General features: G+C 32.7%; 111 protein-coding genes, 1 tRNA gene, 7 pseudogenes and 1 riboswitch (1 of these 120 cut by a window edge). Of the genes and pseudogenes, 18 read left to right on the top strand and 101 right to left on the bottom strand.

The features are described 5' to 3' along the window. Positions 1-26 precede the first annotated feature (26 nt). Positions 27-398 carry a PaaI family thioesterase gene (locus tag BHY08_RS01900; RefSeq protein ID WP_071456256.1) on the top strand — a complete coding sequence of 124 codons (372 nt, stop codon included), beginning with the start codon at positions 27-29 and terminating at the stop codon, positions 396-398. A 216-nt stretch (positions 399-614) separates the two neighbouring features. Here BHY08_RS01900 and BHY08_RS11215 read toward each other — a convergent pair. From BHY08_RS11215 to BHY08_RS01875, 6 genes and pseudogenes are all read right to left on the bottom strand, one after another. Next, a pseudogene (locus tag BHY08_RS11215) lies at positions 615-755 on the bottom strand (IS3 family transposase); the annotation flags it as partial. Between the two features lie 298 nt (positions 756-1053). After that, positions 1054-5442: an LPXTG cell wall anchor domain-containing protein gene (locus BHY08_RS01895; protein WP_071456255.1), complete on the bottom strand. Its 4389-nt coding sequence runs from the start codon at positions 5440-5442 to the stop codon at positions 1054-1056. Between the two features lie 443 nt (positions 5443-5885). Next, positions 5886-6590, bottom strand: a complete 705-nt coding sequence (locus tag BHY08_RS01890) for an AAA family ATPase (protein WP_071456254.1) — start codon at positions 6588-6590, stop codon at positions 5886-5888. A 299-nt stretch (positions 6591-6889) separates the two neighbouring features. Further along, on the bottom strand, positions 6890-8167 hold the full coding sequence (locus BHY08_RS01885) for a DUF4767 domain-containing protein (protein WP_071456253.1): 1278 nt from the start codon (positions 8165-8167) through the stop codon (positions 6890-6892). Between the two features lie 75 nt (positions 8168-8242). Continuing rightward, positions 8243-8557, bottom strand: coding sequence for a hypothetical protein (locus tag BHY08_RS01880; protein ID WP_071456252.1), 315 nt, complete (start codon positions 8555-8557; stop codon positions 8243-8245). A 3-nt stretch (positions 8558-8560) separates the two neighbouring features. Further along, a complete protein-coding gene (locus BHY08_RS01875; protein ID WP_071456251.1) occupies positions 8561-8746 on the bottom strand; it encodes a hypothetical protein in 186 nt (61 codons plus the stop codon). A 159-nt stretch (positions 8747-8905) separates the two neighbouring features. On the opposite strand from BHY08_RS01875, the gene BHY08_RS01870 reads away from it, so the two are divergent. Then, the gene (locus BHY08_RS01870) at positions 8906-9367 is read left to right on the top strand and encodes a Dps family protein (protein ID WP_071456250.1); all 462 of its coding nucleotides are present in this window, start codon (positions 8906-8908) and stop codon (positions 9365-9367) included. Between the two features lie 333 nt (positions 9368-9700). Continuing rightward, positions 9701-10132 carry a MepB family protein gene (locus BHY08_RS01860; protein ID WP_084657152.1) on the top strand — a complete coding sequence of 144 codons (432 nt, stop codon included), beginning with the start codon at positions 9701-9703 and terminating at the stop codon, positions 10130-10132. Positions 10133-10179: 47 nt separating this feature from the next. Here BHY08_RS01860 and BHY08_RS01855 read toward each other — a convergent pair whose 3' ends face one another. Together BHY08_RS01855 and BHY08_RS01850 are read right to left on the bottom strand one after the other, a co-directional pair. Beyond that, positions 10180-10713: a GNAT family N-acetyltransferase gene (locus BHY08_RS01855; RefSeq protein WP_071456248.1), complete on the bottom strand. Its 534-nt coding sequence runs from the start codon at positions 10711-10713 to the stop codon at positions 10180-10182. Positions 10714-10855: 142 nt separating this feature from the next. Then, positions 10856-11254 carry a PLP-dependent transferase gene (locus BHY08_RS01850; RefSeq protein ID WP_071456247.1) on the bottom strand — a complete coding sequence of 133 codons (399 nt, stop codon included), beginning with the start codon at positions 11252-11254 and terminating at the stop codon, positions 10856-10858. A 153-nt stretch (positions 11255-11407) separates the two neighbouring features. On the opposite strand from BHY08_RS01850, the gene BHY08_RS01845 reads away from it, so the two are divergent. Beyond that, positions 11408-12016 (top strand): stage II sporulation protein M, encoded by a 609-nt coding sequence (locus BHY08_RS01845; protein WP_338062451.1) that lies wholly within the window; start codon positions 11408-11410, stop codon positions 12014-12016. Between the two features lie 226 nt (positions 12017-12242). Here the strand turns inward: BHY08_RS01845 and BHY08_RS01840 are convergent, their stop codons facing one another. Further along, positions 12243-12581, bottom strand: a complete 339-nt coding sequence (locus tag BHY08_RS01840) for a class A sortase (protein WP_071456245.1) — start codon at positions 12579-12581, stop codon at positions 12243-12245. Positions 12582-13072: 491 nt separating this feature from the next. Here BHY08_RS01840 and BHY08_RS01835 point away from each other — a divergent pair, with 491 nt between their 5' ends. Next, complete coding sequence (locus BHY08_RS01835) at positions 13073-13891, top strand: LPXTG cell wall anchor domain-containing protein (RefSeq protein ID WP_071456244.1); 819 nt, start codon at positions 13073-13075, stop codon at positions 13889-13891. A gap of 46 nt (positions 13892-13937) precedes the next feature. Here BHY08_RS01835 and yghU read toward each other — a convergent pair whose 3' ends face one another. Then, on the bottom strand, positions 13938-14723 hold the full coding sequence (yghU, locus tag BHY08_RS01830) for a glutathione-dependent disulfide-bond oxidoreductase (RefSeq protein WP_071456243.1): 786 nt from the start codon (positions 14721-14723) through the stop codon (positions 13938-13940). A 72-nt stretch (positions 14724-14795) separates the two neighbouring features. After that, positions 14796-15200, bottom strand: a complete 405-nt coding sequence (locus BHY08_RS01825; RefSeq protein ID WP_071456242.1) for a DUF1722 domain-containing protein — start codon at positions 15198-15200, stop codon at positions 14796-14798. Positions 15201-15288: 88 nt separating this feature from the next. Between BHY08_RS01825 and BHY08_RS11320 the strand changes: the two genes are divergently transcribed. Next, on the top strand, positions 15289-15423 hold the full coding sequence (locus BHY08_RS11320; RefSeq protein WP_269844050.1) for a hypothetical protein: 135 nt from the start codon (positions 15289-15291) through the stop codon (positions 15421-15423). 41 nt (positions 15424-15464) lie between these two features. Here the strand turns inward: BHY08_RS11320 and BHY08_RS01820 are convergent, their stop codons facing one another. Together BHY08_RS01820 and BHY08_RS01815 are read right to left on the bottom strand one after the other, a co-directional pair. After that, on the bottom strand, positions 15465-18341 hold the full coding sequence (locus BHY08_RS01820) for a DEAD/DEAH box helicase (protein ID WP_071456241.1): 2877 nt from the start codon (positions 18339-18341) through the stop codon (positions 15465-15467). Further along, on the bottom strand, positions 18334-18738 hold the full coding sequence (locus BHY08_RS01815) for a (deoxy)nucleoside triphosphate pyrophosphohydrolase (RefSeq protein ID WP_071456240.1): 405 nt from the start codon (positions 18736-18738) through the stop codon (positions 18334-18336). Before BHY08_RS01815 ends, BHY08_RS01820 begins: the two co-directional genes overlap by 8 nt. Before the next feature lie 148 nt (positions 18739-18886). Between BHY08_RS01815 and BHY08_RS01810 the strand changes: the two genes are divergently transcribed. After that, positions 18887-19096, top strand: coding sequence for a hypothetical protein (locus tag BHY08_RS01810; protein ID WP_071456239.1), 210 nt, complete (start codon positions 18887-18889; stop codon positions 19094-19096). A gap of 41 nt (positions 19097-19137) precedes the next feature. On the opposite strand, the gene BHY08_RS10890 is transcribed toward BHY08_RS01810, so the two are convergent. Together BHY08_RS10890 and BHY08_RS11390 are read right to left on the bottom strand one after the other, a co-directional pair. Continuing rightward, positions 19138-19305, bottom strand: a complete 168-nt coding sequence (locus BHY08_RS10890) for a hypothetical protein (protein WP_157093618.1) — start codon at positions 19303-19305, stop codon at positions 19138-19140. A 116-nt stretch (positions 19306-19421) separates the two neighbouring features. Continuing rightward, positions 19422-19525, bottom strand: a pseudogene (locus BHY08_RS11390) (response regulator transcription factor); the annotation flags it as partial. A gap of 57 nt (positions 19526-19582) precedes the next feature. Between BHY08_RS11390 and BHY08_RS10655 the strand changes: the two are divergent. Then, a pseudogene (locus BHY08_RS10655) lies at positions 19583-19819 on the top strand (DUF4822 domain-containing protein); the annotation flags it as partial. Positions 19820-20072: 253 nt separating this feature from the next. Here the strand turns inward: BHY08_RS10655 and BHY08_RS01800 are convergent. The 35 genes and pseudogenes from BHY08_RS01800 to BHY08_RS01630 form a co-directional block, all read right to left on the bottom strand. Next, the gene (locus BHY08_RS01800) at positions 20073-21815 is read right to left on the bottom strand and encodes a phospho-sugar mutase (protein ID WP_071456237.1); all 1743 of its coding nucleotides are present in this window, start codon (positions 21813-21815) and stop codon (positions 20073-20075) included. Positions 21816-21818: 3 nt separating this feature from the next. Continuing rightward, a complete protein-coding gene (locus BHY08_RS01795; protein ID WP_071456236.1) occupies positions 21819-22880 on the bottom strand; it encodes a BtaManbiosPhlase in 1062 nt (353 codons plus the stop codon). Between the two features lie 15 nt (positions 22881-22895). After that, positions 22896-23795 carry a DUF1861 family protein gene (locus BHY08_RS01790; RefSeq protein WP_071456235.1) on the bottom strand — a complete coding sequence of 300 codons (900 nt, stop codon included), beginning with the start codon at positions 23793-23795 and terminating at the stop codon, positions 22896-22898. A 24-nt stretch (positions 23796-23819) separates the two neighbouring features. Continuing rightward, complete coding sequence (locus BHY08_RS01785) at positions 23820-24554, bottom strand: DeoR/GlpR family DNA-binding transcription regulator (protein WP_071456234.1); 735 nt, start codon at positions 24552-24554, stop codon at positions 23820-23822. Then, the gene (locus BHY08_RS01780; RefSeq protein WP_071456233.1) at positions 24554-25639 is read right to left on the bottom strand and encodes an ABC transporter ATP-binding protein; all 1086 of its coding nucleotides are present in this window, start codon (positions 25637-25639) and stop codon (positions 24554-24556) included. The genes BHY08_RS01785 and BHY08_RS01780 overlap by 1 nt, the downstream gene beginning before the upstream one ends. Further along, a complete protein-coding gene (locus BHY08_RS01775) occupies positions 25636-26334 on the bottom strand; it encodes a hypothetical protein (protein ID WP_071456232.1) in 699 nt (232 codons plus the stop codon). The genes BHY08_RS01780 and BHY08_RS01775 overlap by 4 nt, the downstream gene beginning before the upstream one ends. Then, positions 26335-27255, bottom strand: a complete 921-nt coding sequence (locus BHY08_RS01770; RefSeq protein ID WP_071456231.1) for a carbohydrate ABC transporter permease — start codon at positions 27253-27255, stop codon at positions 26335-26337. It lies immediately after the preceding gene. Positions 27256-27264: 9 nt separating this feature from the next. Further along, positions 27265-28197: a carbohydrate ABC transporter permease gene (locus tag BHY08_RS01765; protein ID WP_071456230.1), complete on the bottom strand. Its 933-nt coding sequence runs from the start codon at positions 28195-28197 to the stop codon at positions 27265-27267. Between the two features lie 26 nt (positions 28198-28223). After that, complete coding sequence (locus tag BHY08_RS01760; protein ID WP_071456229.1) at positions 28224-29498, bottom strand: ABC transporter substrate-binding protein; 1275 nt, start codon at positions 29496-29498, stop codon at positions 28224-28226. Between the two features lie 535 nt (positions 29499-30033). Further along, complete coding sequence (locus BHY08_RS01755; RefSeq protein ID WP_071456228.1) at positions 30034-30945, bottom strand: DUF7916 family protein; 912 nt, start codon at positions 30943-30945, stop codon at positions 30034-30036. Between the two features lie 13 nt (positions 30946-30958). After that, the gene (locus BHY08_RS01750) at positions 30959-31255 is read right to left on the bottom strand and encodes a PTS sugar transporter subunit IIA (RefSeq protein ID WP_071457806.1); all 297 of its coding nucleotides are present in this window, start codon (positions 31253-31255) and stop codon (positions 30959-30961) included. A gap of 60 nt (positions 31256-31315) precedes the next feature. After that, positions 31316-32671: a PTS cellobiose transporter subunit IIC gene (celB, locus tag BHY08_RS01745; protein WP_071456227.1), complete on the bottom strand. Its 1356-nt coding sequence runs from the start codon at positions 32669-32671 to the stop codon at positions 31316-31318. Positions 32672-32680: 9 nt separating this feature from the next. After that, positions 32681-33013, bottom strand: coding sequence for a PTS sugar transporter subunit IIB (locus tag BHY08_RS01740; protein WP_071456226.1), 333 nt, complete (start codon positions 33011-33013; stop codon positions 32681-32683). A 21-nt stretch (positions 33014-33034) separates the two neighbouring features. Further along, positions 33035-33988, bottom strand: coding sequence for a glycosylasparaginase (locus tag BHY08_RS01735; RefSeq protein ID WP_071456225.1), 954 nt, complete (start codon positions 33986-33988; stop codon positions 33035-33037). Between the two features lie 83 nt (positions 33989-34071). Further along, positions 34072-35373 carry a Sapep family Mn(2+)-dependent dipeptidase gene (locus tag BHY08_RS01730; protein ID WP_071456224.1) on the bottom strand — a complete coding sequence of 434 codons (1302 nt, stop codon included), beginning with the start codon at positions 35371-35373 and terminating at the stop codon, positions 34072-34074. 11 nt (positions 35374-35384) lie between these two features. Continuing rightward, positions 35385-36116, bottom strand: a complete 732-nt coding sequence (locus BHY08_RS01725; RefSeq protein WP_071456223.1) for a GntR family transcriptional regulator, LSA1692 subfamily — start codon at positions 36114-36116, stop codon at positions 35385-35387. Positions 36117-36121: 5 nt separating this feature from the next. Then, positions 36122-37699, bottom strand: coding sequence for an aspartate 4-decarboxylase (gene aspD / locus BHY08_RS01720; RefSeq protein ID WP_071456222.1), 1578 nt, complete (start codon positions 37697-37699; stop codon positions 36122-36124). 176 nt (positions 37700-37875) lie between these two features. Further along, positions 37876-40068 carry a transglycosylase domain-containing protein gene (locus BHY08_RS01715; protein WP_071456221.1) on the bottom strand — a complete coding sequence of 731 codons (2193 nt, stop codon included), beginning with the start codon at positions 40066-40068 and terminating at the stop codon, positions 37876-37878. 53 nt (positions 40069-40121) lie between these two features. After that, positions 40122-41396 (bottom strand): PASTA domain-containing protein, encoded by a 1275-nt coding sequence (locus BHY08_RS01710; RefSeq protein WP_071456220.1) that lies wholly within the window; start codon positions 41394-41396, stop codon positions 40122-40124. A gap of 601 nt (positions 41397-41997) precedes the next feature. Then, the gene (locus BHY08_RS11315) at positions 41998-42414 is read right to left on the bottom strand and encodes an alpha/beta hydrolase family protein (RefSeq protein WP_071456219.1); all 417 of its coding nucleotides are present in this window, start codon (positions 42412-42414) and stop codon (positions 41998-42000) included. Beyond that, positions 42389-43039, bottom strand: a complete 651-nt coding sequence (locus BHY08_RS11310) for a carboxylesterase family protein (RefSeq protein WP_276325584.1) — start codon at positions 43037-43039, stop codon at positions 42389-42391. The genes BHY08_RS11315 and BHY08_RS11310 overlap by 26 nt, the downstream gene beginning before the upstream one ends. A 372-nt stretch (positions 43040-43411) precedes the next feature. Continuing rightward, complete coding sequence (locus tag BHY08_RS01695) at positions 43412-44743, bottom strand: amidohydrolase (RefSeq protein WP_071456217.1); 1332 nt, start codon at positions 44741-44743, stop codon at positions 43412-43414. Further along, positions 44727-46502, bottom strand: a complete 1776-nt coding sequence (locus BHY08_RS01690; RefSeq protein WP_211267908.1) for an adenine deaminase C-terminal domain-containing protein — start codon at positions 46500-46502, stop codon at positions 44727-44729. The genes BHY08_RS01695 and BHY08_RS01690 overlap by 17 nt, the downstream gene beginning before the upstream one ends. A gap of 16 nt (positions 46503-46518) precedes the next feature. Further along, positions 46519-47583 carry an ABC transporter substrate-binding protein gene (locus BHY08_RS01685; protein ID WP_071456216.1) on the bottom strand — a complete coding sequence of 355 codons (1065 nt, stop codon included), beginning with the start codon at positions 47581-47583 and terminating at the stop codon, positions 46519-46521. A 16-nt stretch (positions 47584-47599) separates the two neighbouring features. After that, positions 47600-48630, bottom strand: a pseudogene (locus tag BHY08_RS01680) (ABC transporter ATP-binding protein). 17 nt (positions 48631-48647) lie between these two features. Next, positions 48648-49427: an ABC transporter permease gene (locus BHY08_RS01675; RefSeq protein WP_071456215.1), complete on the bottom strand. Its 780-nt coding sequence runs from the start codon at positions 49425-49427 to the stop codon at positions 48648-48650. Continuing rightward, on the bottom strand, positions 49420-50256 hold the full coding sequence (locus BHY08_RS01670) for an ABC transporter permease (RefSeq protein ID WP_071456214.1): 837 nt from the start codon (positions 50254-50256) through the stop codon (positions 49420-49422). The genes BHY08_RS01675 and BHY08_RS01670 overlap by 8 nt, the downstream gene beginning before the upstream one ends. A 528-nt stretch (positions 50257-50784) precedes the next feature. Next, positions 50785-51135, bottom strand: a complete 351-nt coding sequence (locus BHY08_RS01665) for a DUF1643 domain-containing protein (RefSeq protein ID WP_071456213.1) — start codon at positions 51133-51135, stop codon at positions 50785-50787. Between the two features lie 12 nt (positions 51136-51147). After that, on the bottom strand, positions 51148-51468 hold the full coding sequence (locus BHY08_RS01660; RefSeq protein WP_071456212.1) for a DUF960 family protein: 321 nt from the start codon (positions 51466-51468) through the stop codon (positions 51148-51150). Positions 51469-51897: 429 nt separating this feature from the next. Beyond that, complete coding sequence (locus BHY08_RS01655; protein WP_071456211.1) at positions 51898-53256, bottom strand: HAMP domain-containing sensor histidine kinase; 1359 nt, start codon at positions 53254-53256, stop codon at positions 51898-51900. Beyond that, positions 53253-53912, bottom strand: coding sequence for a response regulator transcription factor (locus BHY08_RS01650; RefSeq protein ID WP_071456210.1), 660 nt, complete (start codon positions 53910-53912; stop codon positions 53253-53255). Before BHY08_RS01650 ends, BHY08_RS01655 begins: the two co-directional genes overlap by 4 nt. 15 nt (positions 53913-53927) lie before the next feature. Further along, a complete protein-coding gene (locus BHY08_RS01645; RefSeq protein WP_071456209.1) occupies positions 53928-55139 on the bottom strand; it encodes an ABC transporter permease in 1212 nt (403 codons plus the stop codon). Further along, positions 55140-55826: an ABC transporter ATP-binding protein gene (locus BHY08_RS01640; RefSeq protein ID WP_071456208.1), complete on the bottom strand. Its 687-nt coding sequence runs from the start codon at positions 55824-55826 to the stop codon at positions 55140-55142. It lies immediately after the preceding gene. A gap of 1 nt (position 55827) precedes the next feature. Next, positions 55828-57063, bottom strand: coding sequence for an HlyD family secretion protein (locus BHY08_RS01635; RefSeq protein WP_071456207.1), 1236 nt, complete (start codon positions 57061-57063; stop codon positions 55828-55830). A gap of 19 nt (positions 57064-57082) precedes the next feature. Then, entirely contained in the window at positions 57083-57331 is a 249-nt protein-coding gene (locus tag BHY08_RS01630; RefSeq protein WP_084657150.1) for a hypothetical protein, read from the bottom strand. 279 nt (positions 57332-57610) lie between these two features. Between BHY08_RS01630 and BHY08_RS01625 the strand changes: the two are divergent. Beyond that, positions 57611-58569, top strand: a pseudogene (locus BHY08_RS01625) (IS30 family transposase). 11 nt (positions 58570-58580) lie between these two features. Beyond that, a complete protein-coding gene (locus BHY08_RS01620) occupies positions 58581-59591 on the top strand; it encodes a hypothetical protein (RefSeq protein ID WP_157093617.1) in 1011 nt (336 codons plus the stop codon). A gap of 274 nt (positions 59592-59865) precedes the next feature. On the opposite strand, the gene BHY08_RS01615 is transcribed toward BHY08_RS01620, so the two are convergent. The 19 genes and pseudogenes from BHY08_RS01615 to BHY08_RS01530 all read right to left on the bottom strand — a co-directional run bounded on the left by BHY08_RS01615 (position 59866) and on the right by BHY08_RS01530 (position 78781). Next, positions 59866-60429, bottom strand: a complete 564-nt coding sequence (locus BHY08_RS01615) for a hypothetical protein (protein ID WP_071456205.1) — start codon at positions 60427-60429, stop codon at positions 59866-59868. 25 nt (positions 60430-60454) lie between these two features. Next, entirely contained in the window at positions 60455-60781 is a 327-nt protein-coding gene (locus BHY08_RS01610; RefSeq protein WP_071456204.1) for a hypothetical protein, read from the bottom strand. Positions 60782-60831: 50 nt separating this feature from the next. Then, on the bottom strand, positions 60832-61098 hold the full coding sequence (locus BHY08_RS01605; RefSeq protein ID WP_071456203.1) for a hypothetical protein: 267 nt from the start codon (positions 61096-61098) through the stop codon (positions 60832-60834). A 31-nt stretch (positions 61099-61129) separates the two neighbouring features. Next, positions 61130-61453, bottom strand: a complete 324-nt coding sequence (locus BHY08_RS01600; RefSeq protein WP_071456202.1) for a hypothetical protein — start codon at positions 61451-61453, stop codon at positions 61130-61132. Positions 61454-61729: 276 nt separating this feature from the next. After that, positions 61730-62017 (bottom strand): hypothetical protein, encoded by a 288-nt coding sequence (locus BHY08_RS01595; RefSeq protein ID WP_071456201.1) that lies wholly within the window; start codon positions 62015-62017, stop codon positions 61730-61732. A 40-nt stretch (positions 62018-62057) separates the two neighbouring features. Continuing rightward, positions 62058-62513 carry a JAB domain-containing protein gene (locus BHY08_RS01590; RefSeq protein ID WP_071456200.1) on the bottom strand — a complete coding sequence of 152 codons (456 nt, stop codon included), beginning with the start codon at positions 62511-62513 and terminating at the stop codon, positions 62058-62060. Between the two features lie 11 nt (positions 62514-62524). Continuing rightward, positions 62525-63049 (bottom strand): DUF1643 domain-containing protein, encoded by a 525-nt coding sequence (locus tag BHY08_RS01585; RefSeq protein WP_071456199.1) that lies wholly within the window; start codon positions 63047-63049, stop codon positions 62525-62527. 12 nt (positions 63050-63061) lie between these two features. Continuing rightward, complete coding sequence (locus BHY08_RS01580) at positions 63062-63382, bottom strand: DUF960 family protein (protein ID WP_071456198.1); 321 nt, start codon at positions 63380-63382, stop codon at positions 63062-63064. A 335-nt stretch (positions 63383-63717) separates the two neighbouring features. Further along, positions 63718-64662, bottom strand: coding sequence for a transketolase family protein (locus tag BHY08_RS01575; protein WP_071456197.1), 945 nt, complete (start codon positions 64660-64662; stop codon positions 63718-63720). Beyond that, entirely contained in the window at positions 64663-65514 is an 852-nt protein-coding gene (locus tag BHY08_RS01570; RefSeq protein WP_071456196.1) for a transketolase, read from the bottom strand. A gap of 15 nt (positions 65515-65529) precedes the next feature. Further along, positions 65530-65883, bottom strand: a pseudogene (locus BHY08_RS11305) (PTS transporter subunit IIC); the annotation flags it as partial. Between the two features lie 103 nt (positions 65884-65986). After that, a pseudogene (locus BHY08_RS01560) lies at positions 65987-67006 on the bottom strand (PTS ascorbate transporter subunit IIC); the annotation flags it as partial. A 34-nt stretch (positions 67007-67040) separates the two neighbouring features. Then, complete coding sequence (locus BHY08_RS01555) at positions 67041-67322, bottom strand: PTS sugar transporter subunit IIB (protein WP_071456194.1); 282 nt, start codon at positions 67320-67322, stop codon at positions 67041-67043. Next, the gene (locus BHY08_RS01550) at positions 67322-69370 is read right to left on the bottom strand and encodes a BglG family transcription antiterminator (RefSeq protein WP_071456193.1); all 2049 of its coding nucleotides are present in this window, start codon (positions 69368-69370) and stop codon (positions 67322-67324) included. The genes BHY08_RS01555 and BHY08_RS01550 overlap by 1 nt, the downstream gene beginning before the upstream one ends. 500 nt (positions 69371-69870) lie before the next feature. Further along, entirely contained in the window at positions 69871-72165 is a 2295-nt protein-coding gene (locus tag BHY08_RS01545; protein WP_245729986.1) for a restriction endonuclease, read from the bottom strand. Between the two features lie 35 nt (positions 72166-72200). Then, positions 72201-73010 (bottom strand): DEAD/DEAH box helicase family protein, encoded by an 810-nt coding sequence (locus tag BHY08_RS11205; protein WP_245729985.1) that lies wholly within the window; start codon positions 73008-73010, stop codon positions 72201-72203. 1 nt (position 73011) lies between these two features. Then, positions 73012-74925, bottom strand: a complete 1914-nt coding sequence (locus tag BHY08_RS01540) for a site-specific DNA-methyltransferase (protein ID WP_071456192.1) — start codon at positions 74923-74925, stop codon at positions 73012-73014. Beyond that, on the bottom strand, positions 74926-75537 hold the full coding sequence (locus BHY08_RS01535; RefSeq protein WP_071456191.1) for a DUF4391 domain-containing protein: 612 nt from the start codon (positions 75535-75537) through the stop codon (positions 74926-74928). A 4-nt stretch (positions 75538-75541) separates the two neighbouring features. Beyond that, complete coding sequence (locus BHY08_RS01530; RefSeq protein ID WP_071456190.1) at positions 75542-78781, bottom strand: helicase-related protein; 3240 nt, start codon at positions 78779-78781, stop codon at positions 75542-75544. 411 nt (positions 78782-79192) lie between these two features. Here BHY08_RS01530 and BHY08_RS01525 point away from each other — a divergent pair, with 411 nt between their 5' ends. Next, the gene (locus BHY08_RS01525) at positions 79193-79873 is read left to right on the top strand and encodes an IS6 family transposase (RefSeq protein WP_071456189.1); all 681 of its coding nucleotides are present in this window, start codon (positions 79193-79195) and stop codon (positions 79871-79873) included. Positions 79874-80088: 215 nt separating this feature from the next. Here the strand turns inward: BHY08_RS01525 and BHY08_RS01520 are convergent, their stop codons facing one another. The 15 genes from BHY08_RS01520 to rlmH form a co-directional block, all read right to left on the bottom strand. Continuing rightward, positions 80089-81750, bottom strand: coding sequence for a recombinase family protein (locus BHY08_RS01520; RefSeq protein WP_071456188.1), 1662 nt, complete (start codon positions 81748-81750; stop codon positions 80089-80091). Beyond that, a complete protein-coding gene (locus tag BHY08_RS01515; protein ID WP_071456187.1) occupies positions 81719-83110 on the bottom strand; it encodes a recombinase family protein in 1392 nt (463 codons plus the stop codon). Before BHY08_RS01515 ends, BHY08_RS01520 begins: the two co-directional genes overlap by 32 nt. Next, on the bottom strand, positions 83092-83331 hold the full coding sequence (locus BHY08_RS01510; protein ID WP_071456186.1) for a hypothetical protein: 240 nt from the start codon (positions 83329-83331) through the stop codon (positions 83092-83094). The genes BHY08_RS01515 and BHY08_RS01510 overlap by 19 nt, the downstream gene beginning before the upstream one ends. Positions 83332-83565: 234 nt before the next feature. After that, complete coding sequence (locus BHY08_RS01505) at positions 83566-84174, bottom strand: ribonuclease H1 domain-containing protein (RefSeq protein ID WP_071456185.1); 609 nt, start codon at positions 84172-84174, stop codon at positions 83566-83568. 104 nt (positions 84175-84278) lie between these two features. Further along, a complete protein-coding gene (locus BHY08_RS01500) occupies positions 84279-84770 on the bottom strand; it encodes a hypothetical protein (protein ID WP_071456184.1) in 492 nt (163 codons plus the stop codon). Between the two features lie 20 nt (positions 84771-84790). Then, positions 84791-87487, bottom strand: a complete 2697-nt coding sequence (locus BHY08_RS01495) for a DUF927 domain-containing protein (RefSeq protein WP_071456183.1) — start codon at positions 87485-87487, stop codon at positions 84791-84793. 242 nt (positions 87488-87729) lie between these two features. Beyond that, the gene (locus tag BHY08_RS01490; protein ID WP_071456182.1) at positions 87730-89016 is read right to left on the bottom strand and encodes a hypothetical protein; all 1287 of its coding nucleotides are present in this window, start codon (positions 89014-89016) and stop codon (positions 87730-87732) included. Between the two features lie 137 nt (positions 89017-89153). Next, positions 89154-89678, bottom strand: a complete 525-nt coding sequence (locus tag BHY08_RS01485; protein WP_071456181.1) for a hypothetical protein — start codon at positions 89676-89678, stop codon at positions 89154-89156. A 25-nt stretch (positions 89679-89703) separates the two neighbouring features. After that, positions 89704-90030, bottom strand: coding sequence for a hypothetical protein (locus tag BHY08_RS01480; protein ID WP_071456180.1), 327 nt, complete (start codon positions 90028-90030; stop codon positions 89704-89706). Positions 90031-90080: 50 nt separating this feature from the next. After that, positions 90081-90446 carry a Mor transcription activator family protein gene (locus BHY08_RS01475; RefSeq protein ID WP_071456179.1) on the bottom strand — a complete coding sequence of 122 codons (366 nt, stop codon included), beginning with the start codon at positions 90444-90446 and terminating at the stop codon, positions 90081-90083. A gap of 276 nt (positions 90447-90722) precedes the next feature. Further along, complete coding sequence (locus BHY08_RS01470) at positions 90723-91010, bottom strand: hypothetical protein (RefSeq protein ID WP_071456178.1); 288 nt, start codon at positions 91008-91010, stop codon at positions 90723-90725. Positions 91011-91051: 41 nt separating this feature from the next. After that, a complete protein-coding gene (locus BHY08_RS01465; protein WP_071456177.1) occupies positions 91052-91507 on the bottom strand; it encodes a JAB domain-containing protein in 456 nt (151 codons plus the stop codon). Positions 91508-91518: 11 nt separating this feature from the next. Further along, positions 91519-92043: a DUF1643 domain-containing protein gene (locus tag BHY08_RS01460; RefSeq protein WP_071456176.1), complete on the bottom strand. Its 525-nt coding sequence runs from the start codon at positions 92041-92043 to the stop codon at positions 91519-91521. Positions 92044-92055: 12 nt separating this feature from the next. Then, positions 92056-92376 (bottom strand): DUF960 family protein, encoded by a 321-nt coding sequence (locus BHY08_RS01455; RefSeq protein ID WP_071456175.1) that lies wholly within the window; start codon positions 92374-92376, stop codon positions 92056-92058. Between the two features lie 160 nt (positions 92377-92536). Next, a complete protein-coding gene (gene rlmH / locus BHY08_RS01450; protein WP_071456174.1) occupies positions 92537-93016 on the bottom strand; it encodes a 23S rRNA (pseudouridine(1915)-N(3))-methyltransferase RlmH in 480 nt (159 codons plus the stop codon). A gap of 318 nt (positions 93017-93334) precedes the next feature. Between rlmH and BHY08_RS01445 the strand changes: the two genes are divergently transcribed. Then, entirely contained in the window at positions 93335-94699 is a 1365-nt protein-coding gene (locus tag BHY08_RS01445; protein WP_084657148.1) for a S1C family serine protease, read from the top strand. A 46-nt stretch (positions 94700-94745) separates the two neighbouring features. On the opposite strand, the gene BHY08_RS01440 is transcribed toward BHY08_RS01445, so the two are convergent. From BHY08_RS01440 to BHY08_RS01405, 8 genes are all read right to left on the bottom strand, one after another. Beyond that, complete coding sequence (locus BHY08_RS01440) at positions 94746-95561, bottom strand: MBL fold metallo-hydrolase (protein WP_071456173.1); 816 nt, start codon at positions 95559-95561, stop codon at positions 94746-94748. 12 nt (positions 95562-95573) lie between these two features. After that, positions 95574-96407, bottom strand: coding sequence for a two-component system regulatory protein YycI (locus BHY08_RS01435; protein WP_071456172.1), 834 nt, complete (start codon positions 96405-96407; stop codon positions 95574-95576). After that, the gene (locus BHY08_RS01430; RefSeq protein WP_071456171.1) at positions 96407-97702 is read right to left on the bottom strand and encodes a YycH family regulatory protein; all 1296 of its coding nucleotides are present in this window, start codon (positions 97700-97702) and stop codon (positions 96407-96409) included. Before BHY08_RS01430 ends, BHY08_RS01435 begins: the two co-directional genes overlap by 1 nt. Then, on the bottom strand, positions 97699-99525 hold the full coding sequence (walK, locus tag BHY08_RS01425; RefSeq protein WP_071456170.1) for a cell wall metabolism sensor histidine kinase WalK: 1827 nt from the start codon (positions 99523-99525) through the stop codon (positions 97699-97701). The genes BHY08_RS01430 and walK overlap by 4 nt, the downstream gene beginning before the upstream one ends. A 12-nt stretch (positions 99526-99537) precedes the next feature. Next, positions 99538-100242 carry a response regulator YycF gene (yycF, locus tag BHY08_RS01420; RefSeq protein ID WP_071456169.1) on the bottom strand — a complete coding sequence of 235 codons (705 nt, stop codon included), beginning with the start codon at positions 100240-100242 and terminating at the stop codon, positions 99538-99540. 437 nt (positions 100243-100679) lie between these two features. After that, a complete protein-coding gene (locus tag BHY08_RS01415; protein WP_071456168.1) occupies positions 100680-100988 on the bottom strand; it encodes a hypothetical protein in 309 nt (102 codons plus the stop codon). A 174-nt stretch (positions 100989-101162) separates the two neighbouring features. Further along, a tRNA-Lys gene (locus tag BHY08_RS01410) sits at positions 101163-101235 on the bottom strand. 56 nt (positions 101236-101291) lie between these two features. Continuing rightward, on the bottom strand, positions 101292-101879 hold the full coding sequence (locus BHY08_RS01405) for a hypothetical protein (RefSeq protein ID WP_071456167.1): 588 nt from the start codon (positions 101877-101879) through the stop codon (positions 101292-101294). Between the two features lie 400 nt (positions 101880-102279). On the opposite strand from BHY08_RS01405, the gene nrdH reads away from it, so the two are divergent. Genes nrdH through nrdF form a run of 4 tightly spaced genes read left to right on the top strand, consistent with a single transcriptional unit; the run spans position 102280 to position 106021 of the window. Beyond that, positions 102280-102513 (top strand): glutaredoxin-like protein NrdH, encoded by a 234-nt coding sequence (gene nrdH / locus BHY08_RS01400; protein WP_071456166.1) that lies wholly within the window; start codon positions 102280-102282, stop codon positions 102511-102513. A 2-nt stretch (positions 102514-102515) separates the two neighbouring features. Continuing rightward, positions 102516-102896, top strand: a complete 381-nt coding sequence (gene nrdI, locus BHY08_RS01395) for a class Ib ribonucleoside-diphosphate reductase assembly flavoprotein NrdI (protein ID WP_071456165.1) — start codon at positions 102516-102518, stop codon at positions 102894-102896. Then, positions 102874-105036, top strand: a complete 2163-nt coding sequence (gene nrdE / locus BHY08_RS01390; protein WP_071457802.1) for a class 1b ribonucleoside-diphosphate reductase subunit alpha — start codon at positions 102874-102876, stop codon at positions 105034-105036. Before nrdI ends, nrdE begins: the two co-directional genes overlap by 23 nt. Positions 105037-105049: 13 nt before the next feature. Further along, the gene (nrdF, locus tag BHY08_RS01385; RefSeq protein ID WP_071456164.1) at positions 105050-106021 is read left to right on the top strand and encodes a class 1b ribonucleoside-diphosphate reductase subunit beta; all 972 of its coding nucleotides are present in this window, start codon (positions 105050-105052) and stop codon (positions 106019-106021) included. 43 nt (positions 106022-106064) lie between these two features. Here nrdF and BHY08_RS11300 read toward each other — a convergent pair whose 3' ends face one another. The 3 genes from BHY08_RS11300 to BHY08_RS01375 form a co-directional block, all read right to left on the bottom strand. Continuing rightward, the gene (locus BHY08_RS11300; RefSeq protein WP_255415115.1) at positions 106065-106193 is read right to left on the bottom strand and encodes a hypothetical protein; all 129 of its coding nucleotides are present in this window, start codon (positions 106191-106193) and stop codon (positions 106065-106067) included. Positions 106194-106366: 173 nt separating this feature from the next. Continuing rightward, positions 106367-106927, bottom strand: a complete 561-nt coding sequence (thiT, locus tag BHY08_RS01380; RefSeq protein ID WP_071456163.1) for an energy-coupled thiamine transporter ThiT — start codon at positions 106925-106927, stop codon at positions 106367-106369. A 62-nt stretch (positions 106928-106989) separates the two neighbouring features. Continuing rightward, a riboswitch (TPP riboswitch) is annotated at positions 106990-107091 on the bottom strand. A gap of 82 nt (positions 107092-107173) precedes the next feature. Next, positions 107174-108076 (bottom strand): Rgg family transcriptional regulator, encoded by a 903-nt coding sequence (locus BHY08_RS01375; protein WP_071456162.1) that lies wholly within the window; start codon positions 108074-108076, stop codon positions 107174-107176. A 90-nt stretch (positions 108077-108166) separates the two neighbouring features. Here BHY08_RS01375 and BHY08_RS01370 point away from each other — a divergent pair, with 90 nt between their 5' ends. After that, positions 108167-109405, top strand: coding sequence for an MFS transporter (locus tag BHY08_RS01370; RefSeq protein ID WP_071456161.1), 1239 nt, complete (start codon positions 108167-108169; stop codon positions 109403-109405). 32 nt (positions 109406-109437) lie between these two features. Here the strand turns inward: BHY08_RS01370 and BHY08_RS01365 are convergent, their stop codons facing one another. From BHY08_RS01365 to BHY08_RS01355, 3 genes are read right to left on the bottom strand one after another with little or no spacing between them, the layout of a single operon-like run. Next, on the bottom strand, positions 109438-110094 hold the full coding sequence (locus BHY08_RS01365; RefSeq protein ID WP_084657145.1) for a 5'-methylthioadenosine/adenosylhomocysteine nucleosidase: 657 nt from the start codon (positions 110092-110094) through the stop codon (positions 109438-109440). Between the two features lie 31 nt (positions 110095-110125). Further along, the gene (locus BHY08_RS01360; RefSeq protein ID WP_071456160.1) at positions 110126-110542 is read right to left on the bottom strand and encodes a cytidine deaminase family protein; all 417 of its coding nucleotides are present in this window, start codon (positions 110540-110542) and stop codon (positions 110126-110128) included. 13 nt (positions 110543-110555) lie between these two features. Then, entirely contained in the window at positions 110556-111215 is a 660-nt protein-coding gene (locus BHY08_RS01355) for a CPBP family intramembrane glutamic endopeptidase (RefSeq protein ID WP_071456159.1), read from the bottom strand. Between the two features lie 283 nt (positions 111216-111498). Between BHY08_RS01355 and BHY08_RS11095 the strand changes: the two genes are divergently transcribed. After that, positions 111499-112899: a DUF3329 domain-containing protein gene (locus tag BHY08_RS11095; RefSeq protein ID WP_071456158.1), complete on the top strand. Its 1401-nt coding sequence runs from the start codon at positions 111499-111501 to the stop codon at positions 112897-112899. A 90-nt stretch (positions 112900-112989) separates the two neighbouring features. Here BHY08_RS11095 and BHY08_RS01345 read toward each other — a convergent pair whose 3' ends face one another. The 3 genes in view from BHY08_RS01345 to BHY08_RS01335 are tightly spaced (at most 21 nt apart) and all read right to left on the bottom strand, a layout consistent with a single transcriptional unit that may run on beyond the window. Beyond that, a complete protein-coding gene (locus BHY08_RS01345) occupies positions 112990-113298 on the bottom strand; it encodes a PTS sugar transporter subunit IIB (protein ID WP_071456157.1) in 309 nt (102 codons plus the stop codon). Between the two features lie 12 nt (positions 113299-113310). Then, positions 113311-114315, bottom strand: a complete 1005-nt coding sequence (gene iolG, locus BHY08_RS01340) for an inositol 2-dehydrogenase (protein ID WP_071456156.1) — start codon at positions 114313-114315, stop codon at positions 113311-113313. Positions 114316-114336: 21 nt separating this feature from the next. Then, positions 114337-115343 carry the 3' portion of a solute:sodium symporter family transporter gene (locus BHY08_RS01335; RefSeq protein ID WP_084657144.1) on the bottom strand. The gene runs 589 nt beyond the window's last position, so only the last 1007 of its 1596 coding nucleotides appear in the window; the start codon falls outside the window, past its right edge; its stop codon occupies positions 114337-114339.

Genomic DNA, 115343 nt, shown 5'->3' with positions numbered 1-115343 from the left:
CTACTAAATCAAAGGACTGATAATAAGTGAATGCTTTAGATTATTTAGACATTAAAATCGAAGACGTTTCAAAAGAAAAGGTCATCTTAACTATGGTAGTTGATGGGAAACACTTACAACCTTTTGGCTTAATGCACGGTGGGATGAATGCTGTTTTGATTGAAACAGCAACAAGTATTGGAGCAAATGAGTCAATAGATACAACCAAGCAAGTTGCTGTGGGACTTGATATTCAAGTCAATCATCTTAAGAGTGCCGTCAAAGGTGATACGCTAACGGTTGTAGCCATCCCTGATCATATCGGAAAAACAACACAAGTTTGGCAAGCTGAAATCACCAATCAAATACAACAAAAAATCAGCGTAGGTAGATGCACGCTGATCGTAAAAAAGAAGTAACGATTGATGCTACACACTGGATGAAAAAAACATGTCAAAAACTTAGACTTAAAACATTTTAAAAAGTGAATTGACATCACTTTTCTGTACAAGCATTATAAGGTCTTTATTGTGTTCAAATAGTTATTTTATCTTCTGTTAAACAATCTGCTCTATTTCCCAACCCAAACGATAATCCACAGGAGATAAATAGTCTAATGTTCCATGTTTCCTAAATCAATTCCACCAATTGACATAGTCCATTAACTCCTACTGTAGTTCAAACAAAGAATCAAAAGACTGCTGGTAAATAAACTCAATCTTAAAGGCTCGATAGATCAATTCTGCCACTGCTGCCACTGCGTTATCGTAGGAACAACACATTATCTATTTTTTGTTCATTTTTACCGGCTGCTAAATCTTTAAAGTTTAGTGTCGTATAGCTATGAGAATAAGAATTTTCTTGATAAATGGCCTTATAAAAATTAAATAACTAAAAAGATGATAAATCTGAGATTACTCTCACATTCACCATCTTTTAATTTTAACTCATCAGTCCAATTTGACAAAGAGCCAATTTAATCTATTAATACGATTTAGTGTACAGCTTGATAACTTCTATGCACGATTATTATATTATGTTTTTATTTTTCAATTAAAATATTAGACTATAATATTATAGGTCTAAATCACCATTATATCTTTTCCTATTAAAAATATATGTCCCTGATAATGTCATCAGCATAGCACCTAATAAAACTAAACTAAATGATTCAGTTTCTCCAGTTTCAGGTAATTTTAAACTATTTTTACTAACTTGTCTCTGTGTAAACTTAGAAACGTTTGGAACAGTTGGTTGAATTAGATTGGTATCAGTATCTTTTGGATTTGTTGGCCCTGTTGGTTCCGTTGGCTCTGTTGGTTCCGTTGGCTCTGTTGGTTCCGTTGGCTCTGTTGGTTCCGTTGGCTCTGTTGGTTCCGTTGGCTCTGTTGGTTCCGTTGGCTCTGTTGGTTCCGTTGGCTCTGTTGGTTCCGTTGGCTCTGTTGGTTCCGTTGGCTCTGTTGGTTCCGTTGGCTCTGTTGGTTCCGTTGGCTCTGTTGGTTCCGTTGGCTCTGTTGGTTCCGTTGGCTCTGTTGGTTCCGTTGGCTCTGTTGGTTCCGTTGGCTCTGTTGGTTCCGTTGGCTCTGTTGGTTCCGTTGGCTCTGTTGGTTCCGTTGGCTCTGTTGGTTCCGTTGGCTCTGTTGGTTCCGTTGGCTCTGTTGGTTCCGTTGGCTCTGTTGGTTCCGTTGGCTCTGTTGGTTCCGTTGGCTCTGTTGGTTCCGTTGGCTCTGTTGGTTCCGTTGGCTCTGTTGGTTCCGTTGTATTACGTATAATAGAAAAATCATCTTGCGATATTGACGTTTCACCTTCGGGACTAGTTTCTGTAAATTCTGCAGAGTATTTTCCTTCTGGTAACTCATCAATTACCTCTTTTGGAACGTTGGCTCCGTCTCCTTCTTTTATGACTTCTCCTTTATCATCTTTAATTACCCATGTTAAATCTGACTCAGGTATTTTTTGTCCGCCACTAATGCTGCCCGGATTAATCGGTCTGTCGATAGTCGTTGTGCTTTGAGGGTGTCTTATAGAAAAATCATCTTGCGATATTGATATCTCACCTTCGGGACTAGTTTCTGTAAATTCTGCAGAGTATTTTCCTTCTGGTAACTCATCAATTACCTCTTTTGGAACGTTAGCTCCGTCTCCTTCTTTTATGACTTCTCCTTTGTCATCTTTAATTACCCATGTTAAATCTGACTCAGGTATTTTTTGTCCGCCACTAATGCTGCCCGGATTAATCGGTCTGTCGATAGTCGTTGTGCTTTGAGGGTGTCTTATAGAAAAATCATCTTGCGATATTGACGTTTCACCTTCGGGACTAGTTTCTGTAAATTCTGCAGAGTATTTTCCTTCTGGTAACTCATCAATTACCTCTTTTGGAACGTTAGCTCCGTCTCCTTCTTTTATGACTTCTCCTTTGTCATCTTTAATTACCCATGTTAAATCTGACTCAGGTATTTTTTGTCCGCCACTAATGCTGCCCGGATTAATCGGTCTGTCGATAGTCGTTGTGCTTTGAGGGTGTCTTATAGAAAAATCATCTTGCGATATTGATATCTCACCTTCGGGGCTAGTTTCTGTAAATTCTGCAGAGTATTTCCCTTCTGGTAACTCATCAATTACCTCTTTTGGAACGTTAGCTCCGTCTCCTTCTTTTATGACTTCTCCTTTGTCATCTTTAATTACCCATGTTAAATCTGACTCAGGTATTTTTTGTCCGCCACTAATGCTGCCCGGATTAATCGGTCTGTCGATAGTCGTTGTGCTTTGAGGGTGTCTTATAGAAAAATCATCTTGCGATATTGACGTTTCACCTTCAGGACTAGTTTCTGTAAATTCTGCAGAGTATTTTCCTTCTGGTAACTCATCAATTACCTCTTTTGGAACGTTAGCTCCGTCTCCTTCTTTTATGACTTCTCCTTTGTCATCTTTAATTACCCATGTTAAATCTGACTCAGGTATTTTTTGTCCGCCACTAATGCTGCCCGGATTAATCGGTCTGTCGATAGTCGTTGTGCTTTGAGGGTGTCTTATAGAAAAATCATCTTGCGATATTGATATCTCCCCTTCAGGACTAGTTTCTGTAAATTCTGCAGAGTATTTTCCTTCTGGCAACTCATCAATTACCTCTTTTGGAACGTTAGCTCCGTCTCCTTCTTTTATGACTTCTCCTTTGTCATCTTTAATTACCCATGTTAAATCTGACTCAGGTATTTTTTGTCCGCCACTAATGCTGCCCGGATTAATCGGTCTGTCGATAGTCGTTGTGCTTTGAGGGTGTCTTATAGAAAAATCATCTTGCGATATTGACGTTTCACCTTCAGGACTAGTTTCTGTAAATTCTGCAGAGTATTTTCCTTCTGGTAACTCATCAATTACCTCTTTTGGAACGTTAGCTCCGTCTCCTTCTTTTATGACTTCTCCTTTGTCATCTTTAATTACCCATGTTAAATCTGACTCAGGTATTTTTTGTCCGCCACTAATGCTGCCCGGATTAATCGGTCTGTCGATAGTCGTTGTGCTTTGAGGGTGTCTTATAGAAAAATCATCTTGCGATATTGACGTTTCACCTTCGGGACTAGTTTCTGTAAATTCTGCAGAGTATTTTCCTTCTGGTAACTCATCAATTACCTCTTTTGGAACGTTAGCTCCGTCTCCTTCTTTTATGACTTCCCCTTTGTCATCTTTAATTACCCATGTTAAATCTGACTCAGGTATTTTTTGTCCGCCACTAATGCTGCCCGGATTAATCGGTCTGTCGATAGTCGTTGTGCTTTGAGGGTGTCTTATAGAAAAATCATCTTGCGATATTGATATCTCACCTTCGGGACTAGTTTCTGTAAATTCTGCAGAGTATTTTCCTTCTGGTAACTCATCAATTACCTCTTTTGGAACGTTAGCTCCGTCTCCTTCTTTTATGACTTCTCCTTTGTCATCTTTAATTACCCATGTTAAATCTGACTCAGGTATTTTTTGTCCGCCACTAATGCTGCCCGGATTAATCGGTCTATCGATAGTCGTTGTGCTTTGAGGGTGTCTTATAGAAAAATCATCTTGCGATATTGACGTTTCACCTTCAGGACTAGTTTCTGTAAATTCTGCAGAGTATTTTCCTTCTGGTAACTCATCAATTACCTCTTTTGGAACGTTAGCTCCGTCTCCTTCTTTTATGACTTCTCCTTTGTCATCTTTAATTACCCATGTTAAAGCTGACTCAGGTATTTTTTGTCCGCCACTAATGCTGCCCGGATTAATCGGTCTGTCGATAGTCGTTGTGCTTTGAGGGTGTCTTATAGAAAAATCATCTTGCGATATTGACGTTTCACCTTCGGGACTAGTCTCTGTAAATTCTGCAGAGTATTTTCCTTCTGGCAACTCATCAATTACCTCTTTTGGAACGTTAGCTCCGTCTCCTTCTTTTATGACTTCTCCTTTATCATCTTTAATTACCCATGTTAAAGCTGACTCAGGTATTTTTTGTCCGCCACTAATGCTGCCCGGATTAATCGGTCTGTCGATAGTCGTTGTGCTTTGAGGGTGTCTTATATAAAATACATCTTTTGCTGTTGTAGGTGGAACAACAGTACCATTAGTAGTAGTTGCACTAGCAGTATTTTCAATGGTATACATGCCTTCTTCTAATGTTTGTAATATGGAAGAATCAAAATTACCGCTTCCGCTAGCAATAACACGGCCTGTTTCATCTTTTAAACTCCAAATGTTAGAATCGCCTTTAAACGTTAGTTCAATGGAACTAGGATTATAAAGTTTATCTACATGCACAGTAGCATCAGTAGATTTTGTTTCCATAATAAATGAGCTTTGCCAATACTGTGGGGTTTGAACAGTGCCTGCTGAAAAATATCCGTGAGCGGTTATTGTACCATAATAGATTCCATCCTTTAGGCCAGAAACGTCAAAAGAAAATTCAGATCCTATATGATCAAAAGATCTTGATTCCTGAGTCTCTTGATTCACTAAATCTAAAGTATAAGAATTAACGAAATAACGTATGTTATCAGCTAAGTATTTTCCTTGTACCAATGAAGGGATATCAAACCAAGCACCTGGTATTACCTCAACTCCGTCAATATTAATATCAAAATTATTTGCAACATAACGTGGATCAATTTCTATAGATTTTTGATTATCATAACTTTTTATTTTCTTTTCAGGTATATCAACTTGTGAATCTGATGTTTGATTTTCTTCGGGCATACTACCTTGTGAGTCTGATGTTTGATTTTCTTCAGGCATACTACCTTGTGAGTCTGATGTTTGATTTTCTTCGGGCATACTACCTTGTGAGTCTGATGTTTGATTCTCTTCAGGCATACTAACTTGCAAATCTGTAGTTTCTATTTTATTATCTGTTAGTTCTTCAGCAGAGACGAGTACTGGAGATAATGGTAGTATATTAGAAAATAAAAAGCTATATATAGCTATTTTTTTGAAGATTTTCAAAATAGTTACTCTCCTTTTCTTATTTTATTAATTTTATCCAAATAATTATCCCAAATACTTTCTATATAAAGTAATCCAATCAACTATTATAATATAGTACATTAATTGAACAGTCAATGATATTAACATTATACTTTGAATTAGTAACACTTTTTTGATAATTTTTAAGTATTATCCGTTTACCCTTGACCATGATTCTGCCTAGATTTAAGCCCTTTGCTAGGATCTAACTTAAAAAATCAACTCGTTTTCTCACAAGTATCACAGCTAGACTAAATATCAGCTGTTCATGATTTTCCTAATTTGTACAAATCCATCATTTGTTGTTTAAACTCTTTTGAAAATATTCTTTTAGGTTTATGTTCTGATATGTTTTTTTATCCCGTATGTTTTCTTATTTTCATCACACCTCATTTTTCTGTCAAGTGCAGCTTATCCACAAATTAAGAATTAAATAATTGATGAAAAAAGTGGTTCTTTCTGTTAAATACCATTTCCCACTGTTTTATTATTTGCGATTCTTCTAGTGAAATATTTTTGGCACCTTCATCTGTCATCTCTAGAATGTTTGCTTCTTGAAACACCAATTGTATGGGAGAATGCGTACATATAATAAATTGAGAGTCAGCTTTCACTAAATCGTTTATCATCAGCATTAACTCTAATTGTGATTGTAATGACAGTCCTGTCTCAGGCTCATCAAACAAATAAATGCCCTGACCAAAAAAACGTTCTTGAACAAGTGCCTTAATTGATTGCCCTCGAGAAAAAGAGTGCAACGATCTGTCAAATAAATCACTTGATACTCCTAAATCATCTAAATCAGTGGTTAAATTATAAAAAGATTCGGCCCGATAAAAATAATAATCTTTAGCATAATAAGCATAGCGTATCAATCGACAACTTTTTGTCAAATCAGAATGTGTTTCTCGAGTACTAAAGTGATTATTTTTTGAGCCTCCTTCTAAATTTAATCCTAGTAACTCAGCGATAGCTTCAAGAAAAGTTGATTTTCCAACTCCATTTTCTCCTGTAATAAACGTGATTGGTTTAGTAAATAATAAATTATTTATATCTTTAATAAATGGTAAGTTGTAAGGAAAAGCTCCTTCTTCTATCCCCTCATAGTATAATTGTTTAATGTACATTTCTTCACCCACCTCTATGTAATGAACGATAGCCTGTTTTCCTTGTGGGAAAACAGGCTATCTAACTAATCAATATTTAATTTGTAAAGTTGTGAGATACTATTTACTACATTTAGGTTTACTTCTCATTTAAACGACACAATCCCGAACCTCTATTGCGTCCTTGTAGCCCTATAGCTACGCCAGTTTGAATAAATTTCATTAAAATATTCCAAATTTCGCTTAATAAATATTTTTCATATTATGTACATTATAACATACTACACTTATTTTACCAAAAATATAACTATTATTAAAACCTATACATCATTCTCAATAATTGGAATAAGCTTATTGGCTAAGTCATCTGAAACATCTTTAATGTTAATAACTGACGCATCTGAAATTACCTTATTGGCAAGCTCTTTTCCTTTTACAGGATCATCCCACTCTTTATCTTGATAATGACTAGGAACAGGATACGAAGTCACAGTTCCATCTCCATTATTATGGTACGTAAACATCCCAGCTGATAGAGGGTTTCCTGAAATAACAGTTACATCTTCCGGTAAATAAACACCCGTTTCCCAGATTTGTAAAGATTTATTTGGATATAAACTGTAAGTTGTGGTTGAATTTAATAATTCATTCACTCTAGATTCACTTAAACTAGCCATTTTTATCAATACTTTTGCTGCTAATAATTTATTGTTTTCATAACTTGTTGATGTTGATTTAGTTGACTGTGCTACATCTCCACCTACAATCTGACTAAACCCAGCCTTAATATCAGGGTTTTGTGTTTCACTAAAATGTAAATAATTTTCATTGTTACCTTGATTTTGTTGTGTTACATATACTTTTGGCTGACCGTTTTCTATGATAAAGAAGTATACATGTTTTTGTAAATAAGGTTGTGTATCAGCATCTGAATAAACAGCTACTAGCTGATAAGGTGCACTGCCCTCACCTGTTTCTGACCACTCTACTTGTACTGGTTGATTGTTGATTGCCATTGTCCATGTCCCGTTGAAAATATCACCAGGAACCTTTAAACCATATAAGTCAACACTATTTGATTGGTTATATTCTTTGTAGTTTTGCCCCATTTTATTACTAAATTGCGACATAAATCCTCGCAGACTATCTTTTTTGGCATCATTCCATAAAGAATTTGTAGTTTCATCTTTCTTATTAGAACTTTCTTCTGTTTTATCTGTTTCTTTTGATTCAGATGTCTTTGTTGCTTCTAATTTTTCTTTCTCTTTTTTAGCATACTCAACTAGTTTATCTGACCCTTTTTTAATTTTAATAACTGAGTCTAATTCAGATAGTGCTTTTTCCTTATCTTTTGCTTCCTTGTATTCTAAAGCTTTATTGTAGTGCTTTAGCTGTGTTTGATAATTTTTAGCTTCATCATCTTTTGGTTTACTTTCTAAAGCCATCTCAACAAACCCTTCAGCTTGTTCAAATTTTTTCTCTATAATGGCTTCTTTGGTTTTTTGCATTGATTGATCAAACGTATCACTATTCCCACATGCTGTCATCACGACCAAAGCTAAACCTAATACTATAAAACTTCTTAATCGTTTAGTCATCTCTGTCTCCTTTTTGTTTTTATTTATGACATTAATTATACACTATAAACTCTCTATATCTAATTAAAATATACCTTATTTTTTATCATTATGTTGTTCATAAATCGTTAGGATATCTTGTAACAATTCCTTTAAATATCGTTGTTGATTTTTACTCATCGTTTCTTTTGTAGCATCGTGATCATCCAACGTTCCCACATGATACTGCGTAAATCCGTCATCACTAATAAAAATAATCATAGGTACAACCACTCCATCATATGACGTGTTATCAACGGTATATTGCTTTAAATCACCTTTGTTTTTATCAGTAAAATTTTTTCCATGTGTGTCTACTTGCCAAGCTTCTTGTTTCTTATTTTTTAAAACATCATCTAAAACAGGATACAACTCCTAACACCAGGGACATGTATCAAACCCAAAGACATAGATACCCGTTTTTTTCGTGAGAAGTGATTCCATTACCGTTTCAGGTTGTTTTCGAATCAAGTGGGTTGTATTATCTGATTTTTTAGGGATAAGTAGCATCCCTATCACCACTAGGATTATTCCAACTAACCATATTGCTTTCTTTTTCATTTATCTAACCTAATCTTATATCATTCTATATTTTTAATAAGGAAAATTATACCATACAATTAATAAACCAATTATTTAACCATAATCTTTTCACTTAACCTTTAACTTTGGAAATTAATACGGATTAGGTGTATAATAAAGTTTAGGAGGGTGATATTTATGACATTAGAAGAAACAAAACGTACATTGAATCAGTTAGTGGCAGATTTAAGTCAGTTTTCAGTTGTTATCCACCAGACACATTGGTACATGAGAGGTCCTGAATTTTTATCTTTGCATCCTTTAATGGACGAGTATATGGATGAAATCAACGATCAATTAGATGTAATTTCCGAGCGTCTCATCACTTTAGGTGGTTCTCCATACTCTACATTACAAGAATTTATTGATAACACTGGTATCAAAGATGAAAAAGGAACTTATGAAAAACCCATTCCAGAAAGACTTAAAACACTAGTTGCAGGATACAACTATTTAATTGGTGTTTACGAAAAAGGTATTGAAGTAAGTGAAAAAGAAGGCGATTTAGGAACACAAGATATTTTCATTTCTTTCAAAACAGACCTTGAGAAAAAAGTTTGGATGCTACAAGCTACACTTAATAGAGCACCTGGACTTTAATAGTTGAAACTAAAACAGACCATACATGGTCTGTTTTTTTTGCTATAAATGATTAATTTCTGTATTATTTTTTAAAAGGAGACTTTAACATGAAAAAATACTATCTAGTTAGTTTAACAATCGGACTCTTATTATTGTTTACTTTACAATTATTAAGCTATATTAATTATCTATTGATTGACTAGGGCATTATGAATGGCATCATCGATAAAAATCTGTTACTTAAAACACCATTAATTATTATCCCACTTCTCTTTATTGCCTTTTCTATTATTAGATTCGTAATGGATTATCTGAATCAACAAAAATAAGCACTCATAAAGGATGATGTTTGTGCAATCTTTACCCTATATTAATCACCATTTTCACTCTCCTTCCTTAATCAATGAAGAACAAAATGCTGAATATGAAGGAGTCTGTTTCTATCATGATACGAAGTTTTACAGAAGTCGTTTAGCTAATAAAACACCGAAAAAAGCTGGTTACTTTGTCGCTTTTTGGGAAAAAGATGACCAATTGAAAAATCAGGCTTTCTCATACGAAGACGCACCAGATATAACACTAGTTTGGATTATCGACGCCGATAAAAAAGGGGTTTTTATGTTTCCAAAAGAGATATTGTTACAAAAAAACATTTTACAAACAAAATCTCAAAAAGGAAAAATGGGGATCAGAGTTTATCCTACATGGGAGTCTAACTTAAACCAAACAGCACTAAAAACACAAGAGTGGCAATCACATTACTTTAAATGTTTGAGTACATAAAAAAGCAGATAAGAGTGTAATATACTCCTATCTGCTTTTATTTCTATTTATCCAAGTAACTCTTCTCTTAAAATTCCATACTTAATTGAATCGTAGTATACTCCGTTTAAGTACCTGACTTTTCTTATTACTGCTTCTTTTTCCATATTACACTTTTCGCCAATCTTTTGCATCCCTTCATTTCCAGACCAAGTAGTAAAACCTATATGTGGTAAATAAGAGAATAAATTAAATAAATGGACTATCCATTGGTATAGAGCGACACTACCTATCCCTTTCTCCCATAAAGATGAATCATATATTAAAATCCCTATGTCCAACCATTGCTTCAACTCTCCATCTTCCCAATAAGCAGTCACTAATCCAACAATCTTATTGTTAAAAAGTATCGCTTTACTTAAAGGATCATTAATCAAACTTTTCCCAAATCCAGAAGAAAATTCTTCCCAATTCATAATAGGGTCATTAAAATATGGACCATTATACTTCATCCATTCTAAATCTGCTTTTGGCCCATAACTTATTTCCCAAATATCAAGTAAATCTTCTTCATTAATCACAGCTAATTCAATTTTTGTCATTCTAATCCCCTAAACATATAATTTAGTCGCTTACTTCACTCATAATCCTCAAATTCATTACGACCAAGATGCCTTTAAGTCTTCTTTTTTTGTTTTCCATATGAATCACTTCCTTTAATATTTTTAAATATCAAAATCTGTATTAAACTGCTTTATCTAAAGCTTGCTCTAAATCTTTAATTAAATCATCCGCGTTTTCAATTCCTATGGTTAATCTAAGCAGGCCTTCTGATAAGCCGATTTTTGCACGTAACTCTGTACTATAATAATCATGAGTCATACTGGCTGGGTGACAAATTAAACTCTCTACTCCACCTAAACTAACTGCTAAATTAATAATATCCAATGCATCAACGAATTTTTCTGGACTTGCTTCTGACACTAGTTCGATTGAAAATACCGCTCCAATACCTGAAGCTTGTTTTTTCTGAATCTCTACTTCAACGTCTGATGATGAACCAGGATAATAGACGTTTGCTATTCTAGGATGTTTTTCAAGAAACTCAATGATTTTCTTTATGTTTTCCTCTTGTTTATCCATATTCACTCCTTTTATCAATATAATTTCTGATTTACTCTCATTTAATTCTAATAATTCTAACGCACCTTTTTTATAATGTCAATTAGCATGATACTAATTTAGTAATACCAATAATTAACTTACTAGAATTCAAAGATATGATATTATAAAACCATTAAAAATATTAATTTAGTTAAGGAGGTTATTTTCATTAAACTCATTGATGTAAAAAAATCCACCACTTATTTACGTACGACACTCCTGATTATCATATTAGTAGGTTTTATCACCTTTATGATTCATCCTGATTTAAAAAGTATCATAGAATCTACCCCTACGTTAACAAGTACGCCAAATAAATTGGTTAAATTAATGCAATACATCATCAATAACGGATTAAAAGTGCCCTTCTCTATGCTTGTACTGGCTCTAATCCCTGTTCCCTATATTTATTTCTTTAATATCTTTTTGTCAGCGACATTAGGTGGCGTTGTGTTTGGTGCTGTTTTGTCATACTCAATCAGTACAGGATTAAATCTAATCGTTGCTTCAATCCCTCATTCTATTATAGAGCTCACGGCCTTTTGTATTTGGGCATCAAGCTTGTATTACCTAAACCTCTGGATAAGAAATAAATTACATAAAAGGGCAATTAATACGACTTTCTGGTTTGAACTAAAACGTTGTGTCCTGCACTATATCAGATATGTCCTACCTTTAATTATTATAGCAGCCTGTTTAGAAACCTTTTTAACTGATAAAATATTGAATTTACTTAACTAGACTAATAAAACCTATGTAATGAGGCGAATAGGTGCTCATTACATAGGTTTTTTATTAAGGCCAAAATGCTAGTATTGATGATAATAACTCCAAAATTACGTCAATAAAGCTTAGTTTTGTTTTAGATTTGTTCCTGTTCCTCCTACTTCTCATTATATCATCCCTTCACTGTTCACATTTTTAAGTTGCATTTGATCAATTATACCACGATATAAAACATACCGCATTATTCATATAAATTTTGTTTTTGATAAAAAGATGACATTATCCTTTCATCGACTTTATCTACTAACGTTTTTTTGACAAGTTCTGCATTTACCATAAATCTACCTTCACCAGTTTCATCACATGTAATTAGTGTTAATTCTGCCTTTTTTGGATGATCATCAATGACATGCACATCTGTAGTTTGGATGTATGACGTATCGTTGATTGTATATTCATACACATATTCTAAATCAGTCAGATAAATTGGCATCTCTTTTTTTGCATTGATTATCGGACCAAACAACACTTCTTTGTTCAACATACGATGACTAGTCAATGAATAATTTCCAACACCCATCTCTTGATTTTTTTTTCATCGTTCCTGCTCCCTTTAAAATAGCATAATCAGAAACACCTCTTAATATTGGTAAGTTAACATGTAAATCAGGTATCGTAATGCCACCTAAAACAGGGACTTTATCATCTTTAAAGGTTGATTTTAAAGCTGAAGTAATGTCAGCTCTACTCGCTTTCGAAAAATTAAAATCATCTTTTTTGACTCTTTTTGATTCTTTTTATATCTTGTATTGATGTCTGATGAATACTTGGTGAACCATTCATTTTTAAAAATATTTGTGTTAACTCTTGACTAAAAAACAATAATAAAAGATATTAAAAACATCAATCTCTTTTTTTGTTTAGTTTTTGTTCATTCCTTCTTGTTTCAGTTATTTTTTCATTTTTTATACTTTATTCATTTTTTGTCTTGTTATAATAATGTATTATTGCAGGTTTTATAATTGAAAAACAATGTTTATGTTGGACTATTTTCAGCAATGTTGTTGGTAGGTGGAACGGCTGTCACAACTGTTTCAGAAGATAGATGTTAAAACAGAAAAAGTTGTTCCAGAACAAACAAATGATGTGAAACTTGATTTAGGGAAAGTGACATTGATTGATTATAGTTCGAATCATTATGATGATTTATTTGGAGATTATCATTTTTCAGTTGCTAAACCGGCAGAACTACAAGGTTTTAAACTAGGTGAACTAACACTAAAAAGTTATCATTACGATGCATCAAATTCTACTTATATTGCCTGGGTTTCTTTAAACCATACAGTGAAAGATGAAAAATATGATTCAGAAGTATATTTTGAAGCACATGATGAAAGTGACTCTATTGCTTTCAAACCAACTAAAGTAAATATGAACGTGACTAGAGAAAATTCTCCTGGAGAATACGGTCCTTCACCTTTCTTAGGTGGAGTAATTAATGATAAAGTTCCATTCTTCGAAACACCAAATGGTACTTACTATGCTTTTATTCGTTTAATTTTCACTAACGTTGCTCAATCAGGAGAAAATGGTCAAGAACACATTAACAATGATACTGTTGATGAATCAAGTAATCAACAAGACACTCCTGAAAACCCAACTGAACTTCTTGGATCTGAAAACAATCCTACTGGCAATAAAGTAGAAAAACAAAACGAAAAAAAATTTGTTGAAAACATCAAAAAAGCTGGTGATACAAGCGAAAAATATGCTGACAACAAAAAATTACCTCAAACAAGTCAATCAAATACTGCATTGTCAGGATTAATGTTACTTCTTATTGGTAGTGCTACTGCTGTCTTTGCTAAATTTAAATTCTCTACAAAATAACTACTAAAAAAACTTCCAACTTAATTGCTGGAAGTTTTTCTTTTTGTTAATCTATTGCCTTGTATTCTGCTGCCATTCCTTTTTTCACACCAGGTCGTTGTGCAATTCGATGAGTCCATTCAACCAAATGTTTATAGCTTTGAATATCTAAAAATTCAGCGGATCCTTCATATAAATCACCTAATACAAGTTGACCATACCAAGACCAAATAGCTATGTCTGCAATACTATATGTGTCTCCGGCGATAAATTCACGAGTTGCTAATACTTTATCTAGTAAATCAAGTTGTCTTTTAGTTTCCATTGTATATCTGTCGATTGGGTATTTCAATTTCTCTGGTGCATAATGGAAAAAGTGACCAAATCCACCACCGACAAATGGACCGGAGCCAACTTGCCAAAATAACCAATTTAATACTTCTGTCTTATCTTGAATATCTTTTGGTAAAAACTCACCAAACTTTTCAGCTAAGTAAACTAAGATTGAACCTGATTCAAACACATCAATGTTAGGGGTTTGACTTTGATCAACCATTGCTGGAATTTTAGAATTTGGATTGATAGAAACAAAATCTGAACCAAATTGATCGCCTTCACCTATATTAATTTTATATAAATCATACTCTGCATCTTTTATTCCTAATTCTTTTAATTCTTCTAACAGAATCGTTACTTTAACACCATTTGGAGTTCCTAGTGAATAGACTTGAAATGGTGCACTCCCCACAGGAAGTTTTTGTTCAAAACGACTGCCGGCTGTTGGGCGGTTCCCACCTTTATTGTTATTTTCATCTTCCCATGTCCATACATCTGGTAATTTATAATCTGTCATATTATCACTCCTTACTTTTATACTACGTTAATGATAGCACTCAATAAAAATATCTGTCCAACATAACGGTTTCTACTTAGGTGAGCAAACTGACAATCCCCATCGCATTTTTATCAAATATGGTTGTTGATAATGATTGCTTAATTCTTTTAAAAAAGCCTCTAACTCACTACTTTTTAATGGCGACGTTTCAATTAGTTCGTTATAAATTTCTTTTTCTTTAGGTGTTGCAACTTTTTTAAAATAACCCCAAATGTGTTGGAATGCTACTCGTAGTGTTTTATCAGTAGGGGATACTTGTTCTAAATCTAATATCATTTGTTCGTAAATTCTTTGTTTTTCTTCTGTCCACTGATTTCCTTTAGCCATCCATCGAATGTCATTATATGCTTGCTGTGAACGAGACATTACCCAGTATTTATTCTTAGCCCATGATGACTGAAACTGGCTTAATAGCTGTTTGTTGGTTTTTTCCATTTAGTTCACCTCACATTTGCATTGGTTTTACACTCGTATTAAGGTATATTATATAAGCAAGGGTCAATTAATTAAAGAGGTGAATACTGTGGGAAAATATCAATTAGACAAAAAAGGTAAAGAAGCTGTCTCAAAATATCATGAAAAACAAACACCAAATAAAATCGACAAAAAAGCTCATCTTGCCAAATTACGTGAGAGTTATATGAAAAAGAAGAAATAAGAAAATCAAAAAGCTACTCGACTATTGAGTGGCTTTTTAAGTTATTCTATTTTTCCAGTTAAAAATTCATACATATCAGGTTCTACACGATGTTTAAGTATAAAGTCCATTTCAACTACATTCTTTAATTTATTATCAGATGTTGGCTTTTCCTTTTGTTCAATGGTATCAATAATTGGCTCCATTTCTCCTAAATAGTAGAAATCTGTTTCTTTATCATTTTGATTATATTTTCGCTTGATAAATAAATGAATAGTCCAATTTTTAAAGTCTTTCAATATTTGGACTTCAGGAGATTTAATAGTTCTAGGTGATTTAGTAAACCAACGAAACGTTTCTTCATCGATAAATTCATCTTCATAAGCCATTAGAGAGGCTTTAAAATCTTTCCCTTTGTCTAAAGTAACAAAAATAGCAAATTGGTTATTACTGTATGTGTAGCCCCCAATTCCTTGTTCATTTTGTTTGAACTCCATATTTAATACTCGTAAAACATCTTTTCGACGATACTTAGAATAAAGACATAAAGTAGATGGCATACCTTGTTTTTCTAATTTTTTCAAACCTGTCGTCACAACATCCATCACATACTTCATAAATAATGTATTTTTACGTGAGCTGTTGAAAAAATCAGTCATCGCGATTCCGTTGTTCTTTTGGTCAAACAACTGTGCTGGGCGATAATTTCTTTGTAACCCTGCTTCATAAAAAGATAAATCCAAAACTGATAAGGCAGATACTAGTATGTCCTGATTATAATCAATCGATTCTTCATCCCACAATTTGTAAATGTCTTCTGACGATAAATAAGTCTTGTTTTCCATAATCATTTTCTTTATCACAAGTAACTCATGTGGTCGTCCACCGAATAATAACTCAACAGATAAAAACTTAAGCGCTAATCGCTCTTGCTCAGTAAGTAATGGGCAATCTTCTTTCATTTTCAGTAAAAATTGATCATATGTTTTTTCTCTTTGAATAATTACTAATGGATCTAACTCACCCATCTCTTCAAAATCATATAACATTGGTATTCTATTCAACCTATTTTTTAAACGTTGATAACTTTTCCTTAGCTCGGCAAAAGAGTTTAATTTAGCCGCATCAATTGATTTAAATATTCTCTCTTTTGCAACTCGCTCAAAGTTAATCGCTGAAAGACCTGTCATATAATTAACATCTATCGTATCTCGTCTTAAATTATTCTTGTTACGTGACGAATCTCCTGATAACGCCATAGGAATCATGTAGTTATTTTGATAATTTCCAATAAAATCAATCACCGTTACAAATTCTTTTGACTCATCTTTTCTTAAGCCACGTCCTAATTGTTGAATAAAAATAATATTAGATTCTGTATTTCTAAGCATAATCACTTGATTTATTTTTGGAATATCTATTCCCTCATTAAAAATATCGACTGTAAAAATATAATGAATCTTGCCCGATTCAAGTTCTTCAATCACCTGTTCTCTTTCTTCAATTGAGTTTTCACCAGATAAGTAGCTACTCGCTATTCCTCTTTGATTGAATAGACGTGACAACTCTTTTGCCTCATCTTTTCGACTACAAAAAACTAACCCTTTAGGATTATTACCAGAACAGCCGTAATAATTAATCTTATCTATTAAAAAATCGACTCTCTCAAAATAAGTTAAATAGGTTAAATCACTTGTCTCACTGATAACTTGACCGTCTCTTTCATAATCTGTGACACCAAAATAGTGAAATGGACACAATAAGTTTTCTTCAAGTGCATCTTTCAAACGAATTTCATAAGCAATATTATAATCAAATAGTTCAAAAATATTAAATCCATCAGTTCTCTCAGGTGTCGCTGTCATACCTAACAGAAAATTTGGTTTAAAATAGTTTAGTGTTTTAATATAAGATGAGGCTCCTGCCTTATGAACTTCATCTATTAATATATAGTCAAACGCATCCGGACCTAATAATTCTTGATAGCCATCCTTTGATATGGTTTGAATTGTCGAAAATAAATATTTCGCATCTAAATCCTTTTTCTGTCCTGATAAAACACCGTAGTCTGTATCTTTTCCACCTACTACTTTTTTAAATGATTCTATTGCTTTATGTAATATTTGCTCTCTGTGAACGATGAATAGAAATCGTTTTGGTTGATAAGAAGCAACATCAAAAGCTGCTAGGTAAGTTTTTCCTGTTCCTGTTGCAGATACAACCAACCCTTTTCTTTCTCCAGACTGCCTTAGCTCTTTCAAACTATTTAGGGCTTCTTTTTGCATTCTGTTCGGGACGATATATTCACTTACTTCTTCAGTGATGATATCTTCACTTCGAGTCATTCTTTTAGGTAATGGTTGATATGTTTTCGAAAACTCAGCAATCCATTCTCGACTTAATATTGTGGCACTTTCCCATTCTTTTTCTAAATGGTCATGTATCGTTGAAATCATCTCACCATTATCATAAGAGGTAAGCTTTACGTTCCACTCATAATTCAGTTTTAAAGCTGACATCGTCAAATTAGAACTACCTATTATAAACGTTTGATGCATCTGGTGTGTAAATAAATAGCCTTTAGAATGGAAACCAGATTTATTTGATATTCTAACCTCAACATTCGGGATATTTAGTAATGAGTGAAAGACATCTGGATGGTTAAAACCTAAGTATGTTGAGGTCAGTATCCTTCCTTTAATACCTTTATCAGCTAAATCTGATAATTGGGTTTTAATAGTATTTAATCCATCTTGCGTGATAAACGCAACAGATAAAATAAATGACTGACAAGATAATAGTTCCTGTTGTAACACTGAAAGTAAGAATTCTTTTTTGTCTGTATCATTAATAATAAATTTAGGATTTAAATATTGGCTTTCAACATTTTTATCAATAAATGCTTTTTTTAACGCTTTATTTAGTAATAAATCACTCATCCACACCAACCTCCATTAGTTTTTCGACAATTGGTATATCAGCTGGTGCCCAATCTAGCTGATTTAACTTATCGAAAGATACCCACTTAGATTGCAAATGCTCTGTCAATTGTGGCTCTCCAGATTCCAAATGACAAATAAACGTACTTAAATTCACTCTACCAAAATCATAATCAAACGAAACACTCGCGAATTCCTTTTCTTCTAGTTGAACTGAAATTAATAGTTCTTCTTTTATCTCTCGTACCAATGCTTGTTCTTTAGTCTCTCTGGATTCAATTTTCCCACCTGGAAATTCCCACTTTCCAGGTAGACTTTTTTCTAACCCTCTTTGACAGCAAAATACTTTTCCCTCTTTTATAATAATTGCTCCAACAACATTTATATTCTTTTTCATTAAATCATTCCCCATTTACATCATTTATATACTCACAGGATCGCACAAAACAAATAAAGACGCAATCCTTTACTAATTATTAGACTTACTAGTTACCATCAATTCATAATACGTGGTATCATTATTTAAAAGGAATGGAGAGGTTTTTATGTCAGATAAAAAACTTTTAAAGTCAGAAAAAATCCGATTGAAGAACGATCAATTACGTGCACAAGGAGTTAACTTAGAGAAAAAATGGGGTAAAAAACTAGTAAATAATGGGTTGAATTCAAGTGCAATGGCAGGCTCTCCAGGAACAAATCCCGCAAATTTAGAAATAAAAGGATCAAAATCTTTAGAAAATGAGCATGAAAAATAAATAAAAAAATAGACTACTTAAAGCAAATTGCTTTAAGTAGTCTATTTTTTATGACTATACTCATCTAACTCTTTGAGCTTTTGAACAAACTCTTGATACAAAGAAGTCGTCCATTCTGTTTCAAAATCATCAATGTAGCCTTGCTCTTTTTCGTGTAACATTTTGTCGACTTCACTAGTGTAATAGGTGATTAACCCTTTAATATCCATGATATGCCATCCCCTATAGTCATTGCTCTCTTTTTAGATTATCTTATTTTGAACTAAAAAACAGACCAATTTTTGGATAATCAAGATGACTTTTTTGACCTTTAAATATTTTTCTATTAGAAATTAAATCGGTACCCACTACCCCAAATAGTTTCGATTGGAAATGATGTAACACCATTTTTTTCATTTTTTCTCTGATACGTTCATTTTCAACTGGAACTTGTTGTTGTGTCAATTTCGTAAGTCGTGACAAACGAGCTTTAACACGTGCGACTAGTCTGATTGGCAAAGAACAGTTGTAAAAGGTGCTAAAGGAAATGATTTAACAAAATAAAATGCAGAATTCATTGGACTAGCTAAATATGATGGCAAAACAGGTTATTACGAGTTCTTCGACATTGAAACCGGTAAAACACGCGGTGATGAAGGAACATTTTTTGTGACTAATGATGGTATCAAACGTATTTTAATTTCCACAACTCAAAACTATCAAGCTGTGGTAGAGGTAACGAAGTAACGGTTTTTGTAGAGCATGAGCCTTATTCAGGTGATCATTCACCAGCGTTTACGTTTTAGTAAAAAAACTTAGAAGTTAATCTAAAAATAATTTTTAAAATAATAATCGCTAAACTAAACAAACAACAAACCCATGAAATCAGTATTTAACCAACTGATTTCATGGGTTCTTCTATTTTAAGACGTTAGGCATATCCTTTTTATGCTCCATGGCTTCTAATAATATCATTTTACTAATGTATAATTAACAATCAGATTAGTGTCGTAGTATCCATTAAACTTATCTTAAAATTATATATTTCTTTTAAGATATTCAATTTTTCTATGGCTTTATATTCTAGTTTATCGTTCACCGAAAAATATACTTTTAATTTCGGCTCTGTTCCAGATGGTCTTAGACATACCCAACTATCATCTTCAAAAATAAATTTTAATACATTCGAACTAGGTAAATTAATAGATTCTATTAATTTTTCAGACGGTCCATATATCTGTTGCGTAAGATAATCTTCAACTCTTTCAATATTTAGCTTATTAAAATCTTGTTGTGTAGTCTTATCTCTAAACGAGGTCATAATATCATTCATTTTTTCGAGACCGTTTTTCCCTTTAAATTCATAAGTGATTAGGTCTTCTTTATAATATCCATATTCTGTATATAATTCTTCAAGCCTAGATATCAAGGTTTTATTATTTATCTTACAATGTAGTGCAACTTCTGCTAACAAAATTGCTGCTTGTATTGCATCTTTATCACGAACAAATGGCTCAACTAAATAACCATAACTTTCTTCATAACCAAATAAGAATTTTTTGCCATTTATTTCCTCAGATAATTTAATTTGTTCACCAATAAATTTAAAACCAGTCAATGTATTCTGGACTTCTATATGATAATCTTCTGCTAATTTACCACCTAAGTCTGATGTGACTATCGTTTTTGCAATAAAACTATTATTTAACTCTTGAGGTGTTTTAAATTGGATTAGATAGTCTAATAATAACAAACCAATTTGATTTCCATTTAAATAAACGGGTTGAGTGTCATTAAAAACTACAACCCCTAATCTATCAGCATCTGGATCTGTCGCTATCACAATGTCTGATTGACTATCTACAGCATAATCCAATGCCATTTTAAATGCGTTTCTATCTTCTGGATTAGGACTTTTTACGGTAAAAAAACCTGAATCTCCATCCGATTGTTCTTCAACGACACGAAGATTTAAAAAACCAAATGTTTTGTATGCTTGTGGTAGTAATACTGCTCCAGTTCCATGGAGTGGTGTATAAATCACACTTAATTCAGATCCTTTTTTTCGAACTAACTCTTTATTTTGTATAACAGATGTTAGTCTTTCAATATATATTTGATCTATTTCTTTTGAAAATAGCGTTACAGTCCCTTGTTCGATATACATATCTAATGGTTGTATATTGATAGATAATTCATCGGTAATATTTTCTAAAATTGCTAATAATTCATTTGCAACTTCCAGAGTAATTTGCCCACCTTCTTCATCATACACCTTAAATCCGTTATAATTTTTAGGATTATGACTTGCTGTAATCATTACACCAAGAAAGCTAGAAAATTTTCTAACAGAAAAAGACAGTTCTGGTGTTGGCCTCATTGAATCAGATAGATAAACGTGAATACCTTCAGATGCTAACACGCTGGCTGTTATTTCAGCAAACTCTTTTGAAAAGTGTCGGTTATCATATGAAATAGCTACGCCTTTATTCATTGTATCTTGTCCATGAGATGCTATATAGATGGCCAAACTTTTAGCTACCCTTTTAATTGTGTATTCATTAATTCGGTTGATTCCTACTCCCATCTCACCGCGCATCCCACCAGTTCCAAACTCTAAATAACGATAAAATCGATCTTCTAACTCCTTTTCATCCTTTATATTCATTAGCTCATGCCTTAATGCCTTATTTAAATTAGTATCTTCTCTCCACTGCGTTAATTTATCTTTCCAATTCATAGATTAACCTTCTTCAAGTTTTAATAATATATCACTGATTTTTAAAGTACATCCTGCTATAGACGTATCTGCCACGCCATAATACATAGTTAAAACATCACCTGATATAATCCCACCACAACCAAATACAACGTCACCAAAAAAACCATTTTGCTCATACGAAAAATCAGGTTCCATAATCGGATCTTTTGTTCTGGAAATCACTTTAGTTGGATCATCTAAATCAAGTAAAACTGCTCCCATGCAATACCTATTTTCCGGGGTCGCACCATGATAGAGTTCTAACCACCCTTTTTCAGTTTTGATAGGTACTAATCCACCTCCAATACGTCCACTATCCCACATACCTTCTCTAATACCTAGAAGATGTTCGTGGTGTCCCCAACACTCTAAATCAGGGGACGATGCAATCCATATATCATAATTCCCCATACTTTTTAGTGATGGACGATGCAAAGCATAATAAGAGCCATTTATCTTTTCAGGAAATAATAAAATATCTTTGTTCTCAGGAGCAAAGGCATTTCCTAAATCCTCAAATGTTTTAAAATCACTTGTTTTAATAATTGAATCACAGATTCCCATTGGGGACACCGATGTATAACTAATATAATAATTATCATCAATTTGTGTACATCTAGCATCTTCTACACCAAATATTTGATAGTCATTAAAAGGATATAGAAAAGCTTCTTCATCCACAGTGAAATTTATACCATCCTTACTCCTAGCAATTCTAATGTAAGATAGAGAGGTTAGATAAATACTTCTATCTGGTTGGCCTGCTGGTTTTATCATTCTAGGATCAGAATAGTCATAACGAGGATCATCTTTTCGAAACTCTATAATTTCTAATTTACCAGAATTTTTATCAATGTAAGGAGCTTTGATAATATTATCATCTTCTGAAATTGGTCGTTCAGCTACTCGCATCAATAATAAAGTCTCATCTAAATATTTAGCAACTCCCGCATTAAAAGCACCAATAACTTCGTATCCATCATGAAGTGGCTTCACATCCGATGGTGTTACTAAAGGATTGTTTTCAAATCGATTAATATTCATTTTATTACCTCTCATCTATAAAAATGGATTTTTTATTTGTAGTTTTTGTGAACCTGCATCACTAATTCCTGCATACACGATGGCATCATCATCTTGTAATAAAATCCCACCACTAAAGACCACATCATACAAATCTGGACGTTTACTTGGACCATCTAAAAAATTAGAACGTTCGGCAATAATTTTTTGATTTATCATACATCCTTGTTCTAAATCAATATTGAATGACATAGCATAATAATGACGATCTCCCTGACTATCAAAATTAGCTATATGACCTAACACACAGATATCTTCACCTATCATATGTATTTCATTCGCTCCACCCCATTCTTCATCACAAAATTGATTGGTTAATAGAGGAGCCGAATTTATTATATCAATCGTTAATTCGGATAATTGATTGATGACAGTAAATCCAATTTTCCCTCGACCACCTTTTTCACCTTGTGGTCTAGTTAATACGAGTATTTTTTTATTTGGAAGTTGGGCTAATCTCAAATCTTTCATTCCTAAAGGGCCATCAAAAAATCGTATCGCTGTTTTTTCATCTTCTAATTTATGTAAGATAGTCCGCCATTTGGCAGACCCATCTTCCTCAAAAAAGACTTCGACACCACCTAAAATGATGCTTCCATCAATGATTGTGTAAAATGGATCTTGTAAAGCTAAATCTATTCCTTCAGTTAATAGGTCATACTCTGTTTCTGCTCTTTTTTCAAAAAGACGCACATGTGATAATTCACTATCTCGCGATTCTATACGCCCTGCAATAACTTCCGTATTGTTCAAAAGAAAAGGAGCCGTTGTGTTATAAACATCTTTGTCTCCAACACCTTTAAATACAATATGTTTTGCAAGAGTTGTTGATTGCATCTCTCTATAATCTTCTAGTAAGTCTTTAACATAAATCATTAGAAAGTCCTCTTTTCAGGTAATTTAATTTGGTGAAATAATATTTTCTAAATGGAGATAGTCAGATAATATACTATCAGTAATAATATCGACCTGATTAATTTCTGAAAATTTAAATACAGATGTCGATGAAAATTTCGTATGATCCGCTAATACATAAGCTTTTTTGGAGCGTTTGATTACTTGTTCTTTGATTAATGATTCATTTGGATCCGCATTTGATAAACCAAATTCCATATCAATACCATTAGCCCCTAAAAAGCACTTATCAAAATAATACATATCTAACACACGACTAGTAACAGCCCCAATAAAAGCGTAAGTCTCTTTTTTTAATTCGCCACCAATCAGGGTAATATCTAAATCATAACCAAGTGATTCTTCAATATTCTTGTACCCATTCGTTACTATTTTTACTTTTTTTTCTGTTAGATATTTTAGCATTCTTTTATTTGTTGTTCCTGAGTCGATAAAGATAACGTCGCCATCCTCAACTAATCCTGCTGCAAAATGACTGATTCTTTCTTTTTCATCAATATATAATTCTTCCCTTTGATCCATAGGTGTTTCCCTGGACGTGTCAACCAATTGTGCCGCTCCACCATGTAATAGTGTCACTTTTTTTTCTTCTTCTAAGTGTTTTAAATCTCTTCTAACTGTTATTTCAGACACATTTAATAATTCGGCCAATGACGTGATATAAACCACGCCTTTTTGCAACTCTTCTAAAATAATTTTTTTTCTTTCAAATGGTAACATTAAATTCTTTCTCCTGTCTCTTTATCAAACAGTAAAATTCTTGATTGATTAACGGAAAAGTCAATATTATCGCCTAACTCATAATTTTGACTTGATGGCACTTTAATAGTAATTTCGTTATCATCAAATTTCGTCATTAAAATACTACTATCTCCACGCATTTCTATTAATTCAATCATACCTCGATACTGCTTTTCAGCACTTTCAACATAGATATTTTCAGTTCGAAAATCTTCTGCTCGAATCCCAACTAATATCTCTTTTCCTTCATATTCATCTAGTTTTTGATACAACGATGGATTGAGTTCAATCACCGACTGTCCTATTTGAACACTACTTTGTTGAAGCGTTCCCCCTAATATATTAATATCAGGGTCTCCGATAAATTTTGCAACAAAAAGGTTTGCAGGATTATAATAAAGTTCTTTTGGTTTACCAATTTGTTGAACCTCGCCTTTATCCATAACAACAATTTTATCTGCCATTGTCATTGCTTCTACCTGATCATGTGTTACATAGATGGTAGTAACATTTAACTGCTTATGTAATTTTAAAATTTCTATTCGCATACGATTTCGTAATTTTGCATCTAAATTAGATAATGGCTCATCCATCAAGAAGATATGTGAATTTTGAACCATTGCTCGACCTAATGCCACACGTTGTCGTTGCCCTCCTGACAATTCACTTGGATAAGCCTCTAAGTAATTTTCTAAATCTAGCATTTTAGCTACAGAAGACAGACGTTCTTTAATAACCTCTTTGCTTTCTTTTCGAAGTTTTAATCCAAATGCGATATTATCATAGTTCGTAAGATGTGGATATAAGGCATAATTTTGAAATACCATAGACATATCTCTATCTTTAGCATGAATATCATTCATTCTTTTACCATCGATTATTAAATCACCATAAGTAATATCTTCTAATCCCGAAATCATTCTCAGTAACGTTGATTTTCCGCATCCAGATGGACCAATTAGCGCAACAAATTCATTCTTTTCAATAGATAAATTAAAATCATCAATGACGAGATTTTTTTCATTGTAAACTTTATATATTTTAGATAATTCTATATAACTCATTCGTATACCCCTTCTCCTAGATAATAAGATGTCATGCTATTATCAAATGTTCTATGAATTGATTTAGCATAAATCACTCCTGTTACTATAACGAAAATAATTATTTGAGTATAATTAGTCACTAACAAGCTAGAAAACATACCCGCAAGTGCACCGAGTGGGACACTAATAAATAGTGATGTCACAATTTGTTTCATTTTTAATTTGAACTTAGATAAAATAAGTGTAGCAATCACTATAGCTAAAATAATTAATGAAACTAAAAATAATCGTTGTAGTGTACTCAAGAGGAATGCCGTTAGACTAAGATTCGTTGCCATATCCACAATGCTTCGTTGAAATGATTCATTGGTCATGCATTTATCATATTTAATCTCTGTTTTTCTATTATTCATTGCAAAAATTAATTCATCTTGATTTAAATAAATATAATCTTTTGTTGTTGGTTCATCGAAAATTCCTAACTCAAAATCTTCTTCTTTTATAAGTTGTTTGTTTGCTATCAATTGGCCATCAACTACTTGGACATCTCCAGATACTTTTCCAAAAGAGGTAAACATATTATTTAAGTGTTCATCTATTGTTTTCTTCTCTATCAATCCATATACACCAGATAGATTAATCAAACATGCAACAATGATTAACACTTTAAAGTATGTTGGTAAATTCCTTATAATTTTTTTTAATGCCTTCATCTATTTCACACCATCCTGTTTATTAGAAGGTATAAAGTATTTTTGTAATGAGAAGAATAAAATAATCATTGGAATAATTGATATCGTAGTTGCTGCCATTAATAGTGGCCAGTTAACATCAAACATTCCTTGGAACATTGCCAATCCTACTTGGATGGTAAATTTATTTGAATCATTTAAATAGATCAATGGACCTAAAAATGCATTCCATGTACCCATGAATGATGAAATAGTAATAGTTAGAATTGCCGGTATAGACATTGGGAAAAATATTTTCCATAATATTTTCCAATTACTTGCACCATTGATATACGCTGCTTCTGCAAAATCTTTTGGTATAGTTCTAAAGTATTGTGTCATAAAGAATATATGTACAGCTTGTCCTCCTATAGCGGGTAACACTAGTGGAACATAAGTATTAATTAATGTAATTCCTAAAAACTCTCCAATTTTTACCCAGAAAATATAACCTGGTACAATCGTAATTTCTCCAGGGATCATAATAGTTAATAATAGAAACATAAATAATGATCTTTTAAATTTAAAATTAAATCTAGAAAAACCGTATGCCACAATGACAGATACAATAACCTCGAAAAATGTAACGGCTACCGTAAATCCAACTGTATTCATGATATACCTAAAGAATGGAACAGCCTTAAATACATCTGCATAATTTTGAATTTTTACTGGATTAGGAATCCATTGCGGTGGAATCGTAAATACGTTATTCGACGTTTTTAAAGATGTTGATACCATCCAAAAAAAAGGAAGAATCATTGAGATAGCAACAATAATTAATAATGTATGCTTAATGATTGAAAATATTACTTTCTTTAACGGCTTTTGTTTCGCTCGTTCTTTAACTAATTGGGCAACAAACTCTTCTTTTGTTTGATTCGGTAGTTTTCTTATTTCCATATATAAAACCTACTTCTCTTCATTATTTTGACTATATTGCCAGAAATCAGTAAACTTGAATACTACTAATGTGATGGATAATACAATTAGTAGGAAAATCCAAGACATTGCTGATGCGTATCCCATCTTAAAGTATTTAAATGCAGTATCATAAATTTGAAGCAAAATAAATTGCCCTTGATTTCCTGCTCCACCTAAAATGTAAGCATCATTAAATTTCTTGAACGCCCCAATAATCCCCATAATTAGGTTATAATACAGAATTGATCGAACATAAGGTATTGTGATTAAAAAAATACGTTTAAAATAATTTGCTCCTTGGATTTCTGCTGCTTCATGCAAATCTTTTGGTACTTCATTGATTGAAACAAGATAGGTTAACATCCCAGCTCCAGCTCCCCAAAGACTCATGATGATATAAGATGGAAGCACCCAATTAGGATCAGTCAACCATCCTGGACCTGTAATCCCTACTAATGCTAATAAGTTATTGATTAGTCCATTTTTAGGGTCAAAAATCCAACGCCAGATAATCCCTACAGCAACACCAGATACAACAGCTGGCAAATAATAAATCGTACGATACAAATTTAATCCCTTTGTTTTTGACGACATGATTAACGCTACTGTAAACGATGCTGCCATTCCCAGTGGAACAGCAACAATCGCATACTTAACAGTGACTATTAATGAATTAAAAAAGGCTTCATCTTGAAAAATATCTTTAAAGTTTTGTAAACCAATAAATTGTGGTTTACCAATAACTGGCCAATTAGTAAAACTCATATAAATAGATAGTAGCATTGGAACCAAAGAAAATAGAAAATACGAAATGAACCATGGAGCAACAAAAAAATATCCGGGACTTAACTTTTTCTTCTTTTTAACTTTGTTAAGTTCTACAACTTTTTCTTCTCTTGTAAGACGTTTTAAATTATCCATATGTTCCACCTTTTCGTTTTTGGAAACTATTTAGTCCCTAAAATCTTTTCAAATGCTTTCTGTGTTTCATTTGCTACTTTAGGTACATCTAAGTTTCCTTTACCATTATTATTACTTAAGATAGGTTGATCTAGTAATTCCCATTGTTTACCACCTAACTCATTTTGTTGAGGTAAATTATTAAAACCTCTTGAAATCTCCATGGATTCCTTAATAGTATTCATCGCATAAGCTTTAGCTGGGTTGATGTCAGCGATTTTATCGGCTTTTGATTTTACTGGTGCAGGCACTTTCCAATCAAACATGGCGTTTGTTATGTCAAGCAATGCCTCAAACGCAACATCCTTATGTTTTGTTTGACTTGAAATAAGAGTTGAAGCAGTCCAGTTAAATGTTTTTTGAGCTTTAAGACCTGCCGGCATTATAGCCATACCAACTTCAAACTTATCACCAGCTTCTTTAACCTTCTTCTCAACATCATCATTAGCTCCACCGACCATCATCCCAATTTTTCCAGTAACAAATCCTTGTTCGACACCTAGTGAATTTGCTTCTTCATATGGCATTGTCATCTGTGAATCTGATGTTAAATGATAATATTGTTCTAATCCTTTAATTGTTCCTTCAGAGTTAACTTCTGGAACGCCTTTAGTACTAACAAAATCACTGTCATTATCCCAAGCAAATACTGCCGATGGTAAGCTACCTGTGTTAGCAAATCCATAAACACCCTCATCTTTTTTAGTTAGTTTTTTAGCAATATCACCAAAGTCATCCCACGTCCATTTTTCAGTCGGTTCTGCAATATTATTATCTTTGAGCATATTTTTATTGTAATAAACAACATAAGGTTGACCGATCCATGGTAATCCATATGTCTTATCATTCCAAATCGCGGTATCAAGAGACCCTTTATAATAGTCACTCATATCAATTTTATTTTGATCTTTTAGTTGTTCTGAAATATCCATTACAGCACCATTTTCAGCATATGCTGGAATATATTCTTGAGCTAACCACATTAAATCAGGTGCTGTATTTCCTGCTATCATTGTTTGTACCTTTGTATAATAATCTTGTGGAATAACAACTTGCTTTATTTCATAATCCGGTGATTTCTTATTTAAGTCATCTAAAATTTTATCAAACTCTTTACTTTCCGTTTCATTTGCCCATGTGGCAATTTGAAGTTCTATTTTTCCATCTTTTGTGTCTTCTGCTGATTTCCCACCACATGCTACTAATAGACCTAATGACAGTACTCCCATTGTTAGTAAAGATACGACTTTTCTTTTTTTCATGTCTTAATCCCCTTTTGAATTATCATTTATTATCTAAAATTATACTTTTTTTATCTTTTATTATCAAGCGTTTTCTTGTATTTTTTTTTATTTTTTTAAAAACTTATTAAACAATATACCGATTAATTTTCATTTGAATATGTATTCATATCAATTTTTATCATATAAAAACAAAAAAATGATACTCAATATCATTTTTGAGTATTAAAAAAGGCCTCAAAATATATATCAGCTAAACATTTTGATGAAAACTAACTCTATTGCCTCAATAAAAAACCAACAAAATCAGTTGATATAGCTTTTAATAAGAGATTAGATAAATATATTCTTGATAAACAACCTTATAAAAATAAAACAACTAAAAAAGGTGATAAATCTGAGTTTAATCTCAAATTTATCACCTTCTTATGAAATTTTTACCACAATTTATCAAATAAGCTCTTTTTCAATAAAATCAGATAATATTCGTCAAATTTAGTTAGCTCATTAAAATACTTAGCCTATATTAACAACTGATTATCACTTTTACAAGAAATCACCTATTAACAGATCTTGCAAAACGTGAAACAGTATGACGCTCCCCACGAATAGTATCAGATAACTCTTTTATATTCTTTATACCCACTAGTCCCATATTAGCATCCCCAATATGTTGGATATCAATACCTAATATTTTATTTCTCAAACCAATTTCTCTGATAGTCTGCGGATTAGCACTCTCTTGAGAAGTACCAATAGCACTCATCACTAAACGATTATTCTTATGAGCCGTATCAACTGCTTCTTTGACCATTTCTTCTGTAATTCCCCAAACTGTTCCCACAGCTGGAACAAGAATAATATCCGCACCTGCATCAATAAACTCTTGTGTGGAATCCTTACTTACTACAGGCTCATCTACCCCCGCACTATGCATTTTACCAGCAATTATAACACCATTAAAATAGTTTTTTGCCAGTTTAATATTTTGTGCAATCAACTCATTTGTTACACCTGTCCCTGGATTTCCTGTTAACAATATAAAATCAAAGCCTAATTGATTAGCTAATTCAAAAGTATCTTTAGAAGCCTGTCTCCCCAAAGAAATATTTAATTTATTAGAAAACATTTTTGCGGAAGGATCTACAGGTTCAAGATTAACACCGATTGGTAGCCCTATCAGTTTCTTTAAATCGTGAATTATATCTGACGGTTGATGATTTTCTGTATGATGATACAACCCTTTAATTTCTGGAGACAACAAATCAAAACAATTCAATAAAATCATATCTGCTCCATAAGATCTTGCAATTTCACTAGTTGTGATATCTTTAATCAAAGGCTCTTCTATAACCACATTTTCACTTAAAATAACTCGACCTTCACTTGCTTTGATACTTTGAATTAAATCTTCTTTACTAAATGCTTTAATATCACTTGCATTAGCACTTATTAGTCTTTTAACCATCATCTACCTCCAATTACTTAGTCTCTGCGTAACAAACACTATAAAGGTCAATTATTTCTTTTGCTAAATCAATAAATGATATGCTTGTCATTAAATGATCTTGTGCATGAACAAGTAATAATGTTACTTCCACATTATTCCCTGAGGCCTCTTGTGTTAATAAAGCGGTTTGTGCTCCATGAGCATCTACAATATTTTTTTCTGCTGATTCAATTTTTTGTCTTGCCTCATCAAAATGTTTCTGTTTAGCTTCTTGTATTGCCTCCATTGCATCACTTTTTGCATTACCTGATTTAACAATCAAACTCATAATTGTTGTTAATAATTCTTCTTTAGTTTCTCCCAAAATATCCCATCCTTCTCTTATAATTTACAGAGCATCAAAATCGAAATCTTCAAAGTTAATGTCATCTTCTAATTCTTCTGCATAATTTTTTTCTTCCTCAAGGTATTGGCGATCCATCATTTTAACAAATGGATAATAAATGACCATGCCTAGTAACAATAGTAAAACTTGTAATACTGCTCCTTGCCAACCACTTACTAAGAAACCTGAAAACACTATTGGTGTTGTCCAAGGTAATTGAATTCCATTAGTAAATGGAACTAATCCCCAGCTCATCGCAAAGTAAGCAATAATTATATTAATTGTTGGAACTAACACAAATGGAACCAAAATAATAGGATTTAATACAATAGGTAAACCAAAAATAATCGGCTCATTAATTCCGAAGAAACTTGGAACTATTGATAATTGTGATAATTTTTTGATACGTTGACTCTTACAAAATAAAACCATGACAATAACTAGAGATAATGTGGATCCAGCTCCACCAAATGTCGCAAACATATCTTGAAATTGCCCTGTGATAATATTTGGAATTTCCGTATGTGCCTTATAAGCTTCTAAATTTTCCATTGATAACGCTCTTAATACTGGGTTAAAAACCGCTCCAACTACACTACTTCCATTAATTCCAAAGAACCAAAAGAAATGTAAGAAAATATACGCAACTATCATTGCACCTAGTGTATTTCCTAAAGATAATAATGGCATTTGTAATAGATTAAAAATGATATCTTGTAAACTTCCATAAGATGTTAACGTTGCTAACCAATCAATGACAAAAAACACAAAAATAATCACAAAGCTTGGTATCAATGCTTCAAATGATTTAGACACGGTTGGTGGTACACTATCTGGCATTTTAATTTTCCAACCTTTTCTAACGACCCAAACAAATAACCTAGTTGCAACTAATGCTGTAATCATTCCTAAGAATAAACCACTGGAACCCATCCATTTTAGTGGTAAGCTAGTAACTTCATACACAGTTTCTGTGTTTTCAGGAGTAAAAAATGTGGTATAAGGCGTCACTATAAAGAATGCTACTAACGAAATAATTGCCGCTTGCATCGCATCCTCATCAAACTGTCTAGCTAAACTATACGCAATCCCCGCTACTGCTAAAATAGTCATAATATCAAAACTAGCACTAGCAGGGACCATCATATGACTTGCCCATTCTTTCCCTAGTAGCGTACTCATCCATGTATCCCATTGATTCAGTGGAAAATTAGCAATTAATAAAAAGAACGACCCTACAATTAATACAGGAGTAGATAATAAAAAACCATCTCGTATAGCAATTAAATATTTATTCTCACCAATTTTTTTTGCCATTGGTGACAATACTCTCTCTAAACTATTTAGAAACTTTTTCATCCCTCTCACCTACTTCTTTTTATTATTTTTTGCTAATTTTAACGCTTCTTTTAAAGCTTTTTCTCCGTCCATTGCTCCATATATCTCTGAATCAATTACCATAACTGGAATACCTTGTGGCTCATATTCTTCTTTTGTTTTATTAAATAAAAAACGTACTTGTGGTCCTAAAAGAACTGCAATTGGTCTTTCTTTTTCGACAATTTCTTTAATTCTAGCAACTGGATAAGCCGTAATATCTAAAGGTAGATTATGCTTCTTCACTACTTCCATCATTTTATTAACCATAATACTAGTAGACATCCCTGCATCACAAAATAAATATATTTTTTTTGTACTCATTGTTTATTCTCCATTCTTTATTTAGTCTATTGGTGCCTTAATCCTTTTTTCATATGCATCTAGCCATTCTTGCGTAATTGGCTCGATAATTGTTGTATGGTTTTCACCCATATTTGCTATGTATATAGCTGCTTTATTTTGATCATTCCCAACCGAAAAAGTAAACTCAACATTAGTAGCAACTCCCCAATCGCCTTTATTGTTCATTGCAACTAAAGACATCGCTCCACATTTTCCGTATTTTTTGGTTAATTTATCATGAAATGAATACACTGCTTCATCACATGCTTCTTGTGGTGTCATTCCTCCATCCATTTTACGAACAATTTCGTATGAAAGAATTCCTTTCATTAAATCTTCACCTAGTCCTGTTGCAGCAGCTCCACCAATATCACTGTCCACATAAAATCCTGAACCAGATAGTGGGGAATCTCCGACCCGTCCAGGTTTTTTCATAAAAAGTCCAGAGCTTGATGTACCAGCACTCATGCTACCTTTTTTATCTAAGCTGATAGCACCAATCGTATCATGACCATCATAGGGACTAAGCGAGTGTTTCGCCATATCATCTAAGCGTTTTTTCCATAGTTTTCTCGCCCGTTCAGTCAACATATTTTTTCGTTCAAATCCATTTGTCATGGCGTACTTTGTTGCACCTTGACCAACTAAGAAGCTATTAAATTTTTCATGACTTAATTTTCTTGCCACAGAAATCGGATGACACACATCTGTAATCCCTGCTACAGCTCCAATTTGGAACGTATCGCCATCCATAAAGGCTGCATCCATTTCTAGAATCCCTTCAATATTTGGTAAGCCTCCATAACCAACGGACTTGTAATAAGGATAGTCCTCAACATGTTTAATAATCATCTCAATTGCATCATTCGATGTACCTTCATTTTTCAGTAACTCTAAAGAAGACTCAATACCATCATGAGACATTCGCCATGTTGCAATACTACCAAAATTCATTTAATCACCTCTTTATAATATTATAACGCTTTCATTATACAATAGTATATACCATAATGTCTATACTGATTGCGACGTTATTTTTAATCGCATGCTAAAGCTAAAATTGCTTCCATATATATTTCCATGTTCAATAATAAATCTTTTTCGTCCATATATTCATCACTATTATGAGCTATCCCTTTTTGACCTGGAAATGAAGGCCCAAAAGCAACAGTATTCGGGAAAAAACGTGCATATGTTGCACCAGTTGTTGTCACTGGAGTGCCGTCTAAACCGGTTATTTTTTCATAGACTGCACTTAATTTTTTTACATTTGTATCATCTTTTGGGAAACTTGTACTCTTTAATTGTCGAATAATTTTAATTTCACTTTCTTTAGGCACAACTTTATGCAATTGTTCTGTTACCTCTTCTTCTTTCGTTGAAACTGGATATCGAATAGCAATACTCAACTGAATTGTATTTTGCTCAACCTTCAACTCATAGGGTGTCAAAATTAATTTCCCACTATCCTCGTCCTCAAAATCTAAACCAATTCCTTCACCATAATGTTTCTTTGAAAAACTCTCTTCGACCCATAAAAAATAACGGCGCAATTGATCTGACATTTCTTTGTTACTAGACAGTTTTGTAGCTAGTATTGTAATGGCATTTTCACCTAATTCTGGTGCATTTGATGGCGAACGTTTACCTAAAACGTGATATGACTCTCCTTGAAATATTGCTGTTAATTCATCCGGCACATGCACACTAGACTGATCTCCCTGAATCGTTAAATTTTGTAGTTCACTTGCATCAAAATGCGTAGAGATAGTATAATTTACAATTCCTCTTTCTCCATAAACAACTGGGTATTTACAATCTGGTGTAAATGCAAAGATAGGAGCTATTTCTTCTGCTAAATACAAAGGCAAATCTGAACTGCCACTTTCCTCATCTGTTCCAAAAATTATTCTAATGGGTTTGATTGGCTTAATCCCCATATCTTTCAATAATTTCAATCCAAACAAACATGACATAATCGGTCCCTTATTATCTAAGACTCCTCTTCCATAGAACTTTTCATCTTTTTTACTCAATTTAAACGGCGGAAATGACCATCCATCACCTGCTGGAACAACATCTAGATGTCCCACTATCCCAATATGATCATCACCTTCTCCAAATTGAGCATAGCCTACAGCATCATTCACAATATTTGTTTTAAAGCCATAGTCTGAAGCTATCTTCATCACTTGTTCCAACGCTTGTTTTGGACCTATTCCAAAAGGGGCATTACCCAAAGGGGCTCTCTTTACACTCTCAATTTGCATCACTTTATCTAAATCTTTGTAAAATTCTTCTTTATTTTTCTCTATTAAATGTTTTATATTTACTGTCATCAGTCTTCTCCTTAATTATTTCCTCTTACTAAAGTATTTTTGAAAGTATATCTATCCGCTCTATAATATGAAATATCGTATAATATCGGAGTCGCATTAATAGCAAACGTTATTGAATTTACTAAAAGTAATGGATCTCCCACTGGAACATTTAACAACTCGGACATCTCTTCATTAACCAAAATCGCTTCTACTTCTTGATGAGAATAGGCAATTTCTACTTTCGATTCAATCAATTTAAACAATGATTGATTAAAGTCTTCTTTTGATAACCCATCTACATATTTTTCACTTAAATAAATTTTTTCAACCGTCATCGGTTCATTATCTAAGATTCTACATCTTACTAATTCATACACTGTATCAGATTCGCTTAACTCCAATTGAGTCATTATTTTATCATCTAACTGTTTAAGTTTTTCAAAAGAAATAACTTTAGTATCACTCGTTTTTCCATACGCTTTTGCAGCTTCAGTAAATCCCTGCAACCCATCACGACCGCTTTGAATTTTTTGTTGTGACATAACATAGCTACCTTTACCACGTTTTTTTACGATAATATTTTTTTTAATCAACAAATCGATCGCTTTTCGAATTGTTAATCTACTACACTCAAATTCTGTTGATAAATCATACTCAGATGGCAATTTTTGAGAGCTTACATAGATACCTTCTTTAATCCGTCTTTCTATTTCTTGTGCAACACTAACATATACTGTCTCCGTATTTTTTTTCTCTTTCACAAAAATCAAACTCCTACTTTTTTATTTTTTTCCCATTCTTTTTTTATTTCTTCTGACAAACGTATAATTCGCTTACCAACTTCTTCATATGACTCAGTTTTCAAATTGGCCAATGAAATTCTAACAGACCATTCATCACTACCAAAGTCATCTGTTTTTAATAACAACAATTTTTCTTTTTCGGCTAATCTTGTTAAAACTTTGGTAATTGTCCATTCAGATTGTAAATATCTCGAAAAATCTAGGCCATATCTTGATTCTACCCAATCTTTAAAATTAAACTCAAAATAATACGCTGTATTTAAAGGCTCTACCTCTTCTTTGATACCTAAAGAATGAAATAATCGTTCTTCTCTTTCATGACATAAATTCATTACAGATGTCTTATAATCATCTTTAGTATCTAATAAAGAGTATAAGCTAAATAGAGTCATCATAACTTGTTGAACAGAAGATAATCCTGCGGCGTGATTTAAAGCAATATCTCGACTATCCGCTACCATCCGATCGATAAAACGAATACTGTCACCTTTTTGATTGAGTGATTGATATCTTAATTTTAATTGTAGTTCTTGCTCTAATGGTAAATCGCTAATTAATTTATCAAATATATTGTCTTGTGCTACAGCAACCGTTCCCACACGCCAACCTGTCGCACCAAAATATTTCGAATACGAATAAATACAAGCTGAATTATACGGTAATTCTACGAATAATGAATTAAAATCTGATACAAATGTACCATAAACATCATCCGTTAGAATCATCAAATTTGGATTATCTGTTTCTACAATCTCTTTTATTTGATGAATGGTTGATTGACTCATGGAATTAGCTGTAGGATTGCTAGGATTAACTATAAACACGGCTTTGACATCTTTATCTTTTAATTTATCAATTTCATGAGTTGGATATTGATAAATTAAATTTCCATCACAAATAGATTGCTCCGCATTAATTTTTAGTACATTAAAATTATATTGTGGTAATTCAGGTATTTCCAAATATGGGGCAAAGCTAGGGACTAATAAAGCAATTTTATCTCCTTTCTTTAAAATAAAATTGTTAACTAAAGTATCAAATAAGTAACAAATTCCTGCGGTACCTCCTTCTACTGTAAATATATCAAATGACGTATCAGATCCAGAAAATAATTCATATTTTAGATAATTTTTTATTGGAGATTCACACGCATCTAAGCATCGAACCGGATTAGGATAATTATCACCTATGGTATAGTCTAACATTTTATCTAACCACTCATGTTGATTCATACCAAAATAAACTACGCCATCTGTTAAAACTTGCTGTAAAAAGAATGATCCTCTACCTGAATTTTTTTCCAAAAACATTTGAAATCTTTTATATCTAGTTAAATCCTCTTCCATCATTCCACGTATCAAAGAGTGGTGCATATCTGTTGTTTCCATTAAAGCAAATTGACTCAGTAGTATGAACGCTTCTCTTGGAATAGGTGCTGTCCAATTAGGATTACCTCGACCAGCATTTAATGATTTTCTTTCTGTCTGTATTTTTTTCTCCAATAATAAATTTAACTCAAACGAACTCAAATCCTCTAACATTTTTGTTCCCTCTTCTCTATATAGTATATACTATATAGAATATACTATTATTGATAACGTTTTACAAATGTTTTCTTTTATAGCTTTTTTCTAAAAACTCTTGGCAAAAGACCATAAAAAAATCGCATCAATAGAATTCATTCTATCAACACGATTTAGTGTACAGCCCTAATTATCTAGTCCTTGTAGGTTTGATCTAATATATCTTTAGTCTTTAAATATTTTTCTTCCAATGAATTATAATCGTCTATATCCTTTTCATCAAGTTTCTTATTTTTTATATTTACATCATCCAGATCTTTGTTAGATAGAATATCGATTTTTGGCATAAGTGGATTAGATTCTTTATCCCCTATAAACACTGCATTTCCAAACGTAAACGATTTTGCTTCTCTGCCACTCATCATGACCTTAAAGGCACTATTCATTAAGTATACTCTCCCTTGATTTGCTGTTTCGTGTGGAAAGGTCGTTGGTGCATACGTTGCATCAACATAAGTTGGGCTACCTAACCAAGTAGCAATAGAAATCTCAGGCGAAGCCATCACAAGAAGTGAATCTGGTGACTTATTTTGACTATTTGGTACAGAACTCTCAAAATTACTTGATCCTGACTTCATGACATAGGTATCTTGACTAAAGCCGGTGTATTTAGGTCCTGCATAGGGTTCTGATCCATTTACCCCAGTTGCTTCTTTTAACATATTCACCACGGTTTTTGCCGTACTGGAACTCATCGTTCGTTTGCTTTCAGCATCAGAAAGATTAATTTTGACAGAGTCTGTTTCAATACTTTCAATAGTTGTTGGTTCAACTCGAACCCCATCGTTACCAAATACACTAAATGCTGAAGATAGTGCCAAAACATTTGTAGGGTAATTAATTGCTTGCTCAGCTGTGTAATTTGAGCCATTTGGGTTATATGATGCTAGGCCGAGTGGTTCCATCATAGTATTTTTTTGCTGATCATTGGTCATCTGAAATGCCTCAACAGCAGCTGTATTTAACGACAACCCTAATGCAAACGATGCACTAACTTTACCAAAATTCTGATTGCCATAATTATTAATTTTCCAATCTCCTACTGTAAAAGAACTTCCATTTTGAATCGTATTTGGTGTCAATCCTGCATACTCAACAGCTGGAGCATAATCAAGAAGTGGTTTTATTGTAGAGCCTGAAGATCGTGTTGCTGTATATGGAATCATCGGATTATCTGAATTAGTCGCAAGACCAATAATATGTCCTGTTTTCGTATCCAAAACGGAAATAGCAGTCAAACTTTGTTTATGTTCAATATACCCATTAGGTAATCGATCATCCTGAGGATAAGTTCCTTCTACTATATTATGTAACTCCTTCAATTGATTACTATCTGCATAAGTTTTAACAGTAATCGTGGCATTTTGCGGTAAATTTAAACTACTCAATTCATCTTTTACTTTTGAAACATAAGGTTGGTATTCCTTCGGTGTCCCTTCCTGTTTATATCTTTTTAATGCAAACTCTTCCTTTTCACTTTGGACTAGTTCAACGGTTTGTTTATATATTTTATCACCAATCAGCTCATTTTCTTTCATAATTGCTAATACAGTAAGCGTCCGTTGCTTACCACTTTTTTCAAAGTCTTGAACATAAACTGATGGTGATTGACCTAACCCAGCCATATAAGCAATCTGAGCTACCTGTTTAGGGTCATTTGTATTCATATCTGACATATCATTACCAAATAACTCAAGTGAAGCTGCTCTAACTCCCACAGTATTGGGTGTTAGACGTAGTTCATTTAGATAGGCTTTTAAAATATCATCACGATTATATTTTTGTGATAGCTTTCTAGCATCAATTAATTGAATAACTTTATCTGACAATGTATTTTTATTGTTTGTTCCAAAAACCATAATCTTAACCAACTGCTGCTCAATTGTTGATGCACCTCTTGTAACAACTTTTTGACCTAGTTTTTTTCTGACTTGTGACACCACTGCCCCCATTGTATCTTTAATGGAGAAACCTTTTGTTTTTCTCGTATAAAAAGACGCATCCTCTACAGCAAGAAGTGTGTCTCTATATAATTTATCTACATTCCAATTGGGCTGATATTTAACGGGATCAAATTTAACGACGACATTATTTTTATCTAACGGTTCATCATTTTTATCTAAAATAATGAAAGACTGTGTGATCTTCTCATCAATGTTTTGAATTTCAAGTAAGGAGCTGTAAGGACTGTAACGTTTACTTATTGTATAAGCTCCTATCGACATAAATAGTATGACAATCATAGCAATCATACCGAGAATTATGGCTGTTAAGTGACGACGGCTAAGAAATCTAAAGCGTTTCTTTTTATTGTTTTTTGAAAACATCTATAGCCTCCTTTCCTTGTTTGTTCAATCTAGTATTCTTAAAATAAAAAATTTTAATCATCTGAACTTGTTGTTTCTTCTGTGCTTGATGAAGTCGTCTCACTTGTTATTGAAGAGTTAGAGTTAGAATTAGAGTTAGAGTTAGAGTTAGAGTTAGACGTAGATGAGCTACTTGATTCTGAAGATTGCGTTCTTTTTTCAACTGATTGATTTTCAACCACTATTGTAACAGTAGAGCCTTTAACGATATATTTATAATTTTGAGATGAAGGATCCTGTTTTAAAATGAGATCTTTTTCATTCCTATCCCAATTCTCCGTACCGCGGATGTTCTCAGGAACTGATTCTCCACTTTTATACATCGTATTTGTATATCCTTGTATACTCAAATTTAAATCCAATTGATCTATCTCTTCTTTAGCTTCTTTAACAGTCATACCAACTAAATCCGGCATATTCACTGACCGTTTAATTAATCGTTCATTAGTTTCTAAATCAGATTGAAGTTCGCTATACTTTTTTTTAAACTCTTCTACCATATTTTTCGACTGAATATAGTTATTTGTTCTATCTATATAATCACCTAGCTCCATACCAAACTTAGTATTTGGTTCAGGAATAGTTTCTATGAGACTGGCATAGGAAAAAACTTGATCTGTTATTTTATTTGCTTCAATTATATTATTATTTATGTCATCCAATAAGCTAACAGATTTTTTAAAGCTCTGTTCATTTGTAACTGTCAACATGCCTTCTTGATTATATATTTTATGCAATAAGTCAAGCAAATCTTGCGCCTCTTTGCTCATTTTTTCGGCATCCGCAATCGTTGCATTTTGAAAAACAACCATTAATTCATCATATTTTTTAGGTAATATGCTTTTATAGTACAACACATATAATTCTTCAATATCTATATCTTCTACAATATCAATACGTCTCTTTATTTCCGACATAGCATTATCAATATCTGAAACGTCTGTTTTACCTTCCATTACTTCTAATAATAACTCTTTATTTTTAGCTAATGTCTTAACCTTTTCATCATTTGCTTCATACAACCAAGACTCAAAGGCATCATTTTTTAAAGATCTTATTAACCTAGTATCTGTTTCTTCAATCCTAGTTAGACGATATATTTCTTCTTGTGTTATATTTTGTGCTTCAGGAATATCGTTAATATAATGATATGCTTTAAAAAATAAATAAGCACTGACTAAACTGACCATTACAAAAAATGAATAAAAAAATATTTTCCAAGATTTACTTATTTTTCTATATTTTTTATTTTTGGTTTTTGATAACCTCACACGTTTTTTCTTTTTCATTTCATATAACCTCATGTGTTTCTTATTATTAATATAGTTAGGCGATTTTTAATAAATCTATATTTTATTATACACTAAAAAGAATAAAAAAGTTCTGACATGAAGTTTTCAATTGTCTATATAGGAAACGATGCCTTATCATATAATACTGATATTCTCTAACAAACATCTCTTATTTTTTTATGTACGCAAAAAGCCCTCAATCTAAATAGAATCATAGAGCCCATAGTTATATTATCTTTTTAAAAATTAAGGTACTAAAATAGAGAGTGATTATTATCATTATGAACAAAACGATGCGCATCTTTATATATTAATTTGGTCTTTTTATCCGGATCGCTTTCCAAAGTTAGTTTACTATCAACTATTAAAACATTAGGACTTCTAACTGAATATTGTTTTCAAAAAAAGAGTCTTACCATTTGGATTCCCTGTTTTATCAAAGTTACCAATGTATTGGTGCATATAATAACCTAATCTTTTAGCTTTGAGTATATTTCCAGAATATAAATACATCCCTATATCAAATTGAATAGGTACATCAATTATATGACATGCTTTCAAATTTAATAATTTAAAAATACCAGAATAAAAATCAAACCTATATATACACTGAATTTTCTATGGAATAACTGTCTGCTAACCAATATTTAGGAACTGTATACATAATATCTGTCAGTAATTTCCTATTTCCCAAAAAGTTTGGAAAATGAAAATTGTGATAGTGACAGGTTATCCCTTGACTCTCTTTTTTATTCATATATGGAAAAAACTTCTTATCCGTTTCTTCTGCTACATGTGGAGTAAACCTTGTAAACAGTCGTGATTCATTTTGTGTGCTACCAATCATCATAGGTTTTTGGGTAAAAAAAGAGCCTTTATAAACTGATTCTGTTAAGAATTGACCATCAATTACTGGAGCGAATGTCGTGATTCCTAATATTTTTTCTCTAACAAACTCTTCTAACTTATGATTAACCGCTAATAATCTATCAGTGAAAAAAGTCCAATAAATCATCTATATGATCAACTGATACTCCTAAGAAATCTAAATACTTTTGAGAAATTGCTGTAGCTTCTTGTTGAGTGTATAAAGACTTAATACACGCACTTTCTATAATCATTTTATGATAAAGATGTTGCGCAGAAGTTGTTTTATTTAAACACGCAATTAACATAACCCCAGCAGATTGCCCAAATAAAGTCACGTTATCAGAGTTACCACCAGATTCATAAATATTTTCTTTAATCCATTCTAATCCACATACAATATCTTTAATTCCAATATTGCTATCAAATTTATCACTAAAAGATGTAAAATCTAAAAAGCCGAATACATTCAACCTATAATTTATTGTGATAATGATACACTGTGTGTCTTCACATAATTTTTGAGCATCATATGTTAATCCAATCCCTATCCCTTTTTTACCGATACCTCCAGATTCAAAACTCCCTCCATAAATCCATACTATGATTGGGATGCCATCTTCAATTTCTGAAGGTTTCCAAATATTTAAAAATAAACAAATTTCACTTTTCTCTAATTTACCTTTTTGAATTGGATTAGCAGGATATGCAATGACTGTACCCGAATTATGTAAATCGACTCTTTCTGGAGATTTAAATCTTAACCGTCCAATAGGTGCATGAGCATATCGAATTCCTAAATATCTATCGACCTTTTTATGATGTGATCCTTGATATTTTTTTTATTACTTAATAATTTTTCATATATCATCATCCTTATCAAATAATCTATATTTTTTCATTAATATACCTTTTTTATAGTGTATTAGTCAAAAATAATAAATATGTCCCTAACTATAAAATCAAAGAGACAAGTTATCTAACAGTCCATAAAATAACTAGTTTAAAAAAATAAAGTCTTTATAAATTTTGTGTAAAAAAGTGTTACCAATGTATAGCGATAAATAAAAACATCCCTTAAAATCAGACTTTTTAGCCTCATTTTAGGGGATATTATCCTATATGAGCCGAACTCTATTCTTACATTAATACGGCCTTCTTTGTATTCTTTCAACTTCTTCTCTAAACTCATCCATTTGATTATTTAAATTACTTCGCAATACTGATAAATCTTGCTCAACTAATTGCTTTTTCTCAACAACACGTTCGCCATTAATCCATGTACTTTCGACATTACTAGCGTTTGCTGAATAAACCAACACTGAGTATGGGTCAAAGATAGGAAACATATTAACTGAGTTGGTTTCGATTAACATCATATCGGCTTTTTTTCCAACTTCTAAGCTACCAATTTTATGATTCATTCCTAATGCTTTCGCTCCACCTTTTGTTGCTAAAGCAACAATTTCTTTTGCAGGAAATGCTGAGCGATCTTTCAAATATGTTTTTTGAAAATTGGCCATCATTTTCATTTGAGTAAACATATCTAAAGTGTTTCCACTACTTGGACCATCTGTTCCTAAACCCACAGTCACTCCCTTATCAATTAGCTGTTTAATAGGTGCTACACCTTTAGCTGACTTTGTATTCGCTCCAATACAGTGAGCAACACTGACTTTTCCCTTAGATTCTGATAATAGTTCAATTTCTTCATCACTCAATAAAATACCATGAGCCATAATCAGATGACAATTTAAGAAACCTAATTCTTTCAAAAATTCAATAGGAGTTTGCTTATATAATTTTTGTAACTTAGCTAGTTCGTAATCCATTTCTGAAACATGCATCATAATTGGTGAATTCATTTCTGAACTAATCATCACTATTTTTTTCAGAATATCAACACTATTTGTATTAGTAGCATGTGGCGCAATCATGGGTGTAACTAAATCAGAGTTTTGCCATTTTTCTATAAATAGACGAGATCCTTCCACTGCTTCTTCTGCAGTTAAATAATCACATGTTGGCATGTCAATAATTGTTTGTCCTAAAAAACCACGCATTTTCATTTTTTCACAGCTCATAGCAACAGCATCTTCAAAATAATACATATCAGAAACTGTTGTTGTCCCAGATAACATCAGCTCTGCCATGGCATACTCACTACTTGTTGAAACTAAATCCTTTGTCATCACTTTTTCTAATGGAAATAAAAAACGTCTTAATCGATCAGGTATATCATCTCCTAAAGATCGAAAAGGAATCATCCCCAAATGAGTATGAAGATTAATAAACCCAGGTAGTAATATACTATTATTAGCATCTACTTCCTGATAACCTTCTTTTAATATTGGTTCTTCTCCCATATGTCCTAATTGTTTAATTTGGTCATTCTCAATTAAAAGATATCCTTTTTCATACACACTAAATTCATCATCCATTGTTAATATGTATGCATTCTTAATAAGTGTTTGCATTTAGTAACGTCCCATCTTCTTCATGTATAAGAGAGTAAAATTCTTGAGTCTTCGTATCAAGCATTCCCATATCTGTTACTTTAATTGCTGGTGAAACTGGTAGTGATAACGTTGAAAAAGACATAATTTCATTCATGTTTTTATAACCAAGCTGTCTCATACTTTGTCTTATTTCTTTTACTTTTAAACCAAGAATTGAAATTGGTGCTGTTGAAATAATACCACCTAATGGCAACGGACAACTCCCAATGATGTCATTATTCAAAGAAACACAATAACCACCTTTTATATCCAGTAGCTCGTGCTGTACCTTGAGTAAGTCTTGCTTAGTATTTCCCATAATCATAATATTATGATGATCATGTGCCCAAGTTGTTCCAATAGCACCTTTAGAATCAATCGGTTTTTCAACCAATGAATAAGAAATATTACGATTCTTTCCATATCTCTCCATCACAATTAATAGCGAACAATCTGCAGTTTCCCAATCTAAACAACCATCAATAACAGGAATTTCTTTTGTAATAGGTTCTGTAAACGTTCCTACTTCAAATTTACGAATGACCTGGCAACGTACTTTCTCTAAATCAGTCTCAACTTTTAGTGTTACATCATCTAGTGTCAACTTTCTAGTAGATAATGTATCAAAATAATGACTTGGATAGTACGCATAGTCATACTCTTTTTTGTCTTGTTTGTCTTGTTTGTCTTGTTTGTCTTGTTTGCCAATATCTGTTCCATAGACTTTTCGACCTTTTTTATAAACTGTTTTTATATTAAACGTCTCCAAATCGTCTAGTAAGATAAAATCTGCTAATTTGCCTGGAGCAATGATTCCACGATCATTCAAACTCATTCTTCTTGCTGGAGTATAAGTCGTCATATAAATCGCTTTTTCTATTGGTAACCCACATTCAACAGCCTTTCTTAAATTAACATCTAAATGACCATCTAATAATTCATCTGCCATGATATCATCGGTCACAATACTGACATATTCATAAAAATTATTTTCCTTTATAACAGCTATATTCTCTTTCGTCAGTGATTTTGCTTGTAATTGGACAAAAACACCATTTTCAATTCGTTCTTTTAACGATTCTGGAAATTGATGTGTATGATCTGATGAGATGCCACTATACAAGAAGTCAGATAATTCAGTTCCTTGAATTTTTGGACAATGACCTTCTAGAGGCATTGTCGGTCTTTTTTCTTGAACCAAACGAATAATTTGTGCAATGAGTGACTCTCTATCATATGAGATACCTTTAAAATTCATTGCTTCGCCCAAACAAATAACGTTTGGATTTCTAAGTAATGTTTCAACTTCTCCTAATCCAATTATGCCTCCTGTTGTTTCTAAAGACGGTGTTGTTGACGGAACTGATGAAGGGATTGCATGAAAGATATCAAGCTCTGTTTCAGCTGACATAAAATAATCCAATCCTTCATTACCAAAGACATTACCAATTTCATGTGCATCCGCAATAACTGTTGTTACACCAAATGGTAAAACTGCATCTGAAAAATTCTCTGGTGTACACATTGAACTTTCAATATGCATATGACTATCAATCAAGCCAGGAACCATAAACAGTCCCTGGCCATCAATAATAGTATTAGCTATAATTGTTTCTTCTTCAACATTAGAAATATGATAAATTTTATCTTTTTTTATATACACATTTTTTTTTAAAAATTTCTGTGTCACAGTTTGAAACAAAGACACATCCTTAATTTGAATATCCACCACAATCATGTCTAATACCCTCTTTTTATTGGTTCATAATTTTATTCCATCGATCTAGCCAAGTAGATAAATTGTCATTCACAAAATTAAAATCGACCATTTTGGCTCTATTAGCAACTTCACCGTATGTTTTATTACCTTGTTCTTCTTCAGATAATGTTACTTTTTTATTAATCGGTCCTTCATTTAAAGAGATTGCTTTTGTTTTTTGACTTTCTTCACTGATTCTATAATTAATAAATTTATATGCTAATTCTTTATTAGCTGATGTTTTCGGTACATTAATGGTGTTATAATTTGCGTAAGTTCCTGATTTTGGAACAACATACTCTAGAGTATCAGAAGATGATTTGATAATATCAACTGCAAAATCAGCTACAACTGCTGCCTCAATTTCTCCTGCTTGAAACATGTTCGCCAAATCTGACGATTTTGTATAAGTTTTTGTTACATTAGGCTTTAAATTTTTCATTTCTGAAAATGCTGCCTCACCTTTATCCGATGTAATATCTGTTTTAGCATGATCACTTGCTACATATAACATTAATGGTCCCGCTGTTGTTGAAATATCAGGAACTGAGATTTTCCCCTTTAAAGCAGAATCCCAAAGATCATCCCAGCTCGTAATTTCTTTGCCGATTTTTTCCTTATCGTAAATAATCCCGATACTATTTACAGCAATTGGAATACCCCCACCATTTTCAAAGACTTCTTTTGCTCCATCTGTTAATTCCGCCAAATTTGGGACTTCTTTTTCACTTACTTTTTCAAACATATCTGATGTATTACCTTCTGTTGAATTAGCTTGTGATAGCTCAATAACATCAATATTCGCTTTTTTATTATTTTTTAGTTTAGTAAATCGATCAGAACTATTACCTAAATCTAAAGTGACTTTAGCTGAATATTCTTCTTCAAATGGTGTAATAATATCTTTTTTAACTATATCTTCACTTAATCCAAATGTAGAGACAACCATCGATTGATCTGCCTTTTTATTACTCTCTTTTTTTATATTTGCCTCGCTGTTTCCACAAGCAGTTAATACTAGTAGCGCAACCGCTGAAATAGCTAATAAACCCTTTTTCATTTTATATATCCCCTATCTATTTATTTAATAAAATAATTTTTTCTTTTGAAAAATCCAACCCTATCTCTTGACCAACTTCATACATTTGATGGTCATCCCCATTCACTAACAATGACCCAATCTCTGTTTCAACTTCATATTGGTAACTCTTGCCTAGAAATGTTCTAACCAAAATACGTCCTTTGATAAGACCTGTTGATGAGATAGAAATATCCTCTGGTCGAATTGTTGCCATCAAATCTCCAGTTAATTTGACATAACGTTCAGAAACATGTAGTTCTACTCCAGATTCAGTCATAACCACTAAATCTTTCTTTTTTACTTTAAAGAAATTTTCAAATCCTATAAATCGAGCAACAAATTCTGTTTTAGGATAACGGTAAATCATTTCAGGTGTATCGTATTGTTCAATGATCCCTCTATTCATAATTGCCACGCGATCAGAAATAGAAAAGCACTCTTCTTGATCATGAGTAACAAAAACAGTTGTAATGCCTAGTTTTTGTTGAATTCGTTTAATCTCAATTCTCATAGCAACACGAAGCTTAGCATCCAAATTACTTAACGGCTCGTCTAATAGTAACAAGTCGGGCTCTACTACTAAAGCACGTGCTAAAGCTACCCTTTGTCGTTGCCCTCCTGATAACTGTTTGGGATATCTCTTAGAAAAACCATCCAATCCACAAGCTGAAAGCATCTCTTCTACTTTCTTATCAATCACTTCTTTTTTTCTTTACGAAGTCTTAATCCAAAAGCAACATTTTCTTCCACCGTCAAATGAGGAAATAAAGCATAACTCTGAAATACCATTCCAAACTGACGTTTATGTACAGGAACGCTGGTCAAGTTTTTATTATTAACCATAAAATCCCCACTAGTTGGTTTAATGAGCCCTGCAATAACTCGTAACGTCGTAGTTTTACCACAGCCACTTGGGCCAAGCAATGAAACCAATTCTCCTTTTTCCATTGCAATACTTAATTCTTTTAAAATCGATTGTTTACCATCATAGCTCACATCAATATCTTTTAATTCAACAAACGACACAAAAATCTCTCCTTAATTTATGAAATAGAAGCAAGTCCTAATGTTTTTTCAATAATAACCATCATTACAACTGTTAACAACATAATGATGACAGATAAAGCTGAAACAGTGGGATCATAGTTATACTCCATAAAACTTAATATAGAGGTGGGTAACATATTAACACCCGGACCTGATAAGAACATGGACACTGGAACATTGTTGAAGGAGTTAACAAAAGCCAACATAAATGAAGCAAAAATGCCAGATGATATGTTAGGTAACACAATTTTTATGAAAGCTTTTTGTCTAGTACAACCTAACGTCCAAGCCGCTTCTTCAACGGAAACATCCATCTTTTCCAAACTAGAACCCACTACCCGTATAATATAAGGCAAGCTAATCAAAAAATGCCCTATTAATAAACCTATAAAAACTGAAAAACCTAACTTAATCACAATCCATTGAAATAAGACATAACCAACTACAATTCCTGGAATAATTGTTGGTGACAGGAAAAAACTTTTAAACTGACTTTTCCCAGTTATTTTATAACGATTTAAGACATACGATATAGGAACACCTATCAACAAAGCTAGTAATGTTGCTAAAACGCCTATCGTTAAACTTAATTTAAAACCAGAAATAAAACTTTCTGTTTGAAAAACATTTAAATACCAGTCCAAAGTAAAACCTTTAATAGGAAATTTAATAGCTGACTCTGTTCCAAATGATGTAATGATTATAAGTAAAAGAGGTAAAAATAAAAACAAAAAAACAAAAATTGCAATAATCGTCATACCTTTTTGTTTACGCATGCTGGTCAACTCTCCTATCTACTTTTTTTGCCAACCAGTTTAACCCTTGCATAACAAGGACTGTAATAAAAATCATAATAAAGGATAAAATACTTGCTTGAGTCCAATCTCCTAATGTATTAGCTTTTTGATAAAGTAAGGTAGATAGTACCATTTTTTGATTTCCTCCTAACAACTGTGGAGTTGTATAAGCTGTCAAAGTCCCTGTAAAAACCAACGTACTCCCCACAATTGCTCCGGGAATAGAAAGTGGTAAAATAATTTTTCTAAATGCTACGAAAGGACTTGCTCCTAATGTTTCAGCTGCCTCTAACATCTCTGGTTCAATACTTTCCATAACGCCAATTAACGTCATAATCATAGTTGGTAAAAATAAATAAACCGAGCCAATGATAATAGCAAATTCTGAATAAAGTAAATTTAATGGTTGTTCTATAATATGTGACTTTAATAAAACAGAGTTAATAATACCATTTTTACCTAAAATGTTAATCCAAGCAAAACTTCTAATAACAGAATTGGTTAATAATGGAAAAAGTGTCATCGCCATTAACAGACCTTTCCACTTTTTATCCACACCAGCAATAAAATAAGAGGTAGGAATCCCTAATAACATACAAATAACCATAACAATGACAGAAATACGAATCGTTCTTATCACTACTGATTGATTATATGAATCCTTAAAAAAAGAAGTATATTGACTAAATGTTAAGTCACCTTCACTAAAAAATGTTGGAATTAAACTTGTTAATAAAGGAATAATCATAAAAAATAAAACAATAATCGTACCTGTTAAAACAAATAAATACGGAACTTTCTTTTGCATATAAAAACTCCTCGTTCGTTTTTTGACTCAATAAATTATAATTCATTTTTTAATTAAAATCAATACAATAATAAGTTCAATATTTAAAAAAGTTCGATTTTAAACATATTTAGCTAAAAAAACAATAAAAAATGAAAACACAGCACAAAAAAAAACTATTAACCACCGAACTAAACCTTATTAAACTATATATAAAAAAACACTATCATTATTTTTTTACGAACTTTTAACTAATATTCCCAAACAATAATTTCTGTTTACATCTATCTTATGACTTACCTATTTTTCATTCTATATACTATTAAATTAGGTCACTGTCATTAAATAGAATAAATTGGATGCCATCATCAAAAGAAATATTTTTGATACTCAGATAACTTCCAATACATATCGTGAACCGACAATTCTTTAATTTGCTGTCCCTATGTGTTTCCAATGAACCACTATTGATTCGTTATTACTATTTAAACAAACACTTACTAAGTATTCCGTTCAACCTTTCCTGCGCAAACCCTTTTTATGCCACTGCTACCCACAGCCGATGACGATTTGTTGGATATCTTTTTTGTTTAATACTTCTTTCAACAATTCATCTTCTGTTTCTCTATCCAATAATGTTTTAGATAGTTTCTTTGATGAATCAATTCCTGAGACAAGGTTCGCTACTAAATAGCCTTGGTACCTCATCTCAACCACATGATTTTGAATCAACATGGCAGTTAAGTCATTTTCTACCCCGCTCACTGAAACTGGCTTCAAGGTAATCACTGCGACAATCGCTTGGTTTTCTGATCCCCATGTCCGTTGTAGTAAGTAACGATTATTTCTGTCATCACTCAAAAAGACTTCATTTTTTATCGTATGTGTTTCTACTTTCACTTCATTTCCTCCTTAATATTCTTCTGGTAATAACATGGTTTGAGCTTGGCCATCATCAATCGCCCATATTTTTTTCACATTAAGTGAGCGGTATTCTGCAAACAAGTGAAGATGATATATCTGTTTCACCTCAGTTTTTTCTTGGCGATGAACAATCGTTAATAGCTCATGTTCAGTACCCACATCAAATTCAATGATTTGTAAGTAATCCATTGTTGGGTCTTTTTCTTTTGCCCGTTGTAAAATCAACTGCCAACAAAAATATTTAAGTTGATAAGGTACGGCTTCTTGTACTCCTTTTGTCACGTAGTACCCATCCTGTCTATCAAACATCTCTTTTCCTCCTTCTATTTTTGCGTATACAAATAAGAAGCTGACCAAAAAGTCTCTTAACGAAAATTAAAAGGAACAAAATTATTTTTGATTTTGTTCCTTTCAGAGTGAAGACGAAGAGCAAAAAAAAAACACCTCCGTTAATTTCATTTTACATGAATTCAACGAGGGTATTTTTAGATTTGTCTTACCTTCTGAGGTCAGTTCCATTCTTAATCTAAATGGATTGCCCTTTGAAAATCTTGTTCTTATTTGTAATACTCTAAACTCACCTTGATAAACAAGGTTTATTTCATTAAATATTTTACTTGTTGTAAAATTAAGTTAACCACCAAATAATAAATAACACACACATATAACAAAATTCTATATATCGTGAAGTACCATAAATTTACACTGGTATCTAATTCTTTGCGTTTAACTGTCCTATTAAAATACAACTGTCACAACAAATAGCTGTTGTTCATCGATAGTTATATCAACCTTCCAATTGTTTTTATCAGCAAGTTGCTTAACGATAAACAATCCTAAGCCTGATCCACCATCTTGTTTATTTCTGCTATAATCGGAACGATAAAACGGTTCGAATAGCCGCATAGGGTTATCTAATTCAATATTTGAACACAGATTTTTAACACAAAATACATTGTCCTCTAAAATAACTTGAATAGTGGTCTGAATCGTACTATACCGAAATGCATTACTTAAAATATTAGAAATAACACGTTCTATCATTAAACGATTTCCCAAAACATTAGAATTTCCAGAAAACTCTTTCGTTACTTGATAATTTCCCAATTCTGATAACAATAAATAAGATTCTAATTGCTCATTCACAATTTCTTTTAGCGATACCGTTTCAACATTATCTTCTAATTGTTTTATGTTATCTAGAGAGGAAATAGATAAAATATTTTGAACCAAGTTAGATTGATTGATTAATAATTCACGACACATTTTTAGATACGTATCGTGGTCTTTAAACTTACCAACATTATATATCATCCCTTCAACAATGCCCATCATTCCGGCCAAAGGGGTCTTTAATTCATGTGATGCCATTCTCATAAACTCAGATTTGGATTTTTCAACTTGTTCGACTTTGTCTACCTCTTTTTTTAGTGCTGAAATGGTTCGCAGATGAGTGTCATATAAACGATTAATATTCGTCGCTAACTGTGTGATTTCATCTTTACCAGACATATCACACGCAACATCTGGATTTAGACTCATCATATTCGTCGTTGTTTCCAACATTTTTAAAATACGTTTTGTCGAATAACGACTATAAAAAAATGCTGCTATTCCTCCTAAAACTAACGACGTTACTAATAGTAGGGGATATAATTTAATTAAGACTTGTCGTGCTTCTGATATTGGTTGAATTGAATACTCGCCATAAACCGTCAATGCTTTTTGGTTTGAATCAACAATTGATTCTTTCATCACTTTGTTAGTCGTAGTTTGTATGGGTTCAGATAAATTAATTTCCAAATCTATCCGACTCACATCAATTGTCGGGTAAATTGTTTGTTTTTCTTTATCAGAAAAGACAGAAATGTTCAGGCCGTCTCGACTTCTCTGAGAATAGGCTAGTGTCGATTGAATGTCTTCAATTGATTTGTCTTTAATACTTTTTACAACATCGCTAAATTCTTTAGTCGCTTCTTTTTCCTTCGTATACAAATAATATCTAGGCATGACAATATACAAAGTACCTAACAATAATGTCGTTACAAGAAAAATAATAGACACAGTGTATAAAAAGTTTTTCGTAAATAACTTCATAGTGGCGCCTCTAATCTGAAACCTCTACCTTTTATTGTCTTAAGTGGAAGAGATGGCAATTTTTTTCGAATATTTTTAATATGATTATCGAGTATTCGGTCATCCGAAAAATAGTCATATCCCCATACTTTCACTAATAGTTGTTCTCTAGTTACGACTCTACCAATATGCTCTGATAATTCTAATAGAATACCGAATTCTTTTCCTGTAAACTCGATTACTTCATTTCGGTACAAAACCTCAAATGATTCTTTTTTAATTAGAATATCCGGTGTAACGCGAACGGTTTTTTCTTCATTTTTATTATTTCTTAACGCATTTTCAATTCTTTTCATCAAAACCAATGGAGAGAATGGCTTGACGACATAATCACTAATGACATGATTAAAACTTGCCAGTTGTGTGACATCATCATCAAGAGCTGTCAGCATGATAATAGGAACATCTGATTCTTCACGTATTTTTTTTAATACTGTTAACCCATCTATTTCAGGTATCATAATATCTAGTAACACTAAGTCGAACGTACCTTGACTAAACGACTGCAGTGCTTCTGATCCAGAGATAACAGACGTGACATCATAATTATTTTCCTTCAAAAATTCTGTCACGACTTGATTAATGACTTCATCATCTTCCACTACTAAAACATGCATATACTCTCCTCCTTACTACTCAAATCTTAATGCTTCAATAGGATCTAACTTAGATGCCTTCATAGCAGGCAACAAGCCAAATACAACACCAATAACCGTACAAAACACTAAGCTTATACCAACGGCCAAATACGATACAATATATGGATAATTGAGATATTGTGTGATGAGATATCCTGAAATCAATCCTAGCATAATTCCCAGTATACCTCCTAAAACTGTCATTAAAATAGCCTCTACTAAAAACTGTCTCAAGATGACAATCCGACGAGCTCCTAAAGCTCTTTTCACACCTATTTCTCTGGTTCTCTCAGTGACAGATACAAGCATGATATTCATCACCCCAATCCCACCAACTATTAAAGAAATACTGGCAATACCAGCCAACAAAATAAAATTAGAGCGATTGAATTGTTCCAACTGTTGCTCAAATTGTTTAAAATTGCGAATTCCATAGGTATAATCAGATTTAGGTAAGGTTTCATTTAGCATACTTGCGACCTTTTGTCCTGATGTTTTTAGTTGGTCAGTTTTTTCTGTTTGCAATAAAAAAGTTGGTGCTACATCAATTTCTTCAAATACTTTTGACTTTTCTGATAGTGGGATAATCGCGGAATTTTCTGTTCCATATTTACGAGATTTTTCATCCTTATTACGGTAGACACCAATCACTTTGAATGGAGTGCCATTTATTTCAACATATCGTCCAAGCCCATCATCTTCTGGATATAGTTTATTATACGTTAATTCATGCAAATAAGTAACCTGATTTACAAATCCTTGATCACTTTTTTTATTGCCTTTAATTATATCAAATAGTTTAAAATCGAGTAGTTTATTGGTACTTGCATATATTGTAGCATTTGTTTTTATATTGCCATTAAATAGATCATTTTGTTGTACATAGCTTTGCAGGATATCTTTTACACCTTCTTGTTTTTTGATATTATCCATCATCTCTCCATTAATTTTTGGAATATAATTTGGTGTGACAGGATTCTTTTTATCTGCGATAGTCGAATCAAAAACAGATTTTTTATTGTACTCTATTTCAGTGATATTATTATTTCCACCAATTAGTTCGGTCTTCATTTTTGCTGTGTTTCCTTCAATGATGCTAAAAATCGCTATGATAGAAGTTATACCAATTATCACACCTAACATTGTCAAAATAGTTCTCATCTTATGAGCAAGAATTGACTGCAGTGCAGAAGATACTTCCTCCATCTACTCACCTCCACCAATGACTGCCTGCTCTAACAAAAGACCATCTCTTAACACAATCGTTTTATCACATAAATCAGCTACTTCAGGCTCATGCGTAATTAAAACTATCGTAGTCCCTTGATTATTTAATTCTCTAAATAGGGACATAATCTGAATACTATTTTTTGTATCCAATGCTCCTGTAGGTTCGTCTGCTAGAATAAAACTTGGTTTACTAACCAATGCTCTAGCAATCGCGACACGTTGTTTTTGACCGCCTGAAAGTTCGTTTGGGAAATAATTAACATGATCTTTTAGACCGACTAATTCTAATAATTTATAAGCTCTTTTTTTACGTTCATTTTTTGATACACCTGAATAAATGAGTGGCAGACAAACATTATCAAGAATGGATAGTTTTGGAAGAAGATTGAAATTTTGAAAAACAAAGCCTATCTTTTGATTACGCAAATCAGCAAGTTCATCATCACTGAAATTACTGACTTTTTCTTCTTCAATAAAGTACTCACCTCGACTAGGTTTATCTAGGCAGCCAATAATATTCATCAAAGTAGACTTTCCTGATCCAGACGGTCCCATAATAGCGATAAATTCTCCATCTAACACTTCAAGGTCTATTCCCTTTAGTACTTTTTGTTCATTTTCGCCTTGAAAATAACTTTTCTGGATATTTTTTAATGTCAACATGTTACTTAATCTCAACCCCTTCCTTTACTTCAGACGTTGGATTAACCAACCTATCTGCCATGGCCATATTTTTTGTAACTTCCACTGCATCATTATTTTTTTCCTTGAACTCAATCACTTCTTTTGTTGCTTTACCATGCGTAACCTTCCAAACAGACGCTGTTTTTCCTTTGATATCAAATAAAAACTTTTTTTCCACGATCATTTTCCCTGCGTCTTCATCATTAGATAAGAAGTTAGCATAAACATGTGTCCCTATAATTGGCATTTTATCTGATTTTTCAAGTAATATTTTATAAGGATATTTCGTGACATTTGGATTATCCTCTTGTTTTTTGTTGTCGCCATCTGAGCCTAAATTAGCTATTTGTACTACTTTACCTTTCCAACGAATGGAAGGATTTTTTCTATCCACCAATTCGACTTGTTTATTTAACTCGACTTTTTCTCTGTCAAATTCGTTTACTTTTCCTGTCACGTACAATTCCGTTTGATCAACAATTTCCATAAACGTTTCTTCTTGTTTTTTTTCTTGAGATAATTTTGGTAATTCTTGATTGATGTATGTCACTTTGCCCTCACCGTCTGATGTCACCACATCGTAAGACAGGCGTTCCTGTTCTACTTTTTCAAATTCTGTTAATTTTTTTAATTCAGCTTCCGCTGTTACTATGTCATTATCTCCTGATAAGGCTTCAGAATATTTCATCTCTATGTCATTTTCTAACGTTTTTATTTCTTGTGACAATGCTTTTTTTTCTTCTTCGTCAGTTGAGTTATTTCTTTTAGTTTTTAATTCTTCTAACTCTGTAGCTTTTTTATTATATGATTCCCATTTTAAAGAAGCAGTTGTTCGAGCTGCTTGTAATTGACGTTCTTTTTCTTCTTTAGAGTATGTTGCTTCTTTCGTTTTTAGTTGTTGTTCTGTTGCATAAGAAAATAATTCTTGACCATTTTTAATTGTATCTCCTTCCCTAACTTTAATATCTTTAACTTGCCCTTTCGTTGAATCAATTTTTATCTTTTGGCTATTTTTAGCTATAACCTCTCCAGATAAAGTCAAATTAGGTTTAGTATATGATTCTGTCATCTCTTCAACTGTTCTTATCTCAAAAGGGGAGTTGCTACTATCTGGTTTATTTCCTTTATAGTAGCGATATCCACCATAAGATACTATTAAGACAACTAACGTACTCATAAAAATTGTCTTCCATTTATTTTTTTTTATTCGCTTCATACGTCTCTCCTAAACGATATTACTCTGATTGTGCGTCTTGATTTTGCATTTCCGGGTCCATCTGAATAGTCGTTCCATCTTCCATAATATATTCTTCAACTTCTTTACCATCAACTGTTTTAGTTTGTTTTTTCCCTTTTGACTTAATATCATCTAAATTGACTTCTTTTACCGTCTCACTATCCTGCTTCTCACCATTTTTACTACAACCTACTAAAAATAAACCTGTACATAATAATAAAACGCTCATTTTTTTAATTCTCATCATTAACACTCTCCTTAAAATTTATAAACAAAGAATACCAAAGAGATTTGTAGTTCAAATAGTTTTAATCTGTAGTTTACCTGTATTTTTAGATCATGAGAAAACAAAAATATGGCATTTTTAGATATATGGAAGAATAGTAATTGCCTAAAATTAATGGTTAGTTTTAATATAGAGGAAATAATTCGCCGATTGTAAAATTAAGCTAGACAACTAAAGAAATCATTTGTGATACACTCAAATTGTCTTTCTAACCAAAGAAAACAAGGAGAGTGATCACAAATGACCTATATACATCTGACTACAGACGAGCTAGTTTTGATAGAATTCTATTACCATCAAAATAAAAAAGGAACATACGATGCGAAACAATTGAAACGAGCAAAAAAGACTATTTATAATGTTTACAAAGCTTTTGACGAGGGACTATCTGCACTAGATTACTATAAAAGATACAAAAATAATAAAAAGAATTGTGGCAGACACCCTATTTCTTTATCTGATAATGAAACAGAATACATTAAAAAGAAGGTTATTCAAGGATGGACTACAGATGTCATTATTGGTCGTGCTAAGTTTCCTATTTCATGTTCTATCAGTACTCTTTATAGATTATTTAAGCAAGGACTGTTTGATTTGACTGCATTACCTATGAAAGGTAAAAGGAAAGCAAATGGTTATGAAGAAAAAAGAGGCAAACAAGCCTTTAAAAGAACCATCCATCAACGTCATAAGGATTATCAACTCTTTAATAATGAATTACATCACCTTAAAGGTGACACAATTGTTGGAAAAGATTATAAAAGTGCTGTTATCACACTCATTGAAAGGCTGTCGAAAGTGCTTATTACGTTAAAACCAATAGGTAGACGAGCATAGGTATCGAAAATAGTTTAAATAATTGGTTTAAAAAGTTTCCATACCATCTATTTAAAACAATCACATTCGATTGTGGTAAAGAGTTTTCTAATTGGAAATCAATCAGCAATCTAAATGATATTGATAGTTATTTTGCCGATCCAGGAACACCCTCACAACGAGCTTTAAATGAACACTCTAATAGTTTATTACGTAAAGATGGTTTACCTAAAAAAATGGATTTCAACAAAGTTGAAGAATCTTTTATCCAACCTATCGCATCTAAAAGAAATAATATTCCTAGAAAATCATTAAACTATAAAACACCATTGAAAGTATTTTTGAGTTATGTAGACAATGATATTTTGTCTAGATTAATTTGACAACTAAAACTATGAAAAAATTATGCGAGGATGATTGGATAAATTATGTGTGTAGTACTTTTTCTTTAAATCTGACAGGCTCACTATTATCATTAGATTTAGGTTTTAAAGACAATTACGATACATCAGAATTTTCAAAAATAAAAAAAGAGCAAAGATCATTTCCTAGAGAATTAAAACAAGTCTCAGAAGAAGAAAAGAAACCTTTTGATTTTAAGAGAATAGCTGATATCGTTAAGGCTGAAAGTAATACAGTATTATTAAATGAGAATAAATATAATTACTTCCTAAACTTAGTTTCAGATAAAATTGATTTTCCTTTTGACAAACCTTTCACAGAAAATAATTTGATTGAGTTAGTTAACTTAACATTTTATTCGTCAATACCACGTACTTCACTTAGTCCTGACGCTTTTCTTTTATATGAAGAAATAAAAAAGAAGGGAAAAAAGGGGGACGTTATAAAAACTGGAAGAAAAAATTGGAAAAATTCTCTAATCTATAGCTTACATCGTAATCATAATTTTGATAGTTTAAAAATTTTTAATGCTTTTGACGAACTAAAGGAAAAAAAATATATTGAACCTATTTACGACCATACAAAGAAAAAAGATATCGACGATAATCATTCAAATTGTATTAAATATGATATTGAACCGAAATACTATGTTTTGTATGTAGATAACATTCCTATAGGTGAACCAGAATATACTTACTGGGATGATTTATTTAAAATGAAAATTTCTGGGAAATCTAATACTGTAGCAAAGGCTTTTTCTTCTGAAACAGAAGCAATAGAAGCAATAAATAGTAAAAAACCTCTACCAGTAAAACCTCAGTACTACACAATTTACAATATTGAAATTCTAGAAGTTATGAAAAACATATTTGAAGATTGGTACACTGCACTTACAATTCAGAAAAATATTGAAAATATACACTGCGCTCAGACCAAAATAGTAAAAACAAAAACATACGAAAAAATGCTAAATCCATGGTGGCAATGGAAAATATTAAAATAAAACCTTAAATTATTTTCTATTAACTTAATTACTTACGAAATAAGTAAAATTCACCATATGACAATGTAAAACAAATAATATCAAAAAGTGAAATTTTTTCTTTTGATATTATAATCTTAAAGAGAACAAGAAAAAGACGAGGCTGACTAAAAATCTTAAAATAGAAAAAATCCCATGAAATCCGTTAATTACAACGTTGATTTCATGGGATTTCTATTTTGTTAGTTAAGTGATTTTATTTCCAAAATTACTTTTGGGTCAGCCTCGTCTTTTTCTAGTCTTTACTGTTATTGGAATCATTATTAATACTTATATCATCTTCTTTTTTTCCACCTAATCCAGATAAATCTTTTTCCTGTATCGCTTGTTTCACACTTTCTTCTGTCACATTAAGATGAAAATAATCTATTACTCCTAAAGACAACACCACAACATTACTGATGAGATATAACCAACCACTTAGACCAAAACTTGATTTGAACGATACGGCATATGATGCCGCTGCCGCATTCCCTAATCCTACGGTATCTTTCACATTCAATCGAATCACTATTAAAACTAATAAAGAAGCAATAGGCAAGACAAATCGCCACAACGATTCTTTCTCCTTTAACTTGTCAAATTGAGTCATCAATAGTAAAAGAACTGGTACCACCAACAAAATTAAACTATAAATAGTCGAGCCATTAAACAGTATATGATACCCTGATATACCATAGGTATCTGTATATTTTCCATACGATTCCCCGTAAGTAATCAAACTTCCCACAAACAATGTCACAACCATCACCACACTACATATCGTCCCAATTGTTTTCTTAGATAGATTTTGTTTCATATTTTAATACTCTCCCTTATCCCTATTATTTATGCCACATCGTTTTACGCCTTTGAATACGTTCTTCTAATATAATTCTAGCTGACCTTTTTTCATCTAAGCTATTCCCGTTATACATGATGTATTCTAATTCACTATCACTTAGTTTTCGATACTGATTGTGTCGATTAGCGATATCACGATTAATGGTTCGATCTCTTTTCGTTACAAATGCATACAAACTAATTAATCCCACGAATAACGCTATCGGAACTTGCCACCACTTAAATTCCGTATCCAGTTGGTCATTCACCCATGGTAAAATATACTTCACAATGATGTAGCCTATGGCTACTAAAAATAAGATACCCATTCTCTTTCACTCCTATGTATTTTTCCGTCTATTTATGAACTAAAATAGACCTAATCATTCTCTTCTTCCTCTTCTAACCGCCTCTCTTCCAACCATTTTGTAATATAAACTAACTCCTCTTCTTCTACTCGATTAGATGTATTATCTTGTCGAATGTCACGCATAAATCGTCGCATTTGACGTTCTGAGTAATCAAATTTTCTAGCCAACTGTTGAAGCTCTCGACTTGATAATTGTTGCCCCTTTTGTGTTTCTTTTTTTAGATACTGTTTCACATAATCCGCACTAATCAGTTTAGTTGGAAATGTAATAGTCAAGCCTTTAAACTCTTGATATAGTCGTAACGCATCATCTAATGACGTGACCTTCGCAATTGTTTTCTACTCGATTAGATGTATTATCTTGTCGAATGTCACGCATAAATCGTCGCATTTGACGTTCTGAGTAATCAAATTTTCTAGCCAACTGTTGAAGCTCTCGACTTGATAATTGTTGCCCCTTTTGTGTTTCTTTTTTTAGATACTGTTTCACATAATCCGCACTAATCAGTTTAGTTGGAAATGTAATAGTCAAGCCTTTAAACTCTTGATATAGTCGTAACGCATCATCTAATGACGTGACCTTCGCAATTGTTTGATACACCTCATTCAAACTACTTAGTTCTTTCATCACATAACGTCACCCTCCTTCCCATCAATTAGTATTAGTGTATCGGGTTTCTTTGGCCATTGCCTGTTCGCTTGTCCACCCTATTGTCACTGACATTGACACCTTATTTGTCGGACAGTCATTCCATTAGCTTTTACTATCGATTAACCGAATCACCTCACAAATAATCGTTGTCCCTACAGTCAGACAAAGCTTTACCCATTGATTCATTTGCTGTCCTCCTTTTCAGTTAATGTCGCGATGACTTGTTTCAAACACGCTATAATCACTTGTCGATAGTTAGTCATTTCCATCACACTCCACGATAATGGCTGCCACTAATTTAGGCCCTTGTAATAATCCATATAACACCTGGGCTGAGTCTTTTAGTGGCATCACATACACGACATCATCTACCCCATACCCATAAAAAGAGACCGTTAGGGTCTCTGGTAATCTATCTAGACAATCGGTTGGTATTAACTCAGGCGATAACTCGTCTTTTCCCAACTCAACGGTTTCTTCTGACCACTCCTCTTGCTTCGTTTGTTTCCCTGTTTCCTGTCCAAACCATTCTTTCCAATCCATTTTTCTGCCCCTTTCTTCACTTTCAATATATGACGGCTATTCAACCTAACTTTTGATGTTCACGAAATGAGTAGTAACACTCATCTCCAATAATCAAGTGATCTAATAACTCAATTCCCAATAACTCACTCGCTTTATAGAGTTTTTCCGTTAAATGGTCATCCGCTACAGACGGTGTCGGATCACCACTCGGATGATTGTGTCCAATCATCAAACGAGTGGCATTTGATAATAAAACTGACTTTAATATATCTCGAGGTACTGCGATACTCTGATTTGCTGTCCCAATATGAACCAAATGAACCACCATCGGTTCGTTCTTACTGTTTAAGCCAATACTCACTAAATGTTCTCTGTCCTTATTTTCTATGAATGGTCGAATCAATGCATACGCATCATCTGATGTTTGACAACGTCTTGGACCATATAACAGACTGGATTCTTTCACTAATGATAGGCTCACAATTGACACACGTTTACTTGGTAATAGAGTCATTATTTCTCTCCTTATATTTTAATTTTTTTCAATGTCCATGGTTGATTTCGGATACTTGGGACAAGTGGATGAATAGGCCGGTTGTCGTCATCCACAATCGCCACCACTTTATGTTGGTTTGTCTTAGTTAATAAAGATAGAATCTCTTTCAAACGTTCCTGCGCAAACCCTTTTTGTGTCACCACTGATCCACAACCGATGATAATTTGTTGGACCTCTTTTTTGTTTAATACTTCCTTCAACAATTCATCTTCTGTTTCCCTATCCAGTAATGTTTCAGATAGTTTCTTTGACGAATCAATTCCTGAGACAAGGTTCGCGACCAAATAGCCTTGATATCCCATCTCAACCACATGATTTTGAATCAACATGGTAGTTAAGTCATTTTCTACCCCGCTCACTGAAACTGGCTTCAAGGTAATCACTGCGACAATCGCTTGGTTTTCTGATCCCCATGTCCGTTGTAATAAGTATCGATTTTGTCTATCATCACTCAAAAAGACTTCATTTTTTATCGTATGCGTTTCTACTTTCATCTTGTTTCCCCCTTAATATTCTTCTGGTAGTAACATGGTTTGAACTTGACCATCATCAATTGCCCATATTTTTTTCACACTAAGCGAACGGTATTCTTCAAACAAGTGAAGATGATATATCTGTTTCACCTCTGGTTTCTCTTGGCGTTGAACAATCGTTAATAGCTCATGTTCAGTATCCAACTCAAATTCAATAATTTGTAAGTAATCCATTGTTGGGTCTTTTTCTTTTGCCCGTTGTAAAATCAACTGCCAACAAAAATATTGAAGTTGATACGGTACGGCTTCTTGTACTCCTTTTGTCACGTAGTACTCATTCTGTATATCAAACATCTCTTTTCCTCCTTCTATTTTTGTGTACACAAAAAAGCCCAACAACCTAAGTGGTTGTTGGGCTCATAGTTATAATATATATTTAAAAAATAATTCAAATCATAGATTATTGAACTGTCAACTCGTTCATAAAATACTTATATATAGTGTTGTATAATATATCCAAATAAAATGAAATATAATGACTTGCTAAACACTTTATATTCGATATATAAAACTGCCATAACATAGGAAAACACATAATTTTTACATCCTGACATCTATGAATATTCCATACGTTTGAAACAACACCTTGAGTTGTAAGCTAAAAATGTTGTTTTATTATTTTACATCCACTAAATTATTTGATCTAAAATTTTCTCTGTAGTTAAACCAAATTCTTTTTGTAAATATTTTGGCGTTCCAACCTGTCCAAATCTACTATCCACACCTATGCGTTGAAGTGAGATTCCTATACCATTATCTGCTATAACCTCTGCTACAGCACTTCCTAAGCCACCAATAATAGAGTGATTTTCTATCGTTATTATTTTTTTCTTACCAATCACTCTTTCTAATATTAATTCTCTATCTAAAGGTTTGATAGTAAACATATCGATCACATCAGATGTGATTCCTTTTTCTAATAATAATTGCGATACCTCTAAAGCTTCAGAAACTAATTGTCCAGTAGCTATAATTAAATAATCTTCCCCTTCTCTCAGAAGGTTACCTTTTCCTAATTCAAAATTAGAGCCATCCTCATAGATATTTTTTACAGCTTTTCTGTTACCACGCACATAATGTATCCCTTTCAGCATGCTAAATTCTTTTATTATCCACTTCATTTGAACAGCATCCGCAGCATCACATATTACTACATCGGGTATAGACCTTAATACTGCAATATCTTCCCACGTAGTATGTGTTCCTCCATTGTGTCCAGCTGTAAACCCTGGATCTGATCCATATATATTGATAGTATTTTTAGAATATGCTCCAGACATGTATATTTGGTCCAACACACGTCGAGTGGCAAATGGTCCAAAAGTATGTATAAATGGTGTAAATCCGGTAAGGCTAAGCCCTGCAGCAACACCTACCATATTTGCTTCGGATATACCTACATTGATAAATTGCTTTGGAGTACTTTTTGATATATCAATCCATTTCGATGCTGATCCTAAATCCGCTTCCAAAGCTATAATTTTGCTGTTTTCTTTCATTAAATCTTGTAATTCTTCAACCACAGCTGCTCGTAATTCCATACCAAAGTCGTTATCTGAATCTAATGTAAACATTTACTCCCACTCCTTTAAGGAATTTTTCATCTCTCGTAAAATCTTTTCTGTTTCATTATTAACATTATCATCAGTAAATTTCACCGAATGATTGCCTGCCATTTCTTCAAAGTACCGTATACCTTGACCTTTTATCGTATCCAAAACTATACAAACTGCCTTATCTTCTATACTTTTACAGTAATCAATACCTTCACTAATAGCTTCTATATCATTTCCTTTTACTGATATAGTTTCAAAACCAAATGCTCGCATTTTCTCTTGTATGTTAAATGGATTAATTATGTCTTTACTCGGACCATCCAATTGTTTTTTATTTTCATCAATAATTACAATACAATTGTTTAATTTAAAATGAGCAATGTATTGGAAAGCTTCCCAACACTGTCCTTCGTTTAACTCACCATCTCCTACGATTAGATACACATAATTATCCTTGCCTTCAAGTTTTAAACCTGTTGCAATTCCCGCTGCAATAGATGTACCTTGTCCTAAAGAGCCTGTAGTAGCATCTATACCGAGTGTCTTATTTCTATCTGGATGAGATGGTAGATTTGTTCCTCCATTATTAACAGTCATTAATTCTTTTTTATCAAAAAATCCACATTCCGCAAGAGTACTGTATAAAGCCACTCCGGCATGCCCTTTAGACAAAACTAATCTATCCCTATCATCCCAGCTAGGATTTTTAGAATCATATTTCATTTTAGAACCATATAGCACAGCTAATAATTCAATTATCGATAATGAACCACCTATATGGCCAGCTCCTATACTTTTTATTGATTCGACAGTATCTATTCGTATCTTTGTTGCAAGTATCTCTAATTTTTGTAATTCGTTTTTATTCATTATATTCTCTCCTCATTACTCAGATATAGAAGATGCTTTTTTATTTTTTCCCATAATTGTCAAAATAATTAATACTACAAACACAGCAATAATCCCTGCTATGACAGCAATTTGACCACCAAAATTAGCTAAGTTTCCTAAAAATATACCAGCCACTCCATAATCAATATCTGAGAAGGTTGAACCTTGGAATCCTAAACTACCCATAACTGGCATTAACAATAGTGGCATAAAACTAATTATAATACCATGAATAAATGATCCAGCTAATGCTCCTCTCAAACCACCTGTTGCATTTCCATATACACCTGCTGTTGCTCCACAGAAGAAGTGTGGAACAACTCCCGGTATTATAACAGTTGTTCCGTTAATTTTTTTTTTTTTTTTTCTTTTTTTTTTTATTTTTATATTTATATATATATATATATGCTCTCTCTCTTCTTTTTATCTTTGTGTGTGTTATTATAACAGTTGTTCCTGTTAATACCATAATTACCAAACTAACAATCCCACCTAAAAAACTTGTTAAAAAGCCAATTAATACTGCATTCGGTGCATAAGGAAATACTATTGGACAGTCTAAAGCTGGTATAGAATTTGGTACTAATTTTTCTGAAATTCCTTTAAACGCAGGAACGATTTCTGCTAGAATTAATCTTACACCTGCTAATATTACAAATACACCTGCGGCAAATGAACCTGCTTGTTGTAATGAATAAATAATATAATTAGTTCCGCCACTTAAATTTTCAGAAATATAAGTGTTACCGGCAAATAAAGCAACAATTACATACACAATAGACATTGTTATTGTAATACTCACGGTAGAATCTCTTAAAAAAGCTAATCCTTTTGGAAAGTTAATATCTTCAGTAGATTTTTCTTTGTTTCCTACCATTTTTCCGACCAAACCACTTAGAGCATACCCAAAACCACCAGTATGACCTAATGCTACTGTATCATTATTAGTGATTTTTCTTGTGAATGGTTGACAAACTGCAGGAGAAATTGTATTGATTAAACCTACTGCTAAGCCTCCAAAAATCACTAAAGGAACAGAACCCATGCCTGTGACACTTAAAATCACTGCTATCATACATGACATATACAGTGTTGCATGACCTGTTAAATAGATATATTTATACTTAGTTACTCTTGCAATCAATATGTTAAAAGCCATTCCTACTAACATTATAAGAGCAGTATATGTTCCAAATTTATTTAATGCCAAGGCAACAATAGCCTCATTATTAGGTACTACTCCCTCCATATTAAAGGCTACCTTGAACATTTCTCCAAAAGGTGCCAAAGAAGTTTCAATCACACCTGCACCTGCCGTCACAACTAAAAATCCTACAAAAGTTTTTATTCCACCTTTTACAGTAGATGCAACATCTTTCTTCTGCAAAACATTTCCTAAAACCGCAATTAAAGCAACCAACAGTGCCGGTGTACTAACAATATCTATGATAATATCTAAAATACCTTTCATTGTAATAACCTCCATGATTTTTTTACTTTAATATTTAAATTAACCCTTGTTTTTGACATTCTTTTTCAACTTTTTCTTTTAATTCATCCATATCGATGATACTATCTAACACTACTACATTTCCTAAATGCATTGCGCTCTCTGCTAAATCCGCTCCAACAAAAAAAGTATCTGCTAATTCTGGAGAAGCGCTCCCCATATCATAGTGAGTTACCTCTACATTTGATACTCCTAAAGAATCTAGTACTGTTTTAATATTCATTTCTACCATAAAGCTTGAACCTAATCCTGAACTACATACCGCTGCAAATTTCATTATTCATCTTCTCCTTCTGTTATAATCTCACTAATTTCTTTTTTTGTTGTTGCCTGTAATAATTTTTCTAATTTTTCTTTATTCGATAATATTTTTGTCAAGCTAGCTAATGCTCTCAAATGTGTTTCATTATCAACCGCTGCTAAGCAAATAAATAATTTAATGGGATGCTTTTCATCATCACACAATAATACTGGTGTTTTAACCTTTAACATTGACATCCCCAATTCCTCTACACCATCCTCGGGTCTTGCATGTGGTAAGGCAACGTATTGGCCTATGTTTATAAATGGACCATGATCTTTAACTTTTTTTATCATAGCCTCTATATAATTTTCGTTTACCATGCCTTTTTGTTTTAGAGGCATTGCTGCAAAAGATATTGCCTCTTCCCAATTTTCTTGAGTATCTACTAATTGAATCATATCTTCTGTTAATAATTCTGATAACATAGGTCGATTATCCTCCTTTTTAACTATAGTTTTATTAATTTTATTTTGTAGTACATTATATAGACTCTCTCTTGTAACACCTTTTTTTAATTCAATATAAGGTATTATAATATCCAATAATTCATTAATTGAAGGTGTTAAATTCTCTCTTAAATAAAAATCTTCTTGTACTGATCTAACAAGTAAGCTTTTATCTAACTGAGACATTATAGGGTTTATGACATATACTTTTTTATTACTTTTAATTGGTACACTAGAAAAAATGATATCTACATTTTTTTCCAAATTATTATTATTAAAATTTTTAATCGAAGTCGTTTCTCTAAAATTAATATTTGGAAACAATTTTTTCAATTCGGATTTCATTATCACTGAAGAACTTATACCACTTGGACATACAATAACCGCCTCCACTGATCTGTCTACTTCTTGTTCTTTTTGATTTAATATTTCTCCACCAAATAGAATAGTATAATAGCCTACCTCTTCTTTGGGTACGTATTTTTTTGTTATATTTTCTAAGGGAGATAAGGACTTTCTAGTCAAATGATACAATTCTTCATACTGTATCTTTATTTCATCAATAAGAGCATTATCAATTGATAGATCATACATAATTCTAAAGTACGAAGGAACTAAATGATAAAATAATTCTACTAATATTTTTTTGTAATTCTTAAAGTGAATAGCTGCTAATCTTTCTATTTCATAAATGATTTCACTACAGCAATCCATTAAAAAATCTAATGAAGGATCCAATACATCACCTTGTGTACAAATCATAAACAGGATAGTGATATAATAAATTTCTTCCAATCTAAACTCTATTGAAAAAAGACGAGTAAATTCTGTAGCTGTTTTATACATTGATAAATTACTTATTAACTCTGCTTCATTAATGTTTAATTCGTAATTTGAGTGATTTATATGAGGTAATAACACCGATAAAAAATATGACATCTCTTCAAATCTACTGGGAACCACTATCAAACTGAACTCCTTTTGAATTTTAGATAGATTAAATCGAATATCATTATATAAATTATCATTTAATTCATATAAATACTCATATAACAATACTTTTCCTCTATTGTTGATAATTAAATTATTTAAGAACGAGAAAGCTAAAGACCTCACCTTTAGCTCATCTCCGCTAATATAAAACCCTTTTTTTCTGGAATATAATAATTTTATATTATGTTCAGATAATTCAGATCTTAAATTCTTTATGTCCTTCAATATTGTATTTTTACTAACATCAAGTAGACTCTGAAAATGATAAACTGATAATTCTTCAGCAGACATAAAAGTCATTAAATAAATCATAGATTTCCTCTGATTTTCCTGAACCAGTTCTACCATACATTTTTTTCCAATATAAATATCAAACCACCTTTCATTAAACGTATTAGGAATAACTATCGAATTATCTTCTATAAATAATTTTTTATAATTCAACTCCTCAATAACACTATTAAGTCGCTCAAGTTCCTCATTAAATTCTTGAATAGTCATCTTAGAAATTTTTAAAAAATCTGGTACTGATATAACATTATTTTTTATACTTCTTAAAAGACTAAACCGATAATCCACCATTTCCTAACCTCCATAAATTTACTATATAACGTTCTTTTTGAAAACGCTATATCATTTAGGTCCAAATTATTTTCTAATATTTTCTATTACTGTACCAAACTAGTACAATCTCTTATTTTACGCCTTTTTATTAAAATATAATTATCTTTATATTATACAATTACAGCAAACATATCTTGTTGAATAAAACTAGTTACAGAATCAAATTAACCCTCCGTGAGAATTTAAATTGGAATGAATAATGAATAGGTATTAAAAAAACCGCATCATTTATGATACGGTTCTCCGTACCATAAGTGAATGCGGTAATTTAATTTTGAATTAAATCCTATAAAATCTTATATGACTTTAAATGAAAATACACTTGCCACGTTAAATAATTATACATACTTACTGTTTAAACAAAACAATAACTTATTTTCTCATCTTTAATTACGCTATTCCATATATTCACTCAACATAGATAAACACTTCTTACGTTATGTTGTTTCTTAACTTCTTCATAAAGTTTTTTTCTCAATTACAGGCATAATATTTAATAAACTTTGATAACTATCTACATCATGGTAAACAACATTTTCAGTAGAAATTTGATTAAAGAGTTTTTTAGCACATGATATTTTAGCCTTCTCAATTGGTCTTAACTGTAGGCTTTCCATCGTCCCTTTAGTTTCAGCAATAAAGAATATATGTTTAACGGTCCCTGCATTAAAAGCAATTGCCCAGTCTGGACTATAATTGCCAACAGGTGTTGGAATAGAAAATCCTCTTGGTAGCTTTGCATATACTGCTACCTCCTCTGCCCCATCTAAATCTTCAGCAAATTTCCGCTCAACAGATTTTTCAGCTAATCCATCCGTAAATACGTATGGTTGGATATGCTTTTTAGCTCTAAAAGCTTTTTCAATAGATGTACTCTTTTCTGTCGTAAAGATTGAGGAATCATATTTACCCTCTAATTCATCATAAGAAATATGTTCAACAATCATTGTCGATTTCTGTTCTTTAATGAGTCTTGAAACTTTACTTATAAATTCTTCAGGGTTGTTTTGATACATAGCAAACTTATCAGCTCTAATACCTTTCAGAATCTCTACTACTGTTCGTCTAGTTAATATAGTAGCTTCCGATATTTTTCCGACTAAATCATATTTTATTTGACTAGTTTCCGCTTGTTCTAAAGTTGTTGTTTTTGATGTAGCTGACTTGAAAGAATCCCCACTTTTTATTAGATCTGAGGTCAAATCACCTTTTTGTTCAGAAATAGAAGTGGTATATTGGAGTTTTGAAACATACAAATCATTGTCAATAGCTTTAATAGACTCTTTAATCAACTCTTCACTATCGAAAGAAACAGTATATGAGTACTTATGATTAATATATGACCATAAAGTTTGGAATTCTTTTTTATAGAAGTTTTCATTGAAATCATTATCAACAACTTTTGTCTCATAGCCATCGTCAATCATGTCATCTAATATTGAATCATTAAAGACACTTTGAATAAGCTTATGGATGCTTTCTTGCATGCCAACTAAAGCTTCTGGTAATTCTGCAAGATTGTGATTTTCTATATCTACATGGTATCGATCAGTAATAGAGTCATTTCCGTCCACACTAACATAATCATTCTTCACAAGATATTGATAAACCATGCTTGCTTCTTGAACAGTCAACGTGTGATTATTTCCATCCAACATGACATTTTTACCTTCGAAGTAATCAATAGAAGCTTTTCTTGGTCTGTCGTAGAGATTCTCTTTAATTTCTTTTTGTAAATCAGTAACAAAATCTTTGTATGATTCACTGGCTATAACAGTAAGCTTATTTACCTTATGAACTAAAGAAGAGCCCAGTCTTTCCTCATCCATTCTATCACCCGATTTATCAACACATATACGAAGGCCACGTCCTACTTCTTGACGTTTCATAGTTGTGCTTGTTCCGTGTTTCAATGTACATATCTGAAACACATTTGGATTATCCCAGCCTTCTCTAAGTGCTGAGTGTGAGAAAATAAACCTGGTAGGTTCATCAAAACTCAAAAGTCTTTCCTTATTTTTCAGGATTAAGTCATAAGCTGAGATATCATCAGAAAAATCAGAGCCTCTTTTAACTTTACTATTAACTGCCCTTCCCTTCTTATCTATGGAGAAGTAGCCCTTATGTGTATCCTCAACACTAATCTCTCTAAGATATTTTTGGTATGGCGTATCAAATAAGTTTATTTGCGCATTCAAAAGGTCAACGTATTCCCTTTCGAATATTTGACCGTACTCACCTAACATTTCTTCATCATCTTCGTCATATTGGCGGTATTTGACTACTTCATCAATAAAGAATAATGATAGAGTCTTAATTCCTCTATTAAATAGTTCCTCTTCTTTTTCAAAATGGGACTTTATTGTTTCCCTAATTTGAATTCGTCTCATATCTTTTTCAGAAACATCGCCAACTACATCACCTTTGTTAATAGTCTCACCATTGACAAAGCTAACTGTTCCTTGAATTGGATCTATCTCAGAGATTCGATACCCCTTATACTGCTCCATTTCATTAGATAGTTCATATAAGTTATCATCAACTGATAAAATTCTAGATTCCCTGTTAATTGATTTTTTATAGGCAATCTCAAACTCGAGCTTTGCTTTAGGTGGATCTTTTGGAGATAGAATAATATTTTCTAAATAGAGATACTTGTCTGTACCTCTAAAGTTCTTTACTTCAAATCCCTTAACTTCAATTTTCTTAACCAATTTCTGATTGTATGCATCAACAGCATCTAGTGCATACACAAGATTATTTTGTTTCGCATGAGTTGCTGAATAATTTAAAGTAAATAGAGGGTTAAAGTTTTTAAGAGCAGTTTGCGTCGCCTCCCCCCCATCTTTTGAGGCTCATCTAGAATCAAGATAGGATTATTAGCCTTGATGACATCAATAGGTCTTCTAGAGCCAAATTCATCACGCTTATCATATATAATCCTTGATTCCTTGCTACGACTACCTTCTTTTAAAGATGTATTAAAAGCCTGCATGTTGATAATCATACAGTTAATCCCTGAATTACTAGAATAGGAATCCAATTGATTTAAGTTTTTGCTATCATAAACAAAAAATCTTACCTTCTTTTGATATTCTTCCATAAAATGATCTTGAGTCATCTCAAAAGATTTCTTTACACCCTCACGAATAGCTATCGAAGGTACTACTACAATAAATTTCGACCAACCATATTTGCGATTAAGCTCAAACATAGTCTTAATATATACATAGGTTTTACCTGTACCTGTTTCCATTTCGATGTCTAATGAACAAGCACCCAGATTATCCACAAGAGAATCCGAAATCAATACATTATTATTCTGTTGTACCTTACGGATATTGCTTAATAGTTCTTTAGAAGTTAGGGAGACTTTCTCATTTCTAAAACCCGTCTCATCAAAATCATCTTTATATGTGAGTTCCCCAGAGTCATCTTCGTAATCAATATAAACTTGAGAGTATGTCTTTTTTTCTTTTATATCACCAATATCTCTTCTATATGAAAGTCCCTCTGAAAATTTCTGGCCAATAAAACTATTGACTACACTATTTACAGCATCAGTCTGATAGGTCTGTATTTTAAAATTAAACCTCATATTAAACTACCTTCCTTACAGTTTGTGGACTCGTATTTTCGAATATCTGCTCAAAATTAGTAGCTACACTGTCATTTGCCATAGATAAATCTCTAAATACAGCGTAATACGGCTCATAATTTGCAATAGCTTTGACAGTTTCTTCAGTTATGTTTTTATCGAAACAAGCTATTAAGAAGCCATCTTCAACAATGAACACTTCCTTATCATATACTAATTCACGTTCGATTTTACTTGATAATGAAATACCTAAATCTAACATTACTTGGAATAATAAATCTTCAGGACTTCTACCTTCTTTAATATTATCTGACAACATATCTAATAAGCTTTGTTCTGTTTTTTCAGGTGCATAAAATACGTCCTTCATATTAGATGAATCCGTTTTTAAGACTCTAAATCCAATATCTAGATTTTCAATACCTTCTTTATCTTGGTTTTCTTCTAAAATCTTCCTACCTGCACGTCGAATTCTCTCTTTTCCTATTTCACAAATATTTTTATATCCTGCTTTATACGCTTCTGACTTTTCATCAGTTTCTTCTGGAATTTGTACCATAATAAATTTACGGTTACCCCCATCTTCTAAATTAAGTTGCATAACCGCATCAGCAGTACTTGACGACCCTGAAAAAAAGTCTAAACAAGTGAACTCCTTATCAGCAATTCTATCAATTAAATATTTCAACAAGCTTGTGGGTTTTGGATATGAAAAATATTTATCCATACCAATTTTTACTAATTCTTTTGTTCCTTGAGTACTTGAAAAATCGGAAATTATTCCCATTGGTGCCTGTGTTCTCTGAATAATATTTCCATCATTGTCAGCATTTAAGTACTGTTTCGTATATAAAACCCATTCACCCTTCTTATCTTTTTTAGCTACAATATATCCATTTTGTAGCCCCCACTCATATTTTTGTCTGGACCATCTCCATATTGCACGTTTCCCCGAATTATTGTCTGCTGGATAAAGAATTGTTCCATCTTCCATAGTTATTGGATAATCCATAGATTCAGAATATTGAATTGAACCCATACCTAATTTTTGAAGATAATATTTTCCTCTCGTTTCCTCATACTCATCAGAACACTTATATCTCTCTATATTTGAAGGTGATAAACCTTTTATAATGATGTTTTCAATTTGCTTAGAATAAACAACAATGTGTTCATCTTTAATTCTAAACAATTTAGAATCTGAAGATCCTCCCCCTTCTTTGTTCGCCCATTTTAAGTCGGCTACAAAATTTGACTCACCAAATATTTCATCGCAAATCTTGCACAAATTTCGAACTTCAGCATCACTAATTGAAATAAAAATCAATCCATCTTCTGACAATAAATTTCTTGCAAGCTTCAGCCTTGGATACATCATATTTAACCAGTCTGTATGAAAACGTCCATTTGACTCCAAATTCTTCTCTAATCTGTTACCTTCATCATCATATTGACCACTATCTTCCAAATATTCATTCTTATCTATAGAGAAATTATCGTTATAGACAAAATCACGCCCAGTATTATATGGTGGATCGATATAAATCATTTTTATCTTTCCAAGATAGGTTTCTTGAAGTAACTTTAAGACTTCCAGATTATCCCCTTCAATATAGAGATTTTCAGTTTCGTCAAAATTAACGCTTTCTTCTCTACAAGGTCGTAGTGTTTTTGATATTGGAGCATTTGCAGTTGCAATAGCACGTCTTTTGTCTGGCCATGTAAATTGATATCTTTCCTCTCTTCCTTCTACAACCTCTGTAGAGATTTCTTGCATAAGAATATCTTTATCAATTGCCCTTACTATATTTCCTTCATCATCAATCGTTTCAGTAATGGCATTTGGAAATAAAGCTTTTAGTTTTTCAAAATTTTCATTTGCCAAATCTTTTGTCTGCATATCTAACTTTTCCATTTACATCTCCTCCAACTCTTTTTTATATTCTTTTAGCTGTTTATAAAGCTCAAATTTTTTCTTTGCTTGTGATTCTTTTCTAGCTTGTTTTTCTGTCTTTTCTATTAATTTAATTAGTTTCTCTTTTCTAGCTTCTAAACTAATTTGTTCTTCTAAACTGTTTCCTTCCTCAATCTCAATTTTAGCAACTTGAGTTACCAGGTTTTCCCAAACATTTGATAGATCGAGACCTTGTAAAATCAGACTTATCTCATCTTTTTTTTTCCAATCCCCTAGCAGGAGTTTTGTTTCGTATATCGATAGTCTATATTCATCTTCATATTTCAAAACCACTAAGATTTTCTGACCAAAAAGCCTTGAAACTAAACTTATATTGGCATTGGTAAAATCCTTAGTTTTTAGTTCTATCAATACTAAAAAAATTGCTGAGACATTGTCTGTAGGCCTAATATTTATTGATTGCTCAGATATTTCGTTTATGAGAGTAATTTTTTTTATTTCTTTATCGAAGATTTCCTTTTTATTTCCCGACAATTCTTTAGGGAATTTCTCATAAATAAGTTTTTTATAAATATTTCTCTTTATCTGAGTCTTCTTAGGTAAGTCGAACATATCTTCACTCCTTATCCTTAATCACTAGAAAACTAATCAATTCAAAGTCATCTAATCCTTCAATTGATTCAGATAAGAAACTCATTTCTTTTCCACTTATGAAGCTATCAATTTCACTCTCATTTTTTACATCAATAATTGAGAGTATAGCTTCCTCTAGAAATCCAGAATACTGACTCATATCCCGACCATCTTTAGTTTCTCTATTAAAAGCCGTATAGAGATCTTCATCAGGCTCTGTCTTTCCTTTCGTAAGCAATTTAAAGTGATCTAATAAGTCTTTAGGTTCTAAGTGATCTGTAATAACTTCACCTTCTTCTGATAAATAAACCATATAGAAAGGGTGTAGTCTGTTTTGACTATTGATATTGACGCTCTCTTGGATATTTCTTAAAACAAAGATAACACCTGCTGGTAGTTCGACCGTTGATTCAACAATGGCATTCATCCCTTTTGGAGCTTGGTCTAAGTCTGGATGTTTCTTTACATAATCAAGTAAATCCAACCTAAACTCGTTAAGACCTAAATCCATTATAGAAATTCCAGTATTCATATCTTCAATATCAACAACTTCATTTTGAAGCCTTTCTAGTTGATTTTTCCGATACTCAAGATCACCTTTTTCTTCTGATGTTAGGACATTATCATCCCCAGTAGCTGTCATATCAACAATTTTCATTCTAGTTTCTACTCTAGCCTTTAAATTTATATATTCATCCAGTGTAATATCTGGCCAAAAGTTAACTAGCTGAATACTTTCATTTCTACTACCAATACGATCAATACGTCCAAACCTTTGAATAATACGCACAGGATTCCAATGGATATCATAGTTGATTAAATAGTCACAGTCCTGTAAGTTTTGACCTTCAGAAATAACATCTGTAGCAATAAGAATATCTATCTCTTCATCAAGATTAGGCATTAATAAATCTTTATCTTTAGAAATTGGTGAGAATAAAGTAAGAACTGTATTCAAATCTGTTCCGATTCCTTTGATTGTTGTCTTTCCATCAGTAGATCCGCTAACAATGGCCGAATCCAGATTATATTTTTCTTTTACGTACTTACTAACATTGTCATATAAGTAATTGGCTGTATCTGCAAAGGCTGTAAAAATTAAAATCTTCTTGTTACCAGGGTTGATAGGATTTTTTTGCTTATCATCTATCATGTCAAACAAGGTTTTTAGCTTTTTATCATGCTCTGGTGTAATGTCCTCAACCAAAGCTATTAGTAATTCAAGAATATCCCTATCTTCCTTAAGCTCTCGTTTCCACGTCTTATAATCCATATCACCTATCTCGATTTGAACTTTTTGACCGATAACAAAAACATCTTCTTCTCGGTCATCCCCATCAAAATCAATGTTGGAATAATCATCCAAGATCATTGGATTTGTTTTGATATTCTTCTCGTATTTTTCTACTTCTTCTATTGTGTTGGTAATTAAGGTATTAATTCTATCTAATGTTAGCTTAAAAGAATGGACTGAGCTTTCCATACGTTTCATTAAGTTTATTGACATCAGTCTCTTAATACCTTTTTCTCTACCTGACTGAGTCAATCCACCTTTGACTTGTTTTGAATCGTACTTATCTACGTATTTTCCAAATTTACTTGGTAAGACATAGTCTGTAGGAGTATAAATACATAATTGTAAGAGGTTCAATTGCTCAAATATCTCGTTATAGGTAACAGCTTTGCTTAAATCTGTAAGACCTGGTCTTTTTGAAATAGGAACATTTCTCTTAGGAAATGTTCCTATTGCTGTAGTATCATAATATTTTTGAATATGTTTTCTTGATCTTGCAATAGTCACACTATCTAGTAATTCAAAAAAGTCATAGTCAAGCATTTTTAATAGACTACTCGTTGTCCTTTCTTCTAGGTCGAGTTTGCTCCAGCTATTAAAAGCTGTCTGTGCTTGTTTAAAAATATCATCGATGCTTTTCTTTGTTTTTAATTTATTATTTAAGACCTCACTTTCACCTTCATAGGCTAAAGCAAGCTGGTTTTTTAAATCTAAGAATCTATTATTTACAGGTGTTGCAGATAGCATTAAAACTTTAGTTTTTACACCTTTTCTGATTACCTTATTTAAAAGACGCAAATACCTATTTTCTTTATCTTCATCGCCTGAAATCTTTCCGCCATTTCTAAAATTATGGGATTCATCAATGACAACCAAGTCATAGTTTCCCCAATTAATTCTATCTAGGTCTAGACCATTTGACTGACCTTTATCTCTGCTCAAGTCTGTGTGGAAAAGAACATCATAATTCATCCTATCTTGTGCAATAGGATTGTTAATGTAATTTTCTTTGTATGTATTCCAGTTATTTGCAAGCTTTTTGGGACAAAGGACTAAGACTGACTTATTTCGATTCTCATAGTATTTAATAACAGCTAAGGCAGTGAATGTTTTACCTAAACCTACAGAGTCAGCAAGAATACATCCATTGTATTTTTCAAGCTTATTAATAATCGCTAACGTTGCATCTTCTTGAAAGTTATAAAGCGTATTCCAGATTTTACTTTCTTTAAACCCTGTAGCTTCATTGGGTAATTCGTCTTCAGAGACATCTTCAAGGAATTCATTAAAAATATTGTATAGGGTTACAAAGTATAAATAGTCTGGAGAATTTTCATTATAGACAGTTGTTATACTTTCTATTACTTTATCTGTTACTTCTTGTAGTCTTGATTTATCATTCCAAATTTCCTCAAAAAGTCTAAGATAGGATTCGCTCATAGGTTTTGAAGATTTCTGAATCATATAGTAAGCGTTATTTCCTCTATCAATTCCCAAGTCTACTGTAGTAAAGCTGTTAATAGGCATATAACTTGTATCATCTACATTAATGAAGCCCATCATATTTTCATTTGTCACATTGGACTTAAATGTAGCCTTCTCTCTTATCCAGTCTGCACACTCTTTAGCAATTGCTTTTTGAGTCATTTCATTTCTAAGCTTTACTTCAAATTCAGATCCATAGAGATTCTTTTCTCTTTCACGTCTAGGGATATAGAATTCTCTTTTTTCTTTTTTCGCTCCTTCTTTAATAAACGTTGGAGATGTAAAAATAAATCTCAATTCATCAACGTTTCCTAATTTCTTTTTTAATTGATCGTAAGCATAGATTGAGAAACTAGCTGCTGCAATTGATACTTTGCTTCCCTTGTTTAATTCAAGCGATAAATCATCTTTTAAGGTTTTTTGTATATTATCGATAATTTCCAATTTTATAACCTCACTTTAATTATTTTCTGTTTTTGAGGTGTATTTATATCTCTTAAAATTGACACCATATCTCCAAATTCGATGACTAGAGATTCTATACAGAACTTCATTAAAACAAATTCACCTTCTAGCATTTTAGAAACTATATCTGAAGCCAATCAGACTTGCTCAATGAGATCTCTTTTATTCATGTTTTTATCTATAATAATTCTACATAAACTATTATAATTAATTTTCATTAATTTATCTTCTATTTTTATTATCTTGAAGTTTGTTAACACAACTATATCACGAATGACCTTTTTATTTAAGAACAATCGATAACTATATATTTTTTGGTTCTGTTGCAAAGTTTTAAAATCTGCTTCAAATAAGTTAAAATGATAGAAAAAGATAGTGGGAGGAATAACGATGAATCATTTTAAAGGGAAACAATTTCAACAGGATGTGATTATTGTAGCCGTTGGCTATTATCTTCGTTATAACCTAAGCTATCGAGACGTTCAAGAAATCCTATATGATCGTGGCATTAACGTTTCTCATACGACGATTTATCGTTGGGTACAAGAATACGGCAAACTACTCTATCAAATTTGGAAAAAGAAAAATAAACAGTCCTTTTATTCGTGGAAAATGGACGAAACCTATATTAAAATTAAAGGGAAATGGCATTATTTGTATCGAGCCATCGATGCAGATGGTTTAACCTTGGATATTTTGTTACGTAAAAAACGGAATACACAAGCAGCGTATGCTTTTCTTAAACGATTAGTCAAACAATTTGGTGAACCAAGAGTTCTCGTTACGGATAAAGCACCATCTATTAAGAGCGCCTTCAAAAAGTTGAAAGAACAGGGATTTTATCAAGCAACGGAACATCGTACCGTTAAATATCTGAATAATTTGATTGAACAAGACCACCGCCCAATCAAACGACGCAATAAATTCTATCGAAGTTTACGCACGGCCTCTACCACGATTAAAGGCATGGAAACCATTCGAGGACTATATAAAAAAAGTCGAAAAGAAGGCACTCTTTTCGACTTTTCAGTCTGCACGGAAATCAAGGTATTGTTTGGAATTCCGGCATAAACCCAAGACTGGGTAAAACATTTGTATTTTATTTTACAACTTTGCAACAGAACCGTATAATATGACTACCATTGGTTATCATTTTTTTCATTTTTCCATTCATTTCTTTCATATTACTCCTCCTTAATTATAATAAAAAGAACACACGTTCCTTTTTTTATTATATCACCTATTTTTATTATTTAAAAATAATTTTGGAACACGGATTTGTATTTTTATAAACGAAATCCTATTCTATCTTTGTATACAAAAATAGCCATATCTCCGCGAGATATGGCTTTTTGATAGATAGTATTCAGTTGATTGACTATGGCTTCATCAAAGTAAAGGTGTAACTGAAATTGATCTTTTGTCTCTTTGTTAAACGTGATTTCTTTGATGAAAGATTGATAGACTTGCTTAATCTCCTTCTTTGAACTTTTATTTATGAATTGTTGAATCGCTTCTAATATCCGACTAATATCCGTGACTTGAATCGGTTGTTTCTTAGTTTGTTTAAGACGTTCTATCTCACGTTGGCGTTGTTGAATCATAATGGTGTCGCTCTCTAGCTGTTCCAATCGTTCTTTCAAGTCTGAATATAGCTCAGGCTTATCATCCAACACTTGCTGCCACTTCGCTTGTTTCGTTTGAATATCAGTCAATTGCTGCTGTAATGTGTGTGATTCTTGTTCAGCTTGACAGGCTTGTTGGTTGATTTCCTTATTCAACGCCTTCACTAACCCTTCCAGTATCTCAGGAACTTGAATGACCTCTTGTAGTCTATCTGCCACAAACTGTTCAGCCTTGTCAGCTCTTACCGAGTTCGCATGACAGACACTTGCTCCCTTATTTCGAAAGTTAGCGCAAGAGTAGTATCGGATCCGTTTCTTCGTTCCATCCTTTAAGGTATTGGTTGTGTTGCTTGCTGCCATTGGTCCCCCACACTCTGGACATCTGAGTAGACCTGTCAGAAGATTTTCACCTCGTTCGTTCCATTGTGGCTGTTTCTTTGCGACTTTCATGCGTGTCTGGACACTCTCAAATAGGTCTTTGTCAACAATTGGCTCATGGGTCCCCTCAACCACTATCGGTTGAGGGTTCTTTCCTTTTCGTCTCTTCTCTTCCCAATTGACGTACTTCGCATATTCTAAATAACCACCATACGTTTTATTCATCAAAATATCTTTAACAGCCACAGTTGAAAATGAGTTGCCTTTCACTGTTTGATAACCTAATCGGTTTAAGTCATTCGCTATCGCTCGATAGCCTTTCCCATTTGCATAGTCTTGATAGATTTTTCTCACAATCACGGCTTCCTCTTCTTGAATCGCTAATTGTTTTCGACCTTCATCATCTACAGTACTCACATACCCTAACATACGACCGCCCGCAAATCGTTTTTGATCTCGCACCAATGACCGCATCGCGAGTTGAACATTCTCACTAATTTGATTTCGTTCAAACTCACCAAATGACCCTAATAATTGAAGCATTAATCGTCCTGTACTCGTACTAATATCAAACTGTTCACTAATCGAGTAGAAGCTCACATTATGTTTATAGAGTTCTTCTGTGGTATTTAAGATATCTCGATTATTACGACCTAAACGAGAGAGTTTCCACACTATTACCATATCAAATAAGTTTTCTCTTGCGTCTGCCATCATCTTTTGAAAGGCTGGGCGATTCTCTGTCCGTTTTCCACTAATCCCTTCATCTGCATAAACGTCGTACACATCATACCCTCGTTGTAAACAAAATTGTCGAATCACTTGTTCTTGTGCGGCCAATGAATACCCATGAACCGCTTGTTCTGTCGTTGATACTCTTAGATAGAGTGCTGCCTTTGGTTGGTCTAATGAATCAGACAACGTCTGATTGAATCCGAATGCCATATAAAAGAACCTCCTTTAATTGTTTGTCTGGTGTAACTTGTATGTGGTCAATATAAGACCAAATGACATCTTGAATAGTATTGTCAGATAGATGGAGTAATTGAGTTACTCTCTCTTCTAATTGTTCTTCAGTCAACGTAATAGATGTCACATCATTCAGTTGTTTTGTGAGTATGTCTAGTTGTTGAACCATCTCCTTTTTGGATAGTGTTCCTTGTTCATATTGATCAAATATGCAAGACTTCTGTTTCATCAAATCACTCACAGTTGCCTCTTTTTGCTTCGCTACTTGTGATAGCTGTTTCTTTAGTTCATCCAGTAATGTCGTGAGATTATCTGTCTCTGTCAGATACGTTTTAATAGAGGTTAGTACTTCTTTTTCTATCTTTGATGCATCCAATCGATAACCTACACAGTCTTCATGACCACACGCATAATAATGATAGGTATGATGATAGATACTATCACTTTGCATTTTTGGACTTAGCTTTCTATCACAATACGGGCAGGAAATTTTCTTTCTCAGAGAATACTCTCGTGTATCTCTCTTCTTTGGTAAGCGACGTGACCGTTTTTCTATGGCTTGTTGAAAGATATCTGGTTGAATAATCGGTATCACATCGTGTGACAGGTAGGGGGTTAGATTCTTACTGTTGTGTCCAATGCGTCCAGTATAAACGGAATGTCGTAAAATAGCCGCAACATGATGTTTTTTAAATGGTTTACCTCGAAAAGTCTTTCCTTCTTTTTGAAGTTGTTGGGCAATTTTTTGATAGCCCATTGAAGTGGACGTGTAGAGAGAAAAAATTTGTCTGACAACCCTCGCTTCAGATGGATGGGGAACAATCTTTCCTTCTTGATAGCGATACCCAAAGGGTACTTTTGCACTCAATACTTTCTTTTCTAACTTCTTCTGTGCCAATCCTTGATTGATATTTTCAATCGTGACACTACGTGTGAACTCAGCTAATGAAAAAAGGATTTGAACAAACAACAATTGAGCGGCTTGTTTGTCTCCTAAAGAAGAAGGTATCGGTTCTAACACCGATACCACTTCAACATGATGTGTCTGACATAACTCAAGGAAATCAAGCGCATTAGAAACATTTCGGGAAAGCCGATCATATCGTGTCACATAGAGTGTTCTTGATTGTGTGGAGGATGTCACCCATTCAATCAATCTGGCAAAATCTGGACGATTGATGGTACTTCCTGAAAGACCATCATCAATGAACCACTTGGATATATCGTGTGTGACATGTTGTTGAATGACTTCCTTCTGCATCTCAATCGATACTTTGTAGTCTCTTCGAACCGACGTTCGACAATAGGCTACATCCATCATTTTAAACGGATCCATATTTTAAATGGACGCTTCCCTTTTTCTCTATTAAAAATAGTGTTCACTCCGTTGTCAGCCTCATTTGAGATGATACCTTGTTTCTTTAAACCGTTTAAAGCTGAACTAATCTGGCTCTGAGTATAACCGTAACTCATTAACCAATCATAAATATCTTTCGTATAGAATAATTCACCAATCTGATAGTTAGATATAATAAAATTTTTAACTAGCGTGTTCATTTGTATTTCCTCCTCTTTTTTTAATAAAAGTATCAATATTAATAAATATTCTCTACTGACATAGTCTCTCAATGATTAACAGAGTAGAAAAATATCTGTAAGATTGACGTTATTAGGTTAAATTGTGACAACTAAATCAGAATACAATAGTTTTATCGTGTGATTCATCGATATAAACTAACTGTGGTAAGAGTGATTTTGCCAGTTCCTCAATGAACTCATTTTGTCTTGATATCATGACTTATTTGCCCCTTTCTTCGCTAATCGGTCTGCTTCGTCATTGAAACGGTCACCCGAATGACTTTTTACTTTTTTAAACGACAGATCAATTTGATGGTGATACTGCTTTATCAAATGAAGATATGCTCCTGCAATATCAGACTTCGCTTTCCAATCACCTAAAGGCCATTTTTCAATCCCTAAGTAATCATAAACGATTTCAGCGTGTTTATAGCCTAGATAGACGGCTCTTCTTAATCCTTGTAATACTGCGACTACTTCCCCACTAATTTGATGTTGATCTAAATACTCTGGTTTGTTCCCTTTACCATAACCACTGTCTACCGATTCACCATCTACCACTAGCACATAGCTCCAACCATACTGTTGTTTCCTGTCATTCCATGACCCATCAACATAGATTTGAACATCTATGTCAGATGTTGGCTGTTTAATGATTGACTGAGAGTGTACTCCTTTTACAAATTCTTCGGCTTCTTCTTTGTTGTCAAATGACTTAAATGAGGCATTGCGAAATCCATTAATTTGTTCTTGACATTCTACCCAGGTATTATAAATGCCTGGAACTCTACCTTCTCTGACTGCATAATATTTACTTACCATGTTGTTCCTCCTAATTCATCAATCTCATATTTTATAAATCGAACGTAGGGAGATCCTCACGTTCGATTCATTTTCCATCAAAATAATAATATATCTCTCAAAGATTATTCAGTTTCTTCTTTGGATTTTACTTTATCTTGATGTTCTAAATATTCTTCATAGGCAACCATTTCTTCTTCCATTTTTTCAAAAAATTTATCAGTCAATTTCCATATGGAGACATTCTTTCCTAATTGTTCAGCCTCTTCGTCTGTCGGTGGTCGATTAATCATCAACTCAGCATTTTTCTTTGAATAAAGCTGTCCACTGATATCAGAGGTCTTCCAACCTTGCTTCCTAAAGTATTTTGACATTTCTTGTGTCACAAACTCTTCCTCTAATTTGTAATTTTCGTATAGATATAGATCAATCTCAAATGATTTAGTTGAAAAACGGTCTGCCTTAGAACCTGTAGTTGTTCCTTTATGTATTTTAACTTTTGTCACACCAGATATACCAAAGGTTGTCTGTACCTCTTCAATTGACATATTTTTTGTGTTCATATCACTCTCTCCTTTATTTATATTGTTATAATGTTCTTTATTTAATTTATCCATCTTGCTTTCCTCCTAATTTGTTATAGTAGTTCATCATCTTCCAAATCGTTAATATTGATAGAAGATATTTTTTGTAAGTTTGTTGTTCCCATTACTAATGATTGACTGTTGCCGAACTGCAACACTTCTTTACTTAACATATATTCATAGGTTGTAAAATGTGTGCCAGATATATGTATTCGTTTAGTATTCCGGCCATTTTCAGTCAGGATCAATCCTCTATCTATCATTTTCTTTATCAGATAGCGCACCTCTGAATTGGGATAATATAGTTTCAGACTTTGCTCAAAATCGGCCATGGCTATATTAACTTTTATCTGTCCTTTTATTTCTTTAAATCTACCAACAAAACGATTAGGATTTTGTAAATAATTTCCTTTATGTAACAATGAGGATTTATATTCCAAAAAAATATTAGTCAATACTTCTTCATATGTTAAATCATCAGAAAATTCTGATAAATTAACAGCTGACAAATAACTGGTATTTAAGTTCTCTTGAATTTTTAAAATATCTAACTCAAAGGGAAATATATCATTAATCAGATAAGAAGTACCCAAGATAACAGCATACTGTGCGATTAATCTTCCTTTTAATTGATTCTGTTTAAACAATGTCGATAATTTATCTTTAGCAAGTTCGTAATAATCAATAATAACTTTTTCATATTTTGAAATTTCCATTAATCTGCTAACAAAGTAAACTGCTGGACACCCTCTGTTGGCATGGCTTATCTTTTTTATCCTTTCAGAAGATTCAGCTGATTTCGTCCACTGAATTTGTCTAAAAGGTAAGATACGCGCATCAATCCCTTGAAAACTAGTCGTTCTATCCTTCAAGCTAATCTCAGAAGAGCTAACAATGGTTGTTGAGAACCGAAACGTTTCTTTTAACTGGGCATCTTTGTTTAACCTTAATCGACTTCTACCTGTCGCTAACTGATAGATTAGATTCGTTAGATTAGATTGATTACATGAACCTAATTCATCCAACGCATAAAGTACGCCATTATTCCGTTCCACCTTTGCCAATATACTGTATGGAGTTGAATTCCAAGTATCCATTAACGAAAGATAAGATCCGTATAATGATGTCATAAACATCTGACTACTTGATTTACCTGTTGTTGAATCTCCCTCAATCGAAATAAATAAGGTTGATAAATCTGGATATGTTTGAGACAATTTTCCAATAATAACAGAGCTAAAACCTATAGATAAAGCCAACTCTAAATCTGTTCCCAATACTTCATTGGTCACCATATCAAGCCAATTTCCCAATGTCCCATTAACTTCGAGATCTAATAAACTAGAATCATCAAGAGTAGAATTCACTTCAGACGTTGATGAATAAGCGTGATTCATTAAAAAACTATTTCCTTCCCATCCTATACTATTGTGATAATGTTCAACTGATAATTGATTTGCCTGTTTTATTAAAAAATCAATCATGTCAGCCTCTGCTCTTGGAGGTATTTGTACCGAAAACTTATTTAATTTTTTAAATTCATTACTTATTAACTGTTCACCACCTATCCATTTTTCTAACCACTCTGATCCTGACAAATATTTTAAGAGATACTGAGATTCGTTGGTCTCTTTGATTCGTCTGCTTTTTTCTATATAGAGTGGTTCCGATATCTTATAAGACCCTTTGTCAGTATGTTTGAATAGACCATCTTTCTTTAAGGTATAACTTTCTAAATTGAAATCTATTCTTTCATTATGAAAAGATTCTATCGAATTTTGTATAAAAGCTTCCTCAGGTATTGGGTATTTTTGTTGAAAGTCTTTTATCGTTAAATATGAATGAGATTCGTGCAAGCATGAAAATCTCACTTTATTATCAGCCGTTTGTTGAATGGTTGCCCCACTCTGATTATTTGAATGAACAGCTAGCGGACAATTTTTCAAGATGAAAAGAGTCATACCAGGTACATCACCTTGCTGAATTCGGTATTCAATTTTATAAAAATCTAACCATTTTTTTGTATATGCTCTAACAAAAGTTTTTGATGTAACTTGCTTTTTTTCTTGAAAATCTGATTCCTCTAACAACTGACTCACTAATTTAAAATCATTAGTCACTGCCGAATAATTTTTCGTTAAAATACTACTTTTTCTATGTGGTCTATCCTCTGTACTCTCACCTTTTGTAGCAAAACAACCATAAACTTTCGTTAGTCTGGAAGGATTTTTTACAGTCGTATCTACTTCAACTTCTGTTGTTGAAAATTTTTCAGCTAACAGTTTTAGAAACCTTCCGACATCCTCGGTTGTCTCAGTCGCGGAGATAGGAGTAATAGGAATCAAAATATGATAGCCATTTCCGGAATCACACGTAATTAGACTTTCAAATTGGTGTTCCTTTAAAAATTGGCAAACATTGTTTGCTATGTTGAGTGCCTTTTCTTTCTCTTCTTTTGTTGAACTAGTACTTTTTTCTCTGATTGGATCAAAATCAATCATAATAAAATGTCTGTCCTCGATATCTTTATCAGACAAAGTTTTTTTTGATAATGATTCTAAGTATGGCTGATTAAACGTCCCAAAAATAGTTTTGTTTGACAACTTATTCGTCTCTAACCACTCTTTAAACTCTAATCTTCCCACGCTGTCTGTTTTAAAATTTTTAGTTGTTATACCTTTTTCTTTGATAATTCTAATATTGGTGTTAGTAACACCAAACGTTTCTAAAAGATTTAAAAAATGTAACATGTAACTTATCTCCCTTTTCTACCGGTAAAAAGGTATTTTATTTTTCTAGCCCTTTATTTTAAACACCTTATCAATAATAAGCAGCAGAGTATTTCGTTACCTTTTTACCGGTATATTTTTTACTACATAATTTTTTCGAATGCATTCTGTAAATCAGATATCTGTCTTATACTTTATAGCATTAGAGGTAAAAAAAAATAAGCCGACAACTTTTTTTTAAAAGTTATCGGCTTATTGATTTTTTATTGATTATGTCCATCTTTATAAGGTTTTCTAATCATGCCCTCTTTATTTTCATTAATCTCTGTTACCTTTTTTTCTCTTAAATTATTGATAGGTATAATTAGAAATTGATCATCACTCAAATAGTGATCTGTTGACAAATTGTTAAATACCTCATTCAGTTTTTCTTTATTCTCTGAGTATATAAACTCATTGTTATCCACATATAACAAATTTGCAAAATCCGACAGATCAGTATCATCTCCATATAACAAACCCTCAAAATTTGATAAATCATTATCACCTATAAATGGCAAATCTTTAAAATATAAGAAATTATTTTTCACTTTCTCATAATTATCTCTAATATCCAATATTTCTTGAGAATAAGATACTGGCTGTAGGTAGTTTGCACAATTTCGTTTAATTTCTTCTTCCTTACTAATTAGGCCATTTAATTGGCTTTCGTATCTCTTTAACTCAGTTGATGAACAATTCTGAGGTTCGTCACTCAACTTGGTCAATATATTTATTTCATCTTGAATTTGATTCAATTTTAACTTTTCGCTTTCGAAATAAATATGATTTGCAAGTAGCATATCTAGCTGCGGTAATTGATTTAATTCTAATTGTTCGTTAACTAGAACTTGGTATGGACCTAATGTTTCATACCATTCTTTTAATGCTCCTTCATCACCCTCTTGGGCTTTGCGATGTAGACCATTATTTACCAATTCCTCTTTTTTAGTAAATAAAATATCATTATTTGTAGAGTCTGTTTGATGATATAACATATCGTCAATTAACCTATCAAAATAATCATTCAACTCAGTTAAAAATTTATTCCTCCCTTTTATATCTAAGAAAGAAGAAGCTATAAAATACTTTGTGATAGTTTCACTGAATCGTTTTAGATTCTCTATCTCTTTTTTGGTTTCAATAAAAATGGTATGATTCGTAATCAGCTCTCTTGTATCATCATCTTCAATTACTTCGATATTATCCACTAATTCCTGATAGTAGCTCATATATTTCGACAAATTTGCAATACCATAATTAACTTCCTTTTTCTTCGTCTTAACATATGGGGATTTGTTAATTAAAGCTGTTAAAATTTTAAAATAATCAAATACTTTTTGATTCATTTGAACCGAATTGCCAATTTTGAAATCAGACATATTTATTTTATAAGTTTGTTCAACCTTCTTAATATCATTTTCTACACTAGAGCTCTTTTTAGATTTTTCCTTCGCCCTATCATCAAATAATGGATCTAACTCTTTATAAATATCAAGTTTACTATACATATAATCCCTCCTATATACTGTAAACTCTATTACTTATTTACGTTTTTAGCAAATATTTATATAGTTTATCCCATTAAAATGTTACCTATAGGCTCCTTAACTTTTTATGAATATAGTATTTTAACTAACAGAAAAAATTAATCTTCTTTTGTTCCACCTAAACTAGATAAATCCTTTTTCTGTATCGCTTGTTTCACACTCTCTTCTGTTACGTTAAGATGAAAATAATCTATTATTCCTAAAGATAACACCATCATATTACTGATGAGATATAACCAACCACTTAGTCCAAAACTTGATTTAAAGGACACCGCATACGATGCCGCTGCCGCATTCCCTAATCCTACGGTATCTTTCACGTTCAAGCGAATCACGATTAAAACTAATAAAGAGGCAATTGGTAAGACAAATCGCCACAATGATTCTTTCTCTTTTAACTTATCAAATTGAGTCATCAATAGTAAAAGAACTGGTACTACCAACAAAACTAAACTATAAATAGTCGAGCCATTAAACAGTATATGATAACCTGAGATACCATAGGTATCTGTATACTTTCCATATGATTCTCCGTAAGTAATCAAACTGCCCACAAACAGTGTCACAATCATCACCACGCTGCATATCGTCCCAATTGTTTTCTTAGATAGATGTTGTTTCATATTTTAATACTCTCCCTTATCCCTATTATTTATGCCACATTGTTTTACGCCTTTGAATACGTTCTTCTAATATAATTCTAGCTGACCGTTTTTCATCTAAGCTATTCCCGTTATACATGATGTACTCTAATTCACTATCACTTAGTTTTCGATACTGATTGTGTCGATTAGCGATATCACGATTAATACCTCGATCTCTTTTCATAACTAATGCATACAAGCTGATTAATCCGACTAGTAAAGCAATCGGAACTTGCCACCACTTAAATTCCGTATCTAATTGCTCATTCACCCATGGTAAAATATACTTCACGATGATGTAGCCTATGGCTACTAAAAATAAGATGCCCATTCTCTTTCACTCCTATGTATCTTTACGTCTATTTATGAACTAAAATAGACTTAGTCATTCTCTTCTCCCTCTTCTGATCGTCTCTCTTCCAACCATTTTGTAATATAAACTAACTCCTCTTCCTCTACTCGATTAGATGTATTATCTTGTCGAATGTCACGCAAAAACCGTCGCATTTGGCGTTCTGAATAATCAAATTTTCTAGCCAACTGTTGAAGCTCTCGACTTGATAATTGTTGTCTTTTTTGTGTTTCTTTTTTAAGATACTGTTTCACATAATCTGCACTAATCAGTTTGGTTGGAAATGTGATAGTCAAGCCTTTAAACTCCTGATATAGTCGTAACGCATCATCTAATGACGTAACCTTCGCAATTGTTTGGTACACCTCATTCAAACTACTTAGTTCTTTCGTCACATAAAGTCACCCTCCTTCCCATCAATTAGTATTAGTTTATCGGTTTTCTTTGGCCATTGCCTGTTCGCTTGTCTAGTCTATTATCACTGACATTGACACCCTATTTGTCAGACAGTCATTCCATTAGCTTTTACTATCGATTAACCGAATCACCTCACAAATAATCGTTGTCCCTACAGTCAGACAAAGCTTTACCCATTGATTCATTTGCTGTCCTCCTTTTCAGTTAATGTCGCGATGACTTGTTTTAAACACTCTATAATCACTTGTCGATAGTTAATCATTCCTATCACACTCCACTACAATAGACGATACTAATTTAGGACCGTGTAATAATCCATATAACAGCTGAGATGAGTCTTTTAGCGGCATCACATACACGACATCTTCTACCCCATAACCATAAAAAGAGACCGTTAGGGTCTCTAATAATCTATCTAAACAATCGGTTGGTATTAACTCAGGCGATAGCTCGTCTTTTCCCAACTCAACGGTTTCTTCTGACCACTCCTCTTGCTTCGTTTGTTTCCCTGTTTCCTGCTCAAACCATTCTTTCCAATCCATTTTTTCTGCTCCTTTCTTCACTTTCAATATATGACGGCTATTCAACCTAACTTTTGATGTTCACGAAATGAGTAGTAACACTCATCTCCAATAATCAAATGGTCGAGTAATTCAATTCCCAATAACTCACTCGCTTTATAGAGTTTTTCCGTTAAACGTTCATCTGCTTCTGAGGGTGTCGGGTCACCGCTCGGATGATTGTGTCCAATCATCAAACGAGTGGCATTTGATAATAAAACTGACTTTAATATATCTCGAGGTACCGCAATGCTTTGATTCGCTGTCCCAATATGAACTAAATGAACCACCGTTGGTTCATTTTTACTGTTTAAACCAATGCTCACTAAATGTTCTCTGTCCTTATTTTCTATAAATGGTCGAATCAATTCATACGCATCATCTGATGTTTGACAACGTCTTGGACCATACAACAGACTCGATTCTTTCACTAATGATAGACTCACAATTGACACACGTTTACTTGGTAATATAGTCATTTTTTCTCTCCTTATAGTTTAATTTTTTTCAATGTCCATGGTTGATTTCGGATACTTGGGACAAGTGGATGAATAGGCCGATTGTCGTCATCCACAATCGCCACCACTTTGTGTTGGTTCGTCTTAGTCAGCAGGGATAGAATCTCTTTCAACCGTTCCTGTGCAAATCCTTTATGTGTCACTGCTGATCCACAGCCTATGATGATTTGTTGGACCTCTTTTTTGTTTAATACTTCCTTCAACAATTCATCTTCTGTTTCCCTGTCCAGTAATGTTTCAGATAGTTTCTTTGTAGAATCAATTCCTGAAACAAGGTTTGCTACCAAATAGCCTTGATACCCCATATCAACCACATGGTTTTGAATCAACATGGTAGTTAAGTCATTTTCTACCCCGCTCACTGAAACTGGCTTCAAGGTAATCACTGCGACAATCGCTTGGTTTTCTGATCCCCATGTCCGTTGTAATAAGTATCGATTTTGTCTGTCATCACTCAAAAAGACTTCATTCTTTATCGTATGCGTTTCTACTTTCATCTTGTTTCCTCCTTAATATTCCTCTGGTAATAACATGGTTTGAGCTTGGCCATCATCAATCGCCCATATTTTTTTCACACTAAGTGAGCGGTATTCTTCAAACAAGTGAAGATGATATATCTGTTTCACCTCAGGTTTTTCTTGGCGATGAACAATCGTTAATAGTTCATGTTCAGTATCAACATCGAATTCAATAATCTGTAGGTAATCCATTGTTGGATCATTTTCTTTTGCCCGTTGTAAGATCAATTGCCAACAAAAGTATTGAAGTTGATAAGGTACCGCTTCTTGAACTCCTTTTGTCACGTAATATTGATTTTGTCTATCAAACATTTCTTTTCCTCCTTCTATTTTTGTGTACACAAAAAAGCCCAACAACCTAATAGGCTGTTGGGCTCATGGTTATAATATATAATTGAAAACAAATTTATTACACCATACGTCGACTCTACTCCTTGATATCAGAGAATACCAAAAATAAGAAAAAACCGCATCATTTATGATACGGTTCTCCATTATTAATTCGAAAAGTTCGATAGATTTGTTCAGTCAACACTAATTTCATCAGTTGATGTGGATAAGTCAAGCGACCAAAAGAGAGTTTTTCATTACTTCGTTGCATCACTTCTGTGGATAACCCTAATGAACCACCTATAATAAACACAAATTGACTTTTTCCACGTGTTGTTAATTTATCTAGTTCATTAGCGAATTCTTCTGATGATAATTGTTTTCCTTCAATGGCCAAAGCGAAAACATAATCTTGATCACTGACTTTATTTAAAATGCGTTGTCCTTCCTTCTCTTTAACCTGATCCATTTCCACTTGACTCAACGTTTCTGGCGCTTTTTCATCTGGCACTTCAATCATCTCTAATTTGCAATATCTACTCAAACGTTTACTATATTCATCTATCCCTTGTTTTAAATATTTCTCTTTTAGTTTTCCTACTGTAATTATTTTTATTTTCATTTTTTACCATCCATTCTTGTCATTTAGTCATCTAAAAAGTTATCCACACTTATCCACATTGTTACTCACATAAGAAAAATAATATTTTGGTCATTTTGTCCACTTATCCACTTAGTGGTGCATAAGTCTTGTTGATAACTTCCTACTTATGCACAACTTCATACTTTTTCCTTAAATTCATCATTTCTTCATAGTTTAAAAAAATATCTTAAGATTTTCAAGTATTGTTCAATTATGGTCATTAAAATTAGACTAATGACTCAATCTTATCTTATAATAAGTTCAAGTTAAACATAAACTAAAAGGAGGATGACATCTATGAGAAAAGACGTCACACCAAACGAAGAACAAAAAAGAGAATCTGTACATAAAAATAATAATCAATCTACTCAAAAACAATCAGTTTTTAAACGATTTGGTATTTCTTTAGCTGCTGGTGCACTAGGAGGATTACTGGTTGTTGGTGGTTACACTTATATTAACGGTCAAAACAATACTAGTTCTACCCCTGCAACTAATAATACAACAACTGTTGAAAAAGGAAAAACAACAGTTAGTAACGTTAAGGTCAATGTTGAATCTGAAGTAACAAAAGCAGTTGAAAAAGTTGAAAATGCTGTTGTATCTGTTACAACATTACAAAAAAGTGATTCTCAACTATCTGAAATAGAAAAAATATTTGGTCGCTCATCAAATACTGAAAATACTGAAGGAGAATTACAAGAAGCTGGAGAAGGTAGTGGCGTTATCTATCGTAAAGACAACGGTAAAGCATATATTGTAACAAATAATCACGTTGTTGCTGGCGCAGATGCAGTTAGTATCATGTTAAATAATGGTAAAAAAGCAGATGCGAAAATCGTTGGAACAGATACATATAGTGACTTAGCTGTGTTGGAAATTTCTGATAAAGATGTGACAACTATTGCTGAATTTGGTAACTCAAACAACATCAAAGTTGGAGAAACTGTTTTAGCAATTGGGTCTCCCCTTGGTTCAACTTTTGCAAACTCTGTCTCTCAAGGGATTATCTCAGCTAAAGATCGTATGATTACTAATCAAACATCTGATGGTGCGATTATTAACAGTAAAGCTATTCAAACAGATGCGGCGATTAACCCAGGTAACTCTGGTGGTGCTTTGATCAATACTGCTGGACAAGTTATTGGAATCAATTCAAGTAAAATTGCTCAAGCAGCTTCTGGTGTGAGTGCTGAAGGTATGGGATTTGCTATTCCAAGTAATGAAGTTGTTAATATCATTAATCAACTTGAGCAAGGTAAATCTGTCGCTCGTCCTATGTTAGGAATCAAGATGGTCAACTTAAACCTATTAAATGCTGAAGACAAGAAAAATGTTTTAAAACTAGATGATAAAATCACTAATGGTGTTGTGGTGGCTTCAGTTGAAAAAGATACTCCTGCTGAAGAAGCTGGATTAAAACAATATGACGTTATCACACAAGTTGATGGTAAAGACATTTCAAGTACTGCTGAATTACAATCTATTTTATACGCTAAAAAAATTGGTGATAAAATGGAACTAACTTATTACCGCAGTGGCAAAGAAGCAAAAACAACTGTCAACTTAACTGCAGACTCTAGCAAATTACAAGAACAACAGAAAAAAGCACAAGATCAACAACAAACTGAACAAAGTACACGTACTAATCCATTTAACTAAAAAAAAGACTCAACTAGAAAAGTATTTTCTAGTTGAGTCTTTTTACTTATATCGCAAACAAATCACATGCTTTATCTGGATCGGTATCCATAATTTTTACTTGTCCGCCCGCATCAATATCATGCTGCTGTAAAATTCCTGTGACTGTCATATTAGCTAGTTCTTTCATATTATTCTCTTTACTTAAATGCCCAAGATAAATATGTTTCGTCCGATCACCAATGATTTCTGTAGCAGTTAACGCACCATCTTCATTAGACAAATGCCCTTTATCCCCTAGTATACGCTGCTTAGTATTCCATGGGTATCGGCCCATACGCAACATATTTGGATCATGATTACTTTCTAATAAATACGCGTCTGCATTTTTTATCACACCTTTAACTTGTTCACTACAATAGCCAGTATCTGTTAAAATTACAAATGATTTATTACCTTTGTAAAAACGATAAAACTGTGGAGCTATGGCATCATGTGATACACCAAAACTTTCGATATCCATATCTCCTAAAGTCATGACTTTTCCCATATCAAAAATATTTCGTTGTTCAAATGGTACATTCCCAATATTTTTTTCCATTGCTTGCCAAGTTAATTCATTCGCATAAATATCTAGATTATATTTTCTAGCTAATACTCCCACCCCATGAATGTGATCTCTATGTTCATGTGTCACTAGTATCGCATCTAAATCTTCTGGTGAACGGTTTATGGAAGCTAATAAACTGGTGATTTTTTTTCCACTAAGACCTGCATCAACTAAGATTTTTCGTTGAGCAGTCTCAATATATAATGAATTTCCGGTACTCCCACTAGCAAGTACACTGATATTAAAACTTGTTTCTGACACTACGACATGCATCCTTCCTACTGACTACTTATTAATCACCTCAGACACAGATGAAGAAATTATCGCATTCGTAAATGCATTAATTCGTTCTGTTTGTGTCACGTTTTTACTACTTTCAACTGAAACAAACCACGCTGGAATGTACACATTTTTCCCTCTAACGGTAAAAATACGCGTGTAACCTAGATGTAGCCACTTCACTTTATCACCTGATTGGATACGGTTATTTGTATACAAACTAATAATCGCATCTCTTTCAGAAATCACACTTTGTACTTCTCTTAATGGTTCAATTCGGCTGATATGGGTTTGTTTATAGCTTGTTATTTGATTACTCTCTGACTTTTCTTGTGATATAACAATAGATAACTGGGAAGTTTCATCATAAAATGGAATTCCCTCATATGTTTGATTATAGATATAATTTTTAAAAGGAATGGTTTCTTCTTTATTTAATACATAATCTTTTCCATATAAAACATTAGATGATCCTCTAATAAATTGATTAACAGACTCCATATCTTTTGATTTTCTCACAATCGTATCAGGTTGCACTAAGACCTGACTCGTTAATTGATGATTATTCACTTGCCAAGATTGGTCTTTTAATTGTTCACGTGCATCATCAACTAACTCATCTTCTTCAGCTGATAAATAGTACCCCTCTTTCTTTACTTTTGACAAATTATCAGGAACTTCTATGTGATCAGCTTTTAAACGTTCTTCTAAATTTTCGGAAATACTTCCTGTTGAAATATAGTCTTGTGTATCTCTACCTTCTTGGTAAATATAATATAAAAACATATTTAAAAATAAAAATACAATGAAAAAGATGCCTTCAACTCGTCTAAAATCCATTAAGAATGGCCTCCTTTAACCAATATGCTCTCCAACTTTTCTTGTGTCATCCACATATTGTCATAATTCACATACCAAGAAGGGACCAAATCAATGGCTTGCTGTGTTTCTTTATTTTGTTGCCATTTATATCCAATCTGAATATCGGATACTTTTGACATATCCACACCCTTATTAATTAAGCTATCTACCACTTCTTGCGTAGGTACAAGTGTCACAGAATCATCTGAAGGTAGCGGTATCTGTAAAGTATCTTGATTTGCTTTAATAAACACGTTTTTGTTTTGTACCGTCGCAGCCATGCTACCTTTCATATTATCGCCAAATACTGGAAATCCCTCAACATAATTTCGATAGATTACTTCATTCCCTGTATCAGAAAAATAGCGCAAATTCCCTAAAGAGGAACCCATATCTTCTACATATTGAAAAGTTTCATAATACAATTCGTTAATACTTTCTGAATGATCTTGTTTTAGTTTACCGAAATAATTCACCTCACCAGTCTTACTATCAATTGTCAAAGACTCGCCCTCACTATTGGATAAACTTAAATTTTCTCCTTCATTTGAAAATAGATCATTAGGTTGATTAAAGAATCCACGAGAAAACGTTGTAAATGACTGAGTTGCGATAATATAACTATACGTTTTAAGTTTCGTACTGTCTGCTAAATAATAAATACCAGCATAATTTAGCTCATCTGTTGGTAAAATAGCAGTAACATAATTATTACTCTCAGCATCTAGTATAGAGGCTATACTTGCTATATTCCCTTTAATATCAAATTCAATACCCGTTTTATTCTTATAATCAACAAAGTACAATTTATTATCATCTAATGACATCACCAACCAATTAAACAGAAAATTCTTACTATCATGGGGTAAAGTCGCTGACACGTTATTCATATTAATAAACAACGATATTGGTATTGGACTAGGATATACCAAATTAAATAAATCCCGTTTTGTTGTCAAATTAGTTATCTCTGCTGTTGATAACACTTTTGATGAGCCAAATCCTAATGAGACAATTTTCTCATGTAAACTCTTCATAGTTGATTCTTTATTAGTATATAGAAAGTGATCACCACTTCCATGATGATAGAATAACTTAGTTGGCATATAGACTTCTGTCATCTCTTTTTTCTGGATAACGGCTTTTACTTTATCTGTTCTGTCTTGAAACTGATGATTAGCAGGTTTTGTCCATATCTTCCAAGACAAAAACAAACTGAGCAGCACCATTAAAATGACACTAATTTTTAACAGATTCTCTCCTAATTTACTCATTCCCATAGATCCTCCTCGTAAGGTTCATAAGGTAGTGAAATAAAAAATGTCGAACCTTTATTCTCTTCGCTTTCTGCCCAAATATTTCCACCATGCGCTAGTATTGATTCTTTTGATATAGCCAGTCCTAAACCAGAACCACCCATTGCACGGGAGCGCGCTTTATCAACACGGAAAAAGCGATCAAACACTCTGCCAAGATTTTGTTTTGGAATACCTAATCCTTCATCAGAAATACTTAATACGACATTTTTGTGTGTTTCAAGCAAGCGACAAGTAATCGTTCCCCCATCTGGCGAATATTTCATGGCATTATTTAAAATATTATCTAGTACTTGAATCATTCTATCTGTGTCAATATCTACCCAAATGGCACGCTGAGTAAATTCTCGTTTAATCACATAATTCTTTTCACTATCTTTAATGACCATATCAAAACGATCTAGCACGTAATTAAACATCTCGTTTAAGTTGACTAATTCTTTTTGTAACTCAATTTTGTTAGCATCCATTCGGGATAATTGCAGTAAGTCATTAATCATGCGAATCATGCGGTTTGTCTCTTCTTGTGTGACTTTTAAAAATTGTGGAGCAACTTCTGGCTCTTGCCACGCACCATCTAATAAAGCTTCAATGTAACTCTTCATACTTGTCAATGGTGTTCTTAATTCGTGTGATACATTTGATACAAATTGACGGCGTTCTTCTTCATCTTTTTCTTTTTTGGTTACGTCATGTAGTACACACACCAAACCACTAATGAAACCAGACTCTCGGCGAATCATCGAAAATTCAGCACGTATCAAGGTTGTTTCTTGAAAATCTTCACTAAAGTCTAGTAATACATCTTCTTGAACTTCTAGTAAATCTCTAAAACTATATTCATCACCTAATTTTAAAAGGTCTAAAATGGATTGGTTAATCACATCTTCTGTCCCAATTCGAAGTAAGTTCAGTGCGGTATCATTGATCAAAATGATATTCCCTCGCCTATCAGTCCCAATAACACCATCTGACATATGAGTCAGTACGCTATCTAACCTTCGACGTTCCGCATCCATCGTTTCTTGCGTTTCTTTAACACGATAAGACAGTTCATTAAAAGTTTCACCTAATTGGCCTAACTCATCTTTCCCATAGACTTCTACTTGACCGGAATAGTCACCATTAGCAATGCGATCTGCTTGCTGTTTCATCTCACCAATTGGCTTTGTAATAGTTCGAGACACAAGTAGTGCGATAATCAAAGTAAAAACTAATGCAATCATGGAAGCATAGAAGAAAATCAACGTGATGTCACTGACTTGTTGATACTTACTTTCAATATTACTTTTGACATAAAGCGAACCAATAACGGTATCTCCAGTCGGCGAGTAAATTTGTTCAATATTAATAAACACTCGTTGCCCTGTTTGAGGATCTGTCCGCTCTTCTTTTTTCTGATTAAATGAATTAAACAATTCGTAATCATTTTTCTTTCCGACATCCCCTTGAAGATTCGGGTCACTTGTTGCAATTACAATCCCTTTGTCATCTACTAAACGAACTTCCAAAATATCATTTTTAGAAAATTCATCCAATATTCGCTTTAAATTTGATTCTTGTTGTGAATCATCTTTTTTGCTGATTTCAGAACTTAGATTCGTCGCTAGAGTCTCCACTTGATTGGTGACATTTTCTTCAAACGTTTGAATGGTTGATGTTTCTAGTACACGAATAAAAATTGCTCCGATAATCTCAATTGAAATCATCAACAAAAGCACAAAAACTAAAGCAATTTTAAAGTGAACAGATGAAAAAAAGGGCGTTCTCTTTTTTTTCATTATACGATTCACCTAATCTTGTTCTGGATTTCTAAGGTAATAACCAACACCGCGTCGTGTAATCAACCAATTTGGGTGACTTGCATTGTCTTCGATTTTTTCTCTTAAACGTCTCACTGTCACGTCTACTGTACGCACATCACCAAAATAATCATAGCCCCAAACTGTTTGAAGCAAATGTTCACGTGTCATAACTTGACCAATGTGTTTAGCCAAATAATGTAATAATTCAAATTCACGATGAGTCAACTCAATTGTTTCACCACGTTTTGAAACAACATACGCATCTGGATGAATGGTTAATACACCAATCGTCAACTCATTATTTGGCGTATATTCTAATTTAGCTGTCGTGTTGTCATGACGACGTAAATTTGCTTTTACACGTGCCACTAGTTCACGATTAGAAAATGGTTTGGTTACATAATCGTCAGCTCCAAGCTCTAAGCCTAATACTTTATCAATTTCAGAGTCCTTGGCTGTTACCATAATTATCGGCGTATCATATTTTTTACGGACATCACGACATACCTCTAGACCATCTTTTTTAGGTAACATCAAATCTAAAATAATTAAATCAGGTGTCACTTCATCCACCATCTCTACGGCTTCTTCACCATCAAATGCGGTGAATACTTCATATCCTTCTTTTGTTAAATTAAATTTTACTATATCTGAAATTGGCTTCTCATCATCTACAACTAATATTTTTTTCACTATCCGTCACCATCCTTTATTTTTCTTCATTTCTATAAAGTCGTCTTTTTTATTATACAACATTTTGAATACTTAAAAAACATTTGAGATTTTCTGATTTTTTTCATACTTTTATGATTATTTTCAGTAAATATCACTTATTTAATTTCGGTATTTTGCATATGTATAAGAAAAAAATGATAAGTCTAGATTGGTTGATTTATCAATGTTTATAAACATTATAATCTGTGTTATTTATCTATCTTCTCCTTTTTCATTGTTACTTTCCTACATATGACTTAAAATTAATGTATAAATTAATTCATTTAATTTATTCGGCTAACAATTGACGTTAGACTAGGTTTCCCCTTCCCTTACAAAGTCTAGTCTTACTGAAGCAAAAAAAGTTGAGATCATTCTCAACTTTTTTTGTGTTCTCTGTTATTTTAATTGTTTTATTATGATTTGTTGTGAGATTTTATTGCATCTATTTTTGATTTTAAGTAAGACTCAATATGACGATCTGTTGGCTCTGTTTCTAAACGTTCGAAGACGTTTACCATTGTTTTTAACTCATCATCATCTAAATCATCTACAATAGCTAAAAGATTTTGATTATCCTGTAATTTATCTTTTACTAGTAATCTATACTTCAAACGATTCACAGACTCTGATGTTTTTTCAATTCCTTTTTTTGTTAATTTAGTTATCACGATAACACTAGCGATACCAGTTGCTGCCATGACACATTTTGTTGATTTCTTCATGCTCATCATCCTCCATCTCTTTACAACCTATTATACCATTAAAGACTTCTTTCACGTACTAAAAACCTTTTTCTATTATTTGTATCTCATTTCCTTACTCTCTTAATAAAATAAAAAAACGCTGATAGACAAGCATTTTAACAAATGCATATATCAACGTTTTTCTTCTAAAAATGGGCTGTAGGGGGTTCGAACCCATGACCCACGGATTAAGAGTCCGTTGCTCTACCAACTGAGCTAACAGCCCTAAGAAATGAACAAAATTATTATATCACTAGTTATTTTTTCTCGCAAGAATTTATACTATATTCTACGTGTCTTTATAGGCACAATGCGTTGAGAACGAGCATCTTTTTCTTGAATAGCCTCAGCTAATTTATATAAGAAATCAATATCATCTAAACTACTTGTATCAAGTCCCAACTCCTCACCTAGTGATAATAAATTCTCTTCTGGTGAATGACGCAATAATGAATCTACTTCTACTAATATCATATCGGACAATCCTTTCGTTTTTTTAGCAAGAGATAATCCTTGAGGGTATTGTTCGTGATAGTGTAAAAATTCAAAAAACTTGACTAATACAATGACAGCTTTCTCAAAAAATTTTGGTCCAGCCACAATTTCATGAGGAAAAATATCTAGTAAAATATCTTGTAAAGCTACTTCATCCCACTCACTAAGTGTCTGAAAATGGTAATCAAACATGTACTCACTAATATACAGTATCGTTTGTCGTGATATCATTTGCTCTGAATAGCTTAATTGTCTATACCAAAATGTCTTTTCAAATGTATTTATTTTATTAGTTGATTCCTTCATCGCTTCTTCAAATAAACGATTTGCTTCTTCTAAATGTTCATTTATCATTGCCCCACCATCTCTTCTCATTTTATTCACTCCTCTTTGTAAAAAATGAGGGATAAACATCTTGTTCATTTAATATAACGTATGTATTTTAAAATGTCTACTATTTGTAGAAAGCGTTTATCCTATCTAATATTATATAGATAACATAATGTGCCCTGATTATGAGTTTCGTCCGACCACACGACAAAATTGCCATTTTTTCGATGTTTTTCCTATTTACTTTTGTTATGTCTATGTCTATACTAGAGACTGTTGTCATAGATAGATTGTAGATGAACGAAAAAATATACCCGTCCTAAAACACAATAACTAGTGGCTTTCAATAATTTAAACACAATATCTAGTGTTTAATTATTGACTTTTTTTTATTTCAAGCTATACTTGTATTTATATTATGGGAACAAATTAGGAGGAAATACTCATGAATACAATCACACTGTACACAAAAAATAACTGCCCTCAATGTTTAATGACTAAAAAATTCTTAGCACAAAAAAATGTAGAATTTAACGAAATCAACATTGACAATGAACCCCAATATATTGATTCACTAAAAAAACAAGGATTCCAAAGCGTGCCTGTTTTAAAAACAATGGATGACAACGTGACAATCGTTGGGTTTAGACCTGACCAACTTAGAACGTTGGCGGTTTAATCATGAAGCTAGTCTTTTTTTCTTTAACCGGACAGACAAGACGTTTTATTAATAAGCTAGATTTTCCATTTTATGAAATAGACACAACAAATCCTTTTCATGAGATGAATGAAGATTACCTATTGATCGTTCCTACTTATGACAAAGAAGTCACAGAAGTAGTGAACGATTTTATTGAGTATAAAACTAACCAAGAGCACTTACTAGGTGTCGCTGGTGGTGGCAATCTAAACTTTGGAGACTTATTTGTGTTTACTGCAAAAGATATCGCCAAAGATTACAACATTCCTCTCGTCTTTTCTTTTGAGTTTAGTGGAACTGATGAAGATGTAAAAAATTTTAAGAAAGTAGTGAATGAATTTGAGTCTAAAAGACCTGACTGATGTAACGTATTTCGAACTTAACAACGAAATCAACCGCCCCGTAAACGATCAAATTCCCTTATATAAAGATAAAGAAGCCCTAGATGCATTCTTTAAAGAAAATGTGGAACCAAATACCAAACAGTTTTCTTCTATAGAAGAGAAGTTATCTTTTTTAACTGAACACGATTATTTAGAAGAAGACTTTTTAAGCAATTATTCGATTGAATTTATTGAGTCTTTATACGCTTACTTAGAATCACAAAACTTTACATTTAAGTCATTTATGGCTGCCTATAAATTTTATTCTCAATATGCCTTAAAAACAAATGACGGCACACAATATTTAGAGCGTTATGAAGATCGTGTAGCATTTAATGCTTTGTATTTTGCTGATGGCAATGAAGAATTAGCTATGAGTTTAGCAGATGAAATGATTCATCAACGTTACCAACCAGCGACACCCTCATTTTTAAATGCTGGCCGTAAGCGTCGTGGTGAGTTAGTTTCTTGTTTCTTAGTCCAAGTGACTGACGATATGAACAGTATCGGTCGCTCAATCAATAGTGCGCTACAATTATCACGTATTGGTGGTGGTGTTGGTATCACACTATCAAACTTACGTGAAGCAGGGGCTCCAATCAAAGGATTTGAAGGTGCTGCAAGTGGTGTCGTTCCTGTTATGAAATTATTCGAAGATAGCTTTAGTTATAGTAACCAACTTGGCCAACGTCAAGGTGCTGGTGTGGTTTACTTAAACGTTTTCCATCCAGATATTGAAATGTTCTTATCAACAAAAAAAGAAAATGCGGACGAAAAAATTCGTGTTAAAACATTATCACTGGGATTGTTAGTTCCGGATAAATTTTACGAATTAGCTCGCAACAATGAAGACATGTACTTATTCAGTCCATATAGTGTGGAAAAAGAATACGGCGTACCGTTTTCTTACATTGATATCACTGAGGAATATGACAATTTAGTGGCGAATCCTCGCATTAGAAAGCAAAAAATTGACGCTCGTTACTTAGAAAATGAAATTAGTAAATTACAACAAGAATCTGGTTATCCTTATATCATCAACATTGACACTGCCAACCGTGCGAATCCTGTTGATGGCAAAATCATTATGAGTAACTTGTGTTCTGAAATCTTACAGGTCCAAAGACCATCTGTCATTAATGATCGTCAAGAATATGACGTCCTTGGAACAGATATTTCTTGTAACTTAGGCTCTACAAATATCGTTAACTTAATGGATAGTCCAGACTTTGGAAAATCTGTTAAAACAATGACAAGAGCTTTAACTTATATCACAGACGCTTCTGATATCGAAGTGGTTCCATCAATCCAAAACGGTAATCGACTAAATCATACAATTGGTTTAGGCGCCATGGGATTACATACTTACTTTGCTAAAAATCAAATGGAGTATGGTTCAGAGGAATCATTAGAATTTACAGATGTGTATTTCATGTTATTAAACTATTGGACTTTAGTTGAAAGTAACAATATTGCAAAAGAACGTAATGAATCATTCGATAACTTTGAAAACTCAAAATACGCTACTGGCGAGTACTTTGATCTATATATTAATGAAGAAATTAAACCATCTTCTGATAAAGTTAAAGAATTGTTCGATGGTATTTTTATTCCAACAGCAAAAGACTGGGAAGAATTGAAACAATCTATTAAAGAATTTGGTTTATACCATCAAAACCGTTTAGCTGTAGCACCAAATGGCTCAATTTCTTATATTAATGATACAAGTGCCAGCATCCACCCAATCACTCGTTTGATTGAAGAACGTCAAGAAAAGAAAATTGGTAAAATCTATTACCCAGCACCTTTCTTATCAAATGACACTATGCCTTATTACACGTCTGCTTATGATATGGATATGCGTAAAGTCATTGACGTGTATGCGACAGCTCAAAAACACATCGACCAAGGAATGAGCTTGACTCTATTTATGCGCTCAGATATACCTGAAGGCTTGTATGAATGGAAAACTAATACAACAAAACAAACAACGCGTGACTTAAACATTTTACGTCACTATGCTTTCCATAAAGGTGTTAAATCAATTTACTACGTTCGTACATATACTGATGACGAGGAAGAAATTGGAAGTAATCAATGTGAAAGCTGTGTTATTTAAGGAGGAGTAATAAATGACTGCGTTAGACAATAGTTATTACCAAGCAATTAACTGGAACGCTGTTGAAGACATTATTGATAAGTCAACTTGGGAAAAATTGACTGAACAATTTTGGTTAGATACACGTATTCCATTATCAAATGATTTAGATGACTGGCGTAATTTTAATGACGCTCAAAAAGAAAATATTGGCTTAGTTTTCGGTGGTTTAACACTACTTGATACGATTCAGTCAGAAAGTGCCATTGAAGCCTTAAGAAAAGATATCCGTACGCCTCATGAAGAAGCAGTCTTAAATAATATTCAGTTCATGGAATCGATTCACGCAAAAAGTTACTCATCCATCTTCAGTACATTAAATACTAAAGCTGAGATTGAAGAAATTTTTGAGTGGACAAATACCAATGCTCAGCTACAAAAAAAGGCTGAGATTATTAATGAAATTTATTTAAATGGCTCTCCTTTACAAAAAAAAGTAGCAAACGTTTATGCTGAAACATTCCTATTCTACTCTGGTTTTTATGCACCTTTATACTACTTAGGAAACAATAAATTAGCAAACGTAGCTGAAATCATTAAATTGATCATTCGTGACGAGTCAGTTCATGGTACTTACATTGGGTATAAATTCCAATTAGGTTTTAATGAACTACGTCAAGATGAACAAGAAAAAATGAAAGAATGGATGTATGACCTACTCTTCACTCTTTATGAAAATGAAGAAGTGTACACTGAATTGTTGTATGACAAATTAGGTTGGACTGAAGAAGTAAAAACATTCCTACGTTATAATGCCAATAAAGCGTTGATGAATTTAGGTATGGACCCACTATTCCCAGATACAGCAAGTGACGTGAATCCAATCGTCATGAATGGTCTATCAACAGGAACAAGCAACCATGACTTCTTCTCACAAGTGGGTAATGGTTACTTACTTGGTACCGTTGAGGCAATGGATGACAATGATTATTTAATCGGTATGTAAAAAAAGACTGATGAATCAAAATTTGATTCATCAGTCTTTTAAATTATAGAGCCACATTATCCAAACACACAGTACAGTTTAAAACAGTGCTAATAACCGACACAATATAAATCGTACTTCCAAAACTTGAGAATAGTTGACTCGCTAAAAGTTTATTAAATTGTTTTGTCATTATACTTCCTACTTTCACTTAGGTGAATAATTTTCATCACCTTTTTACTTATTTACACTAAGTGAAATGGTCTGAATCCGTCTCATAAAATGCTTCCTCTATAATATTTCGTTTAAGTAAAACACTTTTTTAAACAAAAAAAATATCCTTTAAAAAGAATCTTTTTATCATAGTTAGTTATCTTTTGGCATAAATAAGCTTTTGTTTTTGTTTAATATGAGTAACAACACAATGACTGTTGCTAACCCTGTTAGGAAACCACTAATCCCGTTTGCTACTAATGAGTAAGTCACTGGTGATAATCCCCAAATGGCATATTTACCCCAGAAAATAAATCCGGCAATAAAGTGGAAAATATAGCGTATCAAGGTACCAAAAAATGTACCTGAAACAACGTACTTCCATGCACTTGATGGGTTAGTTTTTAAAGCTGTTTGTAGCTTTTTACTAAACACACCTGAAAAACCTGCTGCTGCAAAAGCGAATATGTATTCAATAATAACTTGTGATACTGTCAAGAAGTAAACTTGACCCATTAAAAAGTGCAATAATCCCCAAATAAGACCAGCGTAAACTCCTGGTACAGTTCCACGGCGTAATGCAAAGAGAGTAAGTGGAATCATACCTAAAGAAACAGAAAATCCTGTTCCTATATTTAACGGGATAAACGATAATGCCATAGATAGCGCAGCTACAATCGTCCCCTCTAAAATAATTCTTGACCTTTTCGACATAAAAAAACTCCTCCTATTATTGATTAATACTTGACCAATCAACAAAAGAGCAGTGCTTACTTGCTACCACTTCACACAATTCCTACGCTTGAATTAACAATATCAGGTTCGAGGGTTTAGAGTTTTCACTCATTCTCAGCTTTGAAGCTCCCCTTTGTGACGGTTATGTATTTAAATTCTTTCATCTATAAGTATGGCATGTATCCGCTTAAGAGTCAAATGAATGAGACATTTCTTACTAATCAACTAGTTATTTAATTGATTAGATACGATATTCTCACAAAATTCAATGGTATCAGTCATACCTTGCGCTAAACGATGATAGTCACTACCTAGCAAGTAACACATCTCTTCTATCTTTTTTGCATTTAACAAAAATGTCTGATCTTTTGTCATAACATAATCATATAAACTATATGTCAGCACGCAAAGGGTTCGTTGTTGAAATCCTTCACCTGTATCTTTTGTAACATCAAAAAACGATTCACGATACTTTTTTAAACTGTTCCAGTCTTGATTTTCTATAGCTGTACTTAAAAAATTACAAAGTAAAAAACTTTTAACCTTAATTGCTTCTTGAAATGTATTATATCGTTCCAATTGTTTTAAGGCTGATTCCGTCAAAAATCGGTAGGTATCATAATCAAAATAATGCCCATTGTTTAAGAAAAAATTACTTTCGCTAATTGTCCAAGAATCTATAGATACTAAGTAATTTTTTAGTATCTCAACATCTTCTTTTTTATAAACAGCCGGTTCAGTATGTGTGTACTGTGACTCCTCATAGGAATAAATTAACAGGTTCAGTCTCGCTTTTAGTATCTTATCCTGTTCGCTTTTCGGTTTATCATAATATGTTTGTAATTTTTTAAGTGTCTCAATGTCTCCACGATTTGCCGCAATCGCTACTAAAACATCACTCGTAATTTCTTCTGGTGATTGATAATTATTAGCAATGAACTTAAACTCTTTATACCCCATATCTAACCTAGCTAATACATCCATGAATTTTGTCACAGACATATCATGCAGTCCTTTTTCAAAATCTATAGCGTAAGTTTTAGAAACAATCCCAGAATATAAGTATTTTTGTGAGTATCCCTTGTTTAGTCGTATGTCACGAACTACTTTTCCATAATCTGACTCCATCAAATCCCTCCTTTTTGGTCAACTATACTTTACCATTTATTCGTTCATAAAACGAATCATTCTATACTATAAAAAAAGGAGGAATCACTTATGTCTATTATCAAAAAATACCCACTCTATCAAAAGATTATTCTGAACAACTTTATATCAACTCTTGGAGATTCAATGTATTATATTGCTCTTATGACATATGCAGCACAATTTACAAATTCATCTCTTGCCATCACGATTGTGTCATTATCTGAAAGCATTCCCTTTATTTTTGCTTCCCCGCTAGGCAGTTTGGCTGATATGAGCGAAAATAAAGCCACAAAAATATTTTACTCTGGATTAATACGTGGTGTGCTGTACCTATCAGTTGGGTTTTTAATCGGTTTTCAACAAAGTATGATGTTATTAGTTGGCATTAGTTTGATTAATTTTATTTCTGACAATGTTGGAGAATTTTCAAACAGTTTGTTCTATCCCTTTGTTCCATTAATTGTGGAACAAGATGATTTAGAAGAAGCTCAAGGTTTAAATGGAGCAATTAGTAACATTGTGGCGATTATTGCCCAATTTGTTGGTGCCTATTTATTAGGACTGTTTTCTTATCAATTGCTAGCTGTCATTAATAGTATGACCTTTTTTGCGACAGCTTTGATTGTTTTATCAATGAAAAAAAGCCTAGATACCTTAGAAAAAGATCATCTAGATAAACATGAGAACATCTCACTATCTGCTATTTGGAAACAAATGGTATTCGCTATTAAAGAAACAACAAAGAATAAACAATTTTTTAAATTAATTTTAGTTTTTGCTGGCTTAAATGGCTTATCTTCTGCTATTTCACCTCTTTTATCAATTATTTTAGCAAAAGACTCTGCTCTCATTATTGATAGTTTTTCATTTACCTTTTCTCTTATTCAAGGTTTAACATCTATTGGGGTGATACTTGGGAGTTTATTTGGAACAAAATTATTTAAAAGGTTAGAGCTGGAACAATTCACTCAACTTATTTTATTTTTCATGGCCTTACTTGTCTGCAGTATTTTACTTAAAAATATCTATTTATTATTAGGGTTTCAATTTATTTTGGGACTACTCATTGGTATTTTAAATCCAAAATTTAATGCTAAACTGATGAAAGAAATTCCTCTTGATAAGTTAGCAACTATTGCTGGAGGAGTCAGCACACTGCTCATGTTTTTCCCTCCAATCACTATTTTTATCTTTACTACCCTGGCCACAGCTTTTAGTAGTAATGTCTCATTGATAGCACTATGTATAAGTTGTCTACTATTGTATTTCTATTCGTTTATGAGTGTACTAAATACTAAAAAAAGCTAACTTAGACTCACGGCTAAGCTAGCTTTTTTATTCTAATTTTCCAATACGTCTAAACAAAACTTTCCGACTCTATCGCTCACTAATTTTTCGTAATTATCATAACTTTCTGTTGCTTTATCATTCGCTAAATCAGATATACCTCTAATAGATAAAAAGGGTATCTCATTTATAAAACAAACATGAGCAATAGCACTTGTTTCCATATCTACCGCAACAGCGTCAAAGGTTTCAATAATACGTGCCTTTTCATTATCATCTGCAATAAATGATTCTCCAGACACTATACACCCTATCATGCCCTCTTGGTGATGTGCTTTAAATTTAGCCAACAACTGTGTGTCTGCTTGAAAATCTGACGTATATGGAAATAATCGTTCCATTTGATTTTTATCCACATCATGATGACTATATCGATCTCCTAAAACAATATCTAATGGTTTTAAACAAGGATGCAACCCTCCTGCTATTCCAATATTTAATATGACATTGGTCTCGAAATAATCAATTAATAATTGCGTATAAACAGTGGCATTTACTTTACCTACGCCACTTGCAAATAGCACCAAGTCATTTTCCCCATAATCAGCTAAGTAGAACGTCCGTTTTTTTAATACAACAGGTGTACAATTCAAATGATGACGTAAATAATCTAATTCTATTGGCATAGCACAAATAATTCCTATTTTCAAAAAAGCACCTCATCCATCTTTATTTTAGCTGTTATCCTCTTATATCTCCCCACCATTTTGGTAACAATTCTTCTAACATGACAATCTCTCTTGATTCATAATCAACCATAATTTGAGTTTCTTTGTTTTTAGGAGAAAACTGCATCAATGTTTCACGGCAAATACCACAAGGCATACCTCCATGATTTGTTGGAGGAGTATCTCTAAAAGCAATAATTCTTTTAACTTGAGTTTCTCCACTTGCTTGATACATATTAATTAAAGTCATTCTTTCGGCACACAAATTGATTGTGCCACCTGTTCCTTCAATACAGTACCCTGTAAAAATCTGTCCACTCTTACTTTCTAACGCACATACCACATGATTCGTATAGATAAAACTATTTACTTCTGTAGGGTGATAATACTCTTTCGCTCGTAAATACAATTCTTCCCAAATATCTACCATAATAACCCTCTTTCTACCCATAAAACATAGTATTAATAAGATTCCATGTCATATGTAATAACATTGGCACAAAAATATTTTTACTTTTCATAAACGACCAACTAAATAAAATGCCAAGAATAAACACCTGAATAAATCCACCAGAAGAAATAATACCATTCAACGTTCCTGTATATATCCATGTTGGAAAATGAATAAAAACAAATAAAATAGATGACAGGATCACCGCATTCCACTTTGAAACTTTTGTCAGTAACGAATTAAGTATCCAACCTCTAAAAACCAACTCTTCTGTTATACCGACAAATAAAACAGCATTGATTAAAGAAATAGGTCGGAAACTAGCTCTTATGGCTATATTGCCATATTGTATATAAGAAATCATGAGTAGGTAGACAACTATTGCTAAAGCAACAATCAACCATCTACTCCACTTCGTTTTTTGCTGAAATAAAGCAGGGTAGTGTATCGCGATGCCTTCATTCTTTTTAATTAATAGGAAACTTGGAACCGTCCATACTCCTATTTTAATAACTGATTGAATCAATGTACCTATAATTGATGGAAAATTCATCATAATTGGTGGTTTTACCACAAACTCATACACATTCCATATGAAAAAGAAAAGAATAATGTAAATAATTAATTGATTAAATGATTTTTTCTGTGACATCGTCGTCTCCTTTCATTTATAGACCTTTATTTACCTAAATTAATCTATTATGTAGTATAATAACAGAAAACTATAAGGAGTGATACATTATGGAATGGATAACTGTCATCACAGATTTTATAGCCAATGTATTCGTTGATATTAGTTTTAAACATATTGGAAAAAAAGATTAACTGTCATTTTGATAAATATGAAAAAGAAAGCACTGTTTTTAGGTGCTTTCTTTTTATTTTGTAGATTTTTAATTGAAGTCCATATATAATAAAGCAGGGTTGAATTGTTCATGTTAACAACATTAATAAACACAAAAGATTATACGATTATGACAAGAAGAAAACATTCAAAAAAAAACAACAGCTGTTTAAACAGCAAAAAGGAAAACACATACATAAAATGGCTCGTTTTAATCATCACTTTTATCACAATTTTTACATTAAATCAATTAACATACTATACATCTGATGATTATACTTACCATTATGTCTATAAAGGACATATGCCAACAACTGATATTGAGAAAATAGATGGGATAGGCTCCATCGTTACTTCACAAATCAATCATTACCATTTGTGGAATGGACGATATTTAGCCCATAGTATCGTTCAATTTTTTCTTCAATATGACAAAATTATTTTTAATATATTTAACACATTCGCATTTATCCTATTGATGTATTTAATCTATGCAATTATAGAAACTAGGTCAAGTATTAAGAAACCAGGCATGCTTTTAGCGCAAATAGCGATGTTACTTTGGTTAATGATTCCAAGTTTTGGTCAAACAGTGCTGTGGGTATCTGGGGCAGGAAACTATCTTTGGACCTCACTCTTTTACACTGGTTTTTTATTGCTATATTTAAAAAATCTAGACGATCATCTTTTTGTGATTTTGGGGTCTATCTTCTTAGGATTTTTGACAGGTGTAACAAATGAAAATTCTGGTCCAGCTACGATATTGGTAGCCGTATGCATCTTTTTATTAAATATTATCATCAATAAAAAAATAAAAATTTATCAGATTACAGGTATTTTATTCTCCGTTTTAGGCTTTATCTCCATGATGTCCTCAGCTGGATCACAAAAACGTGGCCATATTGATTTATCAATAGAAGTCTTATCACGAAATCTAACTAACATTTTCACCAATAGCATGATTCATTTTTATTTTTTCTATCTATTAATTCTTGTTCTGATACTTATTTTATCATTACTGAAAGCTATAAATGCAAAAGATATCTACTTCATCATTCTTTTACTTATAGGGCATTTTGCTTGTATTTATAGTCTGATTCTTGTTTCTGAACAACCCTTACGTGTATTATTTGGGGCATCTGTTTATCTCGTAATAGTTACCACATATTTACTCAATCGTTTGCTTAAATTAAAAAAATCCCAATTTATTTTAACTGTTGGGTTATTACTTTTTTCAGCCTATCATTACTATAATGCCATACAAGACAATCGTACAACATATTCTCAAGTAATGGAACAAGTTGCTTTACTAAAAAATGCAAGTCCAGATGAGGATGTCACTTTGCCTATGATTACTTATCCTAAAACTAATTATAATGCCTATAAAGGGACTGCCAATGTGACACAGGATAGGGAAGCTTGGTTCAATAAATGGATGGCTCAGTACTATAATGTGAAATCAATTACCGGCATTCCACAACCAAATAAGTAAGAAACGAATAAACCGTTAATATGAAAAAACTAGTTACGCCAAACCTTTCTATGATTTGAAATAACTAGTTTTTATTTAGTGTATAAGTTTCTATCTAATTCGCTCTAATATCCGCTCAATATTCATCGTCACAAACTCATCATCTTGAATCCCGCTCACATATGATTCATGTGATTTTTCTTCAAGTAAACTTCTTAATTCTTTTTCATAACGTTTAATTTGTGGTGCAAGTAAAATCACATCATAATGTTGTTGTGACAATTTTGTTTCCACACGTTGAACTGGTGCATAATCAACATCATAATTCAAACCATGATCTCTTAAACTTTCTAACATTTTTGAAACAAATAATGAGGCACTAATACCTGACTCACAGACAAATAAAATACTTTTTTCCATGTCATTCACCTTTTATATTTTTTTAACTTTAACAGGCTGACCAGTTTTCAATGATTCATTTGCAGCAAATGCTAAACGTTGTGCCATGATACCATCTTCATATGTCACAACAGTGTCTGTGTCATCTTTAATAGCTGTTAAAAATTCTTCCACTTCTTTAATGTATGCATCATTGTAACGCTCTAAGAAGAAGTGAAGTGGTTTTTGGCTATGAACACCGGACTCATCTGATAACACAACTTGATTTACTCGTTCATTTTCTGCTTGAGACGCACCTTTTGAACCAAATGCTTCTAAACGTTGGTCATAACCATACACTGCTTGACGACTGTTACTAATCACACCTAAACAACCATTTTCAAAGGTTAATGTCACAATTGCTGTGTCAACATCGATTCCTTCAAGTTCAGGATTAACCAATGCATCCCCTGTAGCATAAACTTCTTTTACTTCACTACCTGTGATAAAACGGGCCATATCAAAGTCATGTATCATCATATCAAAAAATAGACCGCCTGACGACTTAACATAAGATAAAGGTGGTGCTTCTGGATCACGTGAATCAATACGTAATAATTGGATATCTCCAATTGATCCATCTTGAACATGTTTTTTTACTTGTGCAAAATTACGGTCGAAACGACGGTTAACACCTAGTTGGAATTTCACCCCTGCTTCTTTCACAATATGATAGGTTTCAACTGTTTCTTCATCAGAAAAACTAATTGGTTTTTCACAGAAGATATGTTTTTTCGCTGCCGCTGCTTTTTTGATTAATTCAACATGTGTGTCCGTTGGTGTACAAATAAATACCACATCAATCTCATCATCATTAAAGATGGCATCAAAATCCGATACTAATGGTACACCATATTCTGCTTCAAATGTTGGCATGTTATCTGCAAAAATATCCGCGACCGCTTTTACTTTAACACCTGGCATTTGTACTAAGTTTTTCGTGTGAAGTTTTCCAATACGTCCGCCGCCAATTACGCCTACAACTAATTCTTTTGTCATATCATTCATCCCCTAATTTTTTTATCTAGCAATCCCCACTGGAGAAAACATTAAATATGTTAAAATAACTACTAAAACGGTAATCACACTCACTAATTTTGTATGTTTCCAAGGTGTGATATCTACTTTTGTATTAAAGACTTTCAATTCAAAATCACCATCTGGTTTCAGTTTTGAAACCACAAACATAACAAGCATATCTAAGAAAAATAGCACACTTAACACATATAGAAAATGCACATCTTTTAACACAACTTTTGATAACGCATACAAGATAATATGTAAGTAAATCGTTACTTTTGCTGCAAAGGCTGTTGCTTTTTTAGAGTAAAATGCTAATAGAATAATTACCAATAATGGCATATTATACAATCCATTGAATTCTTGCACGAATTGATACAACCCTGCTGGTGCAAATGAAATCAATGGTGAGATAAAGATAGATAACAACCCGATCGCAACGGTAATCCGTTTACCAAAACGCGTGATATCATGATCGGTTGCTTGTTTATTGAAAACAGGCTTATAAAAATCAAGCGATAATAATGTTGAGGTCGCGTTTAACGCTCCTGAGAATGACGATAAAATCGCCCCAAAAATAACTGCTGCAAACACGCCATAAATCATCTCTGGTAAAACATGTGTCACAAGTGTTGGGTACGCCTCATCAGGCATCCCCATTAATGCATCACCAAAAATATTTCTCGCTACAATTCCTGGAAATACTAAAAATAATGCACCAAATACTTTAAAGAACCCAACAATAAATACGCCTTTTTGCGCTTCAGCTAAGTTTTTTCCAGCTAACGCTTTTTGGACAATCATCTGATTGGTACACCAGAAATATAAATTATTAAACATCATACCTGTTAATAGTGTTGGCCAAGGAACAATCGCTGAATCAATTGAACCAACAGAATTTAGTAACCAAGGTGTGTTATCCACAATGTGATCAATTCCTGCAATGAAACTACCATCACCAAGCATTGTAACGCCAATTGTCGGAATCAGTAGACCACAAGCTAATA

Origin of the sequence: Vagococcus teuberi, assembly GCF_001870205.1 — a bacterium.
In the GTDB taxonomy this organism is placed as follows: domain Bacteria; phylum Bacillota; class Bacilli; order Lactobacillales; family Vagococcaceae; genus Vagococcus; species Vagococcus teuberi.
This window is presented reverse-complemented; position numbering and strand designations above follow the sequence as displayed.

Coding starts and splice junctions, on each gene's coding strand:
- BHY08_RS01890 (WP_071456254.1), bottom strand. CDS start 6,590: ATGTACATTAAACAATTATACTATGAGGGGATAGAAGAAGGAGCTTTT.
- BHY08_RS01885 (WP_071456253.1), bottom strand. CDS start 8,167: ATGACTAAACGATTAAGAAGTTTTATAGTATTAGGTTTAGCTTTGGTC.
- BHY08_RS01875 (WP_071456251.1), bottom strand. CDS start 8,746: ATGAAAAAGAAAGCAATATGGTTAGTTGGAATAATCCTAGTGGTGATA.
- BHY08_RS01870 (WP_071456250.1), top strand. CDS start 8,906: ATGACATTAGAAGAAACAAAACGTACATTGAATCAGTTAGTGGCAGAT.
- BHY08_RS01855 (WP_071456248.1), bottom strand. CDS start 10,713: ATGACAAAAATTGAATTAGCTGTGATTAATGAAGAAGATTTACTTGAT.
- BHY08_RS01850 (WP_071456247.1), bottom strand. CDS start 11,254: ATGGATAAACAAGAGGAAAACATAAAGAAAATCATTGAGTTTCTTGAA.
- BHY08_RS01840 (WP_071456245.1), bottom strand. CDS start 12,581: ATGGGTGTTGGAAATTATTCATTGACTAGTCATCGTATGTTGAACAAA.
- yghU (WP_071456243.1), bottom strand. CDS start 14,723: ATGACAGATTATAAATTACCAGATGTATGGACATGGGAAGATGAAAAT.
- BHY08_RS01825 (WP_071456242.1), bottom strand. CDS start 15,200: ATGGAAAAAACCAACAAACAGCTATTAAGCCAGTTTCAGTCATCATGG.
- BHY08_RS01820 (WP_071456241.1), bottom strand. CDS start 18,341: ATGAGTGATTTATTACTAAATAAAGCGTTAAAAAAAGCATTTATTGAT.
- BHY08_RS01815 (WP_071456240.1), bottom strand. CDS start 18,738: ATGAAAAAGAATATAAATGTTGTTGGAGCAATTATTATAAAAGAGGGA.
- BHY08_RS01810 (WP_071456239.1), top strand. CDS start 18,887: ATGTCAGATAAAAAACTTTTAAAGTCAGAAAAAATCCGATTGAAGAAC.
- BHY08_RS10890 (WP_157093618.1), bottom strand. CDS start 19,305: ATGGATATTAAAGGGTTAATCACCTATTACACTAGTGAAGTCGACAAA.
- BHY08_RS01800 (WP_071456237.1), bottom strand. CDS start 21,815: ATGAATTGGAAAGATAAATTAACGCAGTGGAGAGAAGATACTAATTTA.
- BHY08_RS01795 (WP_071456236.1), bottom strand. CDS start 22,880: ATGAATATTAATCGATTTGAAAACAATCCTTTAGTAACACCATCGGAT.
- BHY08_RS01790 (WP_071456235.1), bottom strand. CDS start 23,795: ATGATTTATGTTAAAGACTTACTAGAAGATTATAGAGAGATGCAATCA.
- BHY08_RS01785 (WP_071456234.1), bottom strand. CDS start 24,554: ATGTTACCATTTGAAAGAAAAAAAATTATTTTAGAAGAGTTGCAAAAA.
- BHY08_RS01780 (WP_071456233.1), bottom strand. CDS start 25,639: ATGAGTTATATAGAATTATCTAAAATATATAAAGTTTACAATGAAAAA.
- BHY08_RS01775 (WP_071456232.1), bottom strand. CDS start 26,334: ATGAAGGCATTAAAAAAAATTATAAGGAATTTACCAACATACTTTAAA.
- BHY08_RS01770 (WP_071456231.1), bottom strand. CDS start 27,255: ATGGAAATAAGAAAACTACCGAATCAAACAAAAGAAGAGTTTGTTGCC.
- BHY08_RS01765 (WP_071456230.1), bottom strand. CDS start 28,197: ATGGATAATTTAAAACGTCTTACAAGAGAAGAAAAAGTTGTAGAACTT.
- BHY08_RS01760 (WP_071456229.1), bottom strand. CDS start 29,498: ATGAAAAAAAGAAAAGTCGTATCTTTACTAACAATGGGAGTACTGTCA.
- BHY08_RS01755 (WP_071456228.1), bottom strand. CDS start 30,945: ATGGTTAAAAGACTAATAAGTGCTAATGCAAGTGATATTAAAGCATTT.
- BHY08_RS01750 (WP_071457806.1), bottom strand. CDS start 31,255: ATGAGTTTGATTGTTAAATCAGGTAATGCAAAAAGTGATGCAATGGAG.
- celB (WP_071456227.1), bottom strand. CDS start 32,671: ATGAAAAAGTTTCTAAATAGTTTAGAGAGAGTATTGTCACCAATGGCA.
- BHY08_RS01740 (WP_071456226.1), bottom strand. CDS start 33,013: ATGAGTACAAAAAAAATATATTTATTTTGTGATGCAGGGATGTCTACT.
- BHY08_RS01735 (WP_071456225.1), bottom strand. CDS start 33,988: ATGAATTTTGGTAGTATTGCAACATGGCGAATGTCTCATGATGGTATT.
- BHY08_RS01730 (WP_071456224.1), bottom strand. CDS start 35,373: ATGACAGTAAATATAAAACATTTAATAGAGAAAAATAAAGAAGAATTT.
- aspD (WP_071456222.1), bottom strand. CDS start 37,699: ATGTTAGAGGATTTGAGTTCGTTTGAGTTAAATTTATTATTGGAGAAA.
- BHY08_RS01715 (WP_071456221.1), bottom strand. CDS start 40,068: ATGTTTTCAAAAAACAATAAAAAGAAACGCTTTAGATTTCTTAGCCGT.
- BHY08_RS01710 (WP_071456220.1), bottom strand. CDS start 41,396: ATGAAAAAGAAAAAACGTGTGAGGTTATCAAAAACCAAAAATAAAAAA.
- BHY08_RS11315 (WP_071456219.1), bottom strand. CDS start 42,414: ATGATTTATTGGACTTTTTTCACTGATAGATTATTAGCGGTTAATCAT.
- BHY08_RS01695 (WP_071456217.1), bottom strand. CDS start 44,743: ATGCAAACACTTATTAAGAATGCATACATATTAACAATGGATGATGAA.
- BHY08_RS01690 (WP_211267908.1), bottom strand. CDS start 46,502: ATGATTGTGGTGGATATTCAAATTAAGGATGTGTCTTTGTTTCAAACT.
- BHY08_RS01685 (WP_071456216.1), bottom strand. CDS start 47,583: ATGAAAAAGGGTTTATTAGCTATTTCAGCGGTTGCGCTACTAGTATTA.
- BHY08_RS01675 (WP_071456215.1), bottom strand. CDS start 49,427: ATGCGTAAACAAAAAGGTATGACGATTATTGCAATTTTTGTTTTTTTG.
- BHY08_RS01670 (WP_071456214.1), bottom strand. CDS start 50,256: ATGCAAAAGAAAGTTCCGTATTTATTTGTTTTAACAGGTACGATTATT.
- BHY08_RS01660 (WP_071456212.1), bottom strand. CDS start 51,468: ATGTTTGATAGACAGGATGGGTACTACGTGACAAAAGGAGTACAAGAA.
- BHY08_RS01655 (WP_071456211.1), bottom strand. CDS start 53,256: ATGAAGTTATTTACGAAAAACTTTTTATACACTGTGTCTATTATTTTT.
- BHY08_RS01650 (WP_071456210.1), bottom strand. CDS start 53,912: ATGCATGTTTTAGTAGTGGAAGATGATGAAGTCATTAATCAAGTCGTG.
- BHY08_RS01645 (WP_071456209.1), bottom strand. CDS start 55,139: ATGGAGGAAGTATCTTCTGCACTGCAGTCAATTCTTGCTCATAAGATG.
- BHY08_RS01640 (WP_071456208.1), bottom strand. CDS start 55,826: ATGTTGACATTAAAAAATATCCAGAAAAGTTATTTTCAAGGCGAAAAT.
- BHY08_RS01635 (WP_071456207.1), bottom strand. CDS start 57,063: ATGAAGCGAATAAAAAAAAATAAATGGAAGACAATTTTTATGAGTACG.
- BHY08_RS01630 (WP_084657150.1), bottom strand. CDS start 57,331: ATGATGAGAATTAAAAAAATGAGCGTTTTATTATTATGTACAGGTTTA.
- BHY08_RS01620 (WP_157093617.1), top strand. CDS start 58,581: ATGAAAAAATTATGCGAGGATGATTGGATAAATTATGTGTGTAGTACT.
- BHY08_RS01615 (WP_071456205.1), bottom strand. CDS start 60,429: ATGAAACAAAATCTATCTAAGAAAACAATTGGGACGATATGTAGTGTG.
- BHY08_RS01610 (WP_071456204.1), bottom strand. CDS start 60,781: ATGGGTATCTTATTTTTAGTAGCCATAGGCTACATCATTGTGAAGTAT.
- BHY08_RS01595 (WP_071456201.1), bottom strand. CDS start 62,017: ATGGATTGGAAAGAATGGTTTGGACAGGAAACAGGGAAACAAACGAAG.
- BHY08_RS01590 (WP_071456200.1), bottom strand. CDS start 62,513: ATGACTCTATTACCAAGTAAACGTGTGTCAATTGTGAGCCTATCATTA.
- BHY08_RS01585 (WP_071456199.1), bottom strand. CDS start 63,049: ATGAAAGTAGAAACGCATACGATAAAAAATGAAGTCTTTTTGAGTGAT.
- BHY08_RS01580 (WP_071456198.1), bottom strand. CDS start 63,382: ATGTTTGATATACAGAATGAGTACTACGTGACAAAAGGAGTACAAGAA.
- BHY08_RS01575 (WP_071456197.1), bottom strand. CDS start 64,662: ATGTTTACATTAGATTCAGATAACGACTTTGGTATGGAATTACGAGCA.
- BHY08_RS01570 (WP_071456196.1), bottom strand. CDS start 65,514: ATGAATAAAAACGAATTACAAAAATTAGAGATACTTGCAACAAAGATA.
- BHY08_RS01555 (WP_071456194.1), bottom strand. CDS start 67,322: ATGAAATTTGCAGCGGTATGTAGTTCAGGATTAGGTTCAAGCTTTATG.
- BHY08_RS01550 (WP_071456193.1), bottom strand. CDS start 69,370: ATGGTGGATTATCGGTTTAGTCTTTTAAGAAGTATAAAAAATAATGTT.
- BHY08_RS11205 (WP_245729985.1), bottom strand. CDS start 73,010: ATGAGGTTTAATTTTAAAATACAGACCTATCAGACTGATGCTGTAAAT.
- BHY08_RS01540 (WP_071456192.1), bottom strand. CDS start 74,925: ATGGAAAAGTTAGATATGCAGACAAAAGATTTGGCAAATGAAAATTTT.
- BHY08_RS01535 (WP_071456191.1), bottom strand. CDS start 75,537: ATGTTCGACTTACCTAAGAAGACTCAGATAAAGAGAAATATTTATAAA.
- BHY08_RS01525 (WP_071456189.1), top strand. CDS start 79,193: ATGAATCATTTTAAAGGGAAACAATTTCAACAGGATGTGATTATTGTA.
- BHY08_RS01520 (WP_071456188.1), bottom strand. CDS start 81,750: ATGGCATTCGGATTCAATCAGACGTTGTCTGATTCATTAGACCAACCA.
- BHY08_RS01515 (WP_071456187.1), bottom strand. CDS start 83,110: ATGGATCCGTTTAAAATGATGGATGTAGCCTATTGTCGAACGTCGGTT.
- BHY08_RS01510 (WP_071456186.1), bottom strand. CDS start 83,331: ATGAACACGCTAGTTAAAAATTTTATTATATCTAACTATCAGATTGGT.
- BHY08_RS01505 (WP_071456185.1), bottom strand. CDS start 84,174: ATGGTAAGTAAATATTATGCAGTCAGAGAAGGTAGAGTTCCAGGCATT.
- BHY08_RS01500 (WP_071456184.1), bottom strand. CDS start 84,770: ATGGATAAATTAAATAAAGAACATTATAACAATATAAATAAAGGAGAG.
- BHY08_RS01495 (WP_071456183.1), bottom strand. CDS start 87,487: ATGTTACATTTTTTAAATCTTTTAGAAACGTTTGGTGTTACTAACACC.
- BHY08_RS01490 (WP_071456182.1), bottom strand. CDS start 89,016: ATGTATAGTAAACTTGATATTTATAAAGAGTTAGATCCATTATTTGAT.
- BHY08_RS01485 (WP_071456181.1), bottom strand. CDS start 89,678: ATGAAACAACATCTATCTAAGAAAACAATTGGGACGATATGCAGCGTG.
- BHY08_RS01480 (WP_071456180.1), bottom strand. CDS start 90,030: ATGGGCATCTTATTTTTAGTAGCCATAGGCTACATCATCGTGAAGTAT.
- BHY08_RS01470 (WP_071456178.1), bottom strand. CDS start 91,010: ATGGATTGGAAAGAATGGTTTGAGCAGGAAACAGGGAAACAAACGAAG.
- BHY08_RS01465 (WP_071456177.1), bottom strand. CDS start 91,507: ATGACTATATTACCAAGTAAACGTGTGTCAATTGTGAGTCTATCATTA.
- BHY08_RS01460 (WP_071456176.1), bottom strand. CDS start 92,043: ATGAAAGTAGAAACGCATACGATAAAGAATGAAGTCTTTTTGAGTGAT.
- BHY08_RS01455 (WP_071456175.1), bottom strand. CDS start 92,376: ATGTTTGATAGACAAAATCAATATTACGTGACAAAAGGAGTTCAAGAA.
- rlmH (WP_071456174.1), bottom strand. CDS start 93,016: ATGAAAATAAAAATAATTACAGTAGGAAAACTAAAAGAGAAATATTTA.
- BHY08_RS01445 (WP_084657148.1), top strand. CDS start 93,335: ATGAGAAAAGACGTCACACCAAACGAAGAACAAAAAAGAGAATCTGTA.
- BHY08_RS01440 (WP_071456173.1), bottom strand. CDS start 95,561: ATGCATGTCGTAGTGTCAGAAACAAGTTTTAATATCAGTGTACTTGCT.
- BHY08_RS01435 (WP_071456172.1), bottom strand. CDS start 96,407: ATGGATTTTAGACGAGTTGAAGGCATCTTTTTCATTGTATTTTTATTT.
- BHY08_RS01430 (WP_071456171.1), bottom strand. CDS start 97,702: ATGAGTAAATTAGGAGAGAATCTGTTAAAAATTAGTGTCATTTTAATG.
- walK (WP_071456170.1), bottom strand. CDS start 99,525: ATGAAAAAAAAGAGAACGCCCTTTTTTTCATCTGTTCACTTTAAAATT.
- BHY08_RS01415 (WP_071456168.1), bottom strand. CDS start 100,988: ATGAAGAAATCAACAAAATGTGTCATGGCAGCAACTGGTATCGCTAGT.
- BHY08_RS01405 (WP_071456167.1), bottom strand. CDS start 101,879: ATGAGAAGAGATGGTGGGGCAATGATAAATGAACATTTAGAAGAAGCA.
- nrdH (WP_071456166.1), top strand. CDS start 102,280: ATGAATACAATCACACTGTACACAAAAAATAACTGCCCTCAATGTTTA.
- nrdI (WP_071456165.1), top strand. CDS start 102,516: ATGAAGCTAGTCTTTTTTTCTTTAACCGGACAGACAAGACGTTTTATT.
- nrdF (WP_071456164.1), top strand. CDS start 105,050: ATGACTGCGTTAGACAATAGTTATTACCAAGCAATTAACTGGAACGCT.
- BHY08_RS11300 (WP_255415115.1), bottom strand. CDS start 106,193: ATGACAAAACAATTTAATAAACTTTTAGCGAGTCAACTATTCTCAAGT.
- thiT (WP_071456163.1), bottom strand. CDS start 106,927: ATGTCGAAAAGGTCAAGAATTATTTTAGAGGGGACGATTGTAGCTGCG.
- BHY08_RS01375 (WP_071456162.1), bottom strand. CDS start 108,076: ATGGAGTCAGATTATGGAAAAGTAGTTCGTGACATACGACTAAACAAG.
- BHY08_RS01370 (WP_071456161.1), top strand. CDS start 108,167: ATGTCTATTATCAAAAAATACCCACTCTATCAAAAGATTATTCTGAAC.
- BHY08_RS01360 (WP_071456160.1), bottom strand. CDS start 110,542: ATGGTAGATATTTGGGAAGAATTGTATTTACGAGCGAAAGAGTATTAT.
- BHY08_RS01355 (WP_071456159.1), bottom strand. CDS start 111,215: ATGTCACAGAAAAAATCATTTAATCAATTAATTATTTACATTATTCTT.
- BHY08_RS11095 (WP_071456158.1), top strand. CDS start 111,499: ATGTTAACAACATTAATAAACACAAAAGATTATACGATTATGACAAGA.
- BHY08_RS01345 (WP_071456157.1), bottom strand. CDS start 113,298: ATGGAAAAAAGTATTTTATTTGTCTGTGAGTCAGGTATTAGTGCCTCA.
- iolG (WP_071456156.1), bottom strand. CDS start 114,315: ATGACAAAAGAATTAGTTGTAGGCGTAATTGGCGGCGGACGTATTGGA.